The 115,343-nt window shown below is 35.3% G+C and carries 109 protein-coding genes, 2 tRNA genes, 2 rRNA genes, 1 other RNA gene and 10 pseudogenes (2 of these 124 cut by a window edge); 71 read left to right on the top strand and 53 right to left on the bottom strand.

Annotated elements, in window-relative coordinates; genetic code table 11:
- The 4 genes from ABWU48_RS02430 to ABWU48_RS02415 all read right to left on the bottom strand — a co-directional run.
- Positions 1-388, bottom strand: the start of a protein-coding gene (locus ABWU48_RS02430) for a hydantoinase/oxoprolinase family protein (protein ID WP_353288474.1). 1,157 nt of this gene lie to the left of the window's left edge; 388 of the gene's 1,545 nt are visible here — the first part of the coding sequence; it begins with the start codon at positions 386-388; its stop codon lies off the left edge, out of view.
- Position 389: 1 nt separating this feature from the next.
- Complete coding sequence (locus tag ABWU48_RS02425) at positions 390-1,439, bottom strand: DUF917 domain-containing protein (RefSeq protein ID WP_209473059.1); 1,050 nt, start codon at positions 1,437-1,439, stop codon at positions 390-392.
- Positions 1,408-2,586, bottom strand: a complete 1,179-nt coding sequence (locus ABWU48_RS02420; RefSeq protein WP_264951909.1) for a cytosine permease — start codon at positions 2,584-2,586, stop codon at positions 1,408-1,410. The genes ABWU48_RS02425 and ABWU48_RS02420 overlap by 32 nt, the downstream gene beginning before the upstream one ends.
- Positions 2,587-2,680: 94 nt before the next feature.
- Positions 2,681-3,034: a hypothetical protein gene (locus ABWU48_RS02415; protein WP_353288473.1), complete on the bottom strand. Its 354-nt coding sequence runs from the start codon at positions 3,032-3,034 to the stop codon at positions 2,681-2,683.
- A gap of 37 nt (positions 3,035-3,071) precedes the next feature.
- On the opposite strand from ABWU48_RS02415, the pseudogene ABWU48_RS02410 reads away from it, so the two are divergent.
- From ABWU48_RS02410 to ABWU48_RS02400, 3 genes and pseudogenes are all read left to right on the top strand, one after another.
- A pseudogene (locus ABWU48_RS02410) lies at positions 3,072-3,530 on the top strand (recombinase family protein); the annotation flags it as partial.
- A gap of 101 nt (positions 3,531-3,631) precedes the next feature.
- Complete coding sequence (locus tag ABWU48_RS02405) at positions 3,632-3,991, top strand: hypothetical protein (RefSeq protein WP_265023344.1); 360 nt, start codon at positions 3,632-3,634, stop codon at positions 3,989-3,991.
- 367 nt (positions 3,992-4,358) lie between these two features.
- A complete protein-coding gene (locus ABWU48_RS02400; RefSeq protein ID WP_265023343.1) occupies positions 4,359-5,138 on the top strand; it encodes a hypothetical protein in 780 nt (259 codons plus the stop codon).
- A gap of 69 nt (positions 5,139-5,207) precedes the next feature.
- On the opposite strand, the gene ABWU48_RS02395 is transcribed toward ABWU48_RS02400, so the two are convergent.
- The 5 genes from ABWU48_RS02395 to ABWU48_RS02375 form a co-directional block, all read right to left on the bottom strand.
- On the bottom strand, positions 5,208-6,800 hold the full coding sequence (locus ABWU48_RS02395) for a hypothetical protein (RefSeq protein WP_353288472.1): 1,593 nt from the start codon (positions 6,798-6,800) through the stop codon (positions 5,208-5,210).
- The gene (locus ABWU48_RS02390; protein WP_353288471.1) at positions 6,788-7,366 is read right to left on the bottom strand and encodes a hypothetical protein; all 579 of its coding nucleotides are present in this window, start codon (positions 7,364-7,366) and stop codon (positions 6,788-6,790) included. The genes ABWU48_RS02395 and ABWU48_RS02390 overlap by 13 nt, the downstream gene beginning before the upstream one ends.
- Positions 7,367-7,565: 199 nt before the next feature.
- On the bottom strand, positions 7,566-8,999 hold the full coding sequence (locus ABWU48_RS02385; protein WP_353288470.1) for a hypothetical protein: 1,434 nt from the start codon (positions 8,997-8,999) through the stop codon (positions 7,566-7,568).
- A complete protein-coding gene (locus tag ABWU48_RS02380) occupies positions 8,999-9,751 on the bottom strand; it encodes a hypothetical protein (protein WP_353288469.1) in 753 nt (250 codons plus the stop codon). The genes ABWU48_RS02385 and ABWU48_RS02380 overlap by 1 nt, the downstream gene beginning before the upstream one ends.
- A 9-nt stretch (positions 9,752-9,760) precedes the next feature.
- Entirely contained in the window at positions 9,761-11,101 is a 1,341-nt protein-coding gene (locus tag ABWU48_RS02375) for a hypothetical protein (RefSeq protein WP_353288468.1), read from the bottom strand.
- 568 nt (positions 11,102-11,669) lie between these two features.
- On the opposite strand from ABWU48_RS02375, the gene ABWU48_RS02370 reads away from it, so the two are divergent.
- Positions 11,670-17,336: a tetratricopeptide repeat protein gene (locus ABWU48_RS02370; protein WP_353288467.1), complete on the top strand. Its 5,667-nt coding sequence runs from the start codon at positions 11,670-11,672 to the stop codon at positions 17,334-17,336.
- Positions 17,337-17,381: 45 nt separating this feature from the next.
- Positions 17,382-18,434, top strand: a pseudogene (locus ABWU48_RS02365) (integrase core domain-containing protein); the annotation flags it as partial.
- Between the two features lie 67 nt (positions 18,435-18,501).
- On the opposite strand, the pseudogene ABWU48_RS02360 reads toward ABWU48_RS02365, so the two are convergent.
- Positions 18,502-19,350: pseudogene (locus ABWU48_RS02360) on the bottom strand (Rpn family recombination-promoting nuclease/putative transposase).
- On the opposite strand from ABWU48_RS02360, the pseudogene ABWU48_RS02355 reads away from it, so the two are divergent.
- From ABWU48_RS02355 to ABWU48_RS02320, 8 genes and pseudogenes are all read left to right on the top strand, one after another.
- Positions 19,320-20,273: pseudogene (locus tag ABWU48_RS02355) on the top strand (terminase gpA endonuclease subunit); the annotation flags it as partial. The pseudogenes ABWU48_RS02360 and ABWU48_RS02355 overlap by 31 nt on opposite strands.
- Before the next feature lie 3 nt (positions 20,274-20,276).
- Positions 20,277-20,501: a gpW family head-tail joining protein gene (locus ABWU48_RS02350; protein ID WP_114517459.1), complete on the top strand. Its 225-nt coding sequence runs from the start codon at positions 20,277-20,279 to the stop codon at positions 20,499-20,501.
- On the top strand, positions 20,498-21,202 hold the full coding sequence (locus tag ABWU48_RS02345) for a glycoside hydrolase family 25 protein (protein ID WP_213863534.1): 705 nt from the start codon (positions 20,498-20,500) through the stop codon (positions 21,200-21,202). Before ABWU48_RS02350 ends, ABWU48_RS02345 begins: the two co-directional genes overlap by 4 nt.
- On the top strand, positions 21,199-22,605 hold the full coding sequence (locus tag ABWU48_RS02340; protein WP_353288466.1) for a phage portal protein: 1,407 nt from the start codon (positions 21,199-21,201) through the stop codon (positions 22,603-22,605). Before ABWU48_RS02345 ends, ABWU48_RS02340 begins: the two co-directional genes overlap by 4 nt.
- 23 nt (positions 22,606-22,628) lie before the next feature.
- Entirely contained in the window at positions 22,629-23,654 is a 1,026-nt protein-coding gene (locus ABWU48_RS02335; RefSeq protein WP_353288465.1) for a S49 family peptidase, read from the top strand.
- Positions 23,655-23,731: 77 nt separating this feature from the next.
- Entirely contained in the window at positions 23,732-24,100 is a 369-nt protein-coding gene (locus ABWU48_RS02330) for a head decoration protein (RefSeq protein ID WP_141456715.1), read from the top strand.
- A 25-nt stretch (positions 24,101-24,125) separates the two neighbouring features.
- On the top strand, positions 24,126-25,130 hold the full coding sequence (locus ABWU48_RS02325) for a major capsid protein (RefSeq protein WP_265023350.1): 1,005 nt from the start codon (positions 24,126-24,128) through the stop codon (positions 25,128-25,130).
- A 290-nt stretch (positions 25,131-25,420) separates the two neighbouring features.
- The gene (locus ABWU48_RS02320; RefSeq protein WP_353288272.1) at positions 25,421-26,767 is read left to right on the top strand and encodes an IS110 family transposase; all 1,347 of its coding nucleotides are present in this window, start codon (positions 25,421-25,423) and stop codon (positions 26,765-26,767) included.
- Between the two features lie 84 nt (positions 26,768-26,851).
- Here the strand turns inward: ABWU48_RS02320 and dut are convergent, their stop codons facing one another.
- From dut to yihA, 3 genes are all read right to left on the bottom strand, one after another.
- Positions 26,852-27,313: a dUTP diphosphatase gene (gene dut, locus ABWU48_RS02315; protein ID WP_006279458.1), complete on the bottom strand. Its 462-nt coding sequence runs from the start codon at positions 27,311-27,313 to the stop codon at positions 26,852-26,854.
- 414 nt (positions 27,314-27,727) lie between these two features.
- Positions 27,728-28,639 (bottom strand): acetylglutamate kinase, encoded by a 912-nt coding sequence (gene argB, locus ABWU48_RS02310; RefSeq protein WP_209473400.1) that lies wholly within the window; start codon positions 28,637-28,639, stop codon positions 27,728-27,730.
- Positions 28,640-28,643: 4 nt separating this feature from the next.
- Positions 28,644-29,237: a ribosome biogenesis GTP-binding protein YihA/YsxC gene (yihA, locus tag ABWU48_RS02305; protein ID WP_010962460.1), complete on the bottom strand. Its 594-nt coding sequence runs from the start codon at positions 29,235-29,237 to the stop codon at positions 28,644-28,646.
- Between the two features lie 98 nt (positions 29,238-29,335).
- Between yihA and prfA the strand changes: the two genes are divergently transcribed.
- A complete protein-coding gene (gene prfA / locus ABWU48_RS02300) occupies positions 29,336-30,415 on the top strand; it encodes a peptide chain release factor 1 (RefSeq protein WP_007548640.1) in 1,080 nt (359 codons plus the stop codon).
- A gap of 27 nt (positions 30,416-30,442) precedes the next feature.
- Here the strand turns inward: prfA and ABWU48_RS02295 are convergent, their stop codons facing one another.
- Entirely contained in the window at positions 30,443-31,606 is a 1,164-nt protein-coding gene (locus tag ABWU48_RS02295) for a multidrug effflux MFS transporter (RefSeq protein ID WP_010962461.1), read from the bottom strand.
- A 463-nt stretch (positions 31,607-32,069) separates the two neighbouring features.
- Between ABWU48_RS02295 and ABWU48_RS02290 the strand changes: the two genes are divergently transcribed.
- The 5 genes from ABWU48_RS02290 (at position 32,070) to ABWU48_RS02270 (ending at position 34,106) form a co-directional block, all read left to right on the top strand.
- Positions 32,070-32,999, top strand: a complete 930-nt coding sequence (locus tag ABWU48_RS02290; protein ID WP_006279391.1) for an AEC family transporter — start codon at positions 32,070-32,072, stop codon at positions 32,997-32,999.
- Positions 33,000-33,208: 209 nt separating this feature from the next.
- The gene (locus ABWU48_RS02285) at positions 33,209-33,343 is read left to right on the top strand and encodes an IS3 family transposase (RefSeq protein WP_007548354.1); all 135 of its coding nucleotides are present in this window, start codon (positions 33,209-33,211) and stop codon (positions 33,341-33,343) included.
- The gene (locus ABWU48_RS02280) at positions 33,340-33,474 is read left to right on the top strand and encodes a hypothetical protein (RefSeq protein ID WP_007548509.1); all 135 of its coding nucleotides are present in this window, start codon (positions 33,340-33,342) and stop codon (positions 33,472-33,474) included. Before ABWU48_RS02285 ends, ABWU48_RS02280 begins: the two co-directional genes overlap by 4 nt.
- 59 nt (positions 33,475-33,533) lie before the next feature.
- A complete protein-coding gene (locus ABWU48_RS02275) occupies positions 33,534-33,680 on the top strand; it encodes an IS3 family transposase (protein WP_080717648.1) in 147 nt (48 codons plus the stop codon).
- Positions 33,681-33,935: 255 nt separating this feature from the next.
- Positions 33,936-34,106 carry a DDE-type integrase/transposase/recombinase gene (locus tag ABWU48_RS02270; RefSeq protein WP_080717647.1) on the top strand — a complete coding sequence of 57 codons (171 nt, stop codon included), beginning with the start codon at positions 33,936-33,938 and terminating at the stop codon, positions 34,104-34,106.
- A gap of 176 nt (positions 34,107-34,282) precedes the next feature.
- On the opposite strand, the gene ABWU48_RS02265 is transcribed toward ABWU48_RS02270, so the two are convergent.
- The 4 genes from ABWU48_RS02265 to pstC all read right to left on the bottom strand — a co-directional run bounded on the left by ABWU48_RS02265 (position 34,283) and on the right by pstC (position 37,863).
- A complete protein-coding gene (locus ABWU48_RS02265) occupies positions 34,283-34,462 on the bottom strand; it encodes an ankyrin repeat domain-containing protein (protein ID WP_223823054.1) in 180 nt (59 codons plus the stop codon).
- Positions 34,463-34,888: 426 nt separating this feature from the next.
- Positions 34,889-35,233: a F0F1 ATP synthase subunit epsilon gene (locus ABWU48_RS02260; protein WP_006279902.1), complete on the bottom strand. Its 345-nt coding sequence runs from the start codon at positions 35,231-35,233 to the stop codon at positions 34,889-34,891.
- A 12-nt stretch (positions 35,234-35,245) separates the two neighbouring features.
- On the bottom strand, positions 35,246-36,673 hold the full coding sequence (atpD, locus tag ABWU48_RS02255) for a F0F1 ATP synthase subunit beta (RefSeq protein ID WP_010962432.1): 1,428 nt from the start codon (positions 36,671-36,673) through the stop codon (positions 35,246-35,248).
- A 101-nt stretch (positions 36,674-36,774) separates the two neighbouring features.
- Positions 36,775-37,863, bottom strand: a complete 1,089-nt coding sequence (gene pstC / locus ABWU48_RS02250) for a phosphate ABC transporter permease subunit PstC (protein ID WP_038199744.1) — start codon at positions 37,861-37,863, stop codon at positions 36,775-36,777.
- Positions 37,864-37,970: 107 nt separating this feature from the next.
- On the opposite strand from pstC, the gene rpmH reads away from it, so the two are divergent.
- The 3 genes and pseudogenes from rpmH (at position 37,971) to ABWU48_RS02235 (ending at position 38,799) form a co-directional block, all read left to right on the top strand.
- On the top strand, positions 37,971-38,105 hold the full coding sequence (gene rpmH / locus ABWU48_RS02245) for a 50S ribosomal protein L34 (protein WP_006279898.1): 135 nt from the start codon (positions 37,971-37,973) through the stop codon (positions 38,103-38,105).
- Between the two features lie 67 nt (positions 38,106-38,172).
- Positions 38,173-38,448 (top strand): annotated as a pseudogene (gene rnpA, locus ABWU48_RS02240) (ribonuclease P protein component); the annotation flags it as partial.
- Between the two features lie 87 nt (positions 38,449-38,535).
- The gene (locus ABWU48_RS02235; RefSeq protein ID WP_077188558.1) at positions 38,536-38,799 is read left to right on the top strand and encodes a hypothetical protein; all 264 of its coding nucleotides are present in this window, start codon (positions 38,536-38,538) and stop codon (positions 38,797-38,799) included.
- Positions 38,800-38,884: 85 nt separating this feature from the next.
- On the opposite strand, the gene rrf is transcribed toward ABWU48_RS02235, so the two are convergent.
- Both rrf and ABWU48_RS02225 read right to left on the bottom strand, forming a co-directional pair.
- Positions 38,885-38,991, bottom strand: a 5S ribosomal RNA gene (gene rrf / locus ABWU48_RS02230).
- 66 nt (positions 38,992-39,057) lie between these two features.
- Positions 39,058-41,823: ribosomal RNA gene (locus tag ABWU48_RS02225) — 23S ribosomal RNA — on the bottom strand.
- A gap of 335 nt (positions 41,824-42,158) precedes the next feature.
- Between ABWU48_RS02225 and ABWU48_RS02220 the strand changes: the two genes are divergently transcribed.
- The 3 genes from ABWU48_RS02220 to guaA all read left to right on the top strand — a co-directional run bounded on the left by ABWU48_RS02220 (position 42,159) and on the right by guaA (position 47,619).
- On the top strand, positions 42,159-43,235 hold the full coding sequence (locus ABWU48_RS02220) for a methyltransferase domain-containing protein (RefSeq protein WP_353288464.1): 1,077 nt from the start codon (positions 42,159-42,161) through the stop codon (positions 43,233-43,235).
- 58 nt (positions 43,236-43,293) lie between these two features.
- Positions 43,294-45,078 (top strand): ribonucleoside-diphosphate reductase subunit alpha, encoded by a 1,785-nt coding sequence (locus ABWU48_RS02215; RefSeq protein ID WP_209472729.1) that lies wholly within the window; start codon positions 43,294-43,296, stop codon positions 45,076-45,078.
- A gap of 978 nt (positions 45,079-46,056) precedes the next feature.
- Positions 46,057-47,619 carry a glutamine-hydrolyzing GMP synthase gene (guaA, locus tag ABWU48_RS02210; protein WP_010962427.1) on the top strand — a complete coding sequence of 521 codons (1,563 nt, stop codon included), beginning with the start codon at positions 46,057-46,059 and terminating at the stop codon, positions 47,617-47,619.
- 32 nt (positions 47,620-47,651) lie between these two features.
- Here guaA and ABWU48_RS02205 read toward each other — a convergent pair whose 3' ends face one another.
- Positions 47,652-48,359: a TerC family protein gene (locus ABWU48_RS02205; RefSeq protein ID WP_038199715.1), complete on the bottom strand. Its 708-nt coding sequence runs from the start codon at positions 48,357-48,359 to the stop codon at positions 47,652-47,654.
- Between the two features lie 397 nt (positions 48,360-48,756).
- Between ABWU48_RS02205 and ABWU48_RS02200 the strand changes: the two genes are divergently transcribed.
- From ABWU48_RS02200 to ABWU48_RS02155, 10 genes are all read left to right on the top strand, one after another.
- Positions 48,757-48,939 (top strand): hypothetical protein, encoded by a 183-nt coding sequence (locus tag ABWU48_RS02200; protein ID WP_006279522.1) that lies wholly within the window; start codon positions 48,757-48,759, stop codon positions 48,937-48,939.
- Between the two features lie 185 nt (positions 48,940-49,124).
- Entirely contained in the window at positions 49,125-49,685 is a 561-nt protein-coding gene (locus ABWU48_RS02195) for an ankyrin repeat domain-containing protein (protein ID WP_353288463.1), read from the top strand.
- A gap of 190 nt (positions 49,686-49,875) precedes the next feature.
- Entirely contained in the window at positions 49,876-51,222 is a 1,347-nt protein-coding gene (locus ABWU48_RS02190; protein ID WP_353288272.1) for an IS110 family transposase, read from the top strand.
- A 15-nt stretch (positions 51,223-51,237) separates the two neighbouring features.
- Positions 51,238-51,558, top strand: coding sequence for a hypothetical protein (locus tag ABWU48_RS02185; RefSeq protein ID WP_264373863.1), 321 nt, complete (start codon positions 51,238-51,240; stop codon positions 51,556-51,558).
- Positions 51,559-51,832: 274 nt separating this feature from the next.
- Positions 51,833-54,328 (top strand): DNA mismatch repair protein MutS, encoded by a 2,496-nt coding sequence (mutS, locus tag ABWU48_RS02180; protein WP_353288511.1) that lies wholly within the window; start codon positions 51,833-51,835, stop codon positions 54,326-54,328.
- Positions 54,329-55,038: 710 nt separating this feature from the next.
- Positions 55,039-55,173, top strand: coding sequence for a hypothetical protein (locus ABWU48_RS02175; RefSeq protein WP_010962423.1), 135 nt, complete (start codon positions 55,039-55,041; stop codon positions 55,171-55,173).
- Between the two features lie 37 nt (positions 55,174-55,210).
- Positions 55,211-56,389, top strand: a complete 1,179-nt coding sequence (locus ABWU48_RS02170; RefSeq protein ID WP_010962422.1) for a ribonuclease D — start codon at positions 55,211-55,213, stop codon at positions 56,387-56,389.
- A 295-nt stretch (positions 56,390-56,684) separates the two neighbouring features.
- Positions 56,685-57,272: a dephospho-CoA kinase gene (coaE, locus tag ABWU48_RS02165; RefSeq protein WP_006280338.1), complete on the top strand. Its 588-nt coding sequence runs from the start codon at positions 56,685-56,687 to the stop codon at positions 57,270-57,272.
- A gap of 58 nt (positions 57,273-57,330) precedes the next feature.
- Complete coding sequence (locus ABWU48_RS02160) at positions 57,331-57,531, top strand: hypothetical protein (RefSeq protein ID WP_209473407.1); 201 nt, start codon at positions 57,331-57,333, stop codon at positions 57,529-57,531.
- A 90-nt stretch (positions 57,532-57,621) separates the two neighbouring features.
- Positions 57,622-59,025, top strand: coding sequence for an NAD(P)H-dependent flavin oxidoreductase (locus ABWU48_RS02155; RefSeq protein WP_353288462.1), 1,404 nt, complete (start codon positions 57,622-57,624; stop codon positions 59,023-59,025).
- Positions 59,026-59,116: 91 nt separating this feature from the next.
- Here ABWU48_RS02155 and ABWU48_RS02150 read toward each other — a convergent pair whose 3' ends face one another.
- From ABWU48_RS02150 to ABWU48_RS02120, 6 genes are all read right to left on the bottom strand, one after another.
- Positions 59,117-59,281 carry an IS3 family transposase gene (locus ABWU48_RS02150; protein ID WP_084741697.1) on the bottom strand — a complete coding sequence of 55 codons (165 nt, stop codon included), beginning with the start codon at positions 59,279-59,281 and terminating at the stop codon, positions 59,117-59,119.
- On the bottom strand, positions 59,274-59,435 hold the full coding sequence (locus tag ABWU48_RS02145; protein ID WP_010082071.1) for a DDE-type integrase/transposase/recombinase: 162 nt from the start codon (positions 59,433-59,435) through the stop codon (positions 59,274-59,276). The genes ABWU48_RS02150 and ABWU48_RS02145 overlap by 8 nt, the downstream gene beginning before the upstream one ends.
- Positions 59,436-59,438: 3 nt before the next feature.
- Positions 59,439-59,735, bottom strand: a complete 297-nt coding sequence (locus tag ABWU48_RS02140) for an IS3 family transposase (protein WP_094189604.1) — start codon at positions 59,733-59,735, stop codon at positions 59,439-59,441.
- Positions 59,736-59,857: 122 nt separating this feature from the next.
- Positions 59,858-60,160 carry a transposase gene (locus tag ABWU48_RS02130; protein WP_151807816.1) on the bottom strand — a complete coding sequence of 101 codons (303 nt, stop codon included), beginning with the start codon at positions 60,158-60,160 and terminating at the stop codon, positions 59,858-59,860.
- Between the two features lie 170 nt (positions 60,161-60,330).
- The gene (locus ABWU48_RS02125; RefSeq protein WP_353288461.1) at positions 60,331-61,503 is read right to left on the bottom strand and encodes a porin; all 1,173 of its coding nucleotides are present in this window, start codon (positions 61,501-61,503) and stop codon (positions 60,331-60,333) included.
- A 62-nt stretch (positions 61,504-61,565) separates the two neighbouring features.
- The gene (locus ABWU48_RS02120) at positions 61,566-62,381 is read right to left on the bottom strand and encodes a PAS domain-containing protein (protein ID WP_010962355.1); all 816 of its coding nucleotides are present in this window, start codon (positions 62,379-62,381) and stop codon (positions 61,566-61,568) included.
- Positions 62,382-62,614: 233 nt separating this feature from the next.
- Here ABWU48_RS02120 and ABWU48_RS02115 point away from each other — a divergent pair, with 233 nt between their 5' ends.
- The gene (locus tag ABWU48_RS02115) at positions 62,615-63,400 is read left to right on the top strand and encodes an enoyl-ACP reductase (protein WP_006280349.1); all 786 of its coding nucleotides are present in this window, start codon (positions 62,615-62,617) and stop codon (positions 63,398-63,400) included.
- A 16-nt stretch (positions 63,401-63,416) separates the two neighbouring features.
- Here the strand turns inward: ABWU48_RS02115 and secD are convergent, their stop codons facing one another.
- A complete protein-coding gene (gene secD, locus ABWU48_RS02110) occupies positions 63,417-64,772 on the bottom strand; it encodes a protein translocase subunit SecD (RefSeq protein ID WP_246165649.1) in 1,356 nt (451 codons plus the stop codon).
- Between secD and ABWU48_RS02105 the strand changes: the two genes are divergently transcribed.
- Positions 64,759-65,040, top strand: coding sequence for a hypothetical protein (locus ABWU48_RS02105; protein WP_039964338.1), 282 nt, complete (start codon positions 64,759-64,761; stop codon positions 65,038-65,040). The genes secD and ABWU48_RS02105 overlap by 14 nt on opposite strands.
- A gap of 129 nt (positions 65,041-65,169) precedes the next feature.
- Here ABWU48_RS02105 and ABWU48_RS02100 read toward each other — a convergent pair whose 3' ends face one another.
- The 6 genes and pseudogenes from ABWU48_RS02100 to rsmA all read right to left on the bottom strand — a co-directional run bounded on the left by ABWU48_RS02100 (position 65,170) and on the right by rsmA (position 68,554).
- Complete coding sequence (locus tag ABWU48_RS02100; protein WP_080717647.1) at positions 65,170-65,340, bottom strand: DDE-type integrase/transposase/recombinase; 171 nt, start codon at positions 65,338-65,340, stop codon at positions 65,170-65,172.
- A 255-nt stretch (positions 65,341-65,595) separates the two neighbouring features.
- A complete protein-coding gene (locus ABWU48_RS02095) occupies positions 65,596-65,742 on the bottom strand; it encodes an IS3 family transposase (RefSeq protein ID WP_080717648.1) in 147 nt (48 codons plus the stop codon).
- Between the two features lie 59 nt (positions 65,743-65,801).
- The gene (locus ABWU48_RS02090) at positions 65,802-65,936 is read right to left on the bottom strand and encodes a hypothetical protein (RefSeq protein ID WP_007548509.1); all 135 of its coding nucleotides are present in this window, start codon (positions 65,934-65,936) and stop codon (positions 65,802-65,804) included.
- Positions 65,933-66,067 (bottom strand): IS3 family transposase, encoded by a 135-nt coding sequence (locus tag ABWU48_RS02085; protein ID WP_007548354.1) that lies wholly within the window; start codon positions 66,065-66,067, stop codon positions 65,933-65,935. Before ABWU48_RS02085 ends, ABWU48_RS02090 begins: the two co-directional genes overlap by 4 nt.
- 63 nt (positions 66,068-66,130) lie before the next feature.
- Positions 66,131-67,624 (bottom strand): IMP dehydrogenase, encoded by a 1,494-nt coding sequence (guaB, locus tag ABWU48_RS02080; RefSeq protein WP_065095043.1) that lies wholly within the window; start codon positions 67,622-67,624, stop codon positions 66,131-66,133.
- Positions 67,625-67,740: 116 nt separating this feature from the next.
- Positions 67,741-68,554: pseudogene (gene rsmA / locus ABWU48_RS02075) on the bottom strand (16S rRNA (adenine(1518)-N(6)/adenine(1519)-N(6))-dimethyltransferase RsmA).
- A 78-nt stretch (positions 68,555-68,632) separates the two neighbouring features.
- Here rsmA and ABWU48_RS02070 point away from each other — a divergent pair.
- Positions 68,633-68,705 (top strand) — tRNA-Thr (locus ABWU48_RS02070).
- Positions 68,706-68,729: 24 nt separating this feature from the next.
- Positions 68,730-69,458: a triosephosphate isomerase gene (locus tag ABWU48_RS02065; RefSeq protein ID WP_209472714.1), complete on the top strand. Its 729-nt coding sequence runs from the start codon at positions 68,730-68,732 to the stop codon at positions 69,456-69,458.
- Positions 69,459-69,679: 221 nt separating this feature from the next.
- Here the strand turns inward: ABWU48_RS02065 and dprA are convergent, their stop codons facing one another.
- A complete protein-coding gene (gene dprA / locus ABWU48_RS02060; protein ID WP_353288460.1) occupies positions 69,680-70,768 on the bottom strand; it encodes a DNA-processing protein DprA in 1,089 nt (362 codons plus the stop codon).
- 61 nt (positions 70,769-70,829) lie between these two features.
- On the opposite strand from dprA, the gene ABWU48_RS02055 reads away from it, so the two are divergent.
- The 8 genes and pseudogenes from ABWU48_RS02055 to ABWU48_RS02020 all read left to right on the top strand — a co-directional run bounded on the left by ABWU48_RS02055 (position 70,830) and on the right by ABWU48_RS02020 (position 78,371).
- On the top strand, positions 70,830-71,204 hold the full coding sequence (locus tag ABWU48_RS02055; RefSeq protein WP_077188509.1) for a ferredoxin family protein: 375 nt from the start codon (positions 70,830-70,832) through the stop codon (positions 71,202-71,204).
- Between the two features lie 193 nt (positions 71,205-71,397).
- Positions 71,398-72,183, top strand: coding sequence for a hypothetical protein (locus ABWU48_RS02050; RefSeq protein ID WP_264705763.1), 786 nt, complete (start codon positions 71,398-71,400; stop codon positions 72,181-72,183).
- 88 nt (positions 72,184-72,271) lie between these two features.
- On the top strand, positions 72,272-73,225 hold the full coding sequence (locus ABWU48_RS02045) for a D-alanine--D-alanine ligase (protein ID WP_264705764.1): 954 nt from the start codon (positions 72,272-72,274) through the stop codon (positions 73,223-73,225).
- Positions 73,206-73,964: a cell division protein FtsQ/DivIB gene (locus ABWU48_RS02040; protein WP_209472708.1), complete on the top strand. Its 759-nt coding sequence runs from the start codon at positions 73,206-73,208 to the stop codon at positions 73,962-73,964. Before ABWU48_RS02045 ends, ABWU48_RS02040 begins: the two co-directional genes overlap by 20 nt.
- Before the next feature lie 1,115 nt (positions 73,965-75,079).
- On the top strand, positions 75,080-76,186 hold the full coding sequence (locus ABWU48_RS02035) for a D-alanyl-D-alanine carboxypeptidase family protein (RefSeq protein WP_010082605.1): 1,107 nt from the start codon (positions 75,080-75,082) through the stop codon (positions 76,184-76,186).
- Between the two features lie 99 nt (positions 76,187-76,285).
- Positions 76,286-76,600: a DMT family transporter gene (locus ABWU48_RS02030; protein ID WP_010082606.1), complete on the top strand. Its 315-nt coding sequence runs from the start codon at positions 76,286-76,288 to the stop codon at positions 76,598-76,600.
- Positions 76,601-76,616: 16 nt separating this feature from the next.
- Positions 76,617-76,961: a DMT family transporter gene (locus ABWU48_RS02025; protein ID WP_006279756.1), complete on the top strand. Its 345-nt coding sequence runs from the start codon at positions 76,617-76,619 to the stop codon at positions 76,959-76,961.
- Positions 76,962-77,227: 266 nt separating this feature from the next.
- Positions 77,228-78,371: pseudogene (locus ABWU48_RS02020) on the top strand (transposase).
- A gap of 141 nt (positions 78,372-78,512) precedes the next feature.
- Here the strand turns inward: ABWU48_RS02020 and putA are convergent.
- The 3 genes from putA to secB all read right to left on the bottom strand — a co-directional run bounded on the left by putA (position 78,513) and on the right by secB (position 84,891).
- Positions 78,513-81,653, bottom strand: a complete 3,141-nt coding sequence (gene putA, locus ABWU48_RS02015) for a bifunctional proline dehydrogenase/L-glutamate gamma-semialdehyde dehydrogenase PutA (RefSeq protein WP_353288459.1) — start codon at positions 81,651-81,653, stop codon at positions 78,513-78,515.
- 134 nt (positions 81,654-81,787) lie between these two features.
- Positions 81,788-84,373, bottom strand: a complete 2,586-nt coding sequence (gene acnA, locus ABWU48_RS02010; RefSeq protein WP_353288458.1) for an aconitate hydratase AcnA — start codon at positions 84,371-84,373, stop codon at positions 81,788-81,790.
- Between the two features lie 14 nt (positions 84,374-84,387).
- The gene (gene secB, locus ABWU48_RS02005; protein WP_353288457.1) at positions 84,388-84,891 is read right to left on the bottom strand and encodes a protein-export chaperone SecB; all 504 of its coding nucleotides are present in this window, start codon (positions 84,889-84,891) and stop codon (positions 84,388-84,390) included.
- Positions 84,892-85,055: 164 nt separating this feature from the next.
- On the opposite strand from secB, the gene ABWU48_RS02000 reads away from it, so the two are divergent.
- The 12 genes and pseudogenes from ABWU48_RS02000 (at position 85,056) to ABWU48_RS01945 (ending at position 92,025) form a co-directional block, all read left to right on the top strand.
- The gene (locus ABWU48_RS02000; RefSeq protein WP_010962367.1) at positions 85,056-85,706 is read left to right on the top strand and encodes a Tim44/TimA family putative adaptor protein; all 651 of its coding nucleotides are present in this window, start codon (positions 85,056-85,058) and stop codon (positions 85,704-85,706) included.
- Between the two features lie 17 nt (positions 85,707-85,723).
- Positions 85,724-86,419: a DNA polymerase III subunit epsilon gene (gene dnaQ / locus ABWU48_RS01995; RefSeq protein WP_010082574.1), complete on the top strand. Its 696-nt coding sequence runs from the start codon at positions 85,724-85,726 to the stop codon at positions 86,417-86,419.
- A 44-nt stretch (positions 86,420-86,463) separates the two neighbouring features.
- A complete protein-coding gene (locus ABWU48_RS01990; protein ID WP_353288456.1) occupies positions 86,464-87,072 on the top strand; it encodes an SCO family protein in 609 nt (202 codons plus the stop codon).
- Positions 87,073-87,102: 30 nt separating this feature from the next.
- Positions 87,103-87,363: a hypothetical protein gene (locus tag ABWU48_RS01985; protein ID WP_010962369.1), complete on the top strand. Its 261-nt coding sequence runs from the start codon at positions 87,103-87,105 to the stop codon at positions 87,361-87,363.
- A gap of 299 nt (positions 87,364-87,662) precedes the next feature.
- Positions 87,663-87,785 carry a hypothetical protein gene (locus tag ABWU48_RS01980; RefSeq protein ID WP_010962370.1) on the top strand — a complete coding sequence of 41 codons (123 nt, stop codon included), beginning with the start codon at positions 87,663-87,665 and terminating at the stop codon, positions 87,783-87,785.
- Between the two features lie 95 nt (positions 87,786-87,880).
- Positions 87,881-90,268: a DNA topoisomerase (ATP-hydrolyzing) subunit B gene (gene gyrB / locus ABWU48_RS01975; protein ID WP_010962371.1), complete on the top strand. Its 2,388-nt coding sequence runs from the start codon at positions 87,881-87,883 to the stop codon at positions 90,266-90,268.
- A 93-nt stretch (positions 90,269-90,361) separates the two neighbouring features.
- Positions 90,362-90,619 (top strand): hypothetical protein, encoded by a 258-nt coding sequence (locus ABWU48_RS01970; protein ID WP_010962372.1) that lies wholly within the window; start codon positions 90,362-90,364, stop codon positions 90,617-90,619.
- Between the two features lie 346 nt (positions 90,620-90,965).
- Positions 90,966-91,268 carry a transposase gene (locus tag ABWU48_RS01965; protein WP_084741699.1) on the top strand — a complete coding sequence of 101 codons (303 nt, stop codon included), beginning with the start codon at positions 90,966-90,968 and terminating at the stop codon, positions 91,266-91,268.
- Positions 91,253-91,471: pseudogene (locus ABWU48_RS01960) on the top strand (IS3 family transposase); the annotation flags it as partial. The gene ABWU48_RS01965 and the pseudogene ABWU48_RS01960, both read left to right, overlap by 16 nt.
- Positions 91,472-91,489: 18 nt before the next feature.
- Positions 91,490-91,726 carry a transposase gene (locus tag ABWU48_RS01955; RefSeq protein ID WP_264705738.1) on the top strand — a complete coding sequence of 79 codons (237 nt, stop codon included), beginning with the start codon at positions 91,490-91,492 and terminating at the stop codon, positions 91,724-91,726.
- Positions 91,659-91,871, top strand: a complete 213-nt coding sequence (locus ABWU48_RS01950; protein WP_264329769.1) for a DDE-type integrase/transposase/recombinase — start codon at positions 91,659-91,661, stop codon at positions 91,869-91,871. Before ABWU48_RS01955 ends, ABWU48_RS01950 begins: the two co-directional genes overlap by 68 nt.
- A complete protein-coding gene (locus ABWU48_RS01945; protein ID WP_080717620.1) occupies positions 91,861-92,025 on the top strand; it encodes an IS3 family transposase in 165 nt (54 codons plus the stop codon). Before ABWU48_RS01950 ends, ABWU48_RS01945 begins: the two co-directional genes overlap by 11 nt.
- 229 nt (positions 92,026-92,254) lie before the next feature.
- On the opposite strand, the gene ispG is transcribed toward ABWU48_RS01945, so the two are convergent.
- The 12 genes and pseudogenes from ispG to ABWU48_RS01885 form a co-directional block, all read right to left on the bottom strand.
- The gene (gene ispG / locus ABWU48_RS01940) at positions 92,255-93,535 is read right to left on the bottom strand and encodes a flavodoxin-dependent (E)-4-hydroxy-3-methylbut-2-enyl-diphosphate synthase (RefSeq protein ID WP_353288455.1); all 1,281 of its coding nucleotides are present in this window, start codon (positions 93,533-93,535) and stop codon (positions 92,255-92,257) included.
- A 25-nt stretch (positions 93,536-93,560) separates the two neighbouring features.
- Positions 93,561-94,181, bottom strand: a complete 621-nt coding sequence (locus ABWU48_RS01935; protein WP_070356736.1) for a TRP75-related protein — start codon at positions 94,179-94,181, stop codon at positions 93,561-93,563.
- Positions 94,182-94,378: 197 nt separating this feature from the next.
- A complete protein-coding gene (locus tag ABWU48_RS01930; RefSeq protein WP_209472690.1) occupies positions 94,379-94,888 on the bottom strand; it encodes a hypothetical protein in 510 nt (169 codons plus the stop codon).
- 155 nt (positions 94,889-95,043) lie between these two features.
- The gene (locus ABWU48_RS01925) at positions 95,044-97,158 is read right to left on the bottom strand and encodes an FtsK/SpoIIIE family DNA translocase (protein WP_264329772.1); all 2,115 of its coding nucleotides are present in this window, start codon (positions 97,156-97,158) and stop codon (positions 95,044-95,046) included.
- Positions 97,159-97,437 (bottom strand): YggT family protein, encoded by a 279-nt coding sequence (locus ABWU48_RS01920; RefSeq protein WP_264705774.1) that lies wholly within the window; start codon positions 97,435-97,437, stop codon positions 97,159-97,161. It lies immediately after the preceding gene.
- Between the two features lie 171 nt (positions 97,438-97,608).
- Positions 97,609-97,884, bottom strand: coding sequence for a type II toxin-antitoxin system RelE family toxin (locus ABWU48_RS01915; RefSeq protein ID WP_209472686.1), 276 nt, complete (start codon positions 97,882-97,884; stop codon positions 97,609-97,611).
- Complete coding sequence (locus ABWU48_RS01910) at positions 97,875-98,096, bottom strand: hypothetical protein (protein ID WP_353288454.1); 222 nt, start codon at positions 98,094-98,096, stop codon at positions 97,875-97,877. The genes ABWU48_RS01915 and ABWU48_RS01910 overlap by 10 nt, the downstream gene beginning before the upstream one ends.
- Before the next feature lie 205 nt (positions 98,097-98,301).
- The gene (locus ABWU48_RS01905) at positions 98,302-98,739 is read right to left on the bottom strand and encodes a ClpXP protease specificity-enhancing factor SspB (protein WP_006279412.1); all 438 of its coding nucleotides are present in this window, start codon (positions 98,737-98,739) and stop codon (positions 98,302-98,304) included.
- A gap of 21 nt (positions 98,740-98,760) precedes the next feature.
- Positions 98,761-99,091: a transfer-messenger RNA gene (gene ssrA / locus ABWU48_RS01900) on the bottom strand.
- A 124-nt stretch (positions 99,092-99,215) separates the two neighbouring features.
- On the bottom strand, positions 99,216-99,806 hold the full coding sequence (locus ABWU48_RS01895) for a CvpA family protein (RefSeq protein ID WP_010962383.1): 591 nt from the start codon (positions 99,804-99,806) through the stop codon (positions 99,216-99,218).
- A gap of 57 nt (positions 99,807-99,863) precedes the next feature.
- Entirely contained in the window at positions 99,864-100,460 is a 597-nt protein-coding gene (locus tag ABWU48_RS01890; protein ID WP_010082169.1) for a riboflavin synthase, read from the bottom strand.
- Positions 100,461-100,641: 181 nt separating this feature from the next.
- Positions 100,642-102,371: pseudogene (locus ABWU48_RS01885) on the bottom strand (hypothetical protein).
- A gap of 146 nt (positions 102,372-102,517) precedes the next feature.
- Between ABWU48_RS01885 and pheS the strand changes: the two are divergent.
- From pheS to metK, 6 genes are all read left to right on the top strand, one after another.
- The gene (gene pheS, locus ABWU48_RS01880) at positions 102,518-103,561 is read left to right on the top strand and encodes a phenylalanine--tRNA ligase subunit alpha (RefSeq protein WP_353288453.1); all 1,044 of its coding nucleotides are present in this window, start codon (positions 102,518-102,520) and stop codon (positions 103,559-103,561) included.
- The gene (gene glmU, locus ABWU48_RS01875) at positions 103,562-104,854 is read left to right on the top strand and encodes a bifunctional UDP-N-acetylglucosamine diphosphorylase/glucosamine-1-phosphate N-acetyltransferase GlmU (protein WP_264705776.1); all 1,293 of its coding nucleotides are present in this window, start codon (positions 103,562-103,564) and stop codon (positions 104,852-104,854) included.
- Positions 104,855-105,874: 1,020 nt separating this feature from the next.
- Positions 105,875-106,177, top strand: a complete 303-nt coding sequence (gene rplU, locus ABWU48_RS01870; RefSeq protein ID WP_006279565.1) for a 50S ribosomal protein L21 — start codon at positions 105,875-105,877, stop codon at positions 106,175-106,177.
- A 10-nt stretch (positions 106,178-106,187) separates the two neighbouring features.
- Positions 106,188-106,457 carry a 50S ribosomal protein L27 gene (gene rpmA / locus ABWU48_RS01865; RefSeq protein ID WP_006279564.1) on the top strand — a complete coding sequence of 90 codons (270 nt, stop codon included), beginning with the start codon at positions 106,188-106,190 and terminating at the stop codon, positions 106,455-106,457.
- A gap of 9 nt (positions 106,458-106,466) precedes the next feature.
- Positions 106,467-106,543, top strand: a tRNA-Ile gene (locus tag ABWU48_RS01860).
- A gap of 57 nt (positions 106,544-106,600) precedes the next feature.
- Positions 106,601-107,773, top strand: coding sequence for a methionine adenosyltransferase (gene metK / locus ABWU48_RS01855; protein WP_353288452.1), 1,173 nt, complete (start codon positions 106,601-106,603; stop codon positions 107,771-107,773).
- 193 nt (positions 107,774-107,966) lie between these two features.
- Here metK and ABWU48_RS01850 read toward each other — a convergent pair.
- Positions 107,967-108,799 (bottom strand): annotated as a pseudogene (locus ABWU48_RS01850) (IS5 family transposase).
- Between the two features lie 115 nt (positions 108,800-108,914).
- Between ABWU48_RS01850 and ABWU48_RS01845 the strand changes: the two are divergent.
- The 4 genes from ABWU48_RS01845 to ruvC are packed head-to-tail and all read left to right on the top strand — an operon-like array spanning position 108,915 to position 111,570.
- Complete coding sequence (locus ABWU48_RS01845; RefSeq protein ID WP_223823049.1) at positions 108,915-109,502, top strand: TenA family protein; 588 nt, start codon at positions 108,915-108,917, stop codon at positions 109,500-109,502.
- A gap of 44 nt (positions 109,503-109,546) precedes the next feature.
- On the top strand, positions 109,547-110,206 hold the full coding sequence (locus ABWU48_RS01840) for a TenA family protein (RefSeq protein WP_010962391.1): 660 nt from the start codon (positions 109,547-109,549) through the stop codon (positions 110,204-110,206).
- Positions 110,207-110,253: 47 nt separating this feature from the next.
- Positions 110,254-111,081, top strand: a complete 828-nt coding sequence (locus tag ABWU48_RS01835) for a cytochrome c oxidase subunit 3 (RefSeq protein WP_006279354.1) — start codon at positions 110,254-110,256, stop codon at positions 111,079-111,081.
- Complete coding sequence (gene ruvC / locus ABWU48_RS01830; protein ID WP_209473140.1) at positions 111,082-111,570, top strand: crossover junction endodeoxyribonuclease RuvC; 489 nt, start codon at positions 111,082-111,084, stop codon at positions 111,568-111,570.
- Positions 111,571-111,614: 44 nt separating this feature from the next.
- Here ruvC and ruvX read toward each other — a convergent pair whose 3' ends face one another.
- Together ruvX and ABWU48_RS01820 are read right to left on the bottom strand one after the other, a co-directional pair.
- Positions 111,615-112,082, bottom strand: a complete 468-nt coding sequence (gene ruvX / locus ABWU48_RS01825; protein WP_209473142.1) for a Holliday junction resolvase RuvX — start codon at positions 112,080-112,082, stop codon at positions 111,615-111,617.
- A gap of 303 nt (positions 112,083-112,385) precedes the next feature.
- Positions 112,386-112,571 carry a hypothetical protein gene (locus ABWU48_RS01820; protein ID WP_138264918.1) on the bottom strand — a complete coding sequence of 62 codons (186 nt, stop codon included), beginning with the start codon at positions 112,569-112,571 and terminating at the stop codon, positions 112,386-112,388.
- A gap of 694 nt (positions 112,572-113,265) precedes the next feature.
- On the opposite strand from ABWU48_RS01820, the gene gatB reads away from it, so the two are divergent.
- Together gatB and ABWU48_RS01810 are read left to right on the top strand one after the other, a co-directional pair.
- Positions 113,266-114,690, top strand: a complete 1,425-nt coding sequence (gene gatB, locus ABWU48_RS01815) for an Asp-tRNA(Asn)/Glu-tRNA(Gln) amidotransferase subunit GatB (protein ID WP_264705778.1) — start codon at positions 113,266-113,268, stop codon at positions 114,688-114,690.
- 132 nt (positions 114,691-114,822) lie between these two features.
- Positions 114,823-115,343: the 5' portion of a hypothetical protein gene (locus ABWU48_RS01810; protein ID WP_264705779.1), read on the top strand. Its footprint extends 262 nt past the window's final position; only the first 521 of its 783 coding nucleotides appear in the window; it begins with the start codon at positions 114,823-114,825; its stop codon lies beyond the right edge, outside the window.

Raw genomic sequence — 115,343 nt, 5'->3', positions numbered from 1 at the left:
AAAGCTTAGTTATACAACTACCATCACAATCATACCCTCCATTAATAACTTTTTCTCCAATATACAATGTACTACGTGTCTGTGCGTTCCACGAGTATGCAGGTGGAAGTGAAGGTTTATGACCTGCAATGCGAATCACACCTACCTTGTATAGTTCAGATCCTTGCAAAACCGCATTAGTTGCGTGCGTGGTTCCTATAGATACAGCTAAAATTCTCTGTTTATCAAAAAGATGAAGCTCATACAATGTGGATAATACACGTAAAACCCCTTCAGAAATATTTTTCGTAGCAATCACTTTACAAGAAGTAACTATTGTACCATTATCCTTTACAAGTACAGCGTCAATATTTGTGCCACCAACGTCGATTCCTATTCTATAATCCATATCACCTCCTTTTTTCAGAAAGACCAAACACTTCAGGACCTACTATTGCCAGTCCTTCTGGTGTTGTCCATAACGTGGGAGAAGGAAATTTTAGCACTGATACACGTATTCCATATGTTAAAGCTTCAGAAGCTATTGGATATCCAGTATCTTTATCAAGAACAGCAATGATATCTGGTGTTGCAGCAACACAATCGGAACCATCATACACTGCAAGATATTCATTTTGATAAATGATGGTCAACATATTATTACAACCTTCTATAGATACATTTCCTGAAAGAAACCCTCCCTTAATTGACTGATCTATATCTCTTATAATTCCCTCTCCCAACAGCAATGCATGCTTATCGCATAACGCTTTTATAGGACATATTTTTCGTTCTCGTGCTTCCAGTATAATATTACCTAGAAAACATGCATAGGAGATACTGTTTCTACAAATAACTTGCTTTGCTTGTTGACCTGTTATAGGGTAACAGCTAACACCTATGCTTGAACCACATGCCACTGTCACCGCGCGCGCAACCCTTTCGAGGTGGTCACTGCTTTCAATATGCATAATTATAGTGTTACCTAAGCTATCTGCAAAAAATGCAGGACAACAAGAAATGCCATATAAATTAGGTGATACCATATTCAATGATGGAAATGCTCTGCCCATTAAGTCTCCGTCTATAACAGGAATCCCGACTTTACCTGCTGCAAGGAATGGTGTAAAAGCGTTACTTCCTCCTATTTCCGCTGGTATAAGTGCCGTAGGTTCTTTCTTATAATATAACGTAAATACATCGATTAATGAGTGACACTCTTTACTGGGTAATTTTTCTGCAGCTACAAGAGGTGCACCCATAAAACCAATGGGCATAATTAGAGCATCATCTTCCAACTCATCTATATCTGTAATAGCTACCTCGCCATGGAGTTCGATTTTATATTGTGTACTAAGCTTATTATAATAGGTATTACCTCCACCTCCTGAGCCTAATAATCCAGCCCCTAAAGAAAGAGCTTCTATATTATTGAGAGTTAGTTGGTTTATTTTTTTCACAATAGTTCTTATAAATAAACAGAAAAGTGCGTGTGCATAGAACAGCAAAAGATGATACAATTGCTGCATCGGTGTAAATAAAACCAGTTGTTATATCATGCACCTTAAGTAACGAAAGCAAACCATATATAATACCAAATATTGCACAAATGAGATTGGTTTTTTGTGCTGAAGACGTATATTGTATAGGTTGTAATTTATCCAGCACAAAACAGGTTACAATAACAGATCCTTGGCTTCCTATGACAATGGTAATTACATTAAGTAACTCCTCAAATTTTAGTATTATATTAGTACATGAAAGTACTGTACCAACAATCCCTATAATTGTTATGCAGAACGGTAATGAAACTTTGGGTAACAAAAAATTAACGTTTACACCAGCAGAATACAAGTTTAAGTTATTAGTAGTCCAGCATAAAAGAATTATAGACGGAATACACAATAACTTCCACAAATCATTTCCGCTGCTCAATAATACCTCTATAAAACTTGAATCTGGCACACAAAGAGCAAAATAGACTCCTGTGCCTATAACGAAAAAATAACATATGAAAAAGGTAAGTATAACGCTTACATATGCATCGAGATTTGTTCGTGCAAAACGATAGTATGTTGGGATATCGAAAATAGCACCTAAAGATGCTGCAATTATAAGCGGTACGCCTTTTAATGTCATATTAGATGTAAGTATAATATCAGGTAAGGTGTGCTTGTAAAAAAGTTGCAATATTGCGATTATCGTAACTATGATAAGAAAAGGCGTTGCAATATTTGCAAAGCTCTTTAATGCAGTGATACCTCTGCTTACAAGAAGTGTAATAGCGAAACCAATGATACAATTAGTAGCAACGAATACATATGGTAAGTCTTTCATTTTTAATAGAGGAAATTCTATAATAGTGTTCACCATAATGTTTTGTTGAATAGAAAACCAGAACACTAAACACATTATAATACCTAATCCATATAGCCATGTACCGTGAACACCAAAATAGTGTAATACTTGTTCTATGGTATTGCATGGTCTTCTTACTGACAATACAGCAAAACACAACCCCAACATTGTCAGTATAAGATTTGCTATAATTATAGAAATTAAGCTAGAAGTAACACCATATTTGGTAGTAAGCATATACCCCAACATGAAAGCAGGTACACAAAAGACTGCACCTGCTTGAATCGCGGTAAGATCTATGTATGTTTGACTAGTATACTTCAACTTATCACCTACAAAACAATCAAAGGAGATTCATTCTTAAGTTAGTTAGTCCTCTTTGAGCTTTTGAAGTCTCAGTTTCGTCAACTTTAGTACTAGGACCTGCTCCAGTATCAGCATGCAACTGGCGAAGGACTTCCTTGGCTTTTTCAGTGGCCTTATCAACCTTTATATCCTCCTCCATGTTAACTTTGGCATCAGGAGCTAAGCTCTTTTGATACTCACGTTCCCTTGAATAGTTTGATAAACATATATGATGTATAGCAAAAAGAGCATTTTCACTTCTCCGCGTTACTTTGGCTAAATTTCCAACCTTAACATGATGTGAATAGCGTGTATCTTTTATACCAAATCTCCTCGCAAAATTAACATGCATATTATTATAACCAAGGAAATCTTTATCTATTGAATGAAAGTCATCTACTAAATGGAAAAATTTAAGTTTTGGAAAGCAAAAAGAAGTAGTGAAAAAGTTAATAAAGGGAGTAATGGTTAAGGAAGATGGAATAGAAGTGAGTTCTGAATCAGAGGAAAAGTTTATACCAATAAAGAAGAAAGGAAACAAATGCACAGTAGTAGAGCCAGAAGGAAAAACAAATAATGCGCTACTGAAAGCAGTGGTGAGAGCCCACCTATGGAAACGGCAACTGGAAGAAGGAAAATACGAAAGTGTGAAAGAGCTGAGTGCCAAAATTAATATAGGTACAAGACGTATACAGCAAATTTTAAGGTTAAATTATTTAGCTCCAAAGATAAAAGAAGACATAGTAAATGGAAGACAACCGAGAAATTTGAAGTTGTTTGATTTGAGAGAAATACCAATTCTGTGGAGTGAGCAGATGAAGAAGTTTTACAAATCGGTGTTATATTAATTGTGCAAAGCAAAAAGAGGGGATATGAAAATTATATAAGAATGTTAACTTGTAATCTCACGGTAATTAAGGTATGCTTAACTTATAATTAGAGGGGTTGTATGCCAAGTTTTTTTGATAAGCCATTTGAGGAACAAGTAGAAAAAATAATTAGAGCGGGAGATCTAAAACTACTGCAGGCACTAATTGGTACAAGGGCACCAATTGGGTTATCATTATATTGTTCTAGCTTTTTTCTTACTAGAACAGTTATTGCACAAGCAAAGTATCAAGCATATAGTGCTCTGCTTAACGTGCTAACTGAATATCAAAAAGCAGAAAAAGAGATTTTTGCAGACAAAATAAGAAGGGATATAGAAAAACAAATAAGCGGTAATGAGGATAGATTACGCCAAAAAGCACTTTTGCCATTGTCAAGTAATAATTTAAAATCTCTAACTAATAATAGTTCTCTGATTTAAAAAGTTATGTTCAGGAAACAGATGTATCAAGTTTGTGTACTTTTAACTTACAAAAAGTAATTGAAATTTATCATAACTATATTTCTCGTGAAGAGGTAAAAAGCTTAGAGAGCATACTATTAAGAGCAAAAGGAATGGAAGATAAGTACTCGTATATAGAAGTCAAAAAATAAACTTACAGTATAATAGCAAAAGAGAAAAAGCACGTAATACAGTAAAAGACAATGAACCTCTATTACTCAAAATAAAGAACAAGACTTTTTTTGATAATTGGTATGACCAATTACTGCAGGAAGTTCTTTGTGAAGCAGGAAGGAATAGTAAGCATATACTACGTGAAGAGATAGTAAAGAGCAATTCTCCATACATGGAAGGGAAAATCAATAGTGCAAAGAGTAAGCTAGGTACTTCCTTTAATAAAGAAGCAGTTAGAAGAGTAATAAATAAATTAGTGAATGATTACCTTAAGATTTTACCAACTAGTTTTGGAGTAAAAGAATCGTTATTGTCCTACATGAAATGTGTTGATATTGATGATTATAGAGGAAGAATGGATTATGAGTCAGTAAATTGTAGAGTTATTAGTAGAGCTAATGAAGTGATCTTAAGTGAGTCAAATGAACAAAACAATCTGGGTGATGGAGTGGAAGGAGGTCTGCATTATATAGTGGACAATGTGCATGTATCTCTTTTTATTGAAGTAGAGCAGGAAATGTTGAATGAGATAGCAGGAAAGGCGGAAAATTATAGAGAAAGGGACAGTAAGAAGAAAGATTTAGAGTTGCTAGCTATATGCAATGGAGGAAAATTTCAAGATAAACGTTCTTTGCCAACAGATCTTGGTTTTTCGGAAATTGAACGTTTATATAAAGATATGTTATCGATAGCATTTAAATGGGGAGGGGAATTCGAAGCACACACACTATACGAGAGGTTATCATCATTTAACCCTTGTGTTTTTGTTGGGGCAGTGCTACTGGTAAGTGGTGTCGTATCACATATTATGAAAATGCATACTATAGCAGTAGTTGGAATAATTTCTGGATTGGCATGCATAAGCCTCGCGTTGTACGGTGCTCTAGAGCCGAGCACAAAGCTTGAAAAGGTAGAACAATCCTTCCAATCCAACGCAAGAGAGCATTCCTAAAAAACACAAACACCAATGATTTAGAAGAACCTCTCCATTAACTCAAAACTTAACCCTTCCCAACTTAGGCTACCTGAGTTCCTGAAGCCGTAGATTAACACAATTTCCGATTTGATCAACTTCAATATTACTAAGCGCTGTACTTGCCTTATAAGAACAGTAACACCATACTGCAAGAAAAGTTAACGCAGCCACGGTAAGCGAAATACATATTGCTAAATTAAACATCGTTAAACTTGCACCAACAGAAAACGCCCCAGACAACACAAGAGAAACAGAAGCATAGGTCATCTGCTTTCTACTATAAGTGCTTGCCATCAAGAGTTGAGACTTTACTGCTTTAAACTGTTCAGTAAGTTTAGTTGGGTTATCAGCCTTTTTACTATAACCTTGTGTCACATTAACTAGATCACCATTCTTTAAGTACATTTCAGCTTGGTCTGAGTTATCGAGCTCTTCTCTTCGTTTAACAGCCTCAAGCTCATTATACAAATTTTGTTCAGAGCGAAAACTTGAGATCTCGGTACTTAAGCTTTCTACAGAATCCCCTACTTGTTCACATTTTGACCTTAATTCCTCTAGTAACATACTATTTTCTGACAGCAATTCACCTATTTTTCTCTGCATTTCATCTATCTTTTGTCTCAACTCTTGTTCAATTTTGACTTCCTTATGATACCCGTTATTCGATTGAGTAACTTCTCTCGATTTGCTTATTTTTCCTATTTTTGTAGCACCACTTTTTTCCTCAGTTCGTTCTGGAAGGTGTTTGTAAAACTTGTTCATACCGTCTATTTCTTCCTTCAAATGCTTATTCTCTGCAAGCAACGTACCTAGACGTTCCTTTAGACTTTGCTGAGTACTACATTGCTCCTCTAGCTCTTTGTGTTTGTCACACAGAAGATTACCCAGCTCTTTACATTTACCAAGAAAATCCTGATTATCTTTTGCAAGCTGGAGTTTTTCTTCGGTTAATTGTTGATTTTTCTGATCTATAGAAGAATTAATTCTTTCTTCTATTTTCAATTTTGATTTTAAATCATAAATTTGTTGTAAGCAAGCTTCGTGATTTTCTTCAGACTTATCTTGTAGGCGATTTTTGCTACGTTCGTTGATCAGTTCCTCTACTACAGAAAGAAAATCTTTTAAATATTCTCTTATATCTTTTATCTTTTGACCTAACAAGGGAATACTTAGTTCTTCTATTATTCCTCTTATATCAATGAATACGCCAGCTATCAGTCTAATAAGTTCAGCCATTCTACTTGCACCCTTTAAATTCATCCTGTCACTAAGTTCGCTCTCATTAACTAGATATTCACTTATGGAAGACGGCTCACATAAGCTGATCTGTTTAGTCGGAGTACTTGTATTAATCCGATCCTCATCCAAGTTAGCAAGTGGGTTGATGTCTAATATACCATCAATACCCGAAGTATTGAGAGCCATATTACTAGCCACAACTATTTCACTATCATTAAGATAATCTTGCTCTCGTCCCTTATTCGTGCTAGTTCCTGTTAGACTAGTAGATAAAATTTCTGGCTGTAAACCTTGTTCATCACTTTGAAGCCTAGTATCAACCTCACTGAGGGGAGTTAGATTATCATCCATTGAGCTACTGGGATTATCTTTACCGCTTTTTTGTGCTAAAGCTGGCATTTTAATAGTGGTAGACCATCAAAAGGACTAGCTGTAATTAGACTTATTTCTTTAGATAATATTTCTAGGCTTTCTTTATCAATCATGCGCAGATAAAGTTCATAGATATCATGACTAGAGAAAGAAAGCCTGAACTCTAGGTTAGACTTTTTAGAAATTAGAATAATACTCCGAACATCAGTATGAGGAAAATTAATGCTTAACCCGCTATTGTTAGAGAGATTCTTTAATACCTCAATAATACTAACAATTCCTCTCGGAGGAACAGCCTTGTGGTCATCTGGAATTGTAACATACAAATCTCTAACCTTAATTGAAACTTTTTCGCTCTCAGTTAACAGGTTTGCTAAATTCATTAAAATTGAGTTTTCTGGAATAAAATAACTTTCAACAACAGTATTTTTATCTTCAACAATGGACTCATTCCAGTCATCAGTTTGTTCTTTACTTAACGATGATGTGCTTCCTTCAAGAGTGTGCTGACCAAAACGCTCCGTATGCTGTCCTTCAGTAGCTAACCCATCACTTGCACAGACCTGCCCATCCTTTGAGATATACCCTAACACCACACTCCCTCAATCTATAAATACATCATGTGCAATAATTAGCATAAATTAAGAGTCAATACAAGTATAATTTTTCATATTTTTTAGAGAGTTGTATTCTCCTACCGTAGCTTCATATGACTTTGAGCCTGCTATCATATACATTTTACCAGTATAATCTATTATATACTTAATTTTATATGTAAATTCTCAATAACCCTCATCTGCCAGGAAGATCATCTGCAGAACTGTGTCCTAAGTTGTCCTTTATACGAAGAACATCCTTAACTGATATAAGAGTATCTGGCCTCTGCGCACGATCATTCCATATGGCATACGATAAAACTACTGTGTCTCCATCGGTAATACGCTTATATCCTCTACATTGCAAATAACTATTTAACTGATTATTTGCCTCTTGTATTTTACTCTGTAGTTCGTAATCATCAGCAAACTTCAGCTCTTTCGCAATTGGATGAACACCACCTCTACTTTCTGCAGACCTTAATAACACCAAATCTATCTTCTCTCCTCCTCCCAACTGGAACTCTATAATTATCCTAGCTGGATTATCACAAGTATAAAACAATCCATGCAACACAGAATGAAACCCAACCTCTCGGGCATTATTTCTATTCACTACCCACTTTAACGGAAATAACACTTTGGAAATTGCTTGAAATAATGCCTTATGCCTATTGATATCTTGCCAGCCTGTATTCATCATAACATTTGCAGTGCTGTGTATATTACTAACACCACCTATTGTTAAAAGCTCACCTTGAAAAGACTGATTGCCCTTACTCTGTAGATAATCGGCAGGTGATTGAAATGGTGTCACATCAACTGCTAAACCAAGATCATCCTCATCTCTTCTCCTTGGATTCAACGTGCATGCTACTTCATATACTCTAGCATCTGGCCAACGTGACAAGTCTAGACCTTGTATGGGAAATTGGTGAGCTAACGCATGACGAACATCAAGCACAATAATTCTTTCTTCTCCTTGCCATAATGCCCGTAAAACCATAGTTAAGGCACGGTCCCGAACATTTACTTGTGCAACCCTTCCTTGCGGGCCTAGCATTTTATCGTTATCGTGGTAATTGAACAGGTATTTAGTTACATCTACCCAATTTCCTCCTGCTACCATAATCCTTTTTTTCGCAAATGCAGTACTTGCAAATGCAAATCCAGTCGTATAGGAAAACACTCTGCTATTAGTACCTCTTACGTCAGGTACGGCAGGTACACCAAAAGATGGATATAATAAATAATTTCTAACGTTCTCTCTAATCTCGTCTACAGAACCATTAAATAGCCTTTCCAATAAAGAAGACCCTTTATCCAGAAAGTCTTGAGTGCTAAGCCGCAAACGCTGATCCTCATCTAAATCAAAATTTAATCCAACACAGACAGCACTACCTGATGAAGTATGAATTGATATAGATGAGACAGGACATCTTATGACGTAATTTTCAGCTTGTTCCAATGCTTGATCAGCACTCTCTCCTCCAGCTTTGAGCTCGATTATAATAGGAACAGAATCCCTTAGCCTATCCACTCCACGTATAAGGAAAGTAATATCTGTATATCCACCTCCTACAAATAACTCAAGATAAATGCCAGCCGTGTGGCGATACCTAAAGTTCATCAAAAACCCTGACAGAAAGCCATGAAGTCTGACTCCTTGCCATTGAAATCTAGTACATGATTATATCTATTGTAGATGTCAATTATGTAATTGAAAACGTTCCTAATGGTAGCAAAAACATAATCTGCGTTATTACTTGCCAATCTTCCTAACAAATTTGATAAGTTACCTTGCTGCATAGTTCTGACAACCTCTTCAAAACCATCGCACAGAGATGCTGAATCTTGAGTAAATGCTTCATCTTCAGAAAATCGCTTACATCTTATTGCTTCCTCTTTTTCGTCTTCTCCTAGATTTTCTGCCCATACAAATATTTTATACTCTTCCCATTCTAATTCTAGTTTTCTTCTTTTAGTACCATCCCCCTGCAGTTTACGTTCTACCCACTGTTTCTCTTCTTCACTGAATCTTGAACCAATGCTGTTTGTCCTGTCAGCAATAGTGTAGCACCTTACTATTTGCCTGCCGTTTCTGTCTTCAGTTAAAATAGCAACCTTTAAATTTCCTTTTCTAGGGTTATCTGGATCATTGTCAAAACGAAAGAAAATTCTTTCACTGTCCTTTGCAATATCAGAATCAAATGCAGTAGCAAACATACCGAAAAAGAATGCAGGGAAAAAGCGATCCTTACCAACTGAATGCAGAAAAGATGGACATTGATCTAAAAAAGACTCGAACCTTTCTTCAAATTTCTGATATTCTCCATCTAGCAAACTTCTAACTAACCCTATATTTTCACCATTGTTATGCATAAAACACCTCTACTTACTATGACTAGACAAACCACTAACACCAGGAGATGCTAGTTCGGTACGGAGATCACTAGAAACACTTACTTCATAAAACAACTCCCCCATTAGCTTACTATAGGAAATATTCCTTACCATACCAGGCATACTAACCATTTTTAAGTCATTAACTACGTAATCTTTAAAACTTGCAAGATCTTCTGATGAACAATTCTCTTCTGCAAACCGTAAAATTTCTAATATCTGATCTTTTATTCCAACATCACCTCCAGCTTTATTTCTATTCCAATCTGTAATGAATGCAGCGAATACAGGTGTAACTAGAGCTTTATCATCGGAAAAAAGAACTAGCTTTTTATGCTCACTAAAGCGATTGCACCTCCAAATACCCATAATGGTTGACCTAGCTTGAGCACTTAACTCAGGATTTTCCAATATCACATTTGAAAGAGAGGAAAGTAGGAGTCCATAATCACGACCTGAAAGTATTTTATCTGTAGGCACCGAAACTTCTTCATAGCACAAGCGCTTTATCATATCTTGGACTGTATCAAGAAAACTCCACTTGATTAACCCATTAAGAAGCGAATATACTCCCTGATCTTTTTCTGATAATTTAACTAACAGCTCACGTTTTGTTGAGTCATCCATTTTATGCAAACAAAAATCCAAAACAGTAGCACGATTAAAGTTAGATTGAATAGAGGATAAGGTTATAACTGCATTAGTAACTTCCTCTTTTCTCTGTTGCTCACTCAAGAGATTATAGAAATATTCCACTCCCTGACTCCATTTAAAATCTACAGCTTTTCTGAAGCGACCTATATTACTGTATTCTTTTAATTTTAATTCTTCAGACTCTCTATCAATCCAAAAGCTGAACACAGGATCATAACTTTCCATGGAGTCTAGCAAATCATTTCTTATGTACTTGTCATTCACAGGATTACCCTCCATGTCTACTGCATCAGGAGAAACTCTACCTTTATAAGACTCAAATTGCTCTTGAAAGAGCGGATGAATTTTATCTACTACACAATACCTGCAAGCCATGTTATACCTACAGAATGGGTTATCTATTGCTTCTATCTTTTCTTCAGTGAGCTTCTGTCCTAAGATTGCATTATTTAATTTTGTATCTGACCAACAACTCTCATCACGAAACATTTTGTACAAGAATTGTAGCTTATCATCTTCTAGGTATTCTACCTGTCTAATGTAAGTTTTCACCCATCTTTCAATAGCTAAACGCCTTTCAGCAGCAGTTTTGGAATCTATATGTTCAATAACACTTTGTAACTTATTAAGTACTGTAGCATGACGTTCTGTCGTTCTTGGCATTGCACTCTCCATATAAAAATATTTATGGTATTATATAAAAGTTAGAATTAAATAGCTACCTATAATTACCAAGGATAAAAACTTTATGAAAAACATTTTCTATATTGAGCAGATACAAAAATTCTATTGGAATTTACAGACAATACCTTAATTTCTCAGCATCATAAAAATTTTAAATGTTTACTTTGTTTAAAAAGAAAATAGATCGTATATTTGTAAGAACAAGCCGCGTAAAAATAAGGTTATAAAAATAGAAGATTTAAATTGTTTCCATAAACTTAGGCAAAACAGTTCGTATGTAGATATTGATGAAATGGGCTAATATGGGTAGTTTTAGCGTATAGCAAAATCACTATATTAAAAAGTTCGTATGGTACACTTGGTAGATCAACGCATCCCAAAAAAACTTGTTCTCACGGGTGTTACTTATGCTTTCTCGAAGCATTTAGGTTTTCTACATAATATACGCTCAATTAATAGCAACGTGTTTAAAAATAAAGATTAATTTACAGACAAAAATTGTTGCAAAGATATATTGAAATTCGTATCATTTAGGATATGTTATTTTGTGATAAAATAAATGGGTAAAAGAAAAAAAAATACTTCCTTATACATAAGCCGTCTGGAGGCAACTAGTATCTATAATAGTTTAAGCAAAGTAAAATTCGATAGTGATGATTCAGGTAATCCTTTAACATGGGCAGATAATTTTAATATAGATAGTTTTATGAATCAGGCAATTGGAAAAGGTGAACTTGCCTACTACATTGCTCCCGTTTGTCCTGGTCTTAATCATGATGATTATATTCTAAACGTACTTCAGCATGTTTGTAAAAGGAGAACCAGAGATGGTTCTTGTATAAATGATCATTATGATATTGAATTAGATAAGCCTTTTGTTTCTATAGTTAATATTGCAAGTGTTTTTGCTAATAAACCTCAAAATGTTAACGAAGAAGGGGGATCTCACTGGGTCGGTTGGGTGTTGCTGCCTAAAAAATATACAAATGTAAGTGGTAAAGTAATAGAGAATAATAAGTATAGAGTTTATTTTTTTGATTCTCTCGCTAAACATAAACTTCCTAAGAAACTTGTACAAAGTATGACCGGAATGATAAAAAGTGAAGATTTTCACGAACTTTCCCACGTGTATTCAGAATTTGAGAGATTTGTTCCCCTTTGTTCAAAAGATGAAATAGATTTTATTGATACTCATGATATTACAGGACAACAAAGGAATTCTGCTGACTGTGGTTGGTGGGCTTGTTATTATGTATTGATGACCGTGTATACTGGGGATGTAGAATTTCTCAAAAAATTGCAAGGAAGAGGATTATCTGCAAAGCCTTTACGGAGTATAATGAATTTGCAGGAACCCATTATAAATAAAGACAAAAGAAGCAAACGAAAAGACTCTTTTTATGAAAACAAGTTACTTACCGGTTCATTATCCGCTGGGCATGACTTATTAACTTATATGGTTGTTTTTTCTTCGCGTTTTGTTGTTGTCTTTGAAAAGCATTTTCTAGAATTTTCTCAAAGGTTGCTTGAGGGAAGATATGAGGAAGGCAAGTATGCTGCGCTTTTCAACAGAGTCATTCCTGTCTTCTCTAATCCTTATGATTTTTTACCTTATGATAAAAGTTACTCCACCTCTCTGTCATGTGGCTTACAATGGATAGCGACTTCTATCTCAAAATTTTTTCAAAAGAAAAAGGTTGAATCTTTAACTAGCAAGATACACAAGTTTTATGTCAATCAGCCAGATGCTAGGATTATGTTCATTAAGGTTGCTATGCATATTTTTATTGCTTATGAGGAGCAATTTGCAAGGGAAAAAGAATTATCAGGGAAAGATACAATCTATAATTTAATCTATGATTTAGCAGATGATTCTGTGAGCAGGATAATAGACTACTTTGCCTCAAATACTGAAACTGAATTTAATATCGAGGAAATGCTCAAAGGGGTTATACATGGTAATTCAAAAAGGTACAGATCCGGTGTTTCTGGGATTCCTAATTTTCAAAGAGGACATAAGACCTTTGTTTCTACTACAAAATTCATTTCTGCTCCAGGGATAAAGCATGATAAAGATTATTACCAATTAGAATTAGACTCTAATGTCGAGGAATTCTCATCATGGGGGTTTCGTGATCTCTTTCCTGGGGAGATTAATCGTTGCGTAATTCGTGATGGGACTTTATGCTTCCTAGAATTCCCCCATCTGGTTTACAGAAAAGTAGAAGTTGATGAAAAATCGAGGTACAAATACTGTCTTACAGAAGAAATGTGTTTCGACGAAATACCTCGTGTTCACTCTTCTTTGGAAAATGCTAATTGGCAGATTACTGGAGAGTTAAAATTTTTGGCAAAAGAGATTTTGGAGGTTTGTAATCGTAAGTTTAGTTCTTCTTTAGACTCTGTACAACATGCTAGAGGTGAGGAGGATGTTAATGGTCATGAAGAGACACAGATTTTTCCAACCAATTTATTTTTGCTGATGAAGCCAACAACTTCGTTTTTCAATAAGATGTCCTCCACGAATATAGTTTCGCCAGAGGAAAAGTTACATTTTTTTGCGCAGGTGCTCTTATCGAGTTTTTTGTTCTTGGTAGAAAAGCTTGTACTTCCAGATCAGCTCGTACTATTCCGCTCGAACACGCCTCATCAATGTGCTCAAGGTTTATCTGCTTCTAGAATAAAAGAGATCAAGAATTTTTCCAGATTAATGCAATCCCTGCCTTTTGGTGATTTAGAAAAATGCCTCTTAAGTTCTGGGGTTAGGCTTTTTCAAGGCTTCGAAAAACCGTTTCAGTCTGTTACGGAATGTCAATCAAACGCTACAGTAATAGCAACTCTATCATCTTGTGCCGCTTTTAGAATGGTGGACTATATTTCAAAAAATTTCAATATTCAACATTTATCATGTGATTTGATGGTGGAAGCTGCCCTTTTAGGTGGTTGTGATGAAGGGTCATCACCTTTGTCTTGTGTAAAAAGTGGTGATAGCAGTGTGAACGCTAATGAAATATATGATAAAACACCCGTATTTGTATCAGAAGGGGAAATATTCTCATATTCCGAAAATTTTATTATCAAACATGGCACTAGGTTGCCTTTCAATTTTGAGAAAAAGGGAAGTCAATCTTCTTCCCAGCATCGCAAAATCTTTATGGTAGATGTAAATAACTTTTCTCAGCAGCAACCTCATAAGCATGTTTTACAAAACATTGATGTTGTAAACAAATGTAATTTAATAATGGAAGAAATGTTGCGTGATGAACGAGCTCAGAAGTCCGATATACTTCCTGTTGCGCAAAAGTGCTCTGAAGTACTTGATGCAACGCAAAATCTCCACGCTAAAGTCGATACTCTTCTAGCCTGCGTGAGATATGCGTTCCCAGGTGTTGATGGTAGAGGAGGTCCTGGTGGTGGTCCAGGGGGACCTGATGATGGTAGAGGAGGTCCTGGTGGTGGTCCAGGGGGACCTGATGATGGTAGAGGAGGTCCTGGTGGTGGTCCAGGGGGACCTGATGATGGTAGAGGAGGTCCTGGTGGTGGTCCAGGGGGACCTGATGATGGTAGAGGAGGTCCTGGTGGTGATACGGAGAGTTCTGGTGATTCCTCTATCGATTCCCTATCAGAAAAAATCGGAAACACCTTCTTGACTTCACATAATAACGAGGAGTCGCTATGTCACTTAAGTATAAAACGCAAAAATGATTCACCTGAGAACTGTAGTAACAAAAGGGAGAAATATGTTAAAGAAACGGGGGAAAGAGGTTCGCAACCTGTCTGGTTTGGAGTTAGAGATCCAGTATCGTTTTTTACTGGAAGAGAAAGAGAATTAGAGGATTTATATAGTAAAATGCAGAGTAGTTCGAAGAGATTATCGCTCGTGTCACGAATGCTATGTTTAGTTGGGTTGGGTGGTATTGGTAAAACTCAGTTAGCTAGGAAGTATATAAAAAAATATGCCAAGGATTGTAATGAAAATGTGATATGGATAAACTCCGTAAGTAAGGCAAAAATTGTAGAATCTTTTCTTGAGCTTGACAGAGATCATGGGTTGAATTTCTCTACACCAGCTACTGGTGAAAAGGTGAAGCCTATAGAGATCATTGTTAAAAAGGTGTTTAGTTTTTTTGCAACTAACAAAAGTTTGTTTATTTTTGATAACCTTGACAAGATTGAAGATATAAGTTGTTTTTTGCCATTGAATATTCAATATTCAGGGAATAGCTGGCCTCATATTTTGATTACTTCTCGTAATCGAGACTGGGAAGGGGAAATGGAGCGTCTAGAACTAGGGCTTATGAGTTACCAAGATGCTGTTATGTTTGTAAAGAATGGATTAGACATAGAGGATGAATCTCAAGAAAAGATAGGAATTTTGCTGGAAAAACTACAATATTTCCCTTTAGCGATTCAGCAAGCAATTTCGTATATCAGAGATCGAAGATTAGTAGATAAGTTTGGTATTGATGATTATTTAAACCTATATGTGATCGATAAGAAGAAGCTTCTTAGTTATACTTTACTTTCTGATATTAATAACGAATATTTCCATACGACTCTTGTGACGTGGAAAATCACAGTAGATAAGATAAAAGGTAATCGAGAATATGGGAGGCTTGCTTTGGATATCCTTCATGTTATCTCCTACCTTGGGTCAGATGATATTCCCGTAGAGCTGTTTTTAAGTTTAGTAGAAAAAGATAACAGTGAGTTGAAGTTTTCCATCCGGATGCTTGTGGCAAGTTCTATAGTAGATATCACAAAGGAGAAAAGCTCGGTGAGTGTTCATCGGTTGGTTCAAGAAGCAATGAGACTAATATTAGAGGAACTAGGTAAAAGCAAAGAAGTTATGAAAAAGACTTTTAGATTACTCATGGATTTTCTCTTTGATAGTACTGGCATCGGTGAGGTTTATGGTAGGAAAAAGCAATTTTTGAAACACTCGGGAGAGTTGTTTTTCCATATGAGTGATTGGCTAGTAAAAGAGAGTGGAGACAAAAAAACGGTAAGAGAAGATTACCTGTCGTTACTCAAATTGATACCTAACTCTTATCCTGATTGTTGTAGCTCGGCAAGACAAAAAGAATTATACAAAAAGGCTCTGCCTATTCTTACTCAGCTTTACGGACCTGAGAGTCTTGAGGTAGCTGAAGTGCAAGAGTTCCTTGCTAGAATATATGAGATTTTTGGTAAGTATGAGAAGCAAAAGAAGTACCTTCAAAAGTGTTTGTTTGCTTTTACAATGTTTTATGGATCTGATACTCCTAAGGTGGCTGAGGTAATGAAAAAGCTAGCAATAGCTTGTGAGGATTTGGGTCATCATAAGGAGCAAGAGGAGTATATAAAAAAGGTTCTGCCTACTCTGATAAGGATTCATGGCCCTGAGCATATTGAAGTAGCTGAAATGCGAGAGAGCCTCGCTGCAGCATATGAATGTTTAGGCAACCATAGGGAGCAGAAGGAGTGTCTTGAATGTCTTTTACCTGTTTTTGAAAAGGTTCCTGGATATAGCGATAAAGTAACTGAAGTCTTGGAAAAGCTAGTTCAAGCCTCTATATCGCTAGATGATATACAAGGTGAACAGAAGTATCTTGAATGCCTTTTACATCACGTTATGAAGGTTGGTCACGATAAAGTTCCAAAATTAGCTAAAATAGTCGTAAAACTTGCTGGTTTACATAGAGATTTAGACAATTATGATAGGTACATCTACTATCTTGAGGAGCTTTTGTGTTATTTTATCACGTTTTTTTCCTATGATAGTCACGAAGTAGCTAATTTGTTGGTTGAGATTGGTAAAGCTCGTTATCTTGTACGTGACGATGAAGGAAGTCAAAAGTATTTTCTAAATGCTTTCTTCATTTTCGAAAAGATTGCTTGCCCTGATAATCTTGATAATTTTGTACTAGCTAGAGCGATGGTAGAATTTAGTGAATCTGCTAAGAATTCAGTTAGTAGTGAAGATATTAAAGAGTTTTTACCTGTTTTTAAAATTCTTCCCATTCTTAATATTGAAGCATTCTCTAATGAAGTAATAAAACCCAGTGGAGTGTGTAAGAGTTGTAGTAATCCTAAGGAGAGATTTGATAGGATTGTGGACGTGTTGAATAATGGCAAACTAGATTTGCTGGTAGATATCCTCAGCTCATGTTCGTATGATCCTTCTAGTGTATTTGATGAAGCATCAGTGACACACTTTAAAAAGATGTACAGTTCCAGAGTGTGATGGTATGATAAAATATGAGAAAAAAATACCATCAAAGGAGGAGTTATGGGACAAATATTGCATGGGTGCGCCAAAACAACACAGACGATTCGTAGAGCAATACAAAATAGAAAAGAGAGCATAGCAAAACTCTCCAAGCATTATAACCTTAATCCAAAAACTATTATTAATTGGAGAAAACGTTCATTTACGAAAGATGCTGATATGGGTCCAAAGCGTCCAAGATCGACTGTTTTAACGCTAGAAGAGGAAGCTATAATAGTTACATTTCGCAAGTATACACTACTGCCACTAGATGATTGCCTTTACGCTCTGCAGTCTACAATTCCGCGTTTGACTCGCTCTAGCTTGCATCGTTGTTTACAAAGACACAACATTAGCAGATTACCAACTGTTGATGGAGAAGTTAAGTCAAAAAAGAAATTCAAACAATATCCTATCGGTTACTTTCATATTGATATTGCTGAAGTTAGAACTGAGGAGGGCAAATTACATTTGTTTGTTGCTATTGATAGGACATCCAAATTTACCTATGTTGAGTTGCGTAACAGTGCTACAAAACCCATAGCTGCTGAGTTCTTACGTAATTTGATTAGAATTTTACCGTATAAAATCCATACTATAGCTCTTTTTACAATAATCCGAACAGACCGTAATATGCTACTGGCCTGCTATAGCCATAAACACATATCTTATCGCATTCGGACTATTATAAGAAAGGCTATATTTTGACAGATAACGGTATACAATTTACAAACCAGAAGCGTCATAAGTATGCTTTCCAACACATATTTAATAGAGTTTGCGAAGAGAATGTTATTGAACATCGTTTGACAAAAGTTAGCCATCCTTGGACAAATGGGCAAGTTGAGCGTATGAATAAAACTTTAAAGGATGCTACAGTTAAGAAGTATTACTATCAATCGCACCAGCAACTTAAAGAACACCTTTATAACTTTGTTATGGCTTATAATTATGCAAAGAGACTCAAAACTCTTAAGGGTCTTACTCCTTATGAATTTATATGTTATCAGTGGACACAGTCTCCAGAATTATTTATACTAAATCCACACCATCACACTCTGGGACCATACATCTTAGAGCCCAAAGTTATTTAAGTAATGCTTCTATTCAAAGCCATGTAACTCAGGATAGGAATTTTAGGCTACCTTAACTTTTCGATCTCATTGAAAGGAAGGTCAGTGATTTTAGAGATAACATCAATAGGAACACCGGCTTTGAGTGAGTTTTTAGCCACTTCGATTTTTTCTTCTAGTCTACCTTCTAGTCTACCTTTATGAGTAGCATCATCGAGTTTTTGAGCGAGGACAGCCTGTTCATCAGGAATACGCTTGATCTCTTGTTCATAGGCAATAAATTCTTTTTCAGACCAGTTGAATCTATTTAGTTCTTCATAAGCTCTTTTAATTATTAGATCACTTCCTATTATTCTTTCTAGCTCTTCTTCACTAGTTTCATCTGCATATCTAAAGAAGTAGATCCATTTCTCAACAATACTTGAAAGCTGATCTTCCTTCGTTTTTGTAAATTTAGGTAATTCAATAAATATAAAGTAAAAATCTTTCAAATCATGTTCATTAGTGTCTTCATCTCTAATAGTATGTTTTGATTTATACTCAGACTTATCAGGAAATAAAATACAATCTGCTATAGCAATAAAGATAATTTCCTTAAGGTCATGGTATTGATCACCCTTACTAGCTTGTCTTGAATAAGCTTTAGCAGCGTAGTATTGGGCACGTTTTTCGAAGCCTTTGGTTTTAGCGACCTGCATTTCGACTATCACTTGTAGCCCACTTTCGTCTCTACAAAGAACATCAACAATGCTTTGTTTTTTAGAGGCAATATCAGGGTCTTGAATAGTACTTAAAAACTCTATACCCTTTATTGCACTTTTTCAGGTGAAGCCAAGGATGTCATTGAGGAAGTGAATGAGAATATCCTTATTTTTTTCAGTACCAAGGATTTCATCTTTCAAGTCTTTATAGTCCAGTAGGCTGGTATAGCTGGACTCAAGCAGTAGAAGATTTTCTTCATGCAAAAGAAAGTGAACAATTACTAAAAGTATGGATAAATACTACGCTTGGAGAAACCTGGGTAGACAAAGGAGAAGTACCAGATTGGAAGCAATTATTTAACAGGAGAGAATTTTTTCCCGTAGGCACAGTACCTAGGAGAGAAGTGGTGCTTACTGCAGGAGTAGATGTCCAAAAAGATCGTTTAGAAGTAGAAGTTGTAGCATGGGGAAAAAGCCGCGAAAGTTGGTCAATAGAATACCGAGTATTTGAAGGTGATACTGGAAGAGGAGAAGTATGGGGAAAACTCTCTGAGCTCTTAAATCATCATTTTATCGGTGAAAATGGTCTTGAATACATGATAAGTATGATGGCGGTTGATGCTGGGTATGCGACACAAGAAGTATACAATTGGGTAAGAGGTCATCAAGGCTCTGGAAGAGTAATGGCAGTGAAAGGTGTAAATAAAGCTCTAGTACCACTTAGCAGCCCAAGTAGAGTAGATATAACAGTTGGTGGTCAAAAGCTAAAAAGAGGAATAAAGCTCTGGCCAGTGGGAGTATCGATTTTAAAGTCAGAACTTTTTCAATTACTTAATGTTTTAAAGGACGGTGAAGAAGCTCCAGCAGGATACTGTCATTTTCCCGAGTATGCACCTGAATATTTTAAGCAGCTAACGGCAGAGCAATTAGTCAGCAAAGTAGTAAAAGGTTATACCAAACAAGAGTGGCAAAAGGTAAGAGAAAGAAATGAAGTATTAGACTGTAGGATTTATGCAAGAGCAGCATCGATAGCACTGGGAATAGATAGATGGCCAGAGAGTAAATGGAATAGTTTAAGTGAAAAACCAGAAAGTAAAAAATCAAAGAAAATAGTGAAAAGCAAATGGATCAGCGAGTAGTAAATGTATAACGAAGATTATCTAATTCAAGTTGAACAAGCAATAAAGAAGCTTCAGAGTGGCGAAAGAGTGGTATCAATTGCATATGGTGACCATGTGGTGAGATATGCTGAAGTTCAGATAAATGATTTGCTCAGCCTCAGACAACGCATCAAAGGTGAACTAAAGATTGCTGGAATGAAGCCTAAACGAAAGATTATTTTTGCAACAAATAAAGGAGTTATATGAGGGAAAATTTTCTGAGAAAAGTTGTAAAAGAGGAATATTCTGAATTTTTAGAGCAATTAAAAACTTTTATAAAACTATGGGAGAATAGAGAGAGTCCAGTAAATGGAATAATAGATTTGTCACATTGGCAAGAAAATGTGAATTTTAAGCTAGACAAAGAGAATGGTATAGTTGGAGTAATTCACAAGGCAACACAAGGGCTAAAACATGTGGATTCAAAGTATGCGAAGAGAAGAAAGAAAGCTGAAGAAGAAGGATTACTCTGGGGAGCATATCATTTTGGCACAGAAGGAAACGGCAAGAATCAAGCTGATCATTTCCTAAAAACGGTAGGCGAAAGCAAAAATACCATACTTGCGCTGGATATTGAAGAAAACAAAAGTGGCAAAAATATTGCAGTTAAGCAAGCTGAGGAATTTGTAAAGAGAGTTGAAGAAGTAACAGGAAGATTACCCCTAATTTATGGCAGTAGCTATTTTCTTAAGGATTTTGCCACGCCAACTTTGACAAAATGTCCATTATGGATAGCAAGCTGGAGAAAAGAGCTCACATTACCAAAAGGCTGGAATGATTGGATTTTATGGCAATATACTGACGGTAAAACAAATCCAGAGCCACATGAAGTAGAAGGAATCGGAAAATGTGACAGAAATAAATTTAACGGAACTTTGAAAGAATTAAGAGAATTTTGGTTAGTATGATGCTGAAAAATTTCAAACAACTATTTAGTAAGCCAAAAATCAAAAGTTCTGCTTGGGATGCGTCAGGCTCAGGAAGAAGGGTAATATATTGGCAAGGAGAAGCGGGAAGCATAAATAATTTGCTTGCTCAAAGCCTTGAGCACCTGCGTAGTAGATCACGTGATATGGTGAGAAAAAATCCATATGCAGCAAATATAATTGATACGATAGTAAGTAACTCTATTGGAACAGGAATAAAACCACAATCAAAAGCAAGAGATGGGGAATTTCGAAAGAAGGTGCAAGAATTATGGCTAAGATGGACAGATGAAGCAGATAGTAACGGAGTAAGTGATTTTTATGGATTACAAGCTCTAGTATGCAGAAGTATGATAGAGGGAGGAGAATGTTTTGTACGCCTCCGAAATCGTAAACTCGAAGATGGATTTTCTGTACCATTACAACTGCAAGTACTTGAGTCTGAACATTTAGATAATAAAACAAATCAAACTTTAGGAAATGGTCATGTAATAAGAAACGGGATTGAGTTTAACAGGCTTGGGCAAAGAGAAGCATACTACCTATTTAAAGAACACCCTGGTGAAAGTACGTTTGGAAAGTCAGTGAGAGTACCAGCAAACGATGTTTTACATATCTATAGACCACTAAGACCTGGTCAGATTCGAGGAGAGCCATGGCTTTCAAGTATACTGCTAAAGCTTTATGAGCTTGATCAATACGATGATGCAGAGCTGGTGAGAAAGAAAACTGCAGCAATGTTTGTGGGATTTATTACAAGACTTGATCCTGAGGCAAATATCATGGGGGAAGGTGAAAGTAATGAGCAAGGAGTAGCACTATCAGGGTTAGAGCCAGGAACAATGCAGCTTTTAGACCCAGGAGAAGACATAAAATTTTCAGAACCGTCAGATGTTGGAGGAAGTTATGAAGCGTTTATAAGACAGCAACTGAGGGCAATAGCAATAGGAACAGGAATAACATACGAGCAACTAACAGGAGATTTAACCGGCGTTAATTATTCATCCATTCGAGCAGGGCTGATAGAGTTTCGCAGAAGGTGTTCAATGTTGCAGCATAACGTGATAGTGTTCCAGTTTTGTAGACCTATTTGGAATAGATGGCTAGAGTTAGCAGTACTTTGTGGAGAACTGAGTATAGATGAAAAAGTAGTAAAAGCAGCGAAAGAAGAAGTAAAATGGATACCACAGGGATTTGATTGGGTGGATCCGCTTAAAGACCAGCAAGCACAGCAAATGGCAGTAAGGAATGGCTTCAAAAGTCGAGCAGAGGTAGTATCAGAAATGGGTTACAATGTAGAAGAAATTGACCAAGAAATAGCAGAAGATCAAAAGCGTGCTAATTCTTTTGGACTTTGTTTCGATTGTGACGTTAATGTGCCATAAAATACAATAAGGGGAGGAAGGTGATGTGGATAAATAAACCAATAATGGTAGAGAGAAGAAGCTTTGAACTACTATCATTATATAACAGCAAACAACCTATCTTTAAGAATTTAAAGCATTTTCATATAAACCCAAAAGGAATAGCAATAATACGTATTTATGGAGTTTTGACAAAAAAAACAGAAGCTTTTGATCATATTTTAGACATGATTTCGTATGAAAATATTCATGAAGAGATAGAGAGTGCTTTAGAAGATAAAAGCATAGAGACGATTCTACTTGACATAGACAGTCCAGGAGGGGAAGTAAACGGTGTCTTTGACCTAGCTGATTTTATCTATAGTGCAAGAGGAAAAAAGAGGATAATAGCAATAGCAAATGATGATGCATATTCTGCTGCATATGCTATAGCTTCTAGCGCTGAAAAGATTTTTCTCACCCGCACTTCAGGAGTTGGGAGTATAGGAGTAATAGCAAGTCATATAGATCAAAGTAGATTTGATGAAAAGCAAGGTATTAAGTACACCACAATCTTTGCTGGTAGTCGAAAGAATGATTTAAACCCACATGAGCCAATGACGTCTGAAAGTCTGGGAAGCTTACAAAAAGAAGTAGACCGACTATATGAAATGTTTTTGCAGCTAATAGCAAGGAACAGAGGTCTTTCAATTGAAAAGATTCGATCAACAGAAGCAGGTCTATATTTTGGCGAGAAAGCAGTAGAAATAGGTCTTGCAGATGGAGTTACAACATTTTTTGAATTTATCAATAATCATAGGAGTGTTAGTATGACAACTAATGAGGAAGGCTACGAGAACTGTCGTAGAGAAATTTTAGAGATAATAAGATTATGTAATATATCAAAGATGCCAGAAAAGATAGGAGAATTTATTGAGCAAAGCGTAAGTGTTGAGCAAGCAAGGGAAGTTTTAATGGAGTTACTTGCAGAGCGAACAGCAAAAGCTGAGATTTTCAGCGCTTTACCACAAAATTCATCAGAAGATTTGATGATACAAGTAGCTAAAACTCGAGCGCAATCAAGTATTTAAGTTTTCTTATAACCGCCGCGTACAACAACTACAAACATGGCGGTAAAACTAAAGGAGAAAATAAATGAGGAAATTTTATGAATTGTATAACTGAACAAAATAATCTAGGTGACCTATTAAAATATGAAGCATCAAGTTTATATTCAAGAGACCAAATAACAGTAGCAAAAGGGCAGAACCTAAAGCTTGGTACAGTAGTGGCTCTCGATAAAGATAGCATGGTTAAGATAATAAATCCAACTGCAACAGATGGTACACAAACAGCAATAGGTGCGATAGTAAGTGATGTAAATGCGACAGAAAATGCCAAAGCAGTAATCATTACACGTATAGCAATGCTAGCAGATCATGCAATTGTGTGGCCAACAGGTATCACTGAAGAGCAAAAAGCTGCAGCAATAAAGCAACTTGAAGGACGAGGGATCATTGTCCGCAAGGGAGTGTAACTTAAATTAATAAGGGGGAAAAAGAATGCAAAATCCATTTACAAATACAGCATTTAGCATGACGGCACTAACAAATGCGATAAATATATTGCCGATAAATTATGGACGAGTTGAAAATTTAAATTTGTTTCCAAGTAGGTCAGTAAGATTTAGACATATTACTATAGAGGAGCAAAATGGAGTATTAAGTTTACTACCAACGCAGTTACCAGGAGCACCAGCAACAGTAGGAAAAAGAGGAAAAAGAAAGGTAAGAACATTTACGATTCCACATATTCCGCATGATGATGTAGTACTGCCAGAAGAAGTACAAGGAATAAGGGCATTTGGATCAGAAAGTGAACTGAAAGCGCTGGCAGACGTAATAACTGACCATTTACAGCTAATGAGAAACAAACACGCAATAACATTAGAGCATTTACGAATGGGAGCGCTGAAGGGAATTATTCTTGATGCTGACGGGTCAGAATTACTAAATCTGTATAACGAATTTGAAATAACACCAAAAGTAGTAAATTTTGCCCTTGGAACAGCAACAACAGATGTAAAACGTAAGTGTCTGGAAGTACTCCGGCATATAGAAGATAATCTAAGTGGTGAATATATGACGGGAATTCATGCACTGGTAAGCCCTGAGTTTTTTGATGCATTAACTTCCCATAGTAAGGTGAAAGAGGCATATGAGAGATGGCAAGAAGGAGCAGCGCTAAGGAACGACATGAGATCAGGATTTACATTTTGCGGAATAACATTTGAGGAATATAGAGGGCAAGCAACTGATCCTGAGGGAAATGTAAGAAGGTTTATAGAAAGAGAAAGTGGAAACTGTTTTCCAGTAGGAACAGCGAGCACATTTACAACATATTTTGCACCAGCAGATTTTAATGAAACAGTGAATACTCTTGGACAGCCACTCTATGCAAAACAAGAGCCAAGAAGATTTGATAGAGGAACTGATTTACATACGCAGTCGAATCCATTGCCAATGTGCCATCGTCCGGGAGTTTTGGTAAAAATTAGTTCTAGTTGATGAATATAGGAAAATTATTGGAAGCCCAGAACAGATAAAATCTGTAAAACCAAAAAGAAACTCCCTCTTTATTTTATGTTCTTTGGGTATAGTGTTATGAAGAAGCGCTTCTGCAGCTATAACCGAAACAATCAATGGTGCTATAAATGCCCGTTTGAAAGCATGGTTTTGGGGGAAATGGTAAAACCATTGATGGAGTTCTTTTTGGGCTACCTCGTTTAGAAGATTGTATAACCTAACCGTCCCAAGCTGAAGTGCTTCTTATCATAATAATATAGGAGGGATTTTATATGGCAGAAGCAAAAAGTAAATTAAAAACAATAAACCTTGATGCAGCAGGGATTGATATTGGCTCGACTGTACATTATGTATGTGTACCTGAAGGAAGAGATGAACAACGTATCCAAAAATTTGGGTGCTTTACAGTAGATCTACACAACTTAGCAAAGTGGTTAAAAAAGTGTCAGGTTAGAACTGTAGCCATGGAGTCAACTGGAGTATATTGGATTCCCTTATTTCAAATATTAGAATCACATAAATTTGAAGTAAAATTAGTAAATGCGCGACATGTCAAAAATGTGCCTGGTAGAAAGTCTGATGTTCAAGATTATCAATGGCTGCAACAATTGCACAGCTATGGACTGCTTCAAGGATCATTTAGACCGGATAATCAAATGTGTGTACTGCGTAGTTACGTTAGACAACGTGCTAATCTAATTGAAAATGCAGCTAAACATACTCAACGTATGCAAAAAGCGCTAATTCAAATGAATATTCAATTACACAAGGTTATTAGTCATATTACTGGGATAACTGGTATGAAAATCATTGAAGCTATAATTGAAGGCGAAAGAGATCCTGAGAAATTGGCTAAATTCAGGGATGCACGAATAAAAAATGATCAGTCTACTATAGCAAAAGCGTTAGCTGGTGATTATAGAGAGGAACACTTGTTTGTGCTAAAACAAGAATATGCAGCATATACTTTTTTTCAAGAGCAAATAACGGGATGTGATAAAAGTATAGAAAATTACTATAAAACATTTGAAACAAAGTCGAATGAGAACAGGGCATTGAATAAGACACGAAAGAGAAAACAGAAGAATAGTCCAGATTTTGCCGTAGATGAAGATTTATATCGAATAACGGGGATGGATTTTACTAGAGTTCCAGGACTTGATGTATTAAGTATACAGGCTATCATTTCAGAAACAGGTATAAATCACAATAAATGGAGGACAGAAAAGCATTTTTCTTCCTGGCTCGGATTAAGTCCTGCTAATAAAATTACAGGAGGGAAAATTATTGGAACAAGAACTCGTAAAGTTGTTAATCGTGCTGCAACTGCCTTGCGACTTGCTGCTCATTGTGTATCAAGAAGCAACACTGCACTTGGTGCATACTGCAGGAGGTTAAAGAAGCGACTAGGGATACCAAAAGCGATCACTGCTACAGCAAGGAAATTAGCATGTATTTTTTATAATATGCTAAAATATGGACAAGAATATGTAGAAAAAGGAATGAACTATTATGAAACACTCTACAAAGAGAGAGTAGTCAAAAATTTGACTAAAAAAGCAAAGGAATTTGGTTATATACTAATGAAAGAGGAGCCGATAGATGAAGAAGGTTCTTAGGAGTTTCTTAGAAGTTAGCATAAACGACCTCAAATATTAATATGCTTAAATAAAAAAACTGTCATAGTCAAGCTTTTTCGTAAGCTACCTGCCGCTTGAGCCAAAGCCCCCTGCATTGCGACCGGTTTCTTCTGCGCAGAATTCTTCTCTGTCATCCCAAATTACCTGAGATACAGGAGAAATAAGGATTTGTGCGATTCTATCTCCTCTTTTTATTTCGTATGGCTGATTACTTAGATTAATTAGACAAATTTTAACTTCACCTCGATAATCAGAGTCTATAGTGCCCGGAGAATTTAAGACAGTGATTCCATGTTTTGCAGCAAGACCAGAACGTGGGCGGATTTGCCCCTCAAAACCGTTTGGTATTGCAATCACAATTCCAGTTGGAACAAGTAATCTTTCAAGTGGATTTAAAACAGCAGAATCATTCAATGCAGCATAAAGATCCATGCCAGCACTCTGCGTAGTTGCATAACATGGAAGAGACAAGTCTTCTCCGTGTGATAATCTTTTTATTTCTACTTTAATTTTACTTCTTTGCACTCCAATTTACCATCTATGAAGACTCAATTATAGCATGTAAATTGTATCTGCAAAAGTGATAAATGTAAATGATGTCATTCCAGCGCGTGACGCTAGGCCATAAAATTCCTTGACAAGTTCAGTGCTCCTTTTTTTGTCATCCCAGTGCCTCTATGATGTCATTCCAGTCTGGAATCTAGTCCTTATTATGCAGCCACTTGGTTGAAATTAAGTCTTCTGGATCCCAGTGTCTGGGCACTGGGATGACATCATAAGGGCGCTGGGATGACACCCTGACAACCGTCATCCCGCTACTTGTTAGCGGGATCTAGAGATACCGCGAATGAATCGCGGTATGACGTAGATTGTTGTCATTCCAGTGTCAGCTACTTGAATGACACCCTCTTGGTATTCGTGTAGTTGCAAGCAGTATAGCTATAAATCACTCACAATCGATATGCTTGAATTACTCTCAGTAAATAAATCAAGCATAATGTTAGGTATTCTACCATCAACTATGTGAACAACTCCAGCACATTCCTCCGCCATTTTAACGTATGCCATAAGCCTTTCAATAAATTTTTCCCCTTTAATTTTCCCACAATCAATCGATGCATTTAAATTTTTAACAGATATCTTCCTGCCACCAATTTTATCTATTTCTTCATCTGTGTCACTCAAGATTATCATTTTAGATGCAGAAACTGCGATTGCGATTGCGCTTGCAGTGCTATCGGCATCAATATGATATGTTTCCCCATCTTTTCCATGACCAATTGGTGCAATAACTGGTATAAAATCTGATTCTTCAATAAAAAATAATATATCAGGATTGATTTCAGTGGGTCTACCGATGAACCCCATGTCTAATATCTTTTCGATATTATTTGATCTATCTTCTCTAAGCGTAGCGGTTATTTTTTCGGCTTTAATTAAGTTACCATCTTTTCCACATAATCCAATAGCTGAACCACCAGCAGAATTTATATACTGAACAATTTTTTTATTAACTGAACCACACAGTGCCATTTCAATGATTTTCATAGTGTCTTTGTCTGTAAGTCTGATACCATTCACAAACTTACTGTTCATATCCAGCATTTTTAACACTGAGTTAATTTCATATTCTCCGTCATGAATTATTACCGGATTTATACCAAGCTGCTTCAACAAGACAACATTATGCACAAAAGTATTAAATAGTGTTTCATCTAAGATTATTGTACCACCGCATTTAATGACAAAAGTCTCGCCTACAAAGCTAGGTATGTTAGATAGCACTTCAAGTAATATTTCTGCTTTTTGTTCAAATGATACCTCACCCTTTAAAAATTCACTACTCTTCATTTTTTTATCTTGTAAACTTGAAAAACTCATCTCTTACCTTGGTTATTTTATGCTTAACACGGATGCTCATTTGATGAATTGACACATTCTCATTATTAATCCATTTTTGAATATCTTCTATAACAGCACCTAAGCTTTTTTGACTTACTTTATCTATTTTTGTTAGCACAATGTTAAAGTTAATGTTATTATATATTAACCAATAAATGAAGTCTTTGTCTATTTCTTTTAATCCTACCTTGCTATCTATCAACACAAACACTCTTCTTAGATTTTCTCTTTGAATTAGATAATACTCAATTAAGTTTAAATATTGTATAATTTCCTCCTTGCCTGCATGAGAGTAGCCATACCCTGGTAGATCAACAAGTCTGAACTTATCATCGTACATAGAGTAAAAATTTATTTGTCTAGTGCATCCAGGTTTAGAGGAAACTCTGGCAGCTTTTTTGCTGTTTATCAGTAAGTTGATCAGACTGGATTTTCCTACATTTGATCTACCAGCAAACGCAATCTCTGGAGCCGACTCATTTGGTAATGATTTTATATCCGAAGCTCCAAATATGAAATTGCAGTTTGATGTTATCTGTTTTGCCATTATATTCAACTAGAAGGTAGTAGGTATATTATAGTGTTATTGCTTGATATAAGAAATTTTTTATTTCAGTATATATTACTTAGCTAGATCTGTGCTATATGGATATGGAAAATAATTTACAAGACTTAAAGAAAAAATTTAATGATATAGAGAGGAATTTGGAAAATCCTACCAATTTAAGTCAAAAAGAATTCATTACCCTTTCAAAGGAATACTCTGAGCTCAGGCCAATAATCAAGATAATTGATGAATATAACACGCTGAAAGAGGAAATTTCAGACTTAGAAGAAATAATGAAAGATGAAAACAGCGAAGGTGATATAAAAGAGTTAGCAAAAGAAGAATTTTTCGAAAAGCACAAGGTATTATTACCAAAAATAAAAGCAAAATTAAAGTTAGCATTATTGCCCAAAGATGAAGATGACTCAAGAAATGCAATATTAGAAATTAGAGCAGGTACAGGCGGAGAAGAAGCAGCATTATTTGCAGCAATGTTATTTCGTATGTATCAAAAATATGCAGAAAGAAGAAATTGGAAGTTCGAGCCAATAAGCATTTCTAATACAGGTATAGGTGGATATAAGGAAGCTTCTGCACTCATTAATGGAACAGAAGTTTTTGCAAGGTTGAAATTTGAATCAGGAGTGCACAGAGTACAGAGAGTGCCAGAAACTGAATCTTCAGGAAGGTTGCATACCTCTGCCGCTACTGTTGCGATATTACCTGAAGTAGAAGAAGTTGACTTTAAAATAGAAGAAAAAGACTTACGAATAGATGTTTATAGATCCAGTGGTCCTGGAGGGCAATCAGTGAATACAACTGACAGCGCAGTAAGGGTCACCCACTTGCCAACAGGGATAGTTGTGATACAGCAAGATGAAAAATCGCAGCATAAAAATAAAGCTAAAGCGCTCAAAGTATTGAGGGCAAGGCTATACGAAATTGAAAGACAAAAAAAAGAAATGGAAAGGTCAACAATGAGGAAAAGTCAGATTGGCTCTGGTGATCGTTCCGAGCGCATAAGAACATATAATTTCCCACAATCAAGAATAACAGACCACAGAATTAATCTAACTTCACATCGGCTAGAGCAGATTATAAAAGAAGGCGAACTAGATGAATTTATTGAGGCATTAATCTCACGTAATGAAGCAGAAAGATTGGCAGGGGAAAGTTAGCAGCCTACAATGGAATATCTTTATTAATTACATAGGATCTTTTAAACGCAATAGATAGACAGTAAAAACAAGTTCTAGTACTATCGCGGATAAAACAAGAACAGCTACACTAATTGTTTGACCATTGTAAATGTAGCTTGTTAAGCCGATAAAAATAGCCATGATAAAAGCTCTAATGAACGAGACTGCAGAAGAAGCTGTGCCTTTAATTTCAGGGAAAACATTTATTGATGCATTAAAAATCACTGGCTGGAAAATTGCACAACCGATAGAAAAAATAATCATAGACAGTGTTACTAAGTAGAAAGAGTGGGGTACAATTATACTGAATATTACAAGCAATAGAGACCCAATAGCACCCACGCTCGTACCAGAAATTACACACTTTATTGCTCCAAGTTTCTGCAAGATTTTGCCAGCAAATAGACTGATGAGTGAGAAGCACCCAACTATTGCACCTTGATGTAGTGCATAAATAGTGCTAGATAAACCAAAAGTCTTCATATACAGAAAAGGTCCACAAGTAATGAATGACATATACGCAGCAGAAAAGAGGCTTGACATCAAAGACAACGTAACAAACCTCGGATTAGATAGTAGTTTTCTGTAATCTTTCATCGTTTTTTTCAAACTGAAAATATCGCGGTTCTTTTTTGTTTCTGGTAACGCTAAAAGCAGCAAAACCCAAGAGATCAAACAAAGTATTGCAACAGTTGCATAATTACCACGCCATCCTACAATTTCATTGATGAAACTGCCTAACACTGGCGCAATTGCCATGACAACTGTAAGAACAGAATTCATGATTCCAATAAATTTCACCGCTTCGTCGCCTTTGTAGCTGTCTGCAACGATTGCAAACACAACTACAGATGTGCTAACACCAATGCCCTGAACAAAGCGAGAGATTAAAAGCCAAAAAATCGACGGTGCAAAAACACAACCAACAGCGCCGATTAATAACAAAGTGTTACCTATGATCATAATTCTCCTTCTGCCATAGCATTCAGACAATGGACCAAAAAACAACCCTCCTATGCAAAAGCCTAGGAAATTATAAGCAATAGTTAATTGAATTATGCCTTCCGGTACGTTAAAATAGTGCACCATATCAGGAAAACTAGGTACGGAAATGTCAATTTCAATGAACTTGGCAATGAGAGACAGGATTAACAGAAATGGTAGTAACATTTGAGATTTTTAATTAATGAATAAAAATATCACATTTAAAGCGTTGAAAGAAAACATTTTTTACTGTTATTAAAATGGTTAGAAACACCTCATGTGAAGGAATGGTGGATAAATTGGACACTAGGGTTAATTAAAGAAAAATATGACAACTATGTTAAAGCTCTTACTCTCTGTCCTAACTTTACTTATTTCCTCTTACTTTTTCAACAGTCCGTCTAAATTACTACAAGCAGTTTAATTTTTAGTAAATATGTCATTATTCAAAAATATGCAAGAAGCTTTACAGAAACTTAACATAATTTTATCATACAAATGTCATTCTTAAGTCCTATGTAAAAACAAATTTTGGCACTAATTTAATTAACTATGAGCTGGATAAATTGGAAAATAAATTTTGTTTACTTTTACAACACCTTAAGATCTAATGTCACTTTATCAATCAAAAATATTACAATAGGCTAGTATGTTCCTTACTCTTTTTCTCAAAATATTACCTATTTATATTACAATATTTATTGGTTACTTAGCAGGAAAATATCTTAAAATTGATAGAAACACTATATCTCAAATACTTTTTTATATAGCTAATCCAATAGTGATTTTATATGGAGTCTCTCATACAGAAGTTAACTTAAAAGTAATTTCTCTGCCGATTTTGATATGGTTTATAGGTAGCACTATGTCCTTATCAGTGTATTATCTTTCTTCTTTTTTATTTAAGGATAACACAAGAAACATATTAGCATTTAGCTCGGGCAGCACAAGTATGGGTTATTTTGGCCTGCCGATTGCCATGGCTTTATTTGATGAAGATTCAGTATCTGTATATGTTGTTTGTTATATAGGAATGGCGCTATTTGAAAACAGCTTAGGATTTTACATAGCTGCAAATGGTATTTATACCGCAAAAGAATGCATATTAAAGTTGTTCAAACTTCCTTCGCTTTATGCGATGGTTCTGGGCTTCTTTTTAAGTATATACGATATACAAATACCTACTTTTTTAACAGATGTTATGATGAATATTAGAAGTACATTTGTCACATTAGGAATGGTGCTACTTGGAGTGAGCATTGCGAATATTGCAAGCTTTAAAATAGATTGGAAGCTTGCTTTGATCACTATTACAGCAAAGTACGTATTCTGGCCACTGTTTGTTTTAGGAATTGTCCTTTTAGACAAGCATGTTATAGGTATATACGATGAGAGCATATATAAAGCACTGATGTTGCTGGCTATTATTCCAGTTTCTGGGTCCAGTATAATACTTGCTAATATTTTGAATTATCAACCAGATAAAGCTACTCTGTTGCTTCTAATCAGTACTGCAGTGGGACTGTTTTATGTTCCACTAATAATATCATTATTTTTTACTAAACTTGTTCCTTTTTGATCAAAAAATTAAGCGCTTGCACAACCATTATTTGGGTAACAACACAAGACATTGATAAAACTTGAATTTATAGCTAAAGCAACTTCTACAATTTGGTAACCCGTCATCCCGCTACTAGTTAGCGCCGCGGCGGTAAATTGACCTTACCCAGAAAAAGTAGAGAGAAAGTTAAGACGTTTTTGGAGTAAAATAAAACGTTTTTTCAAAATATGACAAATAGAAGAGAATATACAGCAGAATTCAAATTAGAAGCTGTTAAGCTGGTTAAAGAAACAGGTCAAGCAAGTACAAAAATAGCAAAAGATCTAGGTATAGATGGCAGTATGTTAAGTAAGAAAATATGATGGAAAAATGTCTGGAGCATACGCATTTCCAGGCAAAGGCTCCTTATGACAAAGAAAGATTTGATCTAAAAAAAGAGCTAATAAGAGAAAGAGACATCTTAAAAAAAGCCCTGGGCAAAGAAAAAGAGTAAAGTATTCTTTTATATAGAAATTGCTATAAAACACAGGAACTATGTAGGGTTTTGTACTGGTGGTATGGGTTGCTAAGGAAAAAAGCAGTAAAGAATTAGCAAAAGAAGGGCTTCTAGCAGATATTCAAAAAATACATCAAGCTTCTAAATGCAGATATGGAGCCCCTAAAATTCACGCTGAATTAAAAGCTTTAGGCAAAAATTAAAACAGTACAAAGTGTTATGCAAGAAAATGGCATTAAAGCTAAGTTTAGACGAAGGTTCAAAAATAAAAAACAGCAAATAAGCAACCGAGTTGTGGCTCCGAACACATTGGATCAAAATTTTACTACTGATCAGCCAAATAAAGTTTGGGATTACCTACATAAAAACTAAAGAAGGTTGTTGGCGGCAATAATTGACCTATATTCACGCATGGTGGTTAATGAGTAACATGATAATTAGTTATAGATTCTTTATTGATGGCCGTTGATAAACGCAAACCCGATAAAAATCTGCTGTTACATAGCGATCAAGGGTCACAGTATACCTCTCAAAATTACCAATTTCTATTGAATACAAAAAACATCATTTCCAGCATGAGCCATAAGGGCTGTTGTTACGATAACTCTGTTGCAGAAAAGTTCACTTAAAAGGGAGCTGCTTATTGATACTTCTCGCTCAACAAACCAGAACTACCATATTTGAATACATAGAAATCTTTTATAACAAATAACGTAGACATTCTACTATTAACTATTGCATTCCTGCACAATTTATTCTCATGATAAAAACGTCTTAACTTTCTCTCTACTTTTTCTGGGTAAGGTCAATTTGGGTCTGCACCATTTTTGAGTAATAGTTTTACTTCTTGTGCATTACCATCTTCTACAGCTAGGAATAATTGTTCTTCCTGTGTTTTTACGCGTGTTTCCACATTAGATATAAAAAATAACAATACTAAACATGCAATACCAATAATGCTAATATATTTTATAACTTTTCTCATAAGATATTTTACAATACTTCTAATAATATTAGATATCATCTATAAAATTAAAAAATCCATGAAAGGGGATGAAAATATGTAAAAAAGTATTATTGATTAATTAAAAACAGATTTTGATTTGATAATACTAATAAAATCGATTTATCTTAAATTTACGTTGATTTTTACCTGTTATTTTTTGTAGTTTATCCAACGTAAATTCCAGGTAAAACAAAGTCGTTATCTCCAACCGTTACAACCAACTCTCCTTCTTTAATTTTTATTTGATTAGGTGTATGGTCCCATACCATCACACTCTGGGATCATACACCTAAAGTACTCCGACACTGGGATGACACCCCGGGGTTTCTGGGATGACAAAAAAGAGCCCCCTGAGCAAAAATCTTATAGCCACTTGAATGATAATTGACTTTTTGCCTAAAATAACTAAGAAAGAAACTTCTCATCAAGATAACTTAAATATATACTAATTCTCTTATTTTTAAACGATTTCTCATCATGAATTGCACGATCAAAAACCTGAATTTGACTTGTTATAATGCTACAATTATTATTTGCAACTTCTAATACGCCACTATCAATTACAACCTTCTTTTCTGTTTGGTTACTCATTTTAACAGTAATCATACCAGGCAATAAATAAATTAAGTAAGGAGCATGGTGAGCTAAAATCATAAGCTCCCCTTCGAGCCCAGTTACTGAAAGAGAAACCACTCCACTGAATGAAATTTGATCATCAGGAGAGAAAAATTGCACTTTAAAAGTATTCATAATCTTTAACTTTTATTTAGCTTCAGCTTGTATTAATTCAGCCTTTTTTATTGCTTCATCTATATTCCCCACCATATAAAAAGCAGCCTCTGGTAAGTGATCATATTTGCCTTCAACAATCCCTTTAAAACTGGAAACAGTATCAGAAAGTGAAACAAATTTACCAGGCATGCCAGTAAATATTTCTGCAACGTGAAAAGGTTGAGAAAGAAATTTCTGAATCTTACGAGCCCTATCAACAATAATTTTATCTTCATCAGATAGCTCATCCATACCAAGTATTGCGATAATATCTTGCAGTGATTTATAAGTTTGCAATATACGTTTCACCTCAGAAGCTACATTATAATGTTCTTCACCAATGATTTCAGCAGATAAAGACTGAGAAGTTGAATCAAGTGGATCAACAGCAGGGTATATTCCCATTTCAGCTATTTGCCTTGACAACACTGTGGTTGCATCAAGGTGAGAGAATGTAGTTGCTGGGGCTGGATCAGTCAAATCGTCCGCAGGAACATATATAGCTTGCACAGAAGTAATAGAGCCAGAAGTTGTTGAAGCTATTCTTTCTTGCATTGCACCCATATCAGTTGCAAGGGTTGGCTGATAACCAACAGCTGACGGTATTCTTCCAAGTAAAGCAGAAATTTCAGAACCAGCTTGTGTAAATCTAAAGATATTATCCACAAAAAATAGAACATCTTGGTTTTCACGGTCACGAAAATACTCTGCCATAGTAAGTGCTGTTAAAGCAACTCTAGCCCTTGCTCCAGGAGGCTCATTCATCTGACCATAAACCAAAACAGCTTGAGATTTTTCATGCTCATTTATATTTATTACATTTGAAGTGATCATCTCGTGATAAAGATCGTTACCTTCACGCGTTCTCTCCCCTACCCCGGCAAACACAGAAAATCCTTTATGAGCTTTTGCTATATTATTAATTAATTCCATTATTAGGACTGTTTTACCAACACCGGCTCCACCAAATAAGCCAATTTTTCCTCCTTTAAGATAAGGTGCAAGAAGATCTATAACTTTTATTCCCGTAACTAAAACTTCTTCCTGTATTCTCTGTTCAGTAAAACTTGGAGGTGCTCTGTGTATAGGCTCTAAGTTATACTTTCCCTTCAGTGGACCACACTCATCTATAAGCTCTCCAACAACATTAAAAATCCTTCCTAAAGTTGAACGCCCAATTGGCACCGATATTGGTGCACCTGTATCAACAAATTCATCCCCCCTTGACATGCCATCTGTGCTATCCATAGCAATACAACGAACTATATTGTCACCTATATGCTGCGAAACTTCTAAAACCAGCTCCTTATCCTTATATTTTAGTTTGCTTTTTAAAGCATTAAATATTTTAGGCAATTCACCTTCAAATTTTATATCAACAACTGCTTGAGTTACCTTAATCGCTCTACCTATATTCATCTCTTTATTTTTATCACCTAACACTATAATTCCATAAAAGAACTTCTAAAGAAAATAAATTTTATATTATTAATAGAAATTTTGCAACATTAAAACGCTTACTAGTTACGCTTCATTACAAACAATGCAAATGCATTTAATAGCCAAGTAATAATAAACAATACTAAACTAAGCGCATAAGCAGCAAGAGTTTGTACACTATTGAAATCCTGATCTCCGGTAAGTAATGTAGCGATCTGCACGGTAATGGTAGTAACTGAATTAAGAGGGTTAAAAGTCAAATTTGCGTTGATTCCCACAGCCATTAGCACAATCATTGTTTCACCTATCACTCTTGAAATTGACAATAAAATTGCACTTAAAATTGTAGGCATTGCATAAGGTATTGTTATATGCCATATAGTTTCCGCTGGAGTTGCACCAAGTGCCATGAAGCCATAACGCAAGCTTTTTGGAACAGATCTTATGGCATCTTCGAGTAAAGAAATAATAAAAGGAAGAATCATTATCCCAATCGATAAACCGGCAACTAAGGCACTTTCTGAGTGTATACTTAAACCAAAAAAATTTGCTACCTGCTTTATAAAGAAAGACAAAAACACAACCGCGAAATATCCATATACAACCGTAGGAATAGCAGACAAAACTTGCAAAGTTGTATTAACAATATAACGCACTTTCTCACTCGCATATTCACTAATATATATTGCAGAAAATAAACCAAGCGGAACGACAACTAACATTGCTATAATAGTTATAAGTAATGTACCAACTAAAAGCGGCGCTATACCAAAACATCCTATCTTCTCTTCATTGATAGTGACTACATTGTGGCCCCATTTCAAGCAAAACAAGAATTCTGAAATAGCTACTTTATTAAAAAAACTAATGGATTGAATAAAAATAGACAGCATTATAAATAAAGTGATAAAAAATGATATGGCCAAAGCCACAAATAACGAAAGTTTTATTATCTTATTTCTTTTATTTTTAAAGATAAAAGCAAGCATGAAAAAAAGTAACGCTATAGAAATAAAAGTTACAAAACAATTATTATAGAATACTAACAACCAAGTTAGCATCCATACACAACTAAGATATAGATAAGATTTAACCTTATTTACTTCTTGAAACCTACTAAAACAAAATAAAAGGATTAGTAAGACAGGTATGACTATCACCGAATTCATTCTTCCATGCATCAAATTTTATTCTACGAAAATGTCATACAAGTTCACCATTATTTGACAATAAAGTAAAACAATTTAAAATAAATAATTATATTAATATAAAAACAATGAAGAGAACATTTCAACCAAAAAATTTGATAAGAAAGCGCAGACACGGATTTCGTTCACGTATGGCAACAAGAGCTGGAAGAAAAATCCTTAATAGGCGCCGTTCATTAGGGTGTAACAAATTATGCGCATAGTAAGTATAAAAAAAAAGATTTTTCTTCTGCTTTCAAAAATAAGTTAGCACTCAACAGTCTTTTTTATCGTGGGCTTTATATATCACTGTACGCTATAAAAGAAAGAGAACCTGAAAAGTACATTCATACTATTAGAGTAGGTCTGGCTATCAGTAAAAAAACCGGAAAAGCAGCAAAAAGAAATAAAATAAAAAGGCAACTACGAATGCTTGCTAAAATTAGCATTTTAAATATAAGTAATATAGGGCACTACTACATAATACTAACTCATAGAAACATTATGCAAGCAAGTTATAAAAATTTACAAAAAGATCTAACTATTTGCTTAAAAAAGATAAAATAAAAAAAAAATCTCAATTAAGGTATTTACAACTATATTTTTTATGATAATATAGGTAAAATTTTTAAAAATAGTTAATGGGTGTGGTGAATGGTAGAGCATATAAAAGAGGTAAATAACACAGGCTTTGGTCAGATGTATCAATTCTTATTTCTTCCTAAAGGAACAGGAACAGATTGGAGGTCAGCATTTCGCCAACAAGAAGAATTATTTAAAAAAGTGGGAGGTAATGTAATATTACCAGAAATCAGTAATTCTCCTTCAAAAGGGAATCAATTAGGGGAAGTAGGAACAATGCTAAATAATGTAGAAAATGACCAAGAACATATAAGAAAAAAAAGATATCGTAGTTAAAGTAAAAACTTAAAGAATAGTAACAAAACAAGAAAGTTAAAATATAAGTATACCTACTTTCTAATTAACAAAGAAATTTTTATAAACTTGGCGGCGACCTACTCTCCCTTTTCAAGTACCATCAGCGCTAAAAAGTTTCACTTCCGAGTTCGAGATGAGATCGGGTGGTTCATTTTTGCTATAGCCACCAAGTCAATAAAAATTTCTAACTTAACAATTTTAACTTAATATTTAACACTGCATACACACATATAGAAAGCAAATAAATCAATCAGGCTATTAGTACTAGTTAGCTTCACATGTTACCATGCTTCCACACCTAGCCTATCAACGTGGTAGTCTTCCACGGCCTTAATTGGGAAATCTTTTTGAAGAGGGTTTCTTGCTTATATGCTTTCAGCAATTATCCCATCTATACATAGCCACCCAGCGATGCTATTGGCATAACAGCTGGTACACCAGAGGTATATCCATCTCGGTCCTCTCGTACTAGAGTCAGACCTTCTCAAATTTCCTTCACCCACGGCAGATAGAAACCGAACTGTCTCACGACGTTCTAAACCCAACTCACGTATCACTTTAATCGGCGAACAGCCGAACCCTTGGGACCTTCTTCAGCCCCAGGATGTGATGAGTCGACATCGAGGTGCCAAACGGTGTCGTCGCTATGAACGCTCGAACACCATCAGCCTGTTATCCCCGGCGTACCTTTTATCCGTTGAGCGATGACCCTTCCATACAGAATCACCGGATCACTATGACCGACTTTCGTCTCTGCTTGGCTTGTCAGCCTCGCAGTCAGGCAAGCTTATGCCATTATACTATCAAGCTGATTTCCGACCAGCTCTAGCTTACCTTCGCACGCCTCCGTTACTTTTTAGGAGGCGACCGCCCCAGTCAAACTACCCACCATACAATGTCCTAGTTCCAGATAATGAAACATAGTTAGATATCAAAAGTGTAAAGGGTGGTATCTCAAGGTTGACTCCATTATAGCTAGCGCCATAACTTCAAAGTCTCCCACCTATCCTGCACATCACACTTTTAATAGCAATGTAAAGCTATAGTAAAGGTGCACGGGGTCTCTTCGTCTAACCGCGGGTACCCCGCATCTGCACGGGGAATTCAATTTCGCTGAAGTGATGTTGGAGACAGTGGAGAAATCGTTACGCCATTCGTGCGGGTCGGAACTTACCCGACAAGGAATTTCGCTACCTTAGGACCGTCAGTGTTACGGCCGCCGTTTACTGGGGCTTCAATTCGGAGCTTGCACCCTTCCTATTAACCTTCCAGCACCGGGCAGGCGTCAGACCCTATACTTCCACTTACGTGTTTGCAGAGTCCTGTGTTTTTAGTAAACAGTCGCTACTCCCTATTTTGTGCCACCTACTCATAGTTGCCTAAAAGCAGGTTACCCTTCTTCCGAAGTTACAGGTATAATTTGCCGAGTTCCTTCAACATCATTCTTTCAACACCTTAGTATACTCTACTCATCCACCAGTGTCGGTTTGCGGTACGGCCTCATAAATATAAGTGCTATTTCCTGGAGCTTCTTTTAAGCATAGATCAATCCAATAAGATCTATACAAATACGAAACCCGTCACACTTAAGAGGTTTAGGAATATTAACCTAATTGCCATCGACTACTCCTTTACGGACTCGCCTTAGGAACCGACTAACCCTACGCAGATTAACTTAACGTAGGAACCCTTAGATTTTTGGTGAGAGTGTTTTTCACACTCTTTTACGCTACTTATGTCAGCATTCTCACTTCCGATATCTCCAGCAGTTTTCACAAACCACCTTCACAGACTTACGGAACGCTCCGCTACCGCGCCTATTGATCGAAATCAATAAGCACTCACATCTTCGGTATACAGCTTTAGCCCCGGTACATTTTCGGCGCAGAAAAACTTATTTAGACAAGTGAGCTGTTACGCTTTCTTTAAAGGATGGCTGCTTCCAAGCCAACCTCCTAGCTGTAATGGTTTTTCTACTTCCTTCCCCACTTAGCTGTAATTTTGGGACCTTAGATAGTGATCTGGGTTGTTTCCCTCTTCACCACGGACTTAGCACCCGTAGTGTGCCTGCTGTATAATTAATTGTTGGTATTCGGAGTTTAGTTAGATTTGGTAAGACGGTGAATCCCCCTAGTCTATCCAGTGCTCTACCCCCAACAACATACATACAACGCTCTACCTAAATAGATTTCGCGGAGAACCAGCTATTTCCAAGTTTGATTGGCCTTTCACCCCTAATCACAACTCATCCAATAATGTTGCAACATTAACTGGTTCGATCCTCCAGTGTGTTTTACCACACCTTCAATCTGGTCATGACTAGATCACTTGGTTTCGGGTCTAATCCATAAAACTAAAACGCCCTATTCAGACTTGCTTTCGCTACGCCTACACCTAACGGCTTAAGCTTGCTTCATAGATTAACTCGCTGACCCATTATGCAAAAGGTACGCTGTCACTCTAAATATCAATAAATTGATATAGAGCTCCAACTGTTTGTAAGCACTTGATTTCAGATTCTATTTCACTCCCCTCCCGGGGTTCTTTTCACCTTTCCCTCACGGTACTTGTTCACTATCGGTCGTTAAGGAGTATTTAGGCTTGGAGGATGGTCCCCCCATATTCAAACAGGATTTCACGTGCCCCGCTCTACTCAAGGATTTAAAAACTTTCTACTTATACAGGACTATCACCTTCTATGGTTACTATTTCCAGAGTATTCTAATTCTTATTCTTAAATCACTAGCCTTTTCCGCTTTCGCTCGTCACTACTAACAGAATCTCGGTTGATTTCTTTTCCTTTGGCTACTTAGATATTTCAGTTCACCAAGTTTGCTTTACATACTTAGTACGTAATAACTAGCTAAACTAGTTGGGTTTCCCCATTCGGAAATCTGCGGATCAAAATTTGTTGACAATTCCCCACAGCTTATCGCAGCCTGCCACGTCCTTCATCGCCTCTTAACGCCAAGGCATCCATCAAGTGCTCTTAATAATTTATTTATCCGACTATATGCAGAATATGCAGAGTTAAATATTATTAAAATTGAATTGAGATTAAATTAATCTCTACCATAAAACTTGTCAAACATCTAAAAACTAAATTAATCTTTTATATGTTATAACCTAATAAATAATATGTCAACGCCTTTTTGCACAAAACATTTACTTATATTATCAACAACAATATACTAGCAATCCTAAACAGTATAATCTGAGAAATATGTGGTAAACTTATATATACAGTAAAAATTAATAAAAAAGATATTTTGTAAGATAAAATGTGTTAAAATCAATTGCCTAAAAATGATAATAAACATTCGGAGTATTTCTAACGTATGAAAAGTAATCTCTCTTTTATAAAAAACGTTGCTTTAAATTGTATGTCTAAGCTCATTGGCGTATTAAATATTAAGAAAGTAAAACACTTCATTGTGAATAAATATAATACTCTTCATAAAGAAATGACAGTGCTTCTTAAAAAATCTAAGAACCTGTTAAACACCAACATTGAAATCGGTTTATATCACTTTTATAAAGGTAGCATATCAGATGCAAAGTTACGATTTTGGTTAATTAGCATATTTTACCCCCATTTACCTATAGTCTGGTATAACATCGGAAGGTGTCATTTTGCGGTAGGGAATACTAACAAAGCTTATAATTATTTAACAAGGGCACTAAAATTAGATAATGACCACGAGGAGGCGTCTTACTATATAAAAAAAATGACAAACTCAGCGCCTATTACAGAATTGCCAAAAAACCTCATAAGACAATATTTTGATTACACAGGTGAATATTTTGTTGAGCATTGGTTGATTGCCAAACAATATAGAGGGCATGAACTTGTACACATGATAATTACAAAAATCTTCAACAACTCCACTTCTGAGCTCAATATACTCGACCTTAGTTGTGGAACTGGAATATGTGGTCATTTCTTGAAAATAAATAGTATTGGAAACCATATAACAGGAATTGACATTTCAAGTAGAATGCTAAATATCGCAAGAGGATGCTTTATAAAAGGTAAGCCTGTTTACAATGAATTAATACATATGGAAATGAAAGAGTTTCTTAAACAAGAGAAAAACCAGCAGTATGATGTAATTATCTTTGCTGAAGTGCTACATTATCTACATGACTTTCAAGAAGAGTTGGAATTAGCAAAAAGATCTACGAGCAAAAAAGGAGTTATTGTATGTTTAATAAGAAGAAAGGAAGGTGAAGGTATTGACTTTGTAAACAAAGGAGACTATTTTCGTCACTCAGAAAGTTATGTTCAACATGTTGCAAAAGAAATAAATATGCAAATAAGTTATATGAGTTACTGTAAAATATATGGCAGTCAGGTTGACGGTATCTTGTTTGCATTACAGCATCAACAAAAAAATCCGAAAAACCTAACTTAAAAATCGCTCAAAATGACTTTTAAGTACCTATATATAATAAAAGAATAAAAGGAACTTTATGAATAACATTACCATTAATTACGCAAAGGACAGCAAATTAACCGACTTTGGAAAAGCAGTTCTATCAGACAGGTATTTAATAGAAAATGAAAGTTATCAAGACCTCTTTGCACGTATTGCTAATTACTATTCTGATAATAAAGAACATGCGCAGCGTCTTTATGACTACATGAGCAACTTGTGGTTCATGCCTTCAACACCAATACTCAGCAATGGTGGCACTAAGAGAGGGTTACCTATCTCTTGCTTTCTTAATGAAACCGAAGACAGCTTGCAGGGAATAGTTGATCTATGGAACGAAAATGTTTGGCTTGCTGCACGTGGAGGAGGCATAGGTAGTTATTGGGGAAATTTACGCTCAATAGGCGAAAGCGTAAAGGGTAGCGGCAAAACATCAGGAATTGTTCCATTTATTGTAGTGCAAAATGCTCTAACGCTTGCAATTAGTCAGGGATCCCTAAGGCGAGGAAGTTCAGCAGTCTACCTTCCTGTATCTCATCCGGAGATAGAAGAGTTTCTAGATTTACGCAAGCCAACAGGCGGTGACCCAAATCGCAAAGCGTTAAATATACATCATGCTGTAATAGTAACAGATAAATTTATGCAGGCTGTTGAGAATGATCAAGAATGGAATTTAATAAGCCCTCACAACAATAAGGTTATTTCAACTGTAAAAGCGCGGGATATATGGATCAAAATATTAACAGCAAGAGTTGAAACTGGAGAACCTTACATTATTTTCCTTGATGCAACAAATAACAATAAGCCAGAATCTTACAAAAAGCTCAACTTAGACATCAAGATGTCAAATCTATGCAGTGAAATAACTTTAACCACAGGTTATGATCACCTGAATAAGTCACGCACTGCTGTGTGTTGTCTATCATCCGTAAACCTTGAGTACTACGAAGAATGGAAAGACAATAAACTCTTCATAGAAGATATAATGCGCTTTCTTGATAATGTATTGGAAGATTTCATAAATAAAGCACCGAATGAAATGCAGCGAGCAAAATATTCTGCAGCCAGAGAACGCAGTATTGGTCTTGGTGTGATGGGCTTTCACTCATTTTTACAAAGCAAAATGGTTCCTTTTGAATCAGTAACAGCACAACAATGGAATAAAAAAATATTTAAGTATTTACGCGAGCAAGCAGATATAGTTTCTAAAAAATTAGCAGAAGAAAAGGGAGCATGTTCTGATGCCAAAGAAGTTGATCTAATGGAAAGGTTTACACACAAACTCGCTATTGCTCCTACTGCCTCGATCTCCATTATTGCAGGTAATACCTCCCCTGGAATAGAACCATACGCAGCAAACGTATTCATACAAAAGACACTTACAGGCTCATTTGTAGTGCGAAATAAATTCTTGCAAAAACTATTAGCAGAAAAAAATCAAGACAATGATAAAATATGGTCTTCAATTTCAACAAACGAGGGTTCCGTTCAGCATTTAGATTTTCTTAGTGAGCATGAAAAATTGACATTTAAAACAGCGTACGAGCTTGACCAAAGATGGATTATAGAACATGCAAGTAATAGAACTTCGTATATTTGTCAATCTCAATCAGTAAATCTGTTCTTACCTGCCAACGTACATAAACGTTACTTGCACAAAATACACATGCTTGCTTGGAAAAAAGGATTGAAGAGCTTATATTACTGCAGATCACAATCAATGCAGAGAGCCGATAAGGTCTCGCATGACATATTCAAAAAAAGTGAAATATTGCAACAAAAAACAGATATTGACTACGATGAATGTCTGTCATGCCAATAGCGGCCTTACTCAGAAAAAGTAGAGAGAAAGTTAAGCAAATGGGTAAATAGACTTCTTGCATAACCATATAACGCACTTTTATTGGGAATAGAAACGAAAAAACTTCCTTGACAAACTCCGCCAGCCCTCTTATCATAAAATTGAAGCTATTTATTTATCTTCTCTGTACAGATTAAATGACAAAAAAACTCACGTATCTGGCGTCTCATGTTTAATTTTTTGCACTATGTGCACCTTATGTCTTTATAAAACTTCTACCTACATAAGCTGAAACGCGCTTATAAAGCGTTTAAAACATAAAAAAACGCCAACTTAAAAAATGGATAGTGAATAACTAGCTACCCTAGGGTTTCTTTTGCCTTTTTTTCTGTTTAGTAAATTTCTTAAACATTTATAGCTAAGGTTAGTTGCATTTAAAAGCAGCTGAGTCGCGGTTATTAAGCGTTTAGAATAAAAAAACGCCATACTTGAAAGTATAATGTAAGTAATTAGCCAACTACGGGGCTTCTTTTGCCTTTTTTTTCATTTGGTAAATTTCTTAAACATTTATGGCTAAACGACAATCGTCATCCCGCTACTTGTTAGCGGCCGAGATACCGCGAATGAATCGCGGTATGACGGTTCGCGGTAGCATGACGATAAAGTTTATACCTCGTCATCCCGCTGCTTGTTAGCGGGATCTCTTGTTAGCGGCTGAGATACCGCGAATGAATCGCGGTATGACGGTTCGCGGTGGTATGACGGTTCGTGGCAGCATGAAGATAATCCCGCTACTTGTTAGCAGCTGAGATACTGCGGCGGTATGACGTAGATTGCTGTCATTCCGCTACTAGTTAGCGCCGCAGCGGTATGGTGTAGGAAAATTAGCTATATAGCTAACTTGTACCACGCGTTAAAGCTTTTAAACAGGTCTTGGTTTACTTACTCCATTATTTTCTTTATTATCAGATATCATTTTAAATAATATGGAGGAGCAAATTGTCAGCAATTGCCATTATTGATTTTGGTTCACAGTTTACACAGCTTATCGCAAGACAAGTAAGAGGAATGGGTGTTTATTGTGAGATATTTCCAAGCAACATCAGTTTTGAAACAATATCAAAATTCAATGGGTTTATTCTCTCTGGAGGACCACAATCTGTAAATGATGATTGTTCTGAAACAAGTAGAGTAGTACATGAAATTATAAAACTTAATGAGGCAACAAGCGTTCCTATACTTGGAATATGCTATGGACAGCAACTCATTTGTCATTATTTTGGAGCAAAAGTAAAAGAGAGTTTCAAACAGGAGTTTGGTAGAACTAAAATCAAGATACTAAAAGAATCCCCCATTGTAAAGGATACCTGGGATGTTAATTCTGAAGTGGATGTATTAATGAACCATGCGGACAGTGTTGATACTATACCACAGGGATTTACTGTTATCGCATCAGGTGTGATAAATCAAACAATTGCAATGATTGTCAACGAACAGCGGAAGATTTACTGTACTCAGTTCCATCCTGAGGTTAAGCCCACAACAAATGGCAGTAAATTGCTCTCTAACTTCTTGGATATTGCAAATTGCAAAAGAGACTGGACAATGAAGTCGTTTATTGAGGAGCAAAAGGAAAAAATCAAAAATGTAGTAGGAGAGAAAAAAGTAATCGCTGCAGTAAGTGGTGGGGTTGATTCAAGCGTTGCAGCGGCTCTCACACATAAAGCTATAGGAAAACAATTGAACTGTATTTTTATCGATACTGGGTTGTTACGCAAGAACCAAACCATCGCTATGTTGAAAGAGATTCCGATAAATTACGTTGATAAATCAAATTTATTTTTGAGTAGGTTGAAGGGAATAACTGATCCAGAAGAAAAGCGAAAAATTATCGGTAACACTTTTATTGAAGTGTTTGAAGAAGAAGCAAAAAAAATAGGTGATGTGGATTTTTTGATGCAAGGTACCATCTACTCTGATGTAGTTGAGTCAGGGCATGCCTCAGACAACACTAGTACAATTAAGTCTCACCATAATGTTGGTGGGTTGCCAGAAAAGATGAATCTGAAGTTAGTGGAGCCTTTACGTTACCTCTTTAAAGATGAGGTAAGGCTACTTGGAAAAGAAATTGGGCTTTCAGATGAGATAATATTTCAACATCCATTTCCTGGACCCGGACTTGCAGTGAGGATTATAAGTGAAGTCGATAAAGAAAAGGTGCAAATATTGCAAGAAGTAGATGAAATATATATTAATACGATGAAAAATTACGATCTATACGATAAGATATGGCAAGCTTTTGCTGTATTATTACCAATAAAAACTGTAGGCGTTATGGGAGATGGTCGTACGTATGGATATGTTTGTGCTTTAAGGGCTGTAACATCATCTGATGGTATGACAGCCGATGCATTTCCATTTGAAGATAAGGATCAACACTTGCTAGTATTTTGGGATTTTTTACGCAATGTCGGCAGTATAATTGTTAATAATGTTCCCGGAGTAAATAGAGTTGTTTATGATATCACTTCTAAACCACCCGCAACTATTGAGTGGGAGTAAATCAAAAAGATCCCGCTGCTTGTTAGCTGGATCTAGAGATACCGCGAATGAATCGCGGTATGACGGTTAATTTTCTTTATTTTGCTTATAATTTCCACAAGCAGTGCAAACATAAATGAAGAATACAAATATCCTTTTGGTAATTCTATATGAAATCCATGAAGTATGAGGTACACACCGACAAGTAAAATAAATAAAATGGCGATTATTTTTAACCCTGGGTTAGATTTGATTAACTGGGCGGTATAACTTGATAAAAACAGCATTGCTAGCATGGAAAATGTAAATGCTGTAGCAATTATTACCATGTTATAAGTTAGTGCTATAGCAGTTAATATCGAATCAACCGAAAAAACTAAATCTATTAATATAATTTGTAGCACAACTAAAAAAAATTTTGATTTAACGTTTGCTTTCTTTTTATTTTTCTTACATACAAAGATGTCATCCCGTAACTCCATAGAGCTCTTAACAATAAGGAATAATCCCCCTGCGATCATAAGTAAATCCCTTGCTGATGCAGTGTGAAATATAGGTTTTTGCATTGACAATATAGATGATGTAAAAAATAGTATTACAAAACGCATTAATAGTGCTAATCCAAGGCCCATAAGGCGCACTCTTTCTCTCAGCGCATTTGGTACCTTATCTATTGCTAGAGAAATAAAGATTAAATTGTCTACACTAAGTATAGTTTCAAGTAGTGTAAGTGTCAGTAAAGTCCAAGCATCAGTTAGCATTTTTGTTTCAAATTCGGTTCTTCTTACTCTACAATAGATGTGTAAAAATTAAGTGACTTCACTCAGAAGTTTTATAGCAGTTCTCCAGAAAAACAGGATATATAAAGTTCAGCAGCTTCTTCTATTTTCGTTTTTGAGCAAAATCAATAATAAGAGAGTTTCTTATTTTCATGCACGCAAATAAGATAAAGCCTTATTTTCATTTTTGACTTTATTTGAAAATAATATATACTATAAAAATAGTGTGCTAGGTTGAATGAATGTATATTAAAGGATCACCATCAGGCAAAGTATTCGCTGGTTATCAGGCATTTATACCAAGCCCCTTGCCACCAAAATTTGAATGGGACAATGATTTAGTTAGTAGTCTTTAAACCCTTACTTTACTATAAGGAAAGTGGTTGAAAACTTAGGTGTCGTATTTACAACAGCCCAAAGAGCAATCGTAAAGCTTGAAGATTTAGGCATCGTTTCACAAACTTCTCAAGGAAAGAGAGATCGGGTTTATTGTGCAACTGATATTTTGAATATTCTAGAAGAACCAACTAAGATTACAGAGAACTTCGATAGCACATTGTAGCTATTGCGATGAATAAATTCAGCAAACAGCAAGCTTAAAGAGTCTGATCCAATGGACATGCTGAACAAAAAGTAAGGAGCTCCTTTTGGAGGATTATATTAACTTATTAATTAATTGCTTGACTTTTAGCAGGATTTATTATATTATTTATTAATGAGTAATGCAATCAAACCAAGGAGGATAGCATGATAAATAATTTGGATTCAATAATTCTTGGAATAAAAGATGGTGAAAAGGCGATTGAAGATTTAAGGGTTGTTCTTAAAAAAAGAAAAGAAGAAGTTATTACTACACAGACATTTAATTACGCTTTACAATGCCCACAAACTACAAAGGAAGCGATAGTACACGAAATTCTGCTTCATTTTATACAAAATCCTGGCGAGCAATCACTAGAACAAGTAATACAATACTTAGATGGAGCAATACAATCTGGGATATATGCAAAAAACAACCCAATAAGAAATCTAGATGAAGAATTTCGTACTCATATAAACTTTAAAGATGAAGAGGGAAATACATTACTACATCATGCAGTTATAGGTAATAAAACTGAAGAAATAACCACCCTGCTTGTTACATATAGTGCAAATCCTTTGATACAAAACGCGGATAATAAAATTCCTTCAGATTTAGCTCAAGGAAAAACAAAAGAAGTGCTTATGAAAAGCCCAGAACAGATAAAATCTGTAAAACCAAAAAGAAACTCCCTCTTTACTTTATGTTCTTTGGGTATAGTGTTATGAAGAAGCGCTTCTGCAGCTATAACCGAAACAATCAATGGTGCTATAAATGCCCGTTTGAAAGCATGGTTTTGGGGGAAATGGTAAAACCATTGATGGAGTTCTTTTTGGGCTACCTCGTTTAGAAGATTGTATAACCTAACCGTCCCAAGCTGAAGTGCTTCTTATCATAATAATATAGGAGGGATTTTATATGGCAGAAGCAAAAAGTAAATTAAAAACAATAAACCTTGATGCAGCAGGGATTGATATTGGCTCGACTGTACATTATGTATGTGTACCTGAAGGAAGAGATGAACAACGTATCCAAAAATTTGGGTGCTTTACAGTAGATCTACACAACTTAGCAAAGTGGTTAAAAAAGTGTCAGGTTAGAACTGTAGCCATGGAGTCAACTGGAGTATATTGGATTCCCTTATTTCAAATATTAGAATCACATAAATTTGAAGTAAAATTAGTAAATGCGCGACATGTCAAAAATGTGCCTGGTAGAAAGTCTGATGTTCAAGATTATCAATGGCTGCAACAATTGCACAGCTATGGACTGCTTCAAGGATCATTTAGACCGGATAATCAAATGTGTGTACTGCGTAGTTACGTTAGACAACGTGCTAATCTAATTGAAAATGCAGCTAAACATACTCAACGTATGCAAAAAGCGCTAATTCAAATGAATATTCAATTACACAAGGTTATTAGTCATATTACTGGGATAACTGGTATGAAAATCATTGAAGCTATAATTGAAGGCGAAAGAGATCCTGAGAAATTGGCTAAATTCAGGGATGCACGAATAAAAAATGATCAGTCTACTATAGCAAAAGCGTTAGCTGGTGATTATAGAGAGGAACACTTGTTTGTGCTAAAACAAGAATATGCAGCATATACTTTTTTTCAAGAGCAAATAACGGGATGTGATAAAAGTATAGAAAATTACTATAAAACATTTGAAACAAAGTCGAATGAGAACAGGGCATTGAATAAGACACGAAAGAGAAAACAGAAGAATAGTCCAGATTTTGCCGTAGATGAAGATTTATATCGAATAACGGGGATGGATTTTACTAGAGTTCCAGGACTTGATGTATTAAGTATACAGGCTATCATTTCAGAAACAGGTATAAATCACAATAAATGGAGGACAGAAAAGCATTTTTCTTCCTGGCTCGGATTAAGTCCTGCTAATAAAATTACAGGAGGGAAAATTATTGGAACAAGAACTCGTAAAGTTGTTAATCGTGCTGCAACTGCCTTGCGACTTGCTGCTCATTGTGTATCAAGAAGCAACACTGCACTTGGTGCATACTGCAGGAGGTTAAAGAAGCGACTAGGGATACCAAAAGCGATCACTGCTACAGCAAGGAAATTAGCATGTATTTTTTATAATATGCTAAAATATGGACAAGAATATGTAGAAAAAGGAATGAACTATTATGAAACACTCTACAAAGAGAGAGTAGTCAAAAATTTGACTAAAAAAGCAAAGGAATTTGGTTATATACTAATGAAAGAGGAGCCGATAGATGAAGAAGGTTCTTAGGAGTTTCTTAGAAGTATGAAAAAACAAGCTAATACGAAAAAAGAAAGCGCTATGGTAGGCAGTTTGGTGCCTGGCGTAATAATTGGTGGTTTTCTTGGTGTTGTACTTGGAGCTGGTGTGTGTGTTGCAGTAAGTCTTTCTGGTGGTATGATACTAGGTGTAATGATAGCATCTTCTCTTGTTGCTAGTATAGCTATTGGACTGGCCATGTATTTTTTGAGTCAAGACTATGAACAGGCTAAAGCGATAGAAAAAACTATTAGCACTGTTAGCTCTGAAATATCTGTTGATGATACAACTGTCGCAAATGGTAAAAAGGGGCCACAACTTACATAGAAAAAGCTATAGTATTTTTCAAACTAAATAATAAACCTTGTAATTAGGATATTATGGATTCCATCGTCACGCGCTGGAATGACAACTGTGTTTTTGTTTTTTTGTCATCAAATACTCCTACTCTTTATGTCATCCAAGTGTCCTGACTACTTGGATCCAAGAAATTTAATTGTTTTAAATTTTCCCCTCTATACACCTATTTAAAATTTATGTTATTCACATGTGCAATATAATCTATAATAACGTTTATCAATACAATATATTAAAAAATATTATGAGCTTCGTAAAAGAAAAAAACACCCCTGTGATGGAGCAGTATTTGAACCTGAAAGCTCAATACAAAGATCATCTGCTATTTTATAGGCTAGGAGATTTTTATGAATTGTTTTTCGATGATGCTATTAAAGCTGCGAAATTGCTGAATATAGTGCTCACTAAGAGAGGTAATTCGTGTGGGCAAGAAATACCAATGTGTGGAGTGCCAGCACACAGTAGTGAATCTTACCTGCACAAGCTAATAGATTTAGGATTCAAAGTAGCAATCTGTGATCAATTAGAAACTGCTGATGAAGCAAAAAAGAGGGGCTATAAATCCATAGTAAAACGTGATGTAGTGCGAGTTGTAACTCCAGGTACAATTATAGAAGATTCACTACTGGAGGATAAAAGCAATAATTATCTCGCATCCATAGTTGAACAAAATGACGAATATGCTATTAGTTGGCTTGAATTATCGACGGGAAAATTTTTTCACACTTTAACGAGTTTGAAAGCTCTAGATAGTGATTTATTGCGTATATCACCAAGAGAATTATTAATTTCTGAAAAATTCACTGAGGATGAAAAAATTAGATCGATTTTAAAAAATTATAAAATATCAATTACGCAACACGCACAGAGCTTTTTTGAGTATAGTAAATCTCACAGAAAATTATGCGAGTTTTATAAAATCAGGGAACTTGGGAGTATAGGAAATTTCAGCAAAGTAGAAATCATGGCGTGTGGTGCACTGCTTGAATATGTCAGAGTAACACAAAGGGGCTCTATTCCAAGGCTTGAATTCCCAAAAACCTATAAGCAACAAAATTTCATGCTTATTGATGCTTCAGCAAGGAGAAATCTTGAGTTGTTTTCAACTCAATTTGGTGAAAAGAAAGGTTCACTAATTTCAGTTATTGATCATACAGTTACAGCTTCTGGTGGACGCCTGCTCAAACAAATGCTCGCTTCACCCCTTGCTTGCTCCAAGGCAATCAATTTGAGGCTCAGCACCGCTCAATTTTTTGTAAATAATCATGATTCACGCAGAAAAATACGAGAGATATTATCTAACATTCCGGATATTGAAAGGTCTTTATCGCGCTTAATACTAGGGCGTGGTTCACCAAAGGATATGAACCTATTGAAAATAGGCCTAGGAAAGACTTTAGAATTGTCTGAGTTCTTATGTAAAATTGAATCAGGTGAAAATGGATCTCTCCCACAACAATATGTCATCCAAACTGAGATCCAGCCAGCGTCACGCGCTGGAATAACAGTAAAATCAGACGAGAGTGAACTAAGCACAATACATAAAAGCCTTGGCAATCATAAAGACCTATTTGAACTGTTAAATAGTGCTATACTCGATAATAACCTCAGTTCCGTGAAAGAAGGAGGATTTATTCACTCAAAATACAACTCAGAATTATCTGAGTTATCTTATATATTGAACAACAGTAACAAGTTGGTAACTAAGCTCCGTGAATCTTATCGCGATCTTACTGGCATTGCCGCACTCAAAATATTACACAACAACATACTTGGTTATTACGTTGAAGTGTCGGCAAATCACAAAATAACTTCGGATATATTTATTCATAGGCAAAGCTTAGCAAATAGCATGCGCTACACTACTAATGAATTGAAAGAACTAGAAAATAAAATTCTTACGGCACGTGATGCTGCAATCGGCTTAGAAATGAAAATTTTTAGTGAACTGTGTAGTGAAGTCGCTAAAGAATCTGAAAAAATTGCTCTTGCTGCAAATGCTTTGGCAAAACTTGATATTAGAACCGCATTTGCAGAGCTTGCAGTGCAAAATAATTACGTAAAACCCATTATTGATGACAGCAAAGAGTTCAATATCTGTAGCGGAAGACATCCAGTGGTTGAAGTTAACGATAAATTCATTGCAAATAGCATCAATTTAGCTGGTATACATCTAATTACTGGTCCTAATATGGCTGGAAAAAGCACTTTCTTGAGGCAAAACGCTCTCATTGCAATTTTAGCTCACATGGGGTCATTTGTGCCAGCAGAGAGTGCACATATTGGAGTGATTGACAAGATATTCAGCAGGGTTGGCGCAACGGATAATATAACAGCTGGTTATTCTACCTTCATGGTAGAGATGATCGAAACAGCAACGATAGTAAATCAGGCAACGGACCGTTCCTTGGTGATACTTGATGAAATTGGTAGGGGCACAGGGGTGTATGATGGATTATCTATTGCACAGGCGGTGATTGAACATATTCACAATGTAAATAAGTGCCGCGCCATTTTTGCAACTCATTATCATGAATTAACTAAAGTAAGCAAATACTTGAAGAACGTGAAATGTTTTTGTGTAAAAATAAGAGAGTGGAACGGAGAGGTTATTTTTCTACATGAAGTAATTGAAGGCATTGCAGATGAGTCATATGGAATACATGTAGCAAAACTTGCTGGTTTTCCTGATTCTGTTTTAAATAGAGCAAGTGAAGTGTTTGAGGAGCTGAAGGCTTGAATCATTATTATAAGTGAAGAATTACCTATACAATCGTGGTAGTAGCTATAGAAACGAAAAACTTACTTGACACCCTTCGCCAGCTCCCTTATCATGATAGTGAAGCTATTGTATTTGCTTTCGCCAATCTGCAGATTAAAAGGTAAGGATTACTTAATGTATCGGCGTCTTATGTTCAATTTTTTGCAGTATATAGATACTGTATGTCTTTACAAAACTTCATCTACATCTAGATTTTTATCTAAATAAGCTGAACGTGCTTATAAAGCGTTACAAGACATCAAAAAATGCCAATACTCGACAGAGATAGTAAAAGACTAGCTAACTCGGGGATTCTTTGTCTTTTTTTCTGCTTAGTAAATTTCTTAAACATTTGCAGCGTAAGTTAGTTGCAATTAAAAGCAGCTTAATCTTGCTTGTCAAGCGTTTAAAACATAAAAAACGCCAATATTTTAAAGCGGATAATAACCCCAGGGCTTCTTTTGCCTTTTTTTTATTTGGTAAATTTCTTAATATTTATAGCTAAACGACAATCGTCATCCCGCTACTTGTTAGCGGGATCTAGAGATACCGCGGCGGTATGACGTAGGACTGCTGTCATCCCAGTGCTCCTTTTTTTGTCATCCCAGTCTGGGATCTATTTTGCATGTAACTCCAATTGTGTTTTGGCATAAAACGCGACGCGTATTAGACTTATTTGCAAGCAAAGCTTGCTAGATCCAAGTAGTCAGGGCACTGGGATGACAGGAGAAGGAAGCACTGGGATTGGGATGGAAAAGGCTATTTGTGTGATGCCAATGAGTGATAGAAAGTTCTGCAAGAAGTCATTAATTGCAAAAATTTAATATAAATTATAAAATAAATCCACTGAATAAAAAATATATGCTAATTAGTACAACATCAGAACTGGAGAATACATGTGAAGAGTTAATAGCAAAAAAGCCGAAATTTATAGCAGTTGACACGGAGTTCATTAGAAATAATTTAATCTACTACCCAAAATTATCGTTAATTCAAATTTCTTACGGAGAGAAGAGTTTTATTGTAGACGCATTAGTGCCAGAAATTGATTTATCATTCATTAAGAAAATAATGCTAAATCAGGGGATAACCAAAGTGTTTCATAGCTGCCGGCAGGATATAGAATCCTTACTCACTGTGTTTAAATGTATTCCCACTCCCATTTTTGATACCCAAGTTGCTGCTATGTTTTGTCATTATTATCATGACTTTATTGGTTACTCAAAAGTAGTGGAGCAATATCAAGGAATAGCACTGGATAAAATTAAAGCTAAAAATTCAGATTGGTTAAGGCGTCCGTTGTCCGAAGATCAGTTAGATTATGCAGTAAACGACGTGGTACACCTATATGACCTATACCAAATATTGTGCAATAAACTTGAAGAAAATAATAGGATGGGTTGGTTTCAAGAAGAGATGGAATCAATAGTTGATATAAATAAGTATTTACATAGCCCAAAAGATGCATGGAAGAGGATTAAATTTAATTATGAAGTAAATCCAAGATTGATACTAACTGTTAAAGCAGTTAGTGAGTGGCAAGAAACCTTAGCACAGCGCTATAATATGAACCGTAATAAAATAATCAATAATGCTGTAATAGCTGATTTTATTGAAAAAAATGTAGAGCATGTTGATGAGATTTTAGATGATCTCAAGAGGAATACAAAAAATATAAAAGATGCGGATTTACTAGAGTTTGTGAATATTTTTAATGAAAATGAGAGAAATTGGATGCAGCAAAACAACACCTTATCGAGTAATTATGACAAATCTGTACTTGATATACTCTCAATTATTTTAGATAGTAAATGTAAAGAAAGTAACATATCAAGGAAATTAGTTTCTTCAAAAGATGAGTTAACCGGGTCAATATCTGGACAGACAGATAAATTATTCAAGGGATGGAGATATGATTTTTTTGGCAGGTCAGTTGAATCATTTTTGAACACAAGCTCAAAATTTGAGATTTCAGCAGTGAAATCCGCAAATAATATAACCAAAATTCAGAGTAATTTAGTGGAGAATAACTGTTGCTAAAGTAACTTAGATTTATCGACAATCGTCATCCCGCTACGTGTTAGTGGCTAAGAGATACCGCGGCGGTATGACGGTTAAGTAGGGTGTTATCCAAGTAGCCCTGACTACTTGGATCCAGGAAAATTGATTGTGCACTATACAACATAAAAGCTAGATTCCAGACTGGAATAACACCACCTACAAATTGCAATGTTCGTATAGTTATGTGCTTGACACTGAGATCTAGAAAATCTAGTTAATATATATAGAGAAACCTTAGCTATAGTTTCAAAAGAAGTCGAATGTATTTTGTTATATGATTATAAGTCTAACAGGCGGAATTGGGGTAGGAAAGAGCTTTGTAGCTAATTGCTTTCAAGAGTTTGGTGCTGTTGTATTTGATGCTGATTCTGTTGTACACCAACTTTATAAAGTGGATAAAAGCATAATAAGTTATGCAGAGAAAAATTTTCCTGGAGTGGTAGTAAATGGTGAAATAGATAGAACAGTACTGTCTAAATATTTCTTAGCCTACGATGAAAATTGGAAACAATTTCAATCTTTGGTTCACTCTGCTGTGCTGCGTGAATTAGAATTTTTTATTGCCAAGGAAAAAAAGATCGATAGAAAACTTTTAGTTTTAGATGTGCCACTTCTATTAGAAACAAAATTTTATTTATATTGCGACCTTATTGTTTTTGTTCATGCAGATAGCGTTGTGCAAGCTCAAAGACTTAACGAACGCAACATAGATAAAGAAAAGCTTAATCTAATCTCCGATGTTCAGTTATCTATTGAGGAGAAAAGGAAGATGAGTGACTTTATTATCGATACCAGTGTAAGCAAAGAGTATGTTTTTTCTCAAGTAAAAGATATAGTGGATTCATTAAACCTAAACACGTAGCTCTACGTCATACCGCCGCGGTATCTCTAGATCCCGCTAACAAGCAGCGGGATGACGGTTGTCAGGATCCCAGCAGCCTCCCTCCCCTGTCATCCAAGTAGCCCCCTATGGTGTCATCCCAGTGCCCAGACACTGGGATCCAGGAAAATTGATTGTGCACTATAGCAACATTTTTGATCAAAAACTGGATTCCAGTGTCAAGCACTGGAATGACACCCTTCCGATGGGAACTGCTCTCAAACTACAACAGCATGAGTAGCTACAGAAGCTTTAATGATACAAGAAAAAATAAACAGCTATCATTTTTTTAGTAATTAAGTAAAATAGAGTGAAAGATTGCGAGGAAGTTTTGAAAAATAAGATAAAAAAGATAGTAATTTCAGGAAAGGAAGTGTGGCCAATCATCGAAGGTGGTAAAGGCATTGCAGTTAGTGATGGGAGATCAAGCGGAGCATTTGCTGCAGCAGATGCTGTGGGTACATTTTCTGGTGCAAATGCTAAGCTTATTGATGATAATGGCGAGTTAGTGCCACTAATTTATAAAGGCAAAACAAGAAATGAAAAGCATAGTGAATTGATTGAGTATAGTATTGAAGCTGGAATTAGTCAGGCAAGAATAGCAAATGAAATATCAAAAGGTCATGGAAGAATACACATGAATGTACTTTGGGAGATGGGAGCAGCAGAACACGTACTTCATGGCATATTAGAAGGAGCGAAAGGTTTGATTCATGGTATTACCTGCGGTGCTGGTATGCCTTATAGGCTTGGAGAAATTGCAGCTAAATATCAGGTTTATTATTACCCTATTATCTCATCGGTGCGTGCTTTTAAAGCATTATGGAAGCGTGCTTACCAAAGAATATCTTCCTATTTGCTTGGTGGAGTAGTGTATGAAGATCCATGGCTTGCTGGAGGGCACAATGGACTGAGTAACAGTGAAGACCCAGAGCTACCACAGGCTCCATTTGAAAGAGTTGCAGAGCTTAGATCTTTCATGAACGAGATCGGTCTTTCAGAAACACCAATTGTTATGGCAGGAGGAGTGTGGCATTTGAAAGATTGGGAACATTGGTTTGACAATCTGCAAATTGGACCAATAGCTTTTCAGTTTGGCACTCGTCCACTTTTGACGAAAGAAAGCCCAATTTCTGCAGAGTGGAAAAAGAAGCTACTCACTTTAGAAGAAGGTGATGTATTTTTAAATAAATTCAGTCCAACAGGGTTTTACTCATCTGCGGTGAGGAATAATTTTATACGTGAGTTACAGGAACGAAAATTACATCAAGTAAATTTTTCAGAAAATGCCAGCGAAGAATCCAATAGTGAATTTGCAATGGGTAGCAGAGGTAGGAAGATCTACCTTACTGCAAAAGACAAAGAACTGGCAAATACATGGACTAAAGCAGGGTACACAGAAGCAATGAAAACCCCAGATTCAACTGTTATTTTTGTGACGCCAGATAAATTTAAACAAATAAGAGAAGATCAAATCAATTGTATGGGATGTTTGAGCCATTGTTTGTTTAGCAATTGGAAAGATCATGGTGACCATTCAACAGGACGAAAGCCAGATCCGCGTAGTTTTTGCATACAAAAAACACTGCAAAACGTTATACACGATGGTGATATTGAGAACGAACTCATGTTTTCCGGGCACAATGTGTACAAATTTAAGCAAGATCCATTTTATGAGAATGGCTACGTACCGGCAGTAAAAGAACTGGTGGAAAGGATATTGACTGGGTATTGAGTCAGTGACCTTACCCAGAAAAAGTGGAGAGAAAGTGTGGAATGTTTTTTACAAAAAGAATGATGCATCAAATTGTTCTGGAATGCAATAGTTAATAGTGACGTTGTTTGTTATAAAAAATTTCTATGTATTCAAATATTGCAGTTCTAGTGTGTTGAGCAGAGTGTTGTGAAGTATCAATAAGTATTTCTCTTTTCAATGAGCTAAAGAAGCTTTCTGCAACAGAATTGTCGTAACAACAGCCTTTATTACTCATCTATATTCTTTACAGCTAAGAGATATTGATACCCTTGCGCAGTATATTGTGAACCTTGGTCACTGTGCAGCAGTAGATTTTTAACAGGTTTACGCCTATTAATGGCCATTAATAAAGAGTTCATAACCAATTGTTTATTTATTGCACTACTCATTAACTACCATACGTGAGAATTATTGCTGCCAAATATAGCCATCCCTCCTTGGTTTTGATGTAAGTAATCCCATACTTTATTTGGTTGATCAACAATAAAGTTTTGATCTAGTATATTGGGAGCTACAGCTCTATTATCTGTTTGTTGTTTTTTAATTTTAAACTTTCTTCTCAGTATAGCCCTGATGTCATTTTTCTGCATAATACTTTGCACCGTTTTCAAATTGCAACTTTTACCCAAAGCCTTCAATTCAGCATGAATTTTAGGAGCTCCATATCTACATTTAGAAACTTGATATATTTTTTGAATAGCTTCGAGTAGCTCTTTATTTGCTGATTCTCTACTGCTTATTTTTCTTGTGGTCCACTTATAGTAGCCACTAGCAGAAAATCCTACATAATTCCTGTACTTTATAGCAGTTACTATATAAAAAAATATTTTACTCTTTTTGACTGGCCAGGGCTTTTTTTTAAATGTCTCTTTCCCTTGTTACTCTTGCTTTGTAAATCAAACCTCTCTTTGTCGTAAGGAGCCATGTTACCTCTACCTGGAAATGCATTTGCCGCTGACTTTTTTTCGTTATATTTCTTCATCCATTTTCCTAATACACTATCCCTTATTCCTAGATCTCTTGCTACTTTTGCAACTGGTTGACCTACCTTTCTTTGTTCATTTGCCAGCTTAACAGCTTCCAATTTGAATTCTGCCGTATATTCTCTTACCATTTCTAATCCTCCAAAATTTTATTTTACCCGAAAAAACTCTTTTCTTTCTCTCCACTTTTTCTGGGTAAGGTCAGTTTACTGGCCTCTCCATGAGTGAGATTGAAAAATTAAGTGGAAATCTGTGAACGGTTACCTTGGATGACAGAAAAGAGTGTTGGAAGGAGGCAATATTAAAAACTTAATTTCAGTCCAGCCAAGAACACATAACCAGAGTTGTTATTTTCTATTTTAGGCTCTTTTGTACTAAACTTTACAATATCGAAATAGTATGAAGTACCTAAAAAAAGAGAATTTTCAAGGCTTAAAGCATATGATGTTAACTCGTTTGTACCTTCGCCTGCAATATCCCTACCACTACTAAAATATGTTAAGCTTGATTTGTAAGAATCAGAATGGTAAGCGATACCTGCATTCATATAATACGTATTATTTATTTCAGGATTACGCTTCTCACCAGATTTACCACCATTACCATACGAAAAAATGCAATCAAGATCGAACAATTTTAGCTTCAAACCAAAATTCCAGTGCAGTAATTGATTACGGCATTCATAATTTTTAGAAGTTCCATCTGAGCAATCAGTTAAATTTTCTCTTGCAAATTCACCAGTTAAGGCAGTAGTAAAACCTATATCATCTGACAAGCTGTTTTTATAGGAAAGGCCAGCAGCAATTAAATTGCTGTACTGTAAGTTATTTTTTCCTGGAACATAACTGAATCCGAGTTGAAAGTTATAGATTTCAGGGGAGATGTAGTTAATTGATGATTGTTTTAACCCTAGTTCGAGTTCATTATAATTGCTATAAATATTGGGCTTGACCCAGAACACCTTGTCTTGATCATATCCAGGGTCACCATCTTTTTTATGATCACCGCGCAAATTTGCATAGTTTGTCCAATGACCATTTACTCCTCCAGCAGCTGCATAAATTTTTGAAGTGTTAATTAACATGCTCTGACCAACTAAACTTCTTTTACCATATTCAATTGATCCAAGTTCCTGGTTTTTTATGATAAAATACCATTCCTCCATGTCTAACTTTTCTATGTCTAACGCTTTTAGGTTTGCAATACCAGAAACCCCTGCCTTAACATTAACCCCCATTTGAGTATTTGGATAAACTTGCTGTAAATAAAGAAAGCGCAAGTATGAATAACTTGAAGTTTTATCCTTAGGCTTAGCATTGAAAGAATCTCTGTTGAAGGCGTAGCCGAATCTCAAATCTATTTTTCCGTCTAGTTCTGCATAAAATATTTCCTTATCCAAAATTGTTTTAGAGCTAGCACTATTCTGCAAAAACAATGATGAAAGCAGTGCTACCAGGTAGTACTTTAACTTCATAAATAAACTTAAATCTTTATAAAAATTTAAGTTTAAACTCAATATAAATAAAAAACAACTTTTCAGAAGGCACCGCTGGTAGATTTTGCTGCCTGTTTTTGAGCTATATTCCCATAAATTATTGATACACTTGGTAATTTTCGCTTTAATAACTGCTTATTAATGGCAGAATGTATACGATTAATTATTTTAGATATACTTTTTACATCGCAGTTAATCAAAACAAAAAGCACTTTATTCTCATCAATATACCCTAGAAAATCATCACTACGGCAATTTTTATAAAAATGTTCTATGATAACTTTCAGTGCATTATTTGTCTCACTACAGCTACTATTTAAGCCAATCACTCCTATAGCTGCATTAATTTGATGTTGAAAGGCAAAATTTAATATAACGTATAACTCTAGAATAGTGGACTCATTGCCCGGTATATCGAATAAGTCATGGTTTTTATATTTTTTACCCATTAGATATTTATCTCTAAAGATTCCTAGTTTATGGGACAAACTGATATCACGTATTAATAGCTCATAATTTATTTTATTACTGGCAAATTGTGCAGTGCGGAAAACTTTTACTTTTGTCCTGATATCTTCTCCCTTAGCATCAATTAAGGAAAAATCTATCACTTTAGGTAGTATATCAAGTAAATCGTGTCCATTTTCGGTATACTCTAAATAATTCTTCACGTTGTCAGCTGCTCTTGTGCTTAAGATATTAATTAATGGCTTATTAAGCAAATTCTTCTCTTCATATTTTAACAAATCCCTTGCAACTTGATTGAGCCCTAAAATTAACACGTTTTTTTTCTTATTATCCTGACAAACAGATACCACAGCATCATCTTTTCTTCTTGCAGTTATGAAATCATCCATACTTTCATTCTATACAGCGTATTTATAAGTATAATAAGATTATATTAAGATTTACTTACTTATTAATATGCTTAATTGGGTATAGGCAGAATGTCATATGGAATGGCTTTGTTGTAGAAGAATCAAGATTACTGTTTATAGACTTCAAGTTACTGCAAAAAATATTTTAAAACATAGTGATATCTTGACTTTACCTAGTTAATATTCCAAATTATAAAAAAACAGATAGTTCTATGACGACAAGTCTATTACAAGGCAAAAAGGGATTAATAACCGGAATAATAAATAAGAGATCAATAGCATACGGTATAGCAAAAACTCTCTCAGAGCACGGAGCAGAACTTGCAATCACCTACCAGAATGAAATAATAAAAGAAAAACTATCACCAATAGCAGATGAACTAAATGTGGAGCTAATATTACACTGCGACGTTTCAAATGAAAAAATCATAGATAACGCTTTCGAAATAATAGAGAAAAAATGGGGTACTCTTGACTTTTTGGTGCATGCAATAGCATTCTCCGATAAAAATGAGTTAGATGGTAAATATGTCAATACTTCACTGGATAACTTCCTCAATGCAATGCATATATCGTGCTATTCTTTTACTGCTTTAGCGCAAAGGGCTGAAAAAATGATGTCAAATGGTGGTAGTTTACTTACTTTATCTTATTATGGTGCTGAAAAAGTTATGCCAAATTATAACGTTATGGGTTTATGTAAAGCGGCACTTGAAGCAAGTGTAAAATATATAGCATGTGATCTCGGGCCACAAAATATCAGAGTAAATGCAATTTCCGCTGGTCCAATCAGAACTTTAGCATCTTCTGGAATAAGCGATTTTCACTCCATATCAGAATGGAATAGAAATAACTCTCCGCTCAGACGCAACGTTACAATAGAGGATGTTGGCAAGGCAGCGTTATACTTATTAAGCGACTTAAGTAGTGGCACTACTGGAGAAATTTTGCACGTTGATTCAGGATATAACGTTGTGGGAATGAAGGTGGTTGACTGAGATCTAAATCCTTAATTCAAAGCGCTAGTTCCTTCGGGTTCATACACAACTCTATCAGGAGTTTTGTGACTGTGATTGCAGAAAACATCGAACATAAAATTCCTATTGATAGAGTGACAGAAAAGCCTCTTATTGCTCCACTGCCAATAATGAACATTATTCCTGCAGCAATTAATGTAGTGATATTTGAATCCAGTATTGTCTTTATAGCGTTTTTAAACCCTTCTTCAATAGCACGTTCCACTCTCTTGCCAGATTTGATTTCCTCACGAATTCGCTCAAATATTAAAACATTTGCATCCACCGCCATACCAACAGTAAGTGCAATACCGGCAATTCCAGGTAAAGTTAGAGTTGCTTCAAGCAGAGTGAGAATTGATAATATAAGAACTACATTAGAAAAAAGTGCAACAGAGGCCAATACACCTAATTTGCCGTAAGTGATGATTATAAATAAAGCCACGGCTATAATAGAGATTGTTGCTGCCATTTCCCCTGCCTTTATTGATTCTTCTCCAAGACTTGGGCCAATGTTTTTTTCTTCAATTATTTTAAGTGGTGCTGGCAGTGCTCCAGATTTTAAAAGTATTGCAAGTTCGCTTGCTTGTTTTTCAGTGAAATTACCGCTAATTTCTCCCTCTCCATTTAAAATTGGCTCACGTATTGTAGGTACTGTTAAAACTGTGTTATCCAGAACAATTGCAAAAGGCTTTCCTACATTTTCTTTAGTGATTTTCGCGAATCTTTTACTCGCTATACTGTCAAATTTAAAATGCACTGTCGGTTTACCTAAATTGCCGAATCTAACTGATGCGTTAACCAGCGAATCACCACCTATTTCAGTTTTGCGGAATATTGGATAAGAATTACCTAAAGAATCCTTGAGCATGACAGTGGTTTCATGGTCTATATCCTGCACCTTGGCTATGTTAGTGTTTGCCAAATGAAAAGCTAGCTTAGCAGTTTTGCCAAGCAGAGATTTTATCTGCTTGGTATCTTCTACTCCAGGCACCTGCACTAATATTTTATTCTGCCCTTGTTTTTGAACGCTGACTTCCTTTGTGCCAAGTTTGTCCAAACGGCGCTGGACATTGTTTATTGATTCTGCAGCTACTTCACTGATCAAAGAATTTTTATAATGGGGTTTATACGAAATGAGAATCGAAGAATCTTTTCTATTTAGCTCTAAATTTGGATTTATCGCATTAATCAACACAGATGCTTTTTTATAATCATCAATATTATTTAAAGTTATAACGCTATTTTGTACGTTAGATTCAATATTTTTTGTTAGCAATGTCTCTTTTATTTCGTTAGCTAGCATGCTTAGCTTTTCCTTAAAATAGAAGTCTAAGTCTATGTTTAAAAGCAAAGATGCCCCTCCTTTCAGGTCAAGGCCTAAGTTTATTCTTTTTTTCGAAATAAAAAGCTTATTATCAAAGAAATTTGGCAGTGTTATGTATAAAGCAAATAAACAGATGCATAATACTGAAAAAGATTTGACTATAAGTCTGTTATACATAAGTTGTAGGTTTAAAATTGTAATAATTGATTGTAAGTTAAAAATAGATTTTTGTAAAATTCTCTATTTGACCTTACCCAGAAAAAGTAGAGAGAAAGTTAAGACGTTTTTATCATGAGAATAAATTGTGCAGGAATGCAATAGTTAATAGTAGAATGTCTACGTTATTTGTTATAAAAGATTTCTATGTATTCAAATATGGTAGTTCTGGTTTGTTGAGCGAGAAGTATCAATAAGCAGCTCCCTTTTAAGTGAACTTTTCTGCAACAGAGTTATCGTAACAACAGCCCTTATGGCTCATGCTGGAAATGATGTTTTTTGTATTCAATAGAAATTGGTAATTTTGAGAGGTATACTGTGACCCTTGATCGCTATGTAACAGCAGATTTTTATCGGGTTTGCGTTTATCAACGGCCATCAATAAAGAATCTATAACTAATTATCATGTTACTCATTAACCACCATGCGTGAATATAGGTCAATTATTGCCGCCAACAACCTTCTTTAGTTTTTATGTAGGTAATCCCAAACTTTATTTGGCTGATCAGTAGTAAAATTTTGATCCAATGTGTTCGGAGCCACAACTCGGTTGCTTATTTGCTGTTTTTTATTTTTGAACCTTCGTCTAAACTTAGCTTTAATGCCATTTTCTTGCATAACACTTTGTACTGTTTTAATTTTTGCCTAAAGCTTTTAATTCAGCGTGAATTTTAGGGGCTCCATATCTGCATTTAGAAGCTTGATGTATTTTTTGAATATCTGCTAGAAGCCCTTCTTTTGCTAATTCTTTACTGCTTTTTTCCTTAGCAACCCATACCACCAGTACAAAACCCTACATAGTTCCTGTGTTTTATAGCAATTTCTATATAAAAGAATACTTTACTCTTTTTCTTTGCCCAGGGCTTTTTTTAAGATGTCTCTTTCTCTTATTAGCTCTTTTTTTAGATCAAATCTTTCTTTGTCATAAGGAGCCTTTGCCTGGAAATGCGTATGCTCCAGACATTTTTCCATCATATTTTCTTACTTAACATACTGCCATCTATACCTAGATCTTTTGCTATTTTTGTACTTGCTTGACCTGTTTCTTTAACCAGCTTAACAGCTTCTAATTTGAATTCTGCTGTATATTCTCTTCTATTTGTCATATTTTGAAAAAACGTTTTATTTTACTCCAAAAACGTCTTAACTTTCTCTCTACTTTTTCTGGACTACTCCGAATCGGTTGACAAATTGGACGTTTGATAAGCATAATTTGGAGCTTCTTGTGTAATGACTATATCATGAGCGTGACTCTCTCTTAATCCTGATGCAGTAATAGTAACAAATTTACAATTTTTTTTCATCTCTTCTATATTCCTATTACCAGTATACCCCATTGCAGCTTGCAATCCGCCAATCAATTGATGGATTACTCCTGAAGCTGGACCTTTGAATGGAACTCTTCCTTCCACTCCTTGTGGAACTAATTTGAGTTTTGAATCTTTATCTTGAAAATAACGGCTAGCTGAACCTCGTTTCATTGCACTAATAGATCCCATTCCTCGATAGCCTTTATATGCTCTGCCCTTATACATAATAATCTCACCTGGGCTTTCGTCAGTGCCAGCAAAAATCGAACCAATCATCACAGAGTCAGCACCAGCTGCAATAGCTTTTGCAACATCTCCTGAGTATTTTACCCCACCATCAGCAATTAGTCTGACGTTTCTTGCTCTACACGCCTCTGCAACATTCTTGATTGCAGAGAATTGTGGCACACCAACACCTGTAACTATTCTGGTTGTACAGATTGATCCTGGTCCTATTCCAACCTTCACTGCATCAACACCCGCATCAATCAACGCTTCAGCAGCCTCCTTTGTTGCAATGTTTCCGCCAATTAATTGCGTATTAGGATACATCTTTTTTATTTCCCTAATGGTATTGATAACGTTTTCGGAATGACCGTGAGCAGTATCCACAACAACTACATCAACTTCTTCTCCGATCAAAGCTTCACATCTGTCTATACCATCTTTTTTACCAGTGCCAATTGCAGCGGCAACTCTGAGACGCCCTTTACTGTCTTTACATGAATTTGGGTATCTATTGTATTTTTCAATGTCTTTAACCGTAATTAAACCTATACAACAAGAATTTTCATCTACGACCAAAAGCTTTTCTATTCTATTTTCATGCAACAATTTCATTGCTGAGGCACTATTCACTCCCTGCTCCCGCACTGTCACTAACTTATCTTTTGTCATCACTTCGGAAACTTTTACATTCATGTTCTGGTCTTCAATAAATCTCACATCTCGGTTAGTTAAAATTCCAACTAACTTGCGTTGATCGACTACAGGAATGCCAGAATAATTGTGCTCTCTCATTAATGAAATTGCTTCCGCAACTGTTTTATCCGGTGAAATCGTAATTGGGTTATACACGATCCAACTTTCATATTTTTTCACCCTTCTCACTTCTAAAACTTGTTCATCTATTGATAAATTCTTATGTATGCAACCTATCCCTCCATGTTGGGCAATAGCTATTGCAAAGCCCGATTCAGTAACAGTATCCATTGCAGAGGATATGAGAGGGATATTTAGTTCTATACTATTTGTTAAATAAGTTTTTGTATCTGCATCGCAAGGCAATATATTAGAATAGGCTGGCAAAAGAAGTATATCGTCAAACGAATAACAAGCTTCCATTTTTTTCATAGGCTTTATTTAAAGCTTATACGCCAATTAATTAAATTGCAATAGGCAAAATTAGCTAGGAGCCTTTAATTGTATAGCTCTAACTGTTTTTAGGAGATAGAAAAGCTATATGGTTGCTAATACATTTTATTGCAAAATAAGCATTCTACATTATTTGCCAGCAAACAAAACTGCTCAATAGTTAAGTTTTCTGGACGCTGGTTTCCGCTCAATTTAGCGTTTTCAAGGACAGTTTCAGCGTGGTTCGTTATATTTTGCAAGCTATTTCTCAGCATCTTTCTTCTTTGAGAAAAAACGACACGTGTTAACCTTGTTAAGGTTTCCAAATTTACTGCAAACTTTGGGGTAGGCAAAGGATTTACTGTAATTACTGAAGAATGTATTTTTGGTCTTGGAAAAAACTCTTTAGGTTCAATATCAAATTCCTTTTTTATATCACATAGCAACTGGCTTAGCACTGATAAGGAACCATAATCTTTAGAATTGGGTCTTGCCGTAATGCGATCTGCTACCTCTTTTTGAAACATTAATGTCAAGTTCGTAAAAAATTTTATATTATTTAACCACTTTAAAAATAACACTACCGAGATATTGTAAGGCAAGTTAGCAATAACTTTAACTGGGCGCTCTATCAGCTCTTCTTCTGTAACATGCAGTGGATCCGCTTCTATAATTCTATACTTTCCTTGATGCTCATTTAGCAGTTGGTCATGGTGTTTTACTAAATCTCTATCTTTTTCTATAGAAAGTAGAGACTTTGGATTATGCACCAATATTTCTCTTGTTAATGCACCATATCCAGGACCAATTTCAATGACATTAAAATTTTCCAGACTACCAGCTAAAGCGACGATTTTTTTTTGTTATCTCACTCGATAAAATAAAATTTTGCCCTAGACTCTTTTTTGGCTTCAGTAAAAATTTTTTCATATTATTTTCATTATACAGTATTTTAAAAATTAGTTGACGAAAATTCATTGATAATTGTATATTATTAATGTGTTTAACGCCGGCTTAGCTCAATTGGTAGAGCAACTGACTTGTAATCAGTAGGTTGTCAGTTCAAGTCCGACAGCCGGCACTCTCGCCCATATAAGTAAAGTTGATGTCCTTTTTAATAGTAGCAAATTGGAAAATGAATGGAATGCGTTCTTCATTTGTTGACTTTATAGGCAAACTTAACAACAAGAGCAACGAAATTACCTCTAAGCTAGTGATTTGCCCTCCTTTTACGTCATTTCCAAGCAGTATAGAGTTGAACAATAATATTAATATAGGAGCACAGAATTGCCATCATAAAAAGTTCGGTTCTTACACAGGTGAAATTAGCGCAGAAATGTTAAAAGAACTAGGGTGTACTTACGTAATACTTGGGCATTCTGAAAGGGCTAATGAAAAAGATAGTGAAATAAAACTTAAGTCGGAAATAGCAATAGAATCAGGCTTACACCCAATTATCTGTGTAGGTGAAAATTCAGAAGATTATAAGAATGAAAAAACAAAAGAAGTAATAGAATATCAATGTAAAAACCGCTTGCCAACACACGGTGAATATACCGTAGCATATGAGCCAATATGGGCAATAGGCACAGGTCATGTGCCAAATAATGATGCAATTACTGAGGTGATAGAGGTAATAAAATTGTGTACTAGTAAAAAACACATTATATATGGTGGTTCAGTTAGTTCAGAAAATATAGAAAATTTGTTAAATATTTCAAATTTATCAGGAGTTTTAATTGGCAGTGCAAGCTTAGATTTCGATCACTTTTATAAAATTATACAACAAGTTGAAAAAAAGTTTTCTCTTATCAATTCTAAAATCAGCAACTAAGAATCCTATGATAAATGTCATCATTTCAGTGTCAAGCATATATAGCTAACCCAAGAAAGATTTCCCTACGTCATACCGCGATTCATTCGCGGTATCTCAGCATAGATTCCGCTAACGAGTAGCGGAATGACGAATTTGTTGTTTTTCAAATTGTAGGTAAACCTAAGCCACTTTAGCTATATCTGTACGAACATCTAGTAAAACGACATAGCTAAAGTAATCTAGAAAATTAACGATATTTTATTCCCCGGTGAACGCTCTATTTTGTTTTCCAACTCTAGTTCTAAAAGAGCCATTAGAGCTATGTTGGTAGAAAGTCCGCTTGCTAATATAAGTTCATCTATATCAACAGGTACAGAGTTAATATGATTAACTATAACAGATTTTGCCTGTTGTAATTTTTCTTGTTTTTGGTTAACAAAATGGTGCTCAACATCAAATAGGTTTTTTTGCTGCGGAGGTAAACTAAACCTAATACTCTCTATTATGTCATCAGCGGATTCGATAAGCTTAGCACCGTTTTTAATTAAATAATTACTACCACTACAGCGTGAATCTAAAGGGAAACCAGAAACTGCAAACACCTCTCTCCCTTGATTTAAAGCAAAATCTGCTGTTATTAGAGAGCCAGAACGTTTCGATGCTTCAATCACTGCAACACCCAGCGATAGACCAGATATAATTCGATTCCTTTGAGGAAAATACTGAGGCTTTGGTTTAGTAGCAAATGGAAGCTCAGTAACTATTAATCCGCCATTCTCGGTGATTTTTTTGTATAGATCAAAATTCTCTTTTGGGTACACCACATCAATTCCACTTGCTGTAACAGCAATAGTGGGATGATCTTTGTATATTACACTGTTTGCTGCAGTATCGATTCCTTTTGCAAGTCCAGAAACAATAACAAAACCAGCTTCGCTTAAATCAAGTGCCAACTTATTGGCAAAATTTCTTCCATTCATCGAAGAGTTACGCCCACCGATTATTGCAATTATCTCACGGCTTAATAATGATATATCACCAAACGCAGTTATTACAGGAGGACAACTAGAGATATTTCTTAAAAGATCAGGGTAATCTGGGTCACATGCGGGTATAATTTTAGCTCCAATTCTTTCTGCATTATTGATTTCTTCTCGTGCATCTTGAATGCCATACACCTTATTATTAGCCACCTTATTGAGATATTTCAACACCTCATCTAGCGATCCATGTGTTCTTAGTATACTAAAAAACTTTATTGGTCCTATAGTTCTAGCCAAGCTTAACCATACTTCTAATTCTTCGTTGTTCAATTTATTTATCTTCATAAAAGGCTTGAATTTCTTATCAATTTAGTGTACCCAAGATAATACAAATATACAGTGTTTTATGACGCATTTTGTTACAGATAAATGCATAAAATGTAAATATACGGACTGTGTGGAAGTATGTCCCGTTGACTGCTTCTATGAAGGTAAAAACATGCTCGTGATTAACCCAGATGAATGTATTGATTGCGGAGTGTGCATACCTGAGTGTCCAGTAGATGCAATTGTAACTGATGATTCCATAAAAGATATTTTAGAACTAGATGAAGAGTTACTGAACAGTGAACAAAAAATCTTCAAATCATTTTACAACATAAACGTAGAATACTCACAAAAATGGCCAAATATCACAGCTAAGAAGCAACCCCTCTATACCGCAGAAGAGTATAAGGAAAAAAAGGATAAAACAGCTTATTTTGATGAAAATTTAGAATAATGCTACTGAAGGAAAAGAAACTTTTTGTATTTCAGGGTTGTTGTTTTTGGTTGCTGAAAATAGTTGCGTTATCTAAGTTGTTATGCTGATAAATTAGTATCGATTAACTTAAGGATTAAGGAAAAAGGCTTATTGACTTTTGAAATATTTGATTATAAAACTAGCTGTTAGCATTAAATCTTGGGGGTAAGTTATGAGTATAAATAAAAGAGAAACCATTAAAAAGATTGAAGGGTTACTTTTTCAAGTGAATGGTGATCTTGAAAAAACATGTGATCTATTATCAACAGTAGAGTTAACCGAAGATGATATTAAAATATTGCTGAAAGAGATGATAAAAGAGTATCATAGCTTATCTGAAAAGATTTCTTATAGTTGTGGAATTACTGCAGGCGGTGCACAAGATGCCAACGCAAACAGCTTCAACGAAGTTTTTAAGCTAGGTTCACAAGAGTTAGCATTAGCAATGATGTCAGATTTCAGAAAGTCTTATGATCAAGAATTATTTAAGAAATATAAAAAAGAAGAAATGTCTTATCCTGAAGGAGAAGGAATACAATTTATTAGAGAATTGAGAGTTTTAAGTAGAATACTTACTATATCTTTAATAAGGAAACTTGATGAAGTTTACAAGTTTACTCCAGAAGAAATTGAGCGTTTGAAGGAATATATATTAGCTAGCAACTATGATACAAACAAAAGTCTTTCTGATATAGACAAATATATGCATGCACTATCTGCCTTAATTAGAAACCCCTCACTTGATACAAAAAAGATATTTGAGCTAAATAATCGAATGATAATACACACTACAGCCTTAATTGATTTAGTAACTAGTGGAGTAGTGAAAAAAGAAGAAGCAAAAGAACAATCTGCTGAGGATTTAGAAAAGCTTATCTGTGAACAGTATAAAGGTGCAGCAAACACGCCACTACCGTTGCCGAGCACGCTATTTGAAGTGGATAAAAAAAGTGCTTGAAGAAAGTAAGAAGGTCTTATAGTTAGCCAAAGTAGGTATTTAATAAGCTTAATGTAACCATTATATATGCTATATAGTAAAACATAGAATGCTTATGGTTCCAACTATAGCAATTTTAAGTGGTGGGTTTTCTTGTGAGAGAGAAATATCGCTTATGAGCGGAAAAGCAGTAAAGAAGGCGCTCGATAGCCTTTCATATAATGCAATAGAAATAGATGTTGACAGCAACATTGCTGAAAAGCTTAGAAAAATTAATTCGGGCCTTGCTTTTATCGCTCTGCATGGACCTTATGGTGAAGATGGCTGCATTCAAGGTTTATTGGAGATTTTAGGTATAAAATATACACACTCAGGAGTTATGGCTTCTGCTGTTGCTATGAATAAAGTGATGTCAAAGCATATATTTCGGTCCCTTAGTATCGACACTCCAAAAGGTTATGTAATTAGCCGAGAAGATCTACTAAAAAATAATATTAAAATTGATTATCCGTACGTCTTAAAACCAATTAATGAAGGTTCAAGTATTGGAGTGTACATAATTTTCTCGCACGAGGATTACTTAGAACTGAAAGATAATAGTTCTACTATAATGGAAAAGATGATCGTAGAAGAATACATACCGGGCATAGAGTTACATACTGCTGTATTGCTGGATGAAGCAATTGGCACTATAGAAGTACGACCAAAAAATAAATTCTATGATTATGAAGCAAAGTATACAGATGGATTTACAGAACATATATTTCCTGCTGAAATTCCTAACAATATATATAAAATGACCTTGGAACACGCACTGAAAGTTCATCAATTTTTAGGATGCAAAACTATTTCCCGCTCAGATTTCCGTTATAATCCCAAAAATAACACTTTAAAAATGCTTGAGATTAATACACATCCTGGCTTTACTGAGTTATCGTTAGTGCCAGAAATTGCAAAATTGGCAAAAGGAATCAATTTTAATGAATTAGTTAAAATTATTATTGAAGATAGTTTGCAGCACAAAAATATTAGGGATTTAAGTCATGTTGAGCAGTATTACTAGAAGCCAAAGGAGTTTTTTGCGTAAGTGTGCCTTGGTTATTATCACAGCACTTTTTCTTACGCTAATACTTTACAGCTCACTTGATAAAATAATAAATCGATTTAATTACTACTTTACTTGGTATAATGACTGCCTATCTAGTTTATTACTCAGTAGTGGATTTTCAATCGACGAAGTAGTCGTGAGCGGCAATAAATTTACAAACAAAAAGGATATTCTAAGTTTGACAGATAGAACGCAACCTATCCTGTATATATCACTTTCAAAACTTGCCGGTAACATACAATCCGTAAGCAGATGGATAAAACACGTAAGAGTTCACAGAATTTTGCCCAATACTCTACACATTAATATAGATGAGCATAAACCGTTTGCTCTCTGGAAAGATAATAACAAAACCTCGGTAATTGATTTTGAAGGTAAAGTGATCGTAGATGACTATTTAATAGATGATCTTGTTGTAATTACAGGACAAAACTCATTATCAAACCTAGAATTTGTTAGAGATGTGTTAGAGAGTAAAACTCAATTAAGTGACCACATTTCTTCTTTTGCTTATATAGGGAATAGAAGATGGAATATCATACTTGATAACGATTCCACAGTAAAGCTGCCTGAAGATAACCCTTATAGTGCATGGGACTATTTAAACCACTTACACAATACAACTGATTTTACTTTCAGCGATTGGAGTATTATTGATATGCGTATTACTGATAAAATTTTTGTGAAGAGGTGATCTGCTGTAATCCAAGTAGCCCCTTTTCCTGTCATCCCAGTGCCCAGACACTGGAATCCCGCCGCGAACCGTCATACCGCGATTCATTCGCGGTATCTCTTAACATAGATCCCTTATTTAACCGCCATACCTTAACATAGATCCCGCTAACACCTAGCGGGATGACGAGGTTATCGTCATGTCACCGCGAACCGTCATATCGCCACGAACCGTCATACCGCGATTCATTCGCGGTATCTCTTAACATAGATCCCTTATTTAACCGCCATACCTTAACATAGATCCCGCTAACACCTAGCGGGATGACGAGGTTATCGTCATGTCACCGCGAACCGTCATATCGCCACGAACCGTCATACCGCGATTCATTCGCGGTATCTCTTAACATAGATCCCTTATTTAACCGCCATACCTTAACATAGATCCCGCTAACACCTAGCGGGATGACGAGGTTATCGTCATGTCACCGCGAACCGTCATACCGTCACGAACCGTCATACCGCGATTCATTCGCGGTATCTCAGCCGCTAACAAGAGATCCCGCTAACACGTAGCGGGATGACGGTTGTCGTTTAGCTATAAATATTTAAGAAATTTACCAAACGAAAAAAAAGGCAAAAGAAGCCCCGTGGTTGGCTAATTACTTACATTATACTTTCAAGTATGGCGTTTTTTTATTCTAAACGCTTAATAACCGCGATTTAGCTGCTTTTTAATGCAACTAACCTTTAGTCATAAATGTTTAAGAAATTTACTAAACAGAAAAAAAGGCAAAAGAAACCCTAGGGTAGCTAGTTATTCACTATCCATTTTTTAAGTTGGCGTTTTTTTATGTTTTAAATGCTTTATAAGCGCATTTTAGCTTATATTAGGTAAAAACCTAGAAATTTTATAAAGACATAAGGTGCACATAGTGCAAAAAATTAAACATGAGACGCCAGATACGTGAGTTTTTTTGTCATTTAATCTGTACAGAGAAGATAAATAAATAGCTTCAGTTTCATGATAAGGGGGCTGGCGAGGTTTGTCAAGGAATTTTTATGCAAGAGATCTATTGAAATGCCCCTGTAAAATTATACTATTAATTAGTACACTATAAATTTAAAATTATAGATATGTTAAGCAGATTGGTAATTTTGCTATTAGTTTTTATACTTCCTTTTTCTTCATACTCATACCAGTTTAGAACCAAAGCAAAGCAAGCAGTAGTCTTAGATTTAGCTTCAGACTCATTCATTTTTGACCATAATTCTGATGAAAAAATGGCCCCATCTTCAATGAGCAAGCTAATGACTTTATATATAGCCTTCGATTATCTAAAAGCTGGAATAATACACATGGAGGATAAATTTCGAGTAAGTAGAAAAGCGTGGGAAAGGAGAGGCTCTTCTATGTTTTTGAAAGAAGGTCAATCCGTTACGGTGAGGGAATTACTTGAAGGAATTACAATAGTCTCAGGCAATGATGCCTGCATAACACTAGCCGAGGGCATTGCAGGATCAGAAGAGAATTTTGTGGCTGAAATGAATGAAGTTGCACAAAATTTGAATCTGAATGACAGTCATTTTGTCAACTCAAGCGGGTGGCCAGATGAAGATCATTTTATGAACGCAAAAGACTTGGTAATGCTGGCAAAAAGGATTTTCACCGATTTTCCTGAATATTATGATTTATTTTCCGAACAATATTTGACATATAATGAAATTGTACAAAAGAATAAAAATCTTCTACTTTTTCACGATATTGGGGTTGATGGCTTAAAAACCGGTTATACAAATGCTGGTGGTTACGGCATTGTAGCATCTGCAAAACGAAATGATAGGAGAATTTTTGCTGTCGTAAATGGTTTAAACACTGAGAAAGAGCGAATAGAAGAAGCAAAAAGATTGATACAATACTCCTTAAATCATTTTAACACTAAGAAAATATTCGTTAAAGACAGCGTAGTTGAGGAAGTAAATGTTCTCTATGGAAAAGATAGAAAAGTGCCTATTACAGTTGCAAACGATGTTACCATAACTTACAACCGCAAATTGCATGACCAAATTAAGGTGCGTATTGAATATAAAGATATGATACCTGCACCCATTAAAAAAGGTCAAGAAGTGGGCAAAGTTTTTGTAGAAATACCAGGTATTGAGCAACAAACTACACCACTTTATGCAGCAAATGACGTGCAGGAATTGAATTTCGTAGAAAAGTTTTTTAGGATGTTGTTTTAAGTTTGATATTAAAGCAATTCCGAAAGAGAGATCTATTGCACTTTAGTGTAGTTTTAACTAACAATTTCTGTTACAATACAAGATTGAAATGTTACGAAAATGTGCTGGTTGTATTTGTTGCTGTCTAGTATCCTAGAGATACTGTGGGCTGTAACGCTAAAGTTTAGTAACAGTTTTACTAAAGTTGTGCCTTCGATTGCAACATTGGTAATTATGATCATTAGCATTTACTTTTTATCTCTTGCAGCATGCTTTCTACCTATTAGGGTATGCTATGCAGTTTCCTCTGGAATATGCACAATTGGAATAACTATAATTGGTGCAACCACTTTCACAGAGAATATTAATTTATCTCAAGTTTTATGTATCGTTTTAATTGTAATAGGAAGCATAGGGCTAAAGCTCTCTATTTAAACCTAAAAATTTATGCATGAATTGGATATATTTACTCTTATCGTCACTAATTGAAGTGTTCTGGGTCATAACACTTAAGCATAGTTATGGATTTACTCATCTCGTACCATCAATAATTAGCATACTCTCCATGGCTCTTAGTACATATTTACTTTCGCTCGCTACACGTTCTATACCTATCGGAGTATGCTATGCAATTTGGACTGGAGTGGGCGCTATAGGAGCTTCGATACTTGGAGTTTACCTATTTGATGAACCAGTTAATTTATTCGAAGTAATATGCTTTATTTTAGTTACATTCGGGATTATAGGATTAAAATTGTTTGATACTGCAAAACAAACTGTTGATAAAATGGAATAAAAGATCCCACTGGGATGAAAGAAGCAGATACTCCATATTGTCATGCAAATTGGAATCCAGACTTTTTTCTATATAGCATGGTGAAGACGGGAAACCGTAACCGTTCACACAATGGCGTCAACTTAAGGAAAAATGTCAGAGATTGTGTATAAAATTTCTCTCCAAATTTTTTATCATTAAATTATCCAAAGAGTGCAAGGGACAGCACTTTTGTTTCTGTTTTATTTCAACAAAGAAGTCTAAAATGTGTCCTTTTTAGGTGAAATATGCAAAAAGGAAAAAACCTTATTCTACAAATTAAAAATATAATATACTCGAAAACTTTTCAGAAAATCCATTGTGTTGAGTTTTACACGAACAAGAAAACTTCCTTTTTCGACAGTATTTTCTATGATTTTAAAGTTAGTTAAAAAAAGTTTGGGAATAGAATGTGAACTTATGGAGCCATTGACATGTACCCTCAAAGCAAGCTTTTTCTAAAGCAAGATATAAGATTTGCCATACAGGCTTTCAAGAATTTAAGCATCCAAACAGCCTATCAGGATGAACCTGAGTTGGAGAGGCTATAGACTTATTGCAGCAGATGGTTCTGGTATGAGATTACCCAGCTCTGGGGAAATTGTATCCGAGTTTGAACCAAATGGAACAACAGGCACCATTGGCAATTTGTTTGTTGATTTGTGTACTTCATTGATTTGCAGTGCTCGTCTTGCAGCTTGGAATATAGGTGAACAAACGTTGGCGGCAGAGCAATTACCCGAAGTTATCACTCAAATGCGTTTATTAAATCAAGAGAAATTATTATTTATCTATGATCGTCTTCAGTAAAATTCATTCAGCAGCATTATAATTTGGAAGTAGATTTTATTTTTCGCTTGCAAAAAAGAAATTATAGTAAGCTATGGGAACGCTGGCGAATTAGATTTTGATTTTATATTAGAAAATGAAAAGCTAAAAAATAAAATGAAAGGACAGAAAGTAAGAGTTATAGTGCTGACATTAGCCAACTGAGAAACAGAGTTTTTGACCGAGACTTTGGAGCAAAGCTTATGTGTTAAGGTGGCACATAGAGGAGTGCTATAAACGACTCAAAGTAGGAGCAGAGTTAGAGAATTTTTCTGGAGAGGCTGTATTACAAGAATTTTGGGCAAACTTGGTCATGTGCAATATATTATCGCTTCATATATGTGATGCACAAGGGCCTTGGAACCCAGATCAAATTACTGAGTATCGTTTAAATTTTTCAGTTTTATTTAGTGTAATGAGACAGAAACTCTATCAGGTACTTATTGCGCCAAAAAACTTTCAAGCCCTTTTTAAGTATACGCGCTAAAGTTAAAATCCGACCGGGACAGCCGCAATAAAGTAGATAAGCCTAAACGCCATCATGTCTTTAGGAGAGTTTGCTAATGAAAGTTCTTAAGTTGACGCCATTGGCTGAACGGATACGATTTATTTCAGTGCATGAGCTGGTCCTTTTCGGGTTTTAGCGCTGTGTACATAACTGCACGAACGTCTAGTTTAGGGGTAAGAAAAATTAGGGCCCGCAAATTAATCCAAACACATAAGTGTAGTGTTACCACCAAATGCTGTAGTGTTAACACTTACAACTTTTTCTGTAGAAAAACGCTGTAAATAATGAGGACCACCAGCTTTTGGCCCAGTGCCAGATAGTCCTCTACCACCAAATGGTTGTATCCCAACTGCTGCACCTATCTGGTTACGGTTGATGTAGACATTTCCAACTGATATTTTTTTACTTATAGTGTCAATTTGACTTTGTATACGACTCTGCAAAGAAAACGTAAGCCCATATCCAGTACTATTTATATCACTTATAACTTCATTTAATTGTGACTTGTTAAAACGTATGATATGTAAAATAGGACCAAATACTTCTTGCTTTAATTGCGAAATTTTTTGTATCTCATAAATATATGGAGGAAAGAAATAACCATTATGAGAATTTGTATCCATGGGTACTTTAAATAACAGATTTGAATCTTTATCCTCTGACATTTTTTGCGTATGTTGAGTGAGCATATCGATAGATGCTTTATCAATTATTGGACCAATATCAGTACTAAGTTGTATTGGGTCACCAATCTTGAGTTCTTGCGCTGCACCGCATATCATTTTTATCTGCTTCTCTGCTATGTCCTCTTGAATAAACAGCACTCTAAGCGCAGAACAGCGTTGGCCAGCGCTGCGAAACGCAGAAAGCAAAACATCCGTAGTCACTTGCTCTAAGAGAGCAGAGCTATCAACAATCATAGCATTTAATCCGCCAGTTTCAGCAATAAATGGCACAATAGGACCATCCCTATTTGCAAGCATTCTATTAATTATTTGAGCGGTTTGTGTTGAACCAGTAAAAGCTACACCGGAAATTCTATTGTCTGGAACTAATATTTTGCCTAAATATCCACCATCCCCAGGAATGAGGTGCAACACATTTTTTGATATCCCAGCTTCATGTAGTATCTTAACAGCTTCATAGGCAATAATCGGCGTTTGCTCTGCCGGTTTTGCCAGCACTGCATTACCTGCTGCAAGTGCAGCTGAAACCTGCCCAATGAAGATAGCAAGTGGAAAATTCCACGGTGATATACACAGGAAAACTCCCCTACCTTCAAAAAAGATGAAGTTATCTTCACCTGTTGGCCCTGGCAATTTTTTCCAGTCGCTCAGTTCATTTTTTGCTATCGTTGCGTAGTAACGTAAGAAATCCACTGCCTCTCTTACTTCCGCTATTGCATCAGATAAAATTTTTCCTGCTTCTACGATCAGAATATAAATCAACTCTTTCATCCTTTCTTCAAGCAAATCTGCAGCTTTTTCAAGGCATTTAGCGCGCTCTACTGCTGAAACATTCTGCCATTCAGTAAAAGCATTATGTGCTATTTCAAGAGCGTTTAAAGCTTGAACACTTGTTGTATTTGACACTTCTCCAATTACATTTTCCAAATGTGCAGGATTCACTACTTCGATAAATTCAGCACTATCAAATAGTGCCTTTCCATCAATTATTGGTCCAACTTGCCACTTTTTTTCACTAAAACCCTTTATATCATCTGCAAATTGTGAGACTATCACAGAATCACTAATATCCATTCCCAAAGAATTTTTTCTTTCTGGTCCCAAAATATCTTGTGGTAATGGAATGCCTGGATGAGGCTCATAATTAAAATTTATAGCTTTTTCCAGTGGATCTGAAATTAACTCATCGATTTTAACGTTAGGATCACTTATTTGATTAACAAACGAACTATTAGCTCCATTTTCAAGAAGACGTCTTATAAGATAAGGCAACAAGTCACTATGTTCCCCAACGGGTGCGTAGACACGACAGCTAACATTTGTTGCAAGCTCTGACATTGCATAATCATATAAGTCTTTTGCCATTCCATGTAAGCGTTGAAATTCAAATCCAGGGTGGTTTTTATCAGCAAGTTCCATGATAGAAGCAAAAGTATAGACGTTATGAGTTCCAAAGCATGGGTAAAAGCTGTTTGGTTTACTCAAAAGTTTCTGTGCGCACATGAGGTAAGATACGTCAGTATAGCTTTTTCTTGTAAATACTGAGTAATCATTTAATCCCAATTCTTGCGTACGCTTGATTTCTGAATCCCAATATGCACCTTTTACAAGCCTCACCATAATTTTGTGCTTTGATCGGATAGCAACATCTTCAACAAAGTCAAGAACAGATAAAGCACGTTTTTGATATGCTTGTACAGCCAAGCCGAGCCCTTCCCACTCAGAAAGTGATTCATCAAGCCGTAATTGTTCAAACAAGATTAAGGAAATTTCAAGCCTTTCTGTTTCTTCTGCGTCTATGCATAGTGAAATGTTGTATTTTTTTGCCTCGCGGCAGAGCTCTAAAACCTTAGTGAATATCTCACCAGCAATTCGGCCAAATTGACTAAATTCATAACGTGGGTGTAAAGCAGAAAGTTTGATTGAAATTCCATGGGATTTAAAACAATCATTTATTTCAGTGGATTCACCTATAGCTTTTATTGAGTGCATGTATGAATTAAAATACTCTTCTGCATCCTCAGTTGTGTGAGCAGCTTCGCCAAACATATCAAAAGAGTATAAAAACTTACTATTGTCATCTAGTTTTGCGTACCTTAAAGCTTCTTCTATGGTTTCTCCAACAACAAAATGATTACCAAGCATAGACATTGCTTGTTTTACTGCTTTGCGAATGATCGGTTCTCCTAAATTCTTAAGTAACTTAGAAATTGCGTAATAGAACTTCGAATCGCCTTCATTATCTCTCAATATACTGCTACCTATCATTAAACTCCACGTGGAAGCATTGACGAACAATGAAGAAGAATATCCTAAATATTTACTCCATTCTTGATTGGCAATTTTATCTTTGATTAGCTCGTCTATTGTATAATCATCTGGTATTCTAAGTAGCGATTCAGCAAGGCACATCAATGCTATTCCTTCATCATTGGAAAGCGAGTATTGCTGCATAAAGGAATCTACAATACTTAATTTATTGTGTTTGATTTTTTCAATAACTTGTTTTGCAACATTATAAATTCTATTTTTTGAATCAGCCGAAAGCTCTGCTTTTTCTACAAGATAACGTATATAACTCTTTTCATCAGTACGATAAAATCCTTGTAAACGTTTTCTGAGTTCATTAGGTTCTTGTATAGAGCTTATCATATATAATTATCTCCAAAAAATACTCCGACACCATATGTATGGTGAAATTATATCATAACTTTGCGCAGAGCAAATTGCTATTTACAAAGGGATCAGGGCTGGCTAAAAGAAGTCCATGAAATAACTTCACTAAATCAAAAAGATTGTGCAAGTATGTAGCTCAACACTCCACCACACATCAAGTATTTAGTCTCAGTTGCGGTTTGTACACAGCATTTGAGTTGAATTGATTGCTTTGAATTATCCTTTCTTTTGATGATGCATTCTAGATTTCCACCTGGCACTATTTCACCTTTTATGCTTATTACCTCGCTACCATCAAATATCTTTCTGGTTATTCCATTTTGGAATATAAGTGGAAGAACACCCATGCCGACCAAGTTGGACCTATGTATACGCTCAAAGCTTTCTGCAATGACAACTTTAACCCCCAACAATAAAGTACCCTTTGCTGCCCAATCCCTACTTGAACCTGTGCCATACTCCTTTCCTGCCACAATGATGAGAGCTTCCTTGTAGCGCATTGCTGCATCAAAAATCGACATAGTTTCTTGAGAAGGAATATATTTTGTATAGCCGCCTTCGATGCTTACCATTTCATTTTTTATTCTAATGTTAGCAAAAGTCCCACGCATCATTACATTGTGGTTACCACGACGAGACCCATACGAATTAAAGTCCTGTGGCTCAATTCCAAGATTTTTTAAATATATACCTGCAGGACTACTTGAGGCAATATTTCCAGCAGGGGAAATGTGGTCAGTGGTTACGCTATCGCCAAACATTGCCAATATTTGTGCACCTTTTATATCGATTTTATTATTTTTAGGTGATAAATTATCAAAATAGGGCGGATTTTGTATGTAAGTGCTATTTGTATCCCAATTATAGATTTCACTTTTTTCACACTTTATCTTTCGCCAATGTTCATCACCAGAAAAAACATCCTTATACTTTTGTATAAACATCTCACGTGTTACCACATTTTTAACACAATCTTCGATTTCATTGTTTGTTGGCCATATATCCTTGAGATGGACGTCATTTCCATTCTTATCTTTGCATATTGAATCTTTTGTCAGATCAATTTGCACAGTACCAGCAAGTGCATATGCAACAACAAGTGGCGGAGATGCCAAGTAATTAGCTTTGACTAACGGATGAATTCTTCCTTCAAAGTTACGATTGCCAGATAAAACTGCAGCAACGGTTAAGTTTTTGTTTTTAATGCCATCTTCTATATCTTTATTAAGTGGACCAGAATTCCCAATGCAAGTTGTGCAACCATATCCAACTAGATTAAAACCCAAAGCATTTAGATCTACCTGCAATCCAGACTTTTCTAAATATTCTGTTACAACTTGTGACCCTGGAGCAAGAGAAGTTTTAACCCAAGGCTTTGATTTTAATCCAAGTTTAATTGCATTACGAGCTACAAGACCTGCAGCAATCATCACACTTGGATTAGAAGTATTAGTGCAGCTTGTTATTGCTGCAATAACTACACTTCCATCTTGGAGTTTATCGCTTTCCTTTGACTCATTAACTAAAAATGATTTAGAAAAAGACTCTGCCACTTGTGAAAGAAAAACCTTATCTTGTGGTCTTTTGGGACCAGCCATTACTGGCTCCACGCTTGATAAATTAAGCTCTAGTGTGTCAAAAAATGCTAACTCGTCACTACTACGCCACAGTCCTTGCTCTTTCGCATAAGCCTCAACTAGCTTAATCAGCTTTTCTGGCCTTCCGGTTAAGCTTAAATAATCTAGCGTTTTTTGATCAATTGGAAAAAATCCACAAGTTGCGCCATACTCCGGGGCCATGTTTGCTATAGTGGCTCTATCTGCCAAAGATAAATAATCTAAACCATCACCATAAAATTCTACAAACTTACCAACAACGCCTTTTGTTCTTAGGATATTGGTAACCATCAGCACTAAATCGGTCGCAGTTACTCCTTCCGACAATCTGCCAATTAATTTAAATCCAACTACTTCTGGAATCACCATACTAATTGGTTGACCAAGCATCACAGACTCAGCTTCTATGCCTCCAACACCCCAACCAAGAACTGATAATCCGTTAACCATTGTAGTATGGCTGTCAGTACCAACTAAAGTATCAGGATATATGACTCCATCATTATTACACACAACTTGCGCTAAATATTCAAGATTCACTTGGTGGCAAATCCCTGTGCCAGGCGGCACTACTCTAAAATTTGTGAAGGACGATTCTCCCCACTTTAAAAATTGATATCTCTCCAAATTTCTTTTTACTTCTAACTCAACATTCTTACTGAATGCGGAAACACTTCCATAACTATCTACTTGAACAGAATGGTCAATCACAAGATCAACCGGTACAGACGGATTTATATTGCTTGGGTTTCCTCCATTTTTCTTAACATAGTCCCGCATTGAAGCTAGATCAACAACAGCAGGAACCCCTGTAAAATCTTGCATCAACACCCTTGCTGGTTTATAGCTAATTTCGTGATTAGTGTGTTTATTAACGCAGTCTGCTAGTACTCTTATGTCATCTAGCTTTACGTTTACTCCATCTTCATTGCGCAATAAACTTTCAAGCAGAACCTTAAGTGAGCAAGGCAATTTAGTCACATCTATTCCTAAAAATTCACTAGCACTACTTAGGCTAAAATAGTTGTATGACTTCCCGTCAATGTTTAAAGTCGTTTTTGCATTTAAAGAATTGTTCATCCTATCACACTATATTAGTTAAAATTGGAATTACTACCGTTACTTTTTTGTTGTTGACCTTGCTGCTCATACATAGTTTCAAAATCTATAGTATCTAGCATCAGTGGGGGAAATCCACCACTACTTGTAACTCTTGCAATTATTTCTCTTGCAAAAGGGAAAAGAAAAGTAGGTCCGCCAATAAACAAAGCTTGTCTTACCTCTTCCTCACTCAACTCTTTTAAATTTTCTATTGAAAAAATGCCACAATATTTCGTCTCACAAATGAAAGCTACACCATCTTTTATGCCTTCATCTTTTACCGTTGCTTTGACTTCTATATGCAAAGTAATTTCATGAAAAGATTTTTCTTCATTCACTTCTTCTTTGTTTTTCGTCCCTTCTAATTTTGCTGAATTGATATTAACCATTACATTAATATCTGGAGCTTTACTAGAAGAAAGGAATGGCGAATTCGGATTCTCAAATGATAGATCTTTAACATATTGACCGTGAATTCTCATTTTTTGTTGTGGCATTTCTTACGTCTCCTTTAATTAAGTTGAGATATTTAATACTTTCTTATATAATATATTCATTTACAAACGAATAGCAAACCTGATTATAAGTTGATATGAAAAACATATTTTCATTAATAATTAATAATGTTCGGATACTTTATATGCCAAGGAGTTGAGTTACTATGATAGAGCTTGTAATATATGCTTTATTAGCGGCGTTCATTTTTTCACGTTTGTATAATTCTTTAGGAAGGTCAGCCAACCTCAACCTAAAAAAGCTAACTAATGTATTGGATGTAAGCCGAAGTAGAGAAGATGTAGTAGAAAACATTGAGGGTTACATTGATAGCAATGATGAAAATTCAATAAAAGTTACTTATAAACAAATATTAAAAAAAAACAAAGATTTTTCTATTTCCCACTTTATAGAAGGTTCAAGCATAGCTTTTGAATTAATAATAAAATGTTTCAATCAAGGAAATTTGTCTCAGTTAAAACCACTTCTCGATAAAGACTTATATGATAATTTCGCAGAGAAGATTAAACATCGTAAAGAGGTGCACGAGTCTATAATTGTTTCTATCGTTTCACAAAAGATTTTAGAAATAAAGCTAGTAAAAAACGCAGTGTTTATTGCAGTATATTTCCTTTCAGAGCAAATTAACTTCGTTAAGAACAATGAAGGAGATATAATATCAGGTAGTACATCCACTATTAATAAAGTTGAGGATGTATGGCAATTCAAAAAAAATGTTAATTCATCAGACCCAAGCTGGTTGCTTGTTTCTATTCACTATAAAAAGACAAGTAACGATAAGACAAATGATAAGTAAGATGAGTTTTATTTGAAATGGAAAGCAAGCTACGCGAAATAGTACTTGACACTGAAACGACAGGTCTTGACACTGAATCTGGTCATCGAATTATTGAAATAGGGTGTGTGGAATTAATTAACCGCATTCCAACAGGTAAAGTATTCCATCGGTACCTTAACCCAGAAAGAGATATACCTTATCACTCGTTTAAGATTCACGGTATTAGTGAAGAATTTTTAGAAGATAAACCATTATTTTCAGATGTTGCACTTGAATTTCTTGACTTTATATCTAATGATATTTTGGTAATTCACAACGCTGAATTCGATGTTAAGTTCCTTAACATGGAGTTAAGCAAGCTGAATGCTAGGTTAATTTCCTCAGACAGAGTGCTAGATACATTACCTCTTGCGAGGAAAAAATTCGCAGGATCACCTGCTTCTTTGAATGCATTATGTAAGCGTTTTGATATATCGCTAGAGAATAGAGAATTGCACGGAGCACTAGTTGATGCTCAATTGCTTGCAAAGGTATATGTTGAACTTACAGGAGGGTTACAAACCTTTCTGTTTGATAATGAATGCAATCAGGACAGTAACTCTACATTCGTTCAGCATAAAGTACGTAATCTAACTCCCAGAGAACATTTACCAAATAGTGAAGAAATTGATGAACATAAGAAACTGTTAGACAAAATTAACAATACACTTTGGAATAAATATATTGAATAGGTTAACCAATAAAGATACAATTCAATTTTACTGAGAGCATTCTAATGGTAAGGTTTATAAGATTATTATCTAATGTGCTAGCAGCATTAGCAGTTGTTTTTTTAGGTTATTGTTATTTCACTAAAAAAGGCATGTTTGCCCCAGCAGCGATTCACAACGCAGAAGTTAAGATAGGCGGAGATTTTTCTTTAATTAATCAGGACGGACAGATCTTGCGCAGTAGTGATTTTAAAGATAAATACATGATGATTTTCTTTGGGTTTTCCTCATGCAAAAGAATTTGCCCTATGAACCTTGGAATAATTTCAGAAACACTTGCAAAGTTAGATGAGAAAACTAACAACAAGCTACAAACATTCTTCATCACAGTCGATCCTGAGCGCGATAGCACGGAAAGACTTAAAGAATTTCAGCAGCAATTTGACCACAGAATACAAATGTTAACTGGTGAAAGAGAAAAAATAGACGAAGTAATTGCAAAGTATAAAGTATATGCTAGCAAAGTTGGTGGAGAAGAAGAAATCAACCATTCTTCAATAATGTACCTTATTGGCCCTGGAGGAAAATATGTTACACACTTTGCAGCTGATTTAAATTCAGACGAAAGTCAATCTGATAAGATTTTGGCTGAGATAAGAAAATACGTAAACTGAATTATAGATTTTTCTGTTAATTAGTCGAGCATGCAACTGCATGAGCATTATGATTTGAGAGCAATCTCCATGGGAAGACACACACAACTGTACGAACGTTGTAGTTTGGGAGCAATTCCCACCAGTGGGGTGTCATCCCAGTGCCCAGACACTGGGATCCAGCTTCTATGCAACTTAATTAAAAACGTTTGTTTTAGCGTAAGACAACTACCTTTAGCTCATCAGCTCAGTTATAAGCAAAATTTCTGGATTCCAGTGGGCTTTGTTGCATCGCTACTTATGAAAGGCTAACTATAGTTAGGATTATAAGTAACCTATTGAAAATCTTGTTTTTTTGCAATCAATCTGATCAAATTTAAGAATAGTAATTTATTATTTACATTAATAAATTTAATTCTATTGAAAATAGCTAAAGCATTGAAATTCTTGAATTTTAGCCGGATTAGTGAGTGGTAGTGAAATTTCTTTTACTCAAATTTGGGTATTCACTGACCGTTCTTGTTATAAATACCAGAATAATAAGCTACTGATATTCTCCATCTTTTTTATCTTTAATCCATCATAGCTAGCGATGCAACAAAGCCATTCCAGTGTCAAGCACTGGAATGACATCATCTGTTGTGCAATTTACCTTCAAAAATGAATGTTCGTACAGTTATGGAAGACACATTGGAATGACACTATTTGCTGTCTTCAAAAATAAACATTCGTAAAGTTGTGCTTTTAATATGGGTTATCAGTTTAAAAATGTTGCTAATCAGCATATATGAATGTAATATTAATTAACATTCATAAACGAAGCAATACCATGGAAAATAGTTATAATGCCGATGCAATAAAAATCTTAAGGGGTCTTGATGCTGTAAGGAAACGTCCAGGTATGTACATTGGTGACACTGACGATGGATCTGGCTTGCACCACATGGTATATGAGGTTGTTGATAACGCAATAGATGAATCTTTAGCTGGGTATTGTGATAAAATTGAAGTTAGCATAAATAAAGATGGTTCAGTATCAGTAACCGACAATGGTCGTGGCATTCCAACTGACATTCATGAAGAAGAAGGAATATCAGCAGCAGAGGTAATAATGACTCAACTCCATGCTGGTGGTAAATTTGACAGCAATACCTATAAAGTTTCTGGGGGATTACATGGTGTTGGAATCTCAGTTGTGAATGCATTATCAAGCTGGTTGGAATTAATTATTTGGCGCAATAAGAAAGAACACTTTATGCGTTTTGAAGATGGTGAGTCTATTGAACCTTTAAAGGTAGTCAACGAAAATACAAACAAAAGAGGAACTAAAGTCACGTTCATGCCATCAACAGAGACTTTTAATGGCATTAATTTCAGTTACTCAACGCTTGAAAGTCGTATAAGAGAATTAGCATTTTTAAATTCAAATATCGACATTACTTTACGTGATCTGCGCAATGAACCATATACAGAATCTCATTTCAATCAGAGCAATCAATCTAAAGACAATTTTGGTACAGCAAATTTTGTGCAGTATTTAGATAAGAATAAGACACATGTAACTAAAATTGCCAGTATGAAAGGAGATGCAGAAGATCTTGGCATCAGCTTGGAAATATCGATGGAATGGAATGATTCCTACTATGAGAATATGTTGTGTTTCACTAATAATATACGGCAACGAGATGGTGGTACGCATTTGGCAGGATTTAGATCTGCACTAACTAGATGTATCAATACCTATGCAACTAATGAAGGGTTTTTAAAGAAAGCAAAAGTAAATTTAACTGGAGAGGACGTTAGAGAAGGTTTAACTTGTGTTTTATCTCTTAAGATGCCTGATCCTAAGTTTTCTTCACAAACAAAAGATAAACTAGTTAGTTCTGAAGCACGTGCAGTTGTAGAAAGTATAGTTTCTGATAAATTGAGCACAATCCTTGAAACTGATCCCAAATTGGCAGCAAGCATAGTAGAAAGAGCAATCAGGTCAGCAAAAGGAAGAGAAGCTGCAAGAAAAGCGCGCGAGCTAGTTAAAAGCAAAAACAATATTGATATTGCAACTCTGCCAGGAAAGCTTGCTGATTGTCAGGAAAAAGCTCCTGAGTTATCGGAATTATTTATAGTAGAGGGTAATTCAGCAGGTGGTACTGCAAAGCAGGGGCGTAATCGTAAAACACAAGCAGTGCTTGCCTTAAGAGGAAAAATTCTAAACGTAGAACGTGTAAGTTTAGATCGTATTTTTTCATCTGCAGAAATAGGCTCTTTAATTACTGCAATTGGTGCTGGAATAGGGAGTGAACACTTCGATATTGAAAAAGCTAGATATCATAAAATTATCATCATGACAGATGCAGATGTTGATGGTTCACATATAAGAACTTTGATTCTAACTTTCTTTTTTAGACATATGCGTGAAGTTATTGAAAAAGGTTACTTATACATAGCACAGCCACCCCTCTATAAAGTTACAAAGAATGCCAAAGACACTTATATTAAAGATGACGAAACTTTTGAAGAGTATATAATAAACTCAGCAGTTAAAAGATTAACACTAAGTGGTACAGCTACAGAATTTAACAACTTGCGCCTTATTTTGAATAAATGCGTTAGCACTTCTAATATTAGCAAAAATTATGATAGAGAAATACCACAAAATCTCTTAGAGTCATTGCTAATTTTAAGTAAAAAGAATGCTCTATCATCGGCTGATGAGATATTAAAGTATTTGAAGTTAATGTACAGCGAATACACTTGGGAAGTGGAAATAAAAGATGAAGAAAAAGAAATTCATATCTCTAAATTGTTTCAAGGATTGGCAGACAAATATATATTTGCACTTAGTATGCTTGAAGGCAAAGATATGCAAAACATATTAAGTTTGCTTGATGGTATAAGTAATTTATTTAATGGTGATTCATTTTTAAAGTCACAAGAAACTGAAATAAGAATCACTTCTCCAAGTACGCTTGCAAAAATAATAATGGACTATGGTAAAAAAGGTTTAACTCTGCAGAGATTTAAAGGTCTTGGTGAAATGAATGCTGATCAGCTATGGGATACTACGTTAAATCCTGAGGCTAGAACTTTATTAAAGGTTGAAATAAAAGATTGTGAAGAAGCTGATTCCATATTTTCAATATTAATGGGTGATATAGTTGAACCACGCCGTGATTTTATTAATAGCAATGCACTTAATGTGCATGATGTTGATATTTGAACTTTTAGCAAAATGTACGAACGTTACGGGTTTAAGCAAAGACTGTGTCATTCAAGTAGCTGACACTGGTTCCTTTATAACGGTGTCATTCCAGTGCTTGACACTGGAATCCAGGTTGCTCACAAGCAAACTAGCATAGAAAGTGGTTACAACGTTTTCGATGAGATTGCAGAAAGGCTGGATTCCAGTGTCAAGCACTGGAATGAAAGCAGTCCTACGTCATGCCGCGATTCATTCGCGGTATCTCTAGATCCCGCTAACAAGCAGCGGGATGACGGTTGTCAGGGTGTCATCCCACTACCTTCTCCTGTCATCCCAGTGCCTCCCTCCCCTGTCATCCAAGTAGCTTGACACTTGTATCTTTATGATGTGAGGCATTAGAGCTAAAATACCTCACAGGGAGGGTGAAGCTGATGCAACGCTAATGCCATTAAGGCCGAATCCCAGATTTTGCTTCCCTCCCATAGAGTTATAGCTCTTCTCATAATAATCCCAATAAGGTAAGAATGGATTTATGGTAGAGGGGTTTGTATGCCAGCAGCGTATAGTTACGACTTAAGGAAAAAAGCAATGGAAGCAATGGAAGCATTGGATGAAGGAGAAAGTAGAGCAACTGTTGCCAAGTGACCTTACCCAGAAAAAGTGGAGAGAAAGAAAGGAGTTTTTTCGGGTAAAATAAAATTTTGGAGGATTAGAAATGGCAAGAGAATATACGGCAGAATTCAAATTGGAAGCTGTTAAACTGGCAAATGAACAAAGAAAGGCAGGTCAAACAATTACAAAAATAGCAAAGGATTTAGGAATAAAGGGTGGTTTATTAGGAAAATGGATAAAGAAACACAACGAAAAAAAGTCGGCAGCAGATGCATTTCCAGGTAGAGGTAACATGGCTCCTTACGACAAAGAGAGGTTTGATTTACAAAGCAAGAGTAACAAGGGAAAGAGACATTTAAAAAAAAGCCCTGGCCAGTCAAAAAGAGTAAAATATTTTTTTATATAGTAACTGCTATAAAGTACAGGAATTATGTAGGATTTTCTGCTAGTGGCTACTATAAGTGGACCACAAGAAAAATAAGCAGTAGAGAATCAGCAAATAAAGAGCTACTCGCAGCTATTCAAAAAATATATCAAGTTTCTAAATGTAGATATGGAGCTCCTAAAATTCATGCTGAATTGAAGGCTTTGGGTAAAAGTTGCAACTTAAAAACAGTGCAAAGTATTATGCAGAAAAATGGTATTCAGGCTATATTGAGAAGAAAATTTAAAATTAAGAAACAACAAACGGACAGTAGAGTCGTAGCTCCCAATATATTAGACCAAAACTTTATTGTCGATCAACCAAATAAAGTATGGGATTACTTATATAAAAACCAAAGAAGGATGGCTATATTTGGCAACAATAATCGATCTATATTCACGCATGGTAGTTGGCTGGTCAATGAGCAGTTCAATAAATAAACAATTGGTTATGGACTCTTTATTAATGGCCGTTAACAAGCGTAAACCTGCCAAAAATCTACTATTACATAGTGATCAAGGTTCACAATATACTTCGCAAGGTTATCAATATCTCTTATCCATAAAAAACATAGATGAGTTATAAAGGTTGTTGTTACGACAATTCTGTTGTGGAAAGCTTCTTCAGTTCTCTAAAAAGGGAGTTACCAATAGACACCTCTCGGCACTCTAAACAGCATATCAAAACTGCTATATTTGAATATATAGAAATTTTTTATAACAAACAACGTCACTATTAACTATTGCATTCCTGAGCATTTTGATTCATCATTCTCTTTGTGAAAAACATTCCAAACTTTCTCTCCACTTTTTCTGGGTAAGGTCAGTCAAACCTCCATTTTTTTTATATCAATTTATTACTTTTTTTTCGGTTTGACACACTTTTTTGAACATTCCCAACGAAAAAAGAAAAACAAGGTTTAATTTTCTTTTTTATTTGCGATTTATCTATTAATTAACCGTGAAAGGTTACGTGTAATGCTTCTTCACATAATTATCAATAATTGCCTTAAATTCTTCAGAGACATTATCACCTTGTAAAGTTTTGAAATATTTGCCGTTTTTGTAGACTGCTGAAACAGGTTTTTCTCCATATCCAGGTAAGCTGATTCCCAAATTTGCGTGTTTGCTTTCTCCAGGACCATTTACTATGCATCCCATAACAGCAATGTTCATATGCTCTACACCTGGATTTTTTTTCTTCCACATCGGCATATGAGTTTTTATATAGCCATTCACCTCTTCAGTTAATATACGAAAACGATCGCTACTCGTGCGCCCACAACCAGGACATGAATTAACCTGAGGGTTAAAGTGTCGCAAGCCTATAGACTGCAATATTTCCTGACACACCACCACTTCATTAGTACGCGATTCACCAGGACGTTGAGTCAAAGAAGCCCGTATTGTATCTCCAATGCCATTTTGCAATAAATAAGTAAGCCCTGCTGCGGTATTTACCACACCTTTATTGCCCATACCAGCCTCAGTTAAACCCAAATGCAGCGCATAATTGGAAGATTTTGCAAGTGCCATATAAACTAAAATTAAATCTTGTACTTTGCTAACTTTACATGAAATGATTATTTTGTTTGAATTTAGACCAATTTCTTCAGCTTTTTTTGCACTATCAAGAGCAGACATTACAAGTGCTTTGCGCAGTATAACATCAGAAGGCCTTGAATTACTAAGCGAAGAGTTTTCATCCATCAATTTTTGCAAAAGGTATTTATCAAGACTACCCCAATTTACCCCAATTCTAACCGGAAGATCGTGCATTATTGCATACTCTATCACCCTTTCAAACTTCTCATCACGTTTGTCGCCAAAGCCTATATTGCCTGGATTGATTCTAATTTTACCCAGCATTTTGATGTTGTCTGGATAATCTTGAACTAATTTATCTAGCTCATATTGACCGCAGCCTACCAATATTTTACCGTCAAAACCTTCTTTATTTATCTCTTCTACTATATAAGGTATTGCTCTTGCTACCTCCTCTGAGTTCAAGGCAATTCGCACCAATTCTGAACCTGTACGCGCTAGTCCTGTTATCTCTTTTGCATAATGTTTTGCGCTACTTTTTATATTATCAGCATCTATATGCACGCCAAGCGCCATAGATTGTACAACTACAGGATTATTTCCGCCTATCTTTACTTTTCCAACTTCTACAACATGAGTTTTGTGCCTGGAAATCTGCGATAATTCATATGTATTATCATTCAATATCAGGTCTTTATCTAGCATATTATTAATGGCCAATATTGTGATACTATTTTACTGTGTCAGCTACACTGCCAAATGAACTTGAACCATTCAAACTATAAGCATCTACGTTATCCAAATTAGCAATAGAATCATGTGAGCACGTTCTTCTTGATGGAGTTTCTTTTATAGTGACATTTATAGGAGAAACTTTCTTTTCTCGTGTTGAAGTAACTTTCTTCTCTTCTTGTTGTTCACTTTCATGCTGCTTATTTTCATACTGGAAAACTGACTCTTGATCTATAAATACAGCACCCCTTAAACGTGCGATATTAATACCATGCTGATTTATCATAGTGCTCTCTTCATCGTCGACTATGCAAGCTTCCATGTCATTTGGCTCATTATCAAGACTAGCAATTTTTTTCTCTTTTAATTTTTTGATTAGATCTTCTTTATTTATAGCTCGATCTTGTAATTTTTTTTTCTTGAGCAATTCCCTACGCTTCTCATACAGTTTATATGACTCAGCAAAATCCTCATCTGTATGAAAGTTTGCACCACCAGGGTTACCAGGAGGTATGTATCTCTTACTGAGCTTAGATTTAGCTTCAGCACTATGCACAGTAAAAAAGCTAGAAACCAAAAACATTAATATAAATAAAATTTTAGAAAAAACCCTAAGCATATGGTGCTATAGTAAATATCGTGTTTTAAAAGATAGCAATTAACAAACTTTAAGTAAACCAGAATCTTTACTAACTTTACAATACAAATATTTTTCTAAAAAGTGATATGTTTGCTATCAAAAAAACCTACGCAGACTAAGAGAAGAGTAAGGTGTTACAAGTTGCGTAACACCTTTTCAAGAAAAGTGTTATGCAGCTATATGTTTGCAACTTTTAAGTTATTCTGTAGTTTTTCAGTACCATCGGTAGTATCTACATTACTAAGTTTTGCGTCTGGCGTATCTTTAGATAAGTCGTTTTTCTTCTCTTTATCAAGCTTAACTCCCTGATAGATACAGAATGCAACAAAAGAAGCGACCGCTATTGCGGCAACAGCACTGACTATGATACAAGTTGCCATTATTTTTTCTTGATCTGCTACTGCTTCTGTAAGTGTTTTCACTTTTTCTTCTAAACCTGTGAAGTTTTCTTGCAAGCCTGTAAGCTTTTCTTGCAAACCATCGAATTTATCGTTCAAACCGTCGAATTTACCTAATAGCTCTTTAAAATTTCCCGTGAATTCACCCGACAGTTTGATTACTTCTTGTTCCAAACCTGCGAAGTTCCCTGATACCTTCTCTAGTTCTCCCACTCTTTTTTGCAATTCTTCTATTGCTAACTTATCAAGACCCTTAAAATTATACATAATACGTTCCCACAAAGACATTTTTAACCTCCTAGCTAATTAATATATTATAATTTTACATTCCAAATGTTTAAATTATTATTAAATTAACTGTCATTATGTATTGACCTTTTAATAATTTTGTTTGACTTGCTTTTTGAAAGTGCGGAAACTTAAATTAAGGTATTACAAGATTGTTATTCAACCAATATCTCTCTTTTCCCTGAGTAATTTGGAGCGCTGACAATACCTTCCTTTTCCATTCTTTCAACGATGTTTGCTGCTCTGTTATAGCCTATTCTAAGCTGCCTTTGAATGTAACTGGTTGAAACTTTTTGATCTCTTTGAATGATGGCCACTGCTTGGTTATAGAGGTCATTTTCTTCATCCTCCGTTTCATCGTGTGACTCTGTAGAAGAATTTTCATCTTCTTTAGTGATTTCCTCCATGTAGTTTGGCTCACCTTGCATTTTCAGATGATCAACTATATCTTGCACCTCATTATCACTTACAAATGGGCCGTGAACTCGAATGATCTTACCACCAGAGGCCATATAGAGCATGTCACCCATGCCGAGCAATTGTTCAGCCCCTTGTTCGCCAAGTATTGTACGGCTATCTATCTTAGAAGTAACAGCAAAACTGATTCTCGTTGGAAAGTTCGCCTTTATCACACCTGTGATCACATCCACAGATGGGCGTTGTGTTGCCATTATGATGTGTATTCCTGCAGCACGAGCCATCTGAGCTAAGCGTTGAATAGAGCACTCTATTTCTTTGCCGGCAACAAGCATCAAATCTGCCATTTCATCCACGATCACTACAATATATGGAAATGTTTCCATCTTGATTGGTATTTTTTCAAACAGAGGTTTGCCTGTTGTTGAGTTAAAGCCAATCTGCACAACGCGCTCCAATTCTATTCCACTATTCATCGCTTCTGTGATTTTTTGATTATAGTTTATAACATTGCGTACATTCAAATACGACATCATGCGATAGCGGTTTTCCATTTCTTTCACGATCCACTTAAGAGCGACTACAGCCTTTTTTGGCTCTGTTACTACTGGCGTTATTAGATGTGGTATTGCATCATATATTGAAAGCTCAAGCATTTTGGGGTCGATCATTATCATCTTGCATTCGTCAGGACTTAATCGATAAACGAGTGAAAGAATCATAGTGTTAATCGCAACTGATTTACCAGACCCTGTGGTTCCAGCAACGAGCAAGTGAGGCATTTTAGTTAGATCTGCAATAACTGGTTTTCCACTTATTTCTTTGCCAAGCGCAATTGGAAGATTTAAGTTTGCATTTTGGTATTCTGGTGATTCAAGCAAATCACGCAGCATTACAATTTCCCGTTCCTTGTTCGGCAACTCTATTCCCATAGCATTTTGCCCACGAATTATTGAAATACGTGCAGAGAGTGCACTCATCGAACGTGCAATGTCATCTGCAAGGCCAATTACTCTTGCAGATTTCGTACCAGCTTGTGGTTCAAGTTTGTATAAAGTCACAACCGGCCCATAGCATACACTGATAATTTTTCCTTGCACGCCAAAATCACTCAGGACTTGTTCCAGCAGAGATAAATTTTTATTGCTCTCCATTTCATTCAGCTGTTTTCTCTGCAAAGACTCCTCTGCTTTGGAAAGTAAATGAATGCTTGGAAATTCGAACTCACTGAAAATTTCTTTGGTGGCTTTTTTCTGTCTTTCTTTTGGTTGTTGTTTAGTAGTGATTTTAGTTTTATGTTTTTCTTCTACTACTAATGGTGCAATTGAATACTCAGTAGTTTTATGTGATCTGAAGAATGGAACATTTACAAATAAGCAAGCTATTTTTTTACATAAGAAGAATAGAGAGTAAATTGCTCTCTTCCAACCAACAGATCCTACAAGACCTATTAATGTTACTATCACAAATACATAAAACGGGCAGTTATTAACGAGTGCATTCCCTATTATTCCACTGTGTCTGTACCTTGCTGTGATGCCTAGCGAAAGTTGTGGTAATATAGCACATACCCCTAAATTGATTAATATTAAATAGAGAATTTTCAGCAGTATTTTTGCTGACCTGAAGATCAACAAGTAAACTATGGTTGTAGCTATTGTAACACTAGTTAATCCAAGAAATTGAACCAATATATCAGCTAAATATGAACCTACTATTCCACCTAAATTTGTCACTTCCTCATTTGTAGCCGTGTTTAAGGAAGGATCTTTATAGTTATAGCTAAAAACTGATATATATATATATATTAAAAGGGATAGATATATTGCTGATTTTAGATATTTTTTTAACATCTACCTAAAGTAGTAAGCTACTGTATATTTTACAAAGTGAACTGTTATTAGCAATATCATTATAGATAAATCTAATCCGTTGAACGGTGGTATATATCTTCTAATAATCTTTAGTGGTGGATATGTCAATTGGTTCAAGATGTGCATTATGCTACTGACAGTTTCATTATATATGTTCACCATATTAAGTTTAACCAGCCAGTTTAGGACAACCCAACATATTAGAATGAAGCTATAAAGATCAAGTAACGTATTGAGTAGATATATGATTGGATGCATACATATCTATTACACGAAAGTTATATAAAAGACAAGTATTTAGCCTTTTCAAACTCAAAATGTTGTTTTTGCTGAACCAAAAAAAACTTCATTTTTTGAGCTGCGCAAAGCCACCTAAAGTAGAGAATGGACAAGGAAGGAGGGGTGTATAATATATATTAATGTTGATATTTATTTCTTATAAATATCATCTCTATGTCCTATCTCTGTGATAGTTACTATATGATCTAATTGATTTACTCTGTAAATTACACGATAGTCACTAACTCTTAGCCTTCTACATCCTTTTAAGTTATGATGTAGTGGTTCACCAAAATTTATTGGGTCAACTGTAAGACGTTCTTTTATAGCCTTTTGAACTCTTAGCCTTATTATCTTTGGAAGGTTTGGTAAATCTTTTTCAACAACACTCTTTAGAGACTTAACCTTGTAACGCTCTAATCCCACTTAATATCTTCAAAATCAACTGTTTCTGCACCTTCAACATCACGCTTATCAGAAATTTTAGATACTAAAAAATCCTCCATTTCAAGCTCAACTGCTTCTCTAAATAGTTTTCCTGCTAATTCTTGAACGGGCTGTTTAGTAAATTCAGATAATTCAGCAAGATGCTTTAAAGTTTCTTCGCTAAGAGCTATGTTAATGCCTGAATTTGCCATATGTTTTACCGAACTCTACTACTGTAACAAGTATACAACATTTTTTTTAATTTTTCAATAAAGAAAGTTGATGATACGTAAGAAAAATTTTGCCACCTGCGTTAATAAATAATTAAAAATTTAGCATATTTATCTACCCTCTATTCTATTACTTAAGTTAGACCACTTTTTTCTATTAATATTTTTTGTTTATAAAGATGAGCAGTTACTCATCACGCAGTTGATCTATGGATATAATACTACCGTTTGATAGTTTTTCAGTACATTTTTCACTTTTGTATTCTTTATCAGAGTCGATACTGATTTTGTCAAATATTAAAACATCTCCTGAAATTTTATCACGAAACTCACTAATAGCAAAAAACGGTATAGTAATTCGCTCTTGTTTTCCTTGAAAACTCAAACTGACGCTAAATTTATCCTCAGAAACTTTTAAATCATAGAATTGATGCTGTAATATAATAAGCATTTGAGTAGGGTATGACTTTTTCAAACGATCTGGCATGGTCACACCATTAAAATATGTGAAAAATAATATTTCTAAGTGAGGGATAAAACCATTACCTGATATAACATCTAAAGTCTTTTTGATAACTTGAAACTTAGCAGAATTAAGCAGTTTTTTGTAATCTGTTTGCTCCATATAACTTTCACATACGTAAATTTTGGGGAACTTCTGTTACCCGGCGTTCCCTAAACCGTGCTTTAGTAATAAACCGGTTGTGCTAAATTAAGCAGCAACACGATATTCTTCAGCAGCAAAATTATCGTTTGCATTTAAATTATGAACTCTTAGCGGTGGTGTCTAACCGAGCAAAGCTACCATCTTTACTATGCATGTCGATCCTTAATCGCCCCCGTATAATTAAAAAACATGGTGGAGGCGCCGAGTACTGCCCTCGGGTCCAATACACCTATTACAAGGTAATTTTATTGCTATAGTACACAAAATGTACATAGCTATTATATAGCAACATTAAATAAATGTCAAGATATTATGACCTTAAGTTGATTTATTGCTAAAACAAAATTAATATTTCCAGTAAAAAATTCTGTGCTCTTAACCTGACACATATGGCTTTTTGAATACTCCCAATGAAAATATTTATAAATAAATATTTACTCTTCTTTTTTATTGTTTTTAGGTTTTTCTTGATCAACCATTTCTCCACCGATCTCTTTTATTTTTAGTATCAACGACTCTGGTACATACATGTCAATTACTTCTTCTGCTGTCACAAATAAAGCCTGATAAGAGTGTGAATTTATTATCCAATTAGGCAATATGTCTTCTGCTTCTATTTTATACTCTCCCTCTTTTTTGTCATATACTGTGTAGCAATATAAGTGCACAGCAAAAAATAATACATAAGAGAGCAATATTCCTTTAAGCACTCCGAGAAAGATTCCAGTAACTCTATCGATAAACCCCAACCTTATGGGTGATAATATGTACATTAGCCAGTTATTTATTATCATGAATATAAGATTAAGTATAATAAATACAGAGATTGTAGAAAGTATGTTTAGTGTAACTTTAGAATCAAAATATTTACTATAATTTGGAGCGAAAAAATCATAGTGATTAGCTGTCAGAAAGACCGATAAAAATAGAAACATTAGTGCGCATAGCTCTTTTATAAAGCCTCTAGTTACCGAGATTATTACGCATAGAACAACAATGAAGATAATTAGGCTATCGAAAAGCATGTTTTATATCTATATGGTTTTCAAGATATAATAGTTGTAAATAACAAGGTTGTAAAATTAATTGTATTTATGCTGCATCAATTGATCTAAATACCTAGCGATCATGTCAATTTCTAAATTCAAATAATCATTTACTTTGTTGTACTGAAAAGTTGTATTTTCCCATGTATAGGGAGTGATATTTACTGTAAATTCCTGATTAATAACTGAATTCACTGTGAGGGAAACCCCATCTAGTGTAACGGAGCTTTTTTTTGCAACAAATTTAATTAATTCTTGTGGGCACGATAGTTTGATTTCATGAGAATCTAAATTTTGATTAATTGTTAAAAATTTTACTATCCCATCAACATGACCCTGAACCAGGTGGCCATCGATCTTATCGCTTAATCTCATTGCTTGTTCGAGATTTATTTTTTTTCCTATTCTCCACGTATTTAAGTTAGCAACCTTCATAGTTTCTTGAGATGCTTGGACTGTAAATGTATCGCTCATTATATCAACAACAGTTAAACACACACCAGAGCAAGCTATTGAATCTCCTTTATTTATAGAGGATAAATTTTGTGTCTTGATATGGAAAATTTGATCAGAGTTGGAGTGAGTGGTAGTATCAGTTATAGTCCCGATATCCGTGATAATTCCTTTAAACATATGGTGAAAATAAATAATTTTACCATGAAAAATTTTTTACAACAACTTATTTCTATTTTGTTATAGTTAAAGTAATTCTGGTTTACCGACAATTTAAAAAACGACAAATTCGTCATCCCGCTACGTGTTAGCGGGATCTAGAGATACCGTGACGGTATGACGTAGGAAAACTGAGCCTGCACTAGCTATAGGCGCGAGAAAGGGGATCGTTTTCACTTACTTGTTCAATAGATTCTATAGAATATTCAGAATATATGAAATAAGCCAAACTCAGAACACATAATGCAGTTAATATTGGTAACCCTATGTTCAATGCTAGCCCAATACTTTCTCTTTTTTCTGGTGGCACTAATCCTTTTAACATTGACACTTTTCCTAACGGAAAATGCCATAAGCAAAGTGTTGATGCAGATGCTACTATTATAAATAGACAAAAATAAGCCTTTTTTGAGGAAAATACAGTTTTTAATGATGATTTGAGTGTAATGTTAGTAGGTGGTAGAGTTTTAGCTTCATTTGTTGCTGGTGAAAGATCTTTAATTGGTAAAGGGTTTGTAGATTTATGAGGAGTATTTTCATGTTGTGGAGAAGGTTGTTGTATATAAACACCTGAAACTAATTTAAGCAATTGCTCTTTTTTTCTATATACTTGTTTTTGTAAATATTCTTTACCTAAAAGTGAGTTACTAAGAGGTTGTGGCCTTTCGAGTATCTGTAATACTTCTGATATCTCGCCTGGCTCTAATATTGCATGTAATTGTTTATCTTGAAAGTAAACAATATTGAATACTGAGCTGAAAATATTGCAAAATGTTTCTGGATCTTGATTTTTGTATCCACTCATCACTTCAATAAATATTTTATCGAGTTTTTCCCCCTGTGCTCAATTTGGTTATCTATCATAGCTACTCTAGCATCATTTTGTGCTTGTTTTATGGCTAATGGTTTTTCTTTCTCTGATAGTTCTTTGGTCTGCTTTTTTGACTTCTTTTTTCTGTTAGCCTTAAAATACTCTGTGTGCGAAGTAGTTTGACCTACATTCTGTTCTGCTTCTTGAGGTATTGGATTTTCTATACTACCCCCTGTCATCCGAGTAGCTTGACTACTTGGATCCATGTTTCTTTTTTCCTGGTCAAACGCTGGAATAACACCAAATGGTATATTGTTGCTCTGTATAGAAAATTTTGGCAATTGTTGGGAAAAGAATTGTGACGTATTAAAAAAATTGGGTAGACAGAAAAAAGATCTAAACCAGAAAACGTTTTCATGCATTGCAGCAACTACTATCGAAACACGTGTAACTTGTTTTCCATTATTTGTTACATCGAAGCCAAATGAGCCTGTAACTGGTACGATTTGTTTATTTTGTGCATTTTTTTGGTTAGTTTCACTCTGTTCTTTTTTGTCTTCATTTTCAGTTTTTTCTGCATGTTGTAGCTTTTCATTTAGAAATAACTCGATTTGGTACAAGTTGTCCAGGTTAATGTTTTCAACGTCTGTTTGTAGCGTTATCGTTGTGCCCTGCAGAAGGATTTGAGGCGGAGCACTATTTACGAATTCTTCTACAGTTTTATAACTGTTAGTTTTACAGTAGTTATTATATAGTTCACTGCTTTCTTTGGGCACTTTTATGTTGGCTGTAAAATTTTTTTCCCGGGAAAGGCAGATTTTGAAAAAATTAATTAAAGAGTTTATTCGAAATAATCTTATATTAAAGGTGTCTTTATCTGTTGCTGTTAGCTCAAATGAAAATTCTTGTATATTACTTTCAATACTTCTCGAGCGAATAGTACTGATCTTAATTGTTTCGCTAGAAAATGCTTTACTTATGTTTCTGGATTTTTCCTTAAAGAGCTTAGGTAAATCCTCTATTTTATACTTATTCTTAGTTTCAGTATTACTGTTGTGCATAGTTGATACAGCAAATTCATCAACGCAAAGGTAAATAAAAAAGATTAATCAGTCAATAAATTAATAATCAGAATAGGGCAATTTTTCGGATTGTTGATGATATTTAAAATTTCACTATAATGAAAGTTTAAGCCAGCGTTTTTAAGATGAATAAAGAGTTATTAGATGACATACTTTCACTTGAAGATAAAGCAGTTTCCGAAATTGAGAATGCTTCTTCTTTACAAGATTTAGAAAAAGTTAGGCTATCATATTTGGGAAAAAAGGGTGTAATTAAAGCTTATTTTGACAACTTAAAAGAGATAGAAGACGCAGGAAAAAAGCGCAATTTAGGCGAAGTTATCAACGTTTTACGTAATAAGCTAGATCAGCTTATAATGAATAAGGAGAATATACTAAAAGCCGAAGAAGTTAACTTTAAATTGCAGAACGAGGCAGTTGATATCACGTTGCCTGCGAGGCCAGAAAAAATTGGCAAGGTCCATCCACTCAGTAAGGTTCTAAATGAAGTAAAGCTTATTTTTGCACATATGGGTTTTAAGGCAGTTGATGGCCCTGACATTGAAGATGAATTTCATGTATTTGATGCACTGAATACTCCAAGTCATCATCCTGCACGAGAGGAGCAAGATACCTTCTACTTAAAGAATAAAACAGATGATAAAAGAATGGTACTGCGCACTCACACCTCATCTGTACAGATTAGAACCATGGAAAAAACAAAAAAATTCCCAATTAAAATAGTAGCCGCAGGTAGAGTATACAGAAACGACTTTGATGCAACTCACACCCCTATGTTCCATCAAATAGAGGGGTTATATGTCGATGAGAATGTCAATATGGGCCAGTTAAAATTTACTATTCATCACTTCCTTAATAAGTTCTTTGGCGATAAAGGGCTGAAGATACGTTTTCGTAATAGTTTTTTCCCTTTTACCGAGCCTTCTGCGGAAGTGGACATAAGTTATAAAGGTAGTAAATGGATAGAAGTACTGGGATGCGGTATGACGCATCCAAATGTATTTCAAAATGTTGGAATAGACCATACTAAATACAACGGTTTTGCGTTTGGCATTGGTATAGAAAGGCTTGCAATGCTAAAATATCAAATTAGCGACTTGAGGAGCTTTTATGACAACAAAATCAGCTGGCTTGATCATTACGGTTTTCATTTTTCATCTTTAAGATAAGTGATAAGTAAAACTCATACGTTCGTTATACTTGCTGCAGGGCATGGCAGGCGGATGAATTCAGATTTGCCTAAGGTCCTACACAAAATAGGCAGTTTTTCCATGCTCCAGCATGTCATTTACAATGCAAAACAGTTAAATCCTGAAAATATTGCTGTTGTAGTTGATCAGCCTTTAATTGAAAGACTAAAGTGTTTTAAGGATATACAGTTAATTACACAAGAATTAACACTTGGCACGGGAGATGCGGTCAAAACTGCGATGAGAAACCTAAGAGAATTGCCAGATTCAAGCATAGTTGTTGTGCAGTATGGGGATACTCCGCTCATAAAAAGCAGCACAATAACTAAAATGATTAGTTATTTAGAAGGCAAGGCTCTAGTTTGCCTAGGTTTTAGGGCAAGCAATAAAGAATATGGTAGGTTAATCATTGAGAATGGTTCCTTAAGAGAAATCGTAGAAGCAAAGAGTGATAAAAATAATCATGAAGAGTTTCTTGCCAATGCTGGAATAATGGTTGCATATGCAAAGAATTTACGTGAATTGGTGGAGAAAATAGAGTGCAATAGCTCAACTCATGAATATTATTTGACCGATATAGTTTCCATTGCAGTGAAGAGTAATTTAAATGTCGGTTACGTTATTACCGGTGGAGAAGAAGCAACGGGAATAAATAACAGAAATGACCTTATAAAAGCTGAGTTTTACTTTCAAGAAAATAAAAGAAAAATTTTTACCGACTCCGGAGTAACGCTTGTTGCACCAGAGACTGTTTTCTTTTCTCTTGATACGCAAATTGCCAGAGATTCAGTTATTTACCCATATGTTTTTTTCGGTACTGGAGTGAAAATAGAGTCTGGTGCGAAAATACTGCCATTTTCGCATTTAGAAAACTGCTTAATTAAAAGTAATGCTGAGGTCGGTCCATTTACCAGAATACGCGGAAACACAACAATTGGTAATAAGGCAAAAATAGGAAATTTTGTGGAAGTGAAAACAAGTGAAGTTGGTCAAAACACTAGAATAAAACACTTAAGTTATATAGGAAATGCTAAAGTAGGGCAGGAGAGTAATATAGGAGCAGGCACTATTGTTTGTAATTATGATGGGAAAAATAAACATGAAACGAATATAGGGAGCAATTGCTTTGTTGGCGCCAATAGCTCACTAATTGCGCCGCTTAATATTCATGATGAATCTGTAATTGCAGCAGGTAGTGTTATAGTTGAGGATGTACCAGAAAAAAGCCTTGCAATAGCAAGAGAAAAGCAAGTAACTAAGAGAATAAAGTAGTCTAATTTAATTATGTTGTTGTGTCATTTTTAATATTAGACTTCTTGCATAACCATATAACAAACTTTTATTGGGAATAGAAACAAAAAAACTTCCTTGACAAACTCCGCCAGCCCCCTTATCATAACAGTGAAGCTATTGTATTTGCTTTCGCCAATCTGCAGATTAAAAGGTAAGGATTACTTAATGTATCGGCGTCTTATGTTTAATTTTTTGCAGTATATAGATACTGTATGTCTTTACAAAACTTCATCTACATCTAGATTTTTATCTAAATAAGCTGAACGCGCTTATAAAGCGTTACAAGACATCAAAAAATGCCAATACTCGACAGAGATAGTAAAAGACTAGCTAACTCGGGGGTCCTTTGTCTTTTTTTCTGCTTAGTAAATTTCTTAAACATTTGCAGCGTAGGTTAGTTGCAATTAAAAGCAGCTAAATTGCAGTGTTTAAGACTTAAAAAACGCCAATACTGAAAATAGACAATGACTAGGGTTTCTTTTGCCTTTTTTTTCATTTGGTAAATTCCTTAATGTTTATGGCTAAACGACAATCGTCATCCCGCTGCTTGTTAGCGGGATCTATTGCTGAGATACCGCGAATGAATCGCGGTATGACGGTTCGCGGCGGTATGACGTAGGACTGCTGTCATCCCAGTGCGTGACACTGGAATCCCAAAAAAGGATGATGTCATCCTAGTGCTCCTTTTTTTGTCATCCGAGTAGCTGACACTTGGATGACATCGTCATAAAGGAACCAGTGTCAAGCTACTCGGATGACAGGAGAAGGGGCTACTTGCATGACGGTGTCGGTAAACTTAGAGCTATAATAACTATTTGCCTTTTTTCTGCTTAGGTTATGCAAGAAGTCTACTGTCTGAGAAAAGGTAGATAAAAGATGAAAACAGATAGAAGTATTTTAGTAGCTCAAAAAGAACGTTAAGTCATGCTTTTTATTTATATTGACAGCGTATATGACATCGTTTACGATTAAAGTTAATAACAATAATTTATATTTATCATGTTTGCAGTAATTGAGACTGGTGGAAAGCAATATTTAGTAAAAGAAGGTAGTATAATAAAGGTAGAGAAGTTAGAAGCTGAAGAAAAAAAAGAGGTGGAAATCAATAAGGTGATTTGTATTTCAAATAATGGCTTATCTTATTCATCTAATGCTACTGTTAAAGCTGAAGTGTTGGAGCAGTGCAGGGGGGAAAAAATTATAATCTTTAAGAAGAAAAGAAGAAAAAATTACCGTAGGAAAACTGGTCATAGGCAGTATATAACTGTTCTTCGTATAAATGAAATTAGTCTTCAAAAGTAAGAGGTAAGATATGGCAACTAAAAAATCAGGTGGTAGTTCCTGTAATGGTAGAGATTCAGCGGGTCGTAGGTTAGGAATAAAGAAGAATGGGAAGGTTATTCCTGGTAACATAATTGTGCGCCAAAGAGGCACAAAATTCCATCCTGGGAAGAATGTTGGTATAGGTAAAGATCATACGATTTTTGCTAAAATAGAAGGCTGGGTCAGCTTTAGAAGATCAGCAAATAAAAAGACTTTTATTGATATCGTGCCTACAGATAATATGAAAGCTTCAGCTTGAATAAATCATGGGTCTGTAGCTCAGGTGGTTAGAGCGCACGCCTGATAAGCGTGAGGTCGGAGGTTCAACTCTTCCCAGACCCACCATTTAGTAGTTACTAACTGTGTTTTCTATAGCGTTTTTGATATTGTATAAGCAAAAACATGAGTTTATATAAAAATTTAGTAACCAGTGAATCAGTGGCGGCTGGTCATCCAGATAAAGTAGCAGATCAAATTTCAGATGCAATACTTGATGAGTACCTTTTTACTGATCCTTTTGCGCGAGCTGCAATAGAGACTTTAGTCACCAAAGATAACGTTATTATAGCTGGGGAAGTGTTTGGGCCTAACATCAAAAATAGCAGGATTGAAAGTATTGTACGGAATACAATAAAAGATATTGGTTACAAGCACGATGGGTTCCACTGGAGAAAAGTGAAAGTAAATATATTGCTGCATGAGCAATCAAATGACATTGCAATAGGGTTGGATCAAGGTGCTGGAGATCAGGGCATAATGTATGGCTATGCAACAACAGAGACAGAAAACCTTATGCCGGCACCCATTTTTTATGCACACTCGATTCTGAAAAATATCATGAGCGCAGTTAAAGAAGCAAAACTTGGTCCAGATGCAAAGTCACAAATCACTTTGGCATATGAGAATAACCTCCCGGTACGTGCTGAAAGTATTATTGTCTCAATACAGCACCCTGAGGATTTGGATCAATCAAAAGTAAAAGAAATAATTTACCCTTACATAGTTTCATCTTTACCTGAAGGATGGATGTGTCCTGAGGAAAATCTCTTAGTCAATCCAACTGGTAGATTTGTTATTGGTGGACCGGTTAGTGATTGTGGATTAACCGGACGAAAAATTATGGTTGATACTTATGGAGGTTATATTCCACACGGTGGAGGAGCGTTTTCCGGAAAAGATGCAACCAAAGTTGATAGATCTGCGGCTTATATGGCAAGATATCTTGCTAAAAATATTGTCTTTGTAGGTTTGGCTGAACGTTGTCTTGTGCAGCTTTCTTATGCAATTGGTGTATCAAAACCTACTTCATTCTATATTGATACATTTGGTGCGAATAAGGTAGAGGAAAGAGTAATTAAAAAGTTTATCGAGAATAATATAGATTTATCAACAAAAGGCATAATCAAGCATTTATCGCTTAATCATCCTATATATAAACGTACAGCCTGTTATGGACATTTTGGTAAAGAGTCAGAAAGTGACGGTGGATTTTCTTGGGAAAGCATAAACTTGTCTGCTGATCTTCGTAGAGAATTCAATATAGAAGGTAATAGTAAAATTTCTTTAGATTGCTAAAATTTTTGATTTACAGCCCCATATTTATATACTAGCTTATTGTTAAAGCATAGCACGCTTTTTCATAATAATTATACCACATTAGTAATAATTTTTATATTCAATTTTTATTGTGAGGCTTATAAAGTGTATAACGAAATAGAAGGAGAACTGTACAACGTAATTGTAAGAGGTTGTCCGGAAACTAGTAAATTCAAGCATATTCCCTCTTTAACATAACCCTACTCATAGCTAGGTATATGAAATTCTCAGTGGATGTTGTGAGTAAATCATACTCCTTCGATAGCCTTCTATTCCTATTAACCCAAGCAAAAGTCCTTTCTACAACCCATCTTCTTGGCTGTACTTTAAACCCTTGTTCTCTTGTTGGTAGTAGCTCAGGTGGCGTATCTTTGTGCACCCAAAATCTACATGGAGGCCTTTTAACAATTTCAATATCTATGTCATATTCTTCCTTTATGTGATTCTTTAAATTTCTTCCTTGGTATCCCATGTCAGCCCACATTTTTTTAACTTTAGTATATTTTGTTCTCATATTGTTTAATGCTATTTTAATACCATCTCTATCATTTTCGTTAGCAGCGCCTACGTAACAACCTAGTATAAAACCCTGAGTGTCTGTAATTATATGCCTTTTTCTACCCTTTACTTTTTTACTTCCATCATAGCCTTTGATCCCCCCTTTTCTGTAGTCTTTACAGATTGACTATCTACTATACAGGCACTCGGCTGCTCATTCCTTCCTATTTTTCTTCTACTATATTTTGTAATTTCATAATTCATTTTCTCAAAAATTCCCTGCTTCTTCCATTGCCTGAACTGCTCATACACAGTCTTCCATAGCGGAAAATCATTTGGTAAATACCGCCATTGACACCCTGTACGCAATACATAGAAAATTGCTTCTAATATTTCTTTTTTGCTATACTTTGGCGGCCTTCCTCCTTTCTTGTATGATACTCTGAAGTGTTTTTCTATTCTTGCCCATTCCCTTTCGCTTAGATCTGTTGGATACTTTTTTCTCATCTTTACCCCGTACTAAAATTTCAGATATTATAGCCTTTTACTTGTTTCCGGACAACCTCTAAAAGAGTTTTCTGATCTTATTGATAAAATAAAAGAACACCCTTTTAATGTTGAATTGATAAATAATACATTAGATTATGAAAAATTCAAATTCTACCTTCAGCAGGATTTTCTGTATTGTATAGATTGCGCTCGTGCTTTTTTAATTGTTGCAGCTAGAGTTGATGATATTGAAATGATGAGTAGTTTAATCAATTTGGCACAAGGAGCATTTTATGTTCGAGAACAGTATAAAAAATATTTTGAAGATTGTGATCTATCTGATGATCACAAAAAGTCAAGAGCTTGTTCTGCCTTTACTGACTTTTTCATGAGTGCCGCATATCACAATTCTGTTAATGAAGCTTTAGTAGCATCTTATTCTTGCTTTAACATATACCAAATCGTTATACGCCATATGGTAAATGAGATAACAACTAAAGGGGTTAAAAATAACAAATACAAAGAGTGGATCAACATTTATAGTAGCGAAACAGTAAATGCTGTAATTGATGAGGTTACTGATATTACAAATAAGCTATATAAAAAAGCTAGTGACTGTGAAAAAAAGAGGATGTATGAGTTTTTTAAGAAAGGGCTGGAATTAGAAATAATGTTTTGGGATGAGGCATATTACTCTAATATATCTAGCAAAGAATATTAGCAGCGGATTATTTACGTTAACTTGATCTTTTATCGGTAACTACAGTGTTCAGTGGCATCATTAGGAGCTGTTACGGGTCAAATCTTTTAAAGGATATAATTGAGCATCCTTTTAATGTTGAGTTAGCGAATAACACCCTAAATATAGAGAACTTCAAATTCTATGCTCAACAAAAGACGTTGTTCTTAGGTGATTATATTCGTACCACCTTAATTACTGCATCCAAAATGGAAGATTATAGTAGTATTATCTCGCTTGCTGAAGTAGCCCAAAGAGTAGTGACTGTTAATAGAATGCTATATGACTACTACTTTACTATGTACGGTATAAGTCGCGAAAAGAAATCTCTTGAGTGTTTTAATTTCACTAATTTTCTTTTATCCATCTCGCATAGTAATACCTATGAGGCTATGACGGTTTTGTATTCTTGCATGTTTATATACGAGACTGTCGTTGATAGCATGAAAAATAGATTCAAGAAAAATAATAGATATAGGGATTGGTTTAATTTTTGTTACAGTGATTCAGTAAAGTCTGGATGCATTATTTTGGAAAATATTGTTGATGGATATTGCAGCAGAGCAAGAGAAAACGAAAAGAGCAGAATGCTTGAGTTGTTTAGAATAACTGCACAATTTGTGTTAGATTTTTTGAACGGTGCATATAATTTTTCAAGATTCAATCAATTTCCTAAGGAACATTGACAATTTTAAGCTAATTTGTATCCTTAATAAGTATTTTTTAAAATGCTATGAAAAGTAAAGAACATGATTTTCATTTAGTGGATCCAAGCCCTTGGCCAATTGCTGTATCAGCAGCAATTCTTATTCTTGCACTTGGATTAGTTGGCGCGCTTCATAAACAAATTGTCGGAATGTTTTGTTTAGTTTTGGGAATCTCCGCAGTATCAGGGGTGCTGTTTTATTGGTGGAGAGATGTAATAAGGGAGGCCATTTATGACAAATGTCACACTGCCATTGTAAAACATGGACTCAAATTTGCAATGTACTTGTTTATTCTCTCGGAGGTCGTATTTTTTATAGTGTTCTTTTGTTCATTCTTTAAAGCCTGGCTTGATCCAGTTTTTTTATTTGAGGCGTTTTCTCCTGCAAAAAAAGTTGAATGGCCCCCTGAGGGAATTTTGCCACCTGATCCGTGGTCACTACCATTCATGAATACATTAATATTATTGCTTTCTGGTACAACAATTACTTGGGCAAATCACTCTTTACTTAAAAATGATAAAAAGAGCATGATTAAAATGCTGTCCATAACTATATTGCTTGGAGTTTTTTTTATAATAGTGCAAGCAATAGAGTATCATGAAGCGAGTTTTTCTCTACAAGAAACAGGAGAAAAGCTTATTTATACATCCAATTTTTATATGATTACCGGTTTTCACTGCGCACACGTTATAATAGGAATAATATTTTTATCAGTGTGTTTATTTAGAGCACGGAAAGGCCAATTTACACTTCAGGACCATTTGTGCTTTGAGTTTGCCTCCTGGTATTGGCACTTTGTAGATGTAGTCTGGATATTTTTATTTTTGTTTGTCTATTGGTTAAGCGTTTATTAAGTGGTTAAAATAATAGGTCTAGATCCAGGAATAAGCAAGACTGGGTGGGCCATTATCAGCCTGAACGAAAAAAATAATATTGAATTTTTGGGCGGCGGTACCATATCAACTGATGGTAAATTGGGTACAGGTGAACGCCTACATACAATTTTTGAACAATTAAAGAAAGTAATTTCCCTATACTCTCCGAATGAAGCTGCGGTAGAAAAAATTTTTGTTAATAAAAATCCTAAATCTTCACTAACTTTGGGATATGCAAGAGGGGTTGTAATTTTAGCGTTAAAAATAACAAAGCTAACTATGAATGAATATGATGCAAACTATGTAAAAAAAAGCATTACCGGAAATGGCCATGCTGATAAGGATCAGATTATATTTATGGTGAAGCAAATAGTTAAAAATTTGAGTATAAAATGCCACCATGCTGCTGACGCTCTTGCTGTAGCAATTTGTCATGCTTATACGAAAGGTTCTTGTTTTGTTGAGTAACTTTTATATGGGATTCAGTTTGAAGATTTCCAGATCTGGAAAAACTATTTGATTGTATTTATCTTGTCTAACGTTCGTTGCAAAATAATACATGCGGAGATTTTATCATCTATTTTTTTCGATTTTGTGATTGATACTCCAGTAATTTTTAGTGTATGAGTTGCGATAGATGTTGAGAAGCTTTCGTCTTGTAAGTATATATTTACTTTATATTTTTTTATTATTTTATTTGCGAATTGGATTATAGTTTTACACCATTTAGTTTCTTGCTCGTCCATTTTTAATGGTAGTCCTATTACCATTGATCCAGATTCATTTTCTTTGAATATTCTATGCAGATAACCTAAATCTTTGCTCATATTTTTTCTGTGATATATGCTATGAGCTGTGGCTATGAGCTGTGTTTTATCGCTAAATGCTATGCCTATTTGCTTTTCTCCCATGTCAAGGCACATTATGCGCTTATCTTTTGGAATAGACTTTAGAAACTCATCTGGATTTCTATGTAGCATCTATTAGACTTCCTTTAAAGTGACCTTACCAAAAAAGTGGAGAGAAAGTTAAGAAAATTTTTTACAAAAAGAATAATGAATCAAATTGCTCAGGAATGCAATAGACTTCTTGCATAACCCAAACTAAGTAGAAAAAAGGTATCATCTAAGTAGCTGACACTGGTTTCCATCCAAAAGGGCAGTGCCCCTATGATGTCATTCCAGTGCTTGACACTGGAATCCAGACTTTAATTGTTATACTTGTAAATAAGTCTGGTGAGAATAGACGTTCATCTCAAAATGCAGTATTTTTGTTGAAATAGCTCAACTGGATTCCAGCGTCACGCGCTGGAATGACACCTTTGTGTTTGCATAGCTGTACGAACATTGTGATTTGAGAGCAATCTCCACAAGGGAGGATGTCATTCCAGTGCCCAGACACTGGAATCCAGGAAAAAGAATGGTGTCATCCAAGTAGCTGACACTGGGATCCAGAAGACTTAATTTCAACCAAATAATAAAGGCTGGATCCCAGTGCTTGGCACTGGAATGACAGCAATCCTACGTCATACCGCGATTCATTCGCGGTATCTCGGCCGCTAACAAGTAGCGGGATGACGGTTATCGTTTAGCTACAGACATTAAGAAATTTACCAAACGAAAAAAAAGGCAAAAGAAGCCCCGTGGTTGGCTAATTACTTACATTATACTTTCAAGTATGGCGTTTTTTTATTCTAAACACTTAATAACCGCGATTCAGTTGCTTTTAAACCGCAACTAATCTAAATTATAAACGTTAAGAAATTTACTAAACAGAAAAAAAGGCAAAAGAAACCCTAGGGTAGCTAGTTATTCACTATCCATTTTTTAAGTTGGCGTTTTTTTATGTTTTAAACGCTTTATAAGCGCGTTTCAGCTTATGTAGGTAGAAGTTTTATAAAGACATAAGGTGCACATAGTGCAAAAAATTAAACATGAGACGCCAGATACGTGAGTTTTTTTGTCATTTAATCTGTACAGAGAAGATAAATAAATAGCTTCAATTTTATGATAAGAGGGCTGGCGAAGCTTGTCAAGTAATCTTTTGCATTTAACCCGTTTCTATGGGTAAAACAATCTGCATACCACTTAGCTAACATGAGTTTTGTTTTGACTTTTTGTGCTAATTTTGCAGAATATTAAGATTATCATTTAAATAAAATACATGACGAAAGAGGATTGGGAAGCGGTAATTGGGCTTGAGGTGCATGCTCAAGTTTCTTCTAATACGAAGCTATTTTCTAGCTCATCAACGGAATTTGGTGCTGAGCATAACACTCAAGTTTCTCTAGTTGATGCGGCAATGCCAGGTACGCTGCCAATACTAAATTATTACTGCATAGAGCAAGCAATACGCACTGGTCTTGCACTTTCTGCAGAAATTAATAAGTATTCTTACTTTGATCGGAAAAATTATTTTTATCCTGATTTACCACAAGGTTACCAGATAACTCAGTTTTTTGAGCCAATAGTTAAAAACGGTAGAGTATTTATCAACGACAATGAAAAAGAAATAAGAATTGCGAGAATTCATTTAGAGCAAGATGCAGGAAAGAGCGTTCATGAGGAAAGCAGAACTTATGTAGAGTTAAATCGTGCAGGGGTTGCTTTAATGGAAATTGTTTCAGAGCCAGATCTCCGTTCATCTGCGGAAGCTGCAGAATGCATGAAAAAATTGAGGCAGATTTTGCGTTACATTGGTTCATGTGATGGTGATATGGAAAAGGGATCACTTCGTTGTGATGCAAATGTTTCTGTCCGCCTAAAAGGCAGTAGTACATTTGGCACTCGTTGTGAAATAAAAAATCTGAACTCGATACGTTATATTGTGCAAGCTATAGACTATGAAATACAAAGACAAATTGAAATTTTAGAAAGTGGAGAAGAAATAAGTCAAGATACCTTATTGTTTGACGTTGCTTCGGGAAAAACAAAAGTGATGAGAAGCAAAGAGGATGCAAGCGATTATAGATACTTCCCTGAGCCTGATTTATTACCTGTTGAGGTAAGCCAGGATAAAATTGATTTAATTCAATCATCTTTGCCCGAGTTGCCAGATCAAAAAAAGCTGCGATACATTGAGGAATTGGGTATCAATGAATACGATGCAAACGTCATTACCTCCGATAAAGCAATTGCTGATTATTTTGAGGAATTGATAAAAAAACATGATTCAAAGCTCGCCGTTACCTGGTTAACCGTAGAGCTTTTTGGTCGTTTGAATAAAGCAGGTATTGATATTGTGAGCTCCCCAATCAAAGCAAATGCTTTGTCCGAACTCTTAGATTTTATCGTTGATGGAACAATCTCTGCTAAACTTGGCAAGCAGGTATTCGATAGTATGTTTGAAACTGGCAAACCTGCATCTTTAATTATAGAAGAGCAAGACCTAAAACAAATAACCGATAGAGGTCAAATATCAGGAGTTATCGACACAATCGTCAATAACAACCAAGATAAAGTTCAAGAATACAAAAGCGGTAAAACAAAGTTATACGGATTCTTTGTCGGCGAAGTTATGAAACTTACCAAAGGAAAAGCCAGCCCTGATGTGGTGAATTCAATTTTGAGTGAGAGATTAAGTAATTAGTCACATTTTTTTATTTACATAACAGCACATCTCGTAGATATTCCAAGGTCTTTGTTACGATATCTGTATATCATGACATATAACTTTTTTACCATTTGTTGGTACTATTTTTAAAATTATGTGAGGTTGAGGATGCCTGAAACTTATCCTGCTTGGGGAAGAAAGCGGTCTCTTCATGGTGATATCTACCAACTAAAGTGGGTAATGCTGCTTCTCAAACGTGCAGTAGATGTTGGATATTCTTTCCGTTTAGCTACAGAAATGGAATCAGCTACGGGTTTTGATGATATTGTTTTTCAGGATAGGAAAAATGAAAAAATAGTACATAGGTTTATACAAAACAAACACAAGCAAAATGAATGCGAAAAAATCGGTGTAGGTAAATTGCTTTCAAAAAATAAAAGTGGTGAATTTAGCGTTCCAAAATATTTTGTTTCATATCTAAAGATTAAAATTAATCCAGATTTTGCAGATGGTGACCTAAAGGACTTTACTATCTGTACTAATATCGGTTTCGATCTAGCTCAAAGTGCAACACAAAATACAATAAAAAAGTTGAAAGCAAAAACTTCGGGACCAAACAAGGGAATAGAAATTGCAGTTGAAGTAATAAGCACTAGTGATATTTTTTTTAAATACGGCGGTACGAGATA

This window comes from Wolbachia endosymbiont (group A) of Tromatobia lineatoria, assembly GCF_964028565.1.
Classification (GTDB): Bacteria; Pseudomonadota; Alphaproteobacteria; order Rickettsiales; family Anaplasmataceae; genus Wolbachia; species Wolbachia pipientis.
The sequence above is the reverse complement of the archived record's forward strand: the minus strand, read 5'-3'. Positions and strand labels throughout refer to the sequence as shown.

What these genes read in the sequence shown, in the direction of transcription:
- ABWU48_RS02420 (WP_264951909.1), bottom strand. Translation starts at nt 2,586, where the DNA reads ATGTTGGGGTATATGCTTACTACCAAATATGGTGTTACTTCTAGCTTA.
- ABWU48_RS02415 (WP_353288473.1), bottom strand. Translation starts at nt 3,034, where the DNA reads ATGCATGTTAATTTTGCGAGGAGATTTGGTATAAAAGATACACGCTAT.
- ABWU48_RS02405 (WP_265023344.1), top strand. Translation starts at nt 3,632, where the DNA reads ATGCCAAGTTTTTTTGATAAGCCATTTGAGGAACAAGTAGAAAAAATA.
- ABWU48_RS02400 (WP_265023343.1), top strand. Translation starts at nt 4,359, where the DNA reads ATGGAAGGGAAAATCAATAGTGCAAAGAGTAAGCTAGGTACTTCCTTT.
- ABWU48_RS02395 (WP_353288472.1), bottom strand. Translation starts at nt 6,800, where the DNA reads ATGCCAGCTTTAGCACAAAAAAGCGGTAAAGATAATCCCAGTAGCTCA.
- ABWU48_RS02385 (WP_353288470.1), bottom strand. Translation starts at nt 8,999, where the DNA reads ATGAACTTTAGGTATCGCCACACGGCTGGCATTTATCTTGAGTTATTT.
- ABWU48_RS02380 (WP_353288469.1), bottom strand. Translation starts at nt 9,751, where the DNA reads ATGCATAACAATGGTGAAAATATAGGGTTAGTTAGAAGTTTGCTAGAT.
- ABWU48_RS02375 (WP_353288468.1), bottom strand. Translation starts at nt 11,101, where the DNA reads ATGGAGAGTGCAATGCCAAGAACGACAGAACGTCATGCTACAGTACTT.
- ABWU48_RS02370 (WP_353288467.1), top strand. Translation starts at nt 11,670, where the DNA reads ATGGGTAAAAGAAAAAAAAATACTTCCTTATACATAAGCCGTCTGGAG.
- ABWU48_RS02350 (WP_114517459.1), top strand. Translation starts at nt 20,277, where the DNA reads ATGTATAACGAAGATTATCTAATTCAAGTTGAACAAGCAATAAAGAAG.
- ABWU48_RS02345 (WP_213863534.1), top strand. Translation starts at nt 20,498, where the DNA reads ATGAGGGAAAATTTTCTGAGAAAAGTTGTAAAAGAGGAATATTCTGAA.
- ABWU48_RS02340 (WP_353288466.1), top strand. Translation starts at nt 21,199, where the DNA reads ATGATGCTGAAAAATTTCAAACAACTATTTAGTAAGCCAAAAATCAAA.
- ABWU48_RS02335 (WP_353288465.1), top strand. Translation starts at nt 22,629, where the DNA reads ATGTGGATAAATAAACCAATAATGGTAGAGAGAAGAAGCTTTGAACTA.
- ABWU48_RS02330 (WP_141456715.1), top strand. Translation starts at nt 23,732, where the DNA reads ATGAATTGTATAACTGAACAAAATAATCTAGGTGACCTATTAAAATAT.
- ABWU48_RS02325 (WP_265023350.1), top strand. Translation starts at nt 24,126, where the DNA reads ATGCAAAATCCATTTACAAATACAGCATTTAGCATGACGGCACTAACA.
- ABWU48_RS02320 (WP_353288272.1), top strand. Translation starts at nt 25,421, where the DNA reads ATGGCAGAAGCAAAAAGTAAATTAAAAACAATAAACCTTGATGCAGCA.
- argB (WP_209473400.1), bottom strand. Translation starts at nt 28,639, where the DNA reads ATGAAGAGTAGTGAATTTTTAAAGGGTGAGGTATCATTTGAACAAAAA.
- yihA (WP_010962460.1), bottom strand. Translation starts at nt 29,237, where the DNA reads ATGGCAAAACAGATAACATCAAACTGCAATTTCATATTTGGAGCTTCG.
- prfA (WP_007548640.1), top strand. Translation starts at nt 29,336, where the DNA reads ATGGATATGGAAAATAATTTACAAGACTTAAAGAAAAAATTTAATGAT.
- ABWU48_RS02295 (WP_010962461.1), bottom strand. Translation starts at nt 31,606, where the DNA reads ATGTTACTACCATTTCTGTTAATCCTGTCTCTCATTGCCAAGTTCATT.
- ABWU48_RS02290 (WP_006279391.1), top strand. Translation starts at nt 32,070, where the DNA reads ATGTTCCTTACTCTTTTTCTCAAAATATTACCTATTTATATTACAATA.
- ABWU48_RS02285 (WP_007548354.1), top strand. Translation starts at nt 33,209, where the DNA reads ATGACAAATAGAAGAGAATATACAGCAGAATTCAAATTAGAAGCTGTT.
- ABWU48_RS02280 (WP_007548509.1), top strand. Translation starts at nt 33,340, where the DNA reads ATGATGGAAAAATGTCTGGAGCATACGCATTTCCAGGCAAAGGCTCCT.
- ABWU48_RS02270 (WP_080717647.1), top strand. Translation starts at nt 33,936, where the DNA reads ATGGCCGTTGATAAACGCAAACCCGATAAAAATCTGCTGTTACATAGC.
- ABWU48_RS02265 (WP_223823054.1), bottom strand. Translation starts at nt 34,462, where the DNA reads ATGAGAAAAGTTATAAAATATATTAGCATTATTGGTATTGCATGTTTA.
- ABWU48_RS02260 (WP_006279902.1), bottom strand. Translation starts at nt 35,233, where the DNA reads ATGAATACTTTTAAAGTGCAATTTTTCTCTCCTGATGATCAAATTTCA.
- atpD (WP_010962432.1), bottom strand. Translation starts at nt 36,673, where the DNA reads ATGAATATAGGTAGAGCGATTAAGGTAACTCAAGCAGTTGTTGATATA.
- pstC (WP_038199744.1), bottom strand. Translation starts at nt 37,863, where the DNA reads ATGAATTCGGTGATAGTCATACCTGTCTTACTAATCCTTTTATTTTGT.
- rpmH (WP_006279898.1), top strand. Translation starts at nt 37,971, where the DNA reads ATGAAGAGAACATTTCAACCAAAAAATTTGATAAGAAAGCGCAGACAC.
- ABWU48_RS02235 (WP_077188558.1), top strand. Translation starts at nt 38,536, where the DNA reads ATGGTAGAGCATATAAAAGAGGTAAATAACACAGGCTTTGGTCAGATG.
- ABWU48_RS02220 (WP_353288464.1), top strand. Translation starts at nt 42,159, where the DNA reads ATGAAAAGTAATCTCTCTTTTATAAAAAACGTTGCTTTAAATTGTATG.
- ABWU48_RS02215 (WP_209472729.1), top strand. Translation starts at nt 43,294, where the DNA reads ATGAATAACATTACCATTAATTACGCAAAGGACAGCAAATTAACCGAC.
- ABWU48_RS02205 (WP_038199715.1), bottom strand. Translation starts at nt 48,359, where the DNA reads ATGCTAACTGATGCTTGGACTTTACTGACACTTACACTACTTGAAACT.
- ABWU48_RS02195 (WP_353288463.1), top strand. Translation starts at nt 49,125, where the DNA reads ATGATAAATAATTTGGATTCAATAATTCTTGGAATAAAAGATGGTGAA.
- ABWU48_RS02190 (WP_353288272.1), top strand. Translation starts at nt 49,876, where the DNA reads ATGGCAGAAGCAAAAAGTAAATTAAAAACAATAAACCTTGATGCAGCA.
- ABWU48_RS02185 (WP_264373863.1), top strand. Translation starts at nt 51,238, where the DNA reads ATGAAAAAACAAGCTAATACGAAAAAAGAAAGCGCTATGGTAGGCAGT.
- mutS (WP_353288511.1), top strand. Translation starts at nt 51,833, where the DNA reads ATGAGCTTCGTAAAAGAAAAAAACACCCCTGTGATGGAGCAGTATTTG.
- ABWU48_RS02170 (WP_010962422.1), top strand. Translation starts at nt 55,211, where the DNA reads ATGCTAATTAGTACAACATCAGAACTGGAGAATACATGTGAAGAGTTA.
- coaE (WP_006280338.1), top strand. Translation starts at nt 56,685, where the DNA reads ATGATTATAAGTCTAACAGGCGGAATTGGGGTAGGAAAGAGCTTTGTA.
- ABWU48_RS02150 (WP_084741697.1), bottom strand. Translation starts at nt 59,281, where the DNA reads ATGAGTAATAAAGGCTGTTGTTACGACAATTCTGTTGCAGAAAGCTTC.
- ABWU48_RS02145 (WP_010082071.1), bottom strand. Translation starts at nt 59,435, where the DNA reads ATGAGTAGTGCAATAAATAAACAATTGGTTATGAACTCTTTATTAATG.
- ABWU48_RS02130 (WP_151807816.1), bottom strand. Translation starts at nt 60,160, where the DNA reads ATGGTAAGAGAATATACGGCAGAATTCAAATTGGAAGCTGTTAAGCTG.
- ABWU48_RS02125 (WP_353288461.1), bottom strand. Translation starts at nt 61,503, where the DNA reads ATGAAGTTAAAGTACTACCTGGTAGCACTGCTTTCATCATTGTTTTTG.
- ABWU48_RS02120 (WP_010962355.1), bottom strand. Translation starts at nt 62,381, where the DNA reads ATGGATGATTTCATAACTGCAAGAAGAAAAGATGATGCTGTGGTATCT.
- ABWU48_RS02115 (WP_006280349.1), top strand. Translation starts at nt 62,615, where the DNA reads ATGACGACAAGTCTATTACAAGGCAAAAAGGGATTAATAACCGGAATA.
- ABWU48_RS02105 (WP_039964338.1), top strand. Translation starts at nt 64,759, where the DNA reads ATGTTTAAAAGCAAAGATGCCCCTCCTTTCAGGTCAAGGCCTAAGTTT.
- ABWU48_RS02100 (WP_080717647.1), bottom strand. Translation starts at nt 65,340, where the DNA reads ATGGCCGTTGATAAACGCAAACCCGATAAAAATCTGCTGTTACATAGC.
- ABWU48_RS02090 (WP_007548509.1), bottom strand. Translation starts at nt 65,936, where the DNA reads ATGATGGAAAAATGTCTGGAGCATACGCATTTCCAGGCAAAGGCTCCT.
- ABWU48_RS02085 (WP_007548354.1), bottom strand. Translation starts at nt 66,067, where the DNA reads ATGACAAATAGAAGAGAATATACAGCAGAATTCAAATTAGAAGCTGTT.
- guaB (WP_065095043.1), bottom strand. Translation starts at nt 67,624, where the DNA reads ATGAAAAAAATGGAAGCTTGTTATTCGTTTGACGATATACTTCTTTTG.
- ABWU48_RS02065 (WP_209472714.1), top strand. Translation starts at nt 68,730, where the DNA reads ATGTCCTTTTTAATAGTAGCAAATTGGAAAATGAATGGAATGCGTTCT.
- dprA (WP_353288460.1), bottom strand. Translation starts at nt 70,768, where the DNA reads ATGAAGATAAATAAATTGAACAACGAAGAATTAGAAGTATGGTTAAGC.
- ABWU48_RS02055 (WP_077188509.1), top strand. Translation starts at nt 70,830, where the DNA reads ATGACGCATTTTGTTACAGATAAATGCATAAAATGTAAATATACGGAC.
- ABWU48_RS02050 (WP_264705763.1), top strand. Translation starts at nt 71,398, where the DNA reads ATGAGTATAAATAAAAGAGAAACCATTAAAAAGATTGAAGGGTTACTT.
- ABWU48_RS02045 (WP_264705764.1), top strand. Translation starts at nt 72,272, where the DNA reads ATGCTTATGGTTCCAACTATAGCAATTTTAAGTGGTGGGTTTTCTTGT.
- ABWU48_RS02040 (WP_209472708.1), top strand. Translation starts at nt 73,206, where the DNA reads ATGTTGAGCAGTATTACTAGAAGCCAAAGGAGTTTTTTGCGTAAGTGT.
- ABWU48_RS02035 (WP_010082605.1), top strand. Translation starts at nt 75,080, where the DNA reads ATGTTAAGCAGATTGGTAATTTTGCTATTAGTTTTTATACTTCCTTTT.
- ABWU48_RS02030 (WP_010082606.1), top strand. Translation starts at nt 76,286, where the DNA reads ATGTGCTGGTTGTATTTGTTGCTGTCTAGTATCCTAGAGATACTGTGG.
- ABWU48_RS02025 (WP_006279756.1), top strand. Translation starts at nt 76,617, where the DNA reads ATGAATTGGATATATTTACTCTTATCGTCACTAATTGAAGTGTTCTGG.
- putA (WP_353288459.1), bottom strand. Translation starts at nt 81,653, where the DNA reads ATGATAAGCTCTATACAAGAACCTAATGAACTCAGAAAACGTTTACAA.
- acnA (WP_353288458.1), bottom strand. Translation starts at nt 84,373, where the DNA reads ATGAACAATTCTTTAAATGCAAAAACGACTTTAAACATTGACGGGAAG.
- secB (WP_353288457.1), bottom strand. Translation starts at nt 84,891, where the DNA reads ATGCCACAACAAAAAATGAGAATTCACGGTCAATATGTTAAAGATCTA.
- ABWU48_RS02000 (WP_010962367.1), top strand. Translation starts at nt 85,056, where the DNA reads ATGATAGAGCTTGTAATATATGCTTTATTAGCGGCGTTCATTTTTTCA.
- dnaQ (WP_010082574.1), top strand. Translation starts at nt 85,724, where the DNA reads ATGGAAAGCAAGCTACGCGAAATAGTACTTGACACTGAAACGACAGGT.
- ABWU48_RS01990 (WP_353288456.1), top strand. Translation starts at nt 86,464, where the DNA reads ATGGTAAGGTTTATAAGATTATTATCTAATGTGCTAGCAGCATTAGCA.
- ABWU48_RS01985 (WP_010962369.1), top strand. Translation starts at nt 87,103, where the DNA reads ATGCAACTGCATGAGCATTATGATTTGAGAGCAATCTCCATGGGAAGA.
- gyrB (WP_010962371.1), top strand. Translation starts at nt 87,881, where the DNA reads ATGGAAAATAGTTATAATGCCGATGCAATAAAAATCTTAAGGGGTCTT.
- ABWU48_RS01965 (WP_084741699.1), top strand. Translation starts at nt 90,966, where the DNA reads ATGGCAAGAGAATATACGGCAGAATTCAAATTGGAAGCTGTTAAACTG.
- ABWU48_RS01955 (WP_264705738.1), top strand. Translation starts at nt 91,490, where the DNA reads ATGCAGAAAAATGGTATTCAGGCTATATTGAGAAGAAAATTTAAAATT.
- ABWU48_RS01945 (WP_080717620.1), top strand. Translation starts at nt 91,861, where the DNA reads ATGAGTTATAAAGGTTGTTGTTACGACAATTCTGTTGTGGAAAGCTTC.
- ispG (WP_353288455.1), bottom strand. Translation starts at nt 93,535, where the DNA reads ATGCTAGATAAAGACCTGATATTGAATGATAATACATATGAATTATCG.
- ABWU48_RS01935 (WP_070356736.1), bottom strand. Translation starts at nt 94,181, where the DNA reads ATGCTTAGGGTTTTTTCTAAAATTTTATTTATATTAATGTTTTTGGTT.
- ABWU48_RS01930 (WP_209472690.1), bottom strand. Translation starts at nt 94,888, where the DNA reads ATGTCTTTGTGGGAACGTATTATGTATAATTTTAAGGGTCTTGATAAG.
- ABWU48_RS01925 (WP_264329772.1), bottom strand. Translation starts at nt 97,158, where the DNA reads ATGTTAAAAAAATATCTAAAATCAGCAATATATCTATCCCTTTTAATA.
- ABWU48_RS01920 (WP_264705774.1), bottom strand. Translation starts at nt 97,437, where the DNA reads ATGCATCCAATCATATATCTACTCAATACGTTACTTGATCTTTATAGC.
- ABWU48_RS01910 (WP_353288454.1), bottom strand. Translation starts at nt 98,096, where the DNA reads ATGGCAAATTCAGGCATTAACATAGCTCTTAGCGAAGAAACTTTAAAG.
- ABWU48_RS01905 (WP_006279412.1), bottom strand. Translation starts at nt 98,739, where the DNA reads ATGGAGCAAACAGATTACAAAAAACTGCTTAATTCTGCTAAGTTTCAA.
- ABWU48_RS01895 (WP_010962383.1), bottom strand. Translation starts at nt 99,806, where the DNA reads ATGCTTTTCGATAGCCTAATTATCTTCATTGTTGTTCTATGCGTAATA.
- ABWU48_RS01890 (WP_010082169.1), bottom strand. Translation starts at nt 100,460, where the DNA reads ATGTTTAAAGGAATTATCACGGATATCGGGACTATAACTGATACTACC.
- pheS (WP_353288453.1), top strand. Translation starts at nt 102,518, where the DNA reads ATGAATAAAGAGTTATTAGATGACATACTTTCACTTGAAGATAAAGCA.
- rplU (WP_006279565.1), top strand. Translation starts at nt 105,875, where the DNA reads ATGTTTGCAGTAATTGAGACTGGTGGAAAGCAATATTTAGTAAAAGAA.
- rpmA (WP_006279564.1), top strand. Translation starts at nt 106,188, where the DNA reads ATGGCAACTAAAAAATCAGGTGGTAGTTCCTGTAATGGTAGAGATTCA.
- metK (WP_353288452.1), top strand. Translation starts at nt 106,601, where the DNA reads ATGAGTTTATATAAAAATTTAGTAACCAGTGAATCAGTGGCGGCTGGT.
- ABWU48_RS01835 (WP_006279354.1), top strand. Translation starts at nt 110,254, where the DNA reads ATGAAAAGTAAAGAACATGATTTTCATTTAGTGGATCCAAGCCCTTGG.
- ruvX (WP_209473142.1), bottom strand. Translation starts at nt 112,082, where the DNA reads ATGCTACATAGAAATCCAGATGAGTTTCTAAAGTCTATTCCAAAAGAT.
- gatB (WP_264705778.1), top strand. Translation starts at nt 113,266, where the DNA reads ATGACGAAAGAGGATTGGGAAGCGGTAATTGGGCTTGAGGTGCATGCT.